This window comes from Leptonema illini DSM 21528 (assembly GCF_000243335.1).
In the GTDB taxonomy this organism is placed as follows: Bacteria; Spirochaetota; Leptospiria; order Leptospirales; family Leptonemataceae; genus Leptonema; species Leptonema illini.
Genome location: NZ_JH597773.1, coordinates 1,667,550 through 1,782,892 on the forward strand (window position 1 = coordinate 1,667,550; position 115,343 = coordinate 1,782,892).

Annotated in this window: 108 protein-coding genes and 2 pseudogenes (1 of these 110 only partly in view); 70 read left to right on the top strand and 40 right to left on the bottom strand. The window is 53.7% G+C overall.

Features of this window, described 5'->3' with window-relative positions; all coding sequences use genetic code 11:
• From LEPIL_RS24175 to LEPIL_RS07650, 13 genes and pseudogenes are all read left to right on the top strand, one after another.
• A pseudogene (locus tag LEPIL_RS24175) lies at window positions 1–251 on the top strand (IS256-like element ISLil1 family transposase); the annotation flags it as partial.
• 80 nt (window positions 252–331) lie between these two features.
• Window positions 332–1,117 (top strand): annotated as a pseudogene (locus LEPIL_RS22895) (IS256 family transposase); the annotation flags it as partial.
• Between the two features lie 216 nt (window positions 1,118–1,333).
• On the top strand, window positions 1,334–1,882 hold the full coding sequence (locus LEPIL_RS07610; RefSeq protein WP_002771510.1) for a hypothetical protein: 549 nt from the start codon (window positions 1,334–1,336) through the stop codon (window positions 1,880–1,882).
• Between the two features lie 203 nt (window positions 1,883–2,085).
• Window positions 2,086–2,409, top strand: a complete 324-nt coding sequence (locus tag LEPIL_RS07615) for a helix-turn-helix domain-containing protein (RefSeq protein ID WP_002771512.1) — start codon at window positions 2,086–2,088, stop codon at window positions 2,407–2,409.
• 58 nt (window positions 2,410–2,467) lie between these two features.
• Window positions 2,468–3,001, top strand: a complete 534-nt coding sequence (locus tag LEPIL_RS23380; RefSeq protein WP_002771514.1) for a hypothetical protein — start codon at window positions 2,468–2,470, stop codon at window positions 2,999–3,001.
• A 260-nt stretch (window positions 3,002–3,261) separates the two neighbouring features.
• Window positions 3,262–4,083, top strand: a complete 822-nt coding sequence (locus tag LEPIL_RS07620) for a WG repeat-containing protein (protein ID WP_002771516.1) — start codon at window positions 3,262–3,264, stop codon at window positions 4,081–4,083.
• Window positions 4,084–4,107: 24 nt separating this feature from the next.
• Window positions 4,108–4,578: a hypothetical protein gene (locus LEPIL_RS07625; RefSeq protein ID WP_002771518.1), complete on the top strand. Its 471-nt coding sequence runs from the start codon at window positions 4,108–4,110 to the stop codon at window positions 4,576–4,578.
• An 89-nt stretch (window positions 4,579–4,667) separates the two neighbouring features.
• Window positions 4,668–4,934 (top strand): hypothetical protein, encoded by a 267-nt coding sequence (locus LEPIL_RS07630; protein WP_211208629.1) that lies wholly within the window; start codon window positions 4,668–4,670, stop codon window positions 4,932–4,934.
• Between the two features lie 44 nt (window positions 4,935–4,978).
• A complete protein-coding gene (locus LEPIL_RS23670; RefSeq protein WP_169314800.1) occupies window positions 4,979–5,428 on the top strand; it encodes a hypothetical protein in 450 nt (149 codons plus the stop codon).
• A complete protein-coding gene (locus LEPIL_RS24180) occupies window positions 5,380–5,619 on the top strand; it encodes a transposase (protein WP_052608383.1) in 240 nt (79 codons plus the stop codon). Before LEPIL_RS23670 ends, LEPIL_RS24180 begins: the two co-directional genes overlap by 49 nt.
• A complete protein-coding gene (locus LEPIL_RS07640; RefSeq protein WP_002771521.1) occupies window positions 5,616–6,482 on the top strand; it encodes an IS3 family transposase in 867 nt (288 codons plus the stop codon). Before LEPIL_RS24180 ends, LEPIL_RS07640 begins: the two co-directional genes overlap by 4 nt.
• A gap of 51 nt (window positions 6,483–6,533) precedes the next feature.
• Window positions 6,534–6,902, top strand: coding sequence for a hypothetical protein (locus LEPIL_RS07645; RefSeq protein ID WP_052608238.1), 369 nt, complete (start codon window positions 6,534–6,536; stop codon window positions 6,900–6,902).
• A 53-nt stretch (window positions 6,903–6,955) separates the two neighbouring features.
• Window positions 6,956–7,375: an acyl-CoA thioesterase gene (locus LEPIL_RS07650; protein WP_002771523.1), complete on the top strand. Its 420-nt coding sequence runs from the start codon at window positions 6,956–6,958 to the stop codon at window positions 7,373–7,375.
• 39 nt (window positions 7,376–7,414) lie between these two features.
• Here the strand turns inward: LEPIL_RS07650 and LEPIL_RS07655 are convergent, their stop codons facing one another.
• Both LEPIL_RS07655 and LEPIL_RS07660 read right to left on the bottom strand, forming a co-directional pair.
• Window positions 7,415–8,629, bottom strand: a complete 1,215-nt coding sequence (locus LEPIL_RS07655) for an amidase (protein WP_002771524.1) — start codon at window positions 8,627–8,629, stop codon at window positions 7,415–7,417.
• Window positions 8,630–8,991: 362 nt separating this feature from the next.
• Window positions 8,992–9,645, bottom strand: a complete 654-nt coding sequence (locus LEPIL_RS07660) for a S26 family signal peptidase (protein WP_002771525.1) — start codon at window positions 9,643–9,645, stop codon at window positions 8,992–8,994.
• Between the two features lie 575 nt (window positions 9,646–10,220).
• Between LEPIL_RS07660 and LEPIL_RS07665 the strand changes: the two genes are divergently transcribed.
• Both LEPIL_RS07665 and LEPIL_RS07670 read left to right on the top strand, forming a co-directional pair.
• Complete coding sequence (locus LEPIL_RS07665; protein WP_002771527.1) at window positions 10,221–13,853, top strand: vitamin B12-dependent ribonucleotide reductase; 3,633 nt, start codon at window positions 10,221–10,223, stop codon at window positions 13,851–13,853.
• Between the two features lie 139 nt (window positions 13,854–13,992).
• On the top strand, window positions 13,993–14,841 hold the full coding sequence (locus LEPIL_RS07670; protein ID WP_169314802.1) for a cyclic nucleotide-binding domain-containing protein: 849 nt from the start codon (window positions 13,993–13,995) through the stop codon (window positions 14,839–14,841).
• Between the two features lie 36 nt (window positions 14,842–14,877).
• On the opposite strand, the gene LEPIL_RS21810 is transcribed toward LEPIL_RS07670, so the two are convergent.
• Both LEPIL_RS21810 and lysS read right to left on the bottom strand, forming a co-directional pair.
• Window positions 14,878–15,732 carry an alpha/beta hydrolase gene (locus LEPIL_RS21810; RefSeq protein WP_002771530.1) on the bottom strand — a complete coding sequence of 285 codons (855 nt, stop codon included), beginning with the start codon at window positions 15,730–15,732 and terminating at the stop codon, window positions 14,878–14,880.
• A gap of 34 nt (window positions 15,733–15,766) precedes the next feature.
• A complete protein-coding gene (gene lysS / locus LEPIL_RS07680; RefSeq protein WP_002771532.1) occupies window positions 15,767–17,278 on the bottom strand; it encodes a lysine--tRNA ligase in 1,512 nt (503 codons plus the stop codon).
• A gap of 119 nt (window positions 17,279–17,397) precedes the next feature.
• On the opposite strand from lysS, the gene LEPIL_RS21815 reads away from it, so the two are divergent.
• From LEPIL_RS21815 to LEPIL_RS07695, 3 genes are all read left to right on the top strand, one after another.
• Window positions 17,398–18,426, top strand: coding sequence for a M23 family metallopeptidase (locus LEPIL_RS21815; protein WP_002771544.1), 1,029 nt, complete (start codon window positions 17,398–17,400; stop codon window positions 18,424–18,426).
• Window positions 18,427–18,475: 49 nt separating this feature from the next.
• Window positions 18,476–18,991, top strand: coding sequence for a hypothetical protein (locus tag LEPIL_RS07690; protein ID WP_002771546.1), 516 nt, complete (start codon window positions 18,476–18,478; stop codon window positions 18,989–18,991).
• 202 nt (window positions 18,992–19,193) lie between these two features.
• Window positions 19,194–19,676, top strand: a complete 483-nt coding sequence (locus LEPIL_RS07695) for a VOC family protein (RefSeq protein WP_002771548.1) — start codon at window positions 19,194–19,196, stop codon at window positions 19,674–19,676.
• 91 nt (window positions 19,677–19,767) lie between these two features.
• Here LEPIL_RS07695 and LEPIL_RS23910 read toward each other — a convergent pair whose 3' ends face one another.
• The 4 genes from LEPIL_RS23910 to LEPIL_RS07715 form a co-directional block, all read right to left on the bottom strand.
• Window positions 19,768–20,985, bottom strand: a complete 1,218-nt coding sequence (locus LEPIL_RS23910) for an RNHCP domain-containing protein (RefSeq protein WP_002771555.1) — start codon at window positions 20,983–20,985, stop codon at window positions 19,768–19,770.
• 500 nt (window positions 20,986–21,485) lie between these two features.
• Window positions 21,486–22,877: a flagellar hook protein FlgE gene (gene flgE / locus LEPIL_RS07705; protein WP_002771559.1), complete on the bottom strand. Its 1,392-nt coding sequence runs from the start codon at window positions 22,875–22,877 to the stop codon at window positions 21,486–21,488.
• A gap of 67 nt (window positions 22,878–22,944) precedes the next feature.
• Window positions 22,945–23,883 (bottom strand): flagellar hook capping FlgD N-terminal domain-containing protein, encoded by a 939-nt coding sequence (locus tag LEPIL_RS21820; RefSeq protein ID WP_002771565.1) that lies wholly within the window; start codon window positions 23,881–23,883, stop codon window positions 22,945–22,947.
• A gap of 28 nt (window positions 23,884–23,911) precedes the next feature.
• Window positions 23,912–25,660: a flagellar hook-length control protein FliK gene (locus LEPIL_RS07715; protein ID WP_002771568.1), complete on the bottom strand. Its 1,749-nt coding sequence runs from the start codon at window positions 25,658–25,660 to the stop codon at window positions 23,912–23,914.
• Between the two features lie 69 nt (window positions 25,661–25,729).
• On the opposite strand from LEPIL_RS07715, the gene LEPIL_RS21825 reads away from it, so the two are divergent.
• Window positions 25,730–26,332 carry a YkgJ family cysteine cluster protein gene (locus LEPIL_RS21825; protein WP_002771570.1) on the top strand — a complete coding sequence of 201 codons (603 nt, stop codon included), beginning with the start codon at window positions 25,730–25,732 and terminating at the stop codon, window positions 26,330–26,332.
• 30 nt (window positions 26,333–26,362) lie between these two features.
• Window positions 26,363–27,277 (top strand): phosphoribosylaminoimidazolesuccinocarboxamide synthase, encoded by a 915-nt coding sequence (locus LEPIL_RS07725; protein WP_002771572.1) that lies wholly within the window; start codon window positions 26,363–26,365, stop codon window positions 27,275–27,277.
• A 6-nt stretch (window positions 27,278–27,283) separates the two neighbouring features.
• On the opposite strand, the gene LEPIL_RS07730 is transcribed toward LEPIL_RS07725, so the two are convergent.
• A complete protein-coding gene (locus LEPIL_RS07730) occupies window positions 27,284–28,255 on the bottom strand; it encodes an MBL fold metallo-hydrolase (protein WP_002771574.1) in 972 nt (323 codons plus the stop codon).
• A gap of 225 nt (window positions 28,256–28,480) precedes the next feature.
• On the opposite strand from LEPIL_RS07730, the gene LEPIL_RS22900 reads away from it, so the two are divergent.
• A protein-coding gene (locus LEPIL_RS22900) for an IS5 family transposase (protein WP_086004569.1) occupies window positions 28,481–29,250 on the top strand; the annotation gives its coding sequence in 2 pieces (ribosomal slippage) (window positions 28,481–28,826 and window positions 28,826–29,250; 771 coding nt in all).
• Here LEPIL_RS22900 and LEPIL_RS07740 read toward each other — a convergent pair.
• Genes LEPIL_RS07740 through LEPIL_RS07755 form a run of 4 tightly spaced genes read right to left on the bottom strand, consistent with a single transcriptional unit; the run spans window position 29,215 to window position 35,448 of the window.
• The gene (locus LEPIL_RS07740; protein WP_002771576.1) at window positions 29,215–31,095 is read right to left on the bottom strand and encodes a right-handed parallel beta-helix repeat-containing protein; all 1,881 of its coding nucleotides are present in this window, start codon (window positions 31,093–31,095) and stop codon (window positions 29,215–29,217) included. The two genes, LEPIL_RS22900 and LEPIL_RS07740, sit on opposite strands and share 36 nt — an antisense overlap.
• An 11-nt stretch (window positions 31,096–31,106) precedes the next feature.
• Window positions 31,107–32,009 (bottom strand): extracellular catalytic domain type 1 short-chain-length polyhydroxyalkanoate depolymerase, encoded by a 903-nt coding sequence (locus LEPIL_RS07745; RefSeq protein WP_143464747.1) that lies wholly within the window; start codon window positions 32,007–32,009, stop codon window positions 31,107–31,109.
• 30 nt (window positions 32,010–32,039) lie between these two features.
• Window positions 32,040–33,059 carry an HD domain-containing phosphohydrolase gene (locus tag LEPIL_RS07750; RefSeq protein ID WP_002771580.1) on the bottom strand — a complete coding sequence of 340 codons (1,020 nt, stop codon included), beginning with the start codon at window positions 33,057–33,059 and terminating at the stop codon, window positions 32,040–32,042.
• 1 nt (window position 33,060) lies between these two features.
• Window positions 33,061–35,448: an ATP-binding protein gene (locus LEPIL_RS07755; RefSeq protein ID WP_002771582.1), complete on the bottom strand. Its 2,388-nt coding sequence runs from the start codon at window positions 35,446–35,448 to the stop codon at window positions 33,061–33,063.
• Between the two features lie 174 nt (window positions 35,449–35,622).
• Here LEPIL_RS07755 and LEPIL_RS07760 point away from each other — a divergent pair, with 174 nt between their 5' ends.
• Entirely contained in the window at window positions 35,623–36,594 is a 972-nt protein-coding gene (locus tag LEPIL_RS07760; RefSeq protein WP_002771584.1) for a serine hydrolase domain-containing protein, read from the top strand.
• A 67-nt stretch (window positions 36,595–36,661) separates the two neighbouring features.
• The gene (locus tag LEPIL_RS07765) at window positions 36,662–37,528 is read left to right on the top strand and encodes a DUF4349 domain-containing protein (RefSeq protein ID WP_002771586.1); all 867 of its coding nucleotides are present in this window, start codon (window positions 36,662–36,664) and stop codon (window positions 37,526–37,528) included.
• Window positions 37,529–37,593: 65 nt separating this feature from the next.
• Here LEPIL_RS07765 and LEPIL_RS07770 read toward each other — a convergent pair whose 3' ends face one another.
• A complete protein-coding gene (locus LEPIL_RS07770) occupies window positions 37,594–38,559 on the bottom strand; it encodes a GlxA family transcriptional regulator (RefSeq protein WP_002771588.1) in 966 nt (321 codons plus the stop codon).
• Between the two features lie 167 nt (window positions 38,560–38,726).
• On the opposite strand from LEPIL_RS07770, the gene LEPIL_RS07775 reads away from it, so the two are divergent.
• Window positions 38,727–39,104, top strand: coding sequence for a DUF1304 domain-containing protein (locus LEPIL_RS07775; protein ID WP_040919879.1), 378 nt, complete (start codon window positions 38,727–38,729; stop codon window positions 39,102–39,104).
• Window positions 39,105–39,217: 113 nt separating this feature from the next.
• On the opposite strand, the gene LEPIL_RS23785 is transcribed toward LEPIL_RS07775, so the two are convergent.
• The 5 genes from LEPIL_RS23785 to LEPIL_RS07805 form a co-directional block, all read right to left on the bottom strand.
• On the bottom strand, window positions 39,218–40,261 hold the full coding sequence (locus tag LEPIL_RS23785; protein WP_002771599.1) for a hypothetical protein: 1,044 nt from the start codon (window positions 40,259–40,261) through the stop codon (window positions 39,218–39,220).
• An 81-nt stretch (window positions 40,262–40,342) separates the two neighbouring features.
• Window positions 40,343–41,158 carry a type III pantothenate kinase gene (locus tag LEPIL_RS07790; RefSeq protein WP_002771600.1) on the bottom strand — a complete coding sequence of 272 codons (816 nt, stop codon included), beginning with the start codon at window positions 41,156–41,158 and terminating at the stop codon, window positions 40,343–40,345.
• Window positions 41,155–41,916, bottom strand: a complete 762-nt coding sequence (locus LEPIL_RS07795) for a biotin--[acetyl-CoA-carboxylase] ligase (protein WP_002771601.1) — start codon at window positions 41,914–41,916, stop codon at window positions 41,155–41,157. The genes LEPIL_RS07790 and LEPIL_RS07795 overlap by 4 nt, the downstream gene beginning before the upstream one ends.
• A gap of 4 nt (window positions 41,917–41,920) precedes the next feature.
• Window positions 41,921–43,039 carry a S1C family serine protease gene (locus LEPIL_RS07800; protein WP_002771602.1) on the bottom strand — a complete coding sequence of 373 codons (1,119 nt, stop codon included), beginning with the start codon at window positions 43,037–43,039 and terminating at the stop codon, window positions 41,921–41,923.
• Between the two features lie 77 nt (window positions 43,040–43,116).
• Entirely contained in the window at window positions 43,117–44,250 is a 1,134-nt protein-coding gene (locus tag LEPIL_RS07805) for a ribonuclease D (RefSeq protein ID WP_002771603.1), read from the bottom strand.
• 213 nt (window positions 44,251–44,463) lie between these two features.
• Between LEPIL_RS07805 and lepB the strand changes: the two genes are divergently transcribed.
• A complete protein-coding gene (lepB, locus tag LEPIL_RS07810) occupies window positions 44,464–45,060 on the top strand; it encodes a signal peptidase I (RefSeq protein ID WP_002771604.1) in 597 nt (198 codons plus the stop codon).
• A 10-nt stretch (window positions 45,061–45,070) separates the two neighbouring features.
• On the opposite strand, the gene LEPIL_RS07815 is transcribed toward lepB, so the two are convergent.
• A complete protein-coding gene (locus LEPIL_RS07815; RefSeq protein WP_002771605.1) occupies window positions 45,071–46,978 on the bottom strand; it encodes an acyl-CoA dehydrogenase family protein in 1,908 nt (635 codons plus the stop codon).
• A gap of 355 nt (window positions 46,979–47,333) precedes the next feature.
• Here LEPIL_RS07815 and LEPIL_RS07820 point away from each other — a divergent pair, with 355 nt between their 5' ends.
• The 3 genes from LEPIL_RS07820 to greA all read left to right on the top strand — a co-directional run bounded on the left by LEPIL_RS07820 (window position 47,334) and on the right by greA (window position 53,582).
• Entirely contained in the window at window positions 47,334–48,293 is a 960-nt protein-coding gene (locus LEPIL_RS07820; RefSeq protein WP_002771606.1) for a hypothetical protein, read from the top strand.
• A gap of 143 nt (window positions 48,294–48,436) precedes the next feature.
• Window positions 48,437–50,434: a (E)-4-hydroxy-3-methylbut-2-enyl-diphosphate synthase gene (ispG, locus tag LEPIL_RS07825; RefSeq protein ID WP_002771608.1), complete on the top strand. Its 1,998-nt coding sequence runs from the start codon at window positions 48,437–48,439 to the stop codon at window positions 50,432–50,434.
• A 382-nt stretch (window positions 50,435–50,816) separates the two neighbouring features.
• Window positions 50,817–53,582 (top strand): transcription elongation factor GreA, encoded by a 2,766-nt coding sequence (gene greA / locus LEPIL_RS07830; RefSeq protein ID WP_002771610.1) that lies wholly within the window; start codon window positions 50,817–50,819, stop codon window positions 53,580–53,582.
• 160 nt (window positions 53,583–53,742) lie between these two features.
• Here the strand turns inward: greA and LEPIL_RS07835 are convergent, their stop codons facing one another.
• Both LEPIL_RS07835 and LEPIL_RS07840 read right to left on the bottom strand, forming a co-directional pair.
• Window positions 53,743–54,243 carry a hypothetical protein gene (locus LEPIL_RS07835; RefSeq protein ID WP_002771611.1) on the bottom strand — a complete coding sequence of 167 codons (501 nt, stop codon included), beginning with the start codon at window positions 54,241–54,243 and terminating at the stop codon, window positions 53,743–53,745.
• A 183-nt stretch (window positions 54,244–54,426) separates the two neighbouring features.
• Window positions 54,427–55,776 carry an OmpP1/FadL family transporter gene (locus tag LEPIL_RS07840; protein ID WP_211208632.1) on the bottom strand — a complete coding sequence of 450 codons (1,350 nt, stop codon included), beginning with the start codon at window positions 55,774–55,776 and terminating at the stop codon, window positions 54,427–54,429.
• Between the two features lie 297 nt (window positions 55,777–56,073).
• On the opposite strand from LEPIL_RS07840, the gene purS reads away from it, so the two are divergent.
• The 6 genes from purS to LEPIL_RS07870 are packed head-to-tail and all read left to right on the top strand — an operon-like array spanning window position 56,074 to window position 63,063.
• Window positions 56,074–56,331, top strand: coding sequence for a phosphoribosylformylglycinamidine synthase subunit PurS (gene purS / locus LEPIL_RS07845; protein WP_002771613.1), 258 nt, complete (start codon window positions 56,074–56,076; stop codon window positions 56,329–56,331).
• Entirely contained in the window at window positions 56,328–57,002 is a 675-nt protein-coding gene (gene purQ, locus LEPIL_RS07850) for a phosphoribosylformylglycinamidine synthase subunit PurQ (protein WP_002771614.1), read from the top strand. Before purS ends, purQ begins: the two co-directional genes overlap by 4 nt.
• 11 nt (window positions 57,003–57,013) lie before the next feature.
• The gene (gene nadE, locus LEPIL_RS07855) at window positions 57,014–59,113 is read left to right on the top strand and encodes an NAD(+) synthase (protein WP_002771615.1); all 2,100 of its coding nucleotides are present in this window, start codon (window positions 57,014–57,016) and stop codon (window positions 59,111–59,113) included.
• A complete protein-coding gene (locus LEPIL_RS07860) occupies window positions 59,110–60,318 on the top strand; it encodes a hypothetical protein (protein ID WP_002771617.1) in 1,209 nt (402 codons plus the stop codon). Before nadE ends, LEPIL_RS07860 begins: the two co-directional genes overlap by 4 nt.
• The gene (locus LEPIL_RS07865; protein WP_002771619.1) at window positions 60,315–61,787 is read left to right on the top strand and encodes an MBOAT family O-acyltransferase; all 1,473 of its coding nucleotides are present in this window, start codon (window positions 60,315–60,317) and stop codon (window positions 61,785–61,787) included. The genes LEPIL_RS07860 and LEPIL_RS07865 overlap by 4 nt, the downstream gene beginning before the upstream one ends.
• Complete coding sequence (locus tag LEPIL_RS07870) at window positions 61,777–63,063, top strand: hypothetical protein (protein ID WP_002771621.1); 1,287 nt, start codon at window positions 61,777–61,779, stop codon at window positions 63,061–63,063. Before LEPIL_RS07865 ends, LEPIL_RS07870 begins: the two co-directional genes overlap by 11 nt.
• A gap of 47 nt (window positions 63,064–63,110) precedes the next feature.
• Here the strand turns inward: LEPIL_RS07870 and LEPIL_RS07875 are convergent, their stop codons facing one another.
• The 4 genes from LEPIL_RS07875 to LEPIL_RS07890 all read right to left on the bottom strand — a co-directional run bounded on the left by LEPIL_RS07875 (window position 63,111) and on the right by LEPIL_RS07890 (window position 65,679).
• Window positions 63,111–63,470 carry a DMT family protein gene (locus LEPIL_RS07875; protein WP_211208682.1) on the bottom strand — a complete coding sequence of 120 codons (360 nt, stop codon included), beginning with the start codon at window positions 63,468–63,470 and terminating at the stop codon, window positions 63,111–63,113.
• A 187-nt stretch (window positions 63,471–63,657) separates the two neighbouring features.
• Window positions 63,658–64,401, bottom strand: a complete 744-nt coding sequence (locus LEPIL_RS07880) for a hypothetical protein (protein ID WP_002771623.1) — start codon at window positions 64,399–64,401, stop codon at window positions 63,658–63,660.
• Window positions 64,391–64,960 carry an RNA polymerase sigma factor gene (locus tag LEPIL_RS07885; RefSeq protein WP_002771624.1) on the bottom strand — a complete coding sequence of 190 codons (570 nt, stop codon included), beginning with the start codon at window positions 64,958–64,960 and terminating at the stop codon, window positions 64,391–64,393. Before LEPIL_RS07885 ends, LEPIL_RS07880 begins: the two co-directional genes overlap by 11 nt.
• 8 nt (window positions 64,961–64,968) lie before the next feature.
• Window positions 64,969–65,679, bottom strand: a complete 711-nt coding sequence (locus LEPIL_RS07890; RefSeq protein ID WP_002771626.1) for a signal peptidase II — start codon at window positions 65,677–65,679, stop codon at window positions 64,969–64,971.
• 84 nt (window positions 65,680–65,763) lie between these two features.
• Between LEPIL_RS07890 and LEPIL_RS07895 the strand changes: the two genes are divergently transcribed.
• From LEPIL_RS07895 to LEPIL_RS07945, 11 genes are all read left to right on the top strand, one after another.
• On the top strand, window positions 65,764–67,092 hold the full coding sequence (locus tag LEPIL_RS07895; RefSeq protein WP_002771629.1) for a radical SAM protein: 1,329 nt from the start codon (window positions 65,764–65,766) through the stop codon (window positions 67,090–67,092).
• Between the two features lie 12 nt (window positions 67,093–67,104).
• The gene (locus LEPIL_RS07900) at window positions 67,105–68,877 is read left to right on the top strand and encodes a sulfatase-like hydrolase/transferase (RefSeq protein ID WP_002771631.1); all 1,773 of its coding nucleotides are present in this window, start codon (window positions 67,105–67,107) and stop codon (window positions 68,875–68,877) included.
• Window positions 68,878–69,236: 359 nt separating this feature from the next.
• On the top strand, window positions 69,237–69,443 hold the full coding sequence (locus LEPIL_RS23390) for a hypothetical protein (RefSeq protein WP_143464748.1): 207 nt from the start codon (window positions 69,237–69,239) through the stop codon (window positions 69,441–69,443).
• 308 nt (window positions 69,444–69,751) lie between these two features.
• Window positions 69,752–70,573, top strand: coding sequence for a glycine/sarcosine N-methyltransferase (locus tag LEPIL_RS07910; protein WP_002771637.1), 822 nt, complete (start codon window positions 69,752–69,754; stop codon window positions 70,571–70,573).
• Window positions 70,570–71,400 carry an SAM-dependent methyltransferase gene (locus LEPIL_RS07915; protein ID WP_002771639.1) on the top strand — a complete coding sequence of 277 codons (831 nt, stop codon included), beginning with the start codon at window positions 70,570–70,572 and terminating at the stop codon, window positions 71,398–71,400. Before LEPIL_RS07910 ends, LEPIL_RS07915 begins: the two co-directional genes overlap by 4 nt.
• A gap of 6 nt (window positions 71,401–71,406) precedes the next feature.
• Window positions 71,407–72,804, top strand: a complete 1,398-nt coding sequence (locus tag LEPIL_RS07920) for a sodium/proline symporter (protein ID WP_002771641.1) — start codon at window positions 71,407–71,409, stop codon at window positions 72,802–72,804.
• A gap of 64 nt (window positions 72,805–72,868) precedes the next feature.
• Window positions 72,869–73,177, top strand: coding sequence for an HgcAB-associated protein HgcC (gene hgcC, locus LEPIL_RS07925; RefSeq protein WP_002771643.1), 309 nt, complete (start codon window positions 72,869–72,871; stop codon window positions 73,175–73,177).
• Window positions 73,178–73,322: 145 nt separating this feature from the next.
• Entirely contained in the window at window positions 73,323–74,132 is an 810-nt protein-coding gene (gene arsM, locus LEPIL_RS07930; RefSeq protein ID WP_002771645.1) for an arsenite methyltransferase, read from the top strand.
• Between the two features lie 237 nt (window positions 74,133–74,369).
• Window positions 74,370–75,659: a DUF5071 domain-containing protein gene (locus LEPIL_RS21835; protein WP_002771647.1), complete on the top strand. Its 1,290-nt coding sequence runs from the start codon at window positions 74,370–74,372 to the stop codon at window positions 75,657–75,659.
• A gap of 223 nt (window positions 75,660–75,882) precedes the next feature.
• Window positions 75,883–76,353 (top strand): hypothetical protein, encoded by a 471-nt coding sequence (locus tag LEPIL_RS07940; protein WP_052608239.1) that lies wholly within the window; start codon window positions 75,883–75,885, stop codon window positions 76,351–76,353.
• A 1-nt stretch (window position 76,354) separates the two neighbouring features.
• Window positions 76,355–76,870 carry a hypothetical protein gene (locus LEPIL_RS07945; protein WP_002771651.1) on the top strand — a complete coding sequence of 172 codons (516 nt, stop codon included), beginning with the start codon at window positions 76,355–76,357 and terminating at the stop codon, window positions 76,868–76,870.
• A 288-nt stretch (window positions 76,871–77,158) separates the two neighbouring features.
• On the opposite strand, the gene ychF is transcribed toward LEPIL_RS07945, so the two are convergent.
• On the bottom strand, window positions 77,159–78,250 hold the full coding sequence (gene ychF, locus LEPIL_RS07950; protein WP_002771653.1) for a redox-regulated ATPase YchF: 1,092 nt from the start codon (window positions 78,248–78,250) through the stop codon (window positions 77,159–77,161).
• A 102-nt stretch (window positions 78,251–78,352) separates the two neighbouring features.
• Between ychF and LEPIL_RS07955 the strand changes: the two genes are divergently transcribed.
• The 15 genes from LEPIL_RS07955 to LEPIL_RS08030 all read left to right on the top strand — a co-directional run bounded on the left by LEPIL_RS07955 (window position 78,353) and on the right by LEPIL_RS08030 (window position 96,035).
• Window positions 78,353–78,736 (top strand): response regulator, encoded by a 384-nt coding sequence (locus LEPIL_RS07955; protein ID WP_002771656.1) that lies wholly within the window; start codon window positions 78,353–78,355, stop codon window positions 78,734–78,736.
• A 63-nt stretch (window positions 78,737–78,799) separates the two neighbouring features.
• Window positions 78,800–79,759 carry an MBL fold metallo-hydrolase gene (locus tag LEPIL_RS07960; RefSeq protein WP_002771658.1) on the top strand — a complete coding sequence of 320 codons (960 nt, stop codon included), beginning with the start codon at window positions 78,800–78,802 and terminating at the stop codon, window positions 79,757–79,759.
• A gap of 71 nt (window positions 79,760–79,830) precedes the next feature.
• Complete coding sequence (locus tag LEPIL_RS07965; protein ID WP_002771660.1) at window positions 79,831–83,337, top strand: methylmalonyl-CoA mutase family protein; 3,507 nt, start codon at window positions 79,831–79,833, stop codon at window positions 83,335–83,337.
• A 104-nt stretch (window positions 83,338–83,441) separates the two neighbouring features.
• Complete coding sequence (locus tag LEPIL_RS07970; RefSeq protein WP_078123461.1) at window positions 83,442–85,073, top strand: methyl-accepting chemotaxis protein; 1,632 nt, start codon at window positions 83,442–83,444, stop codon at window positions 85,071–85,073.
• Window positions 85,074–85,105: 32 nt separating this feature from the next.
• A complete protein-coding gene (locus LEPIL_RS07975) occupies window positions 85,106–86,560 on the top strand; it encodes an NfeD family protein (RefSeq protein ID WP_002771662.1) in 1,455 nt (484 codons plus the stop codon).
• 122 nt (window positions 86,561–86,682) lie between these two features.
• Entirely contained in the window at window positions 86,683–87,441 is a 759-nt protein-coding gene (locus LEPIL_RS07980) for a slipin family protein (RefSeq protein ID WP_002771663.1), read from the top strand.
• 383 nt (window positions 87,442–87,824) lie between these two features.
• Window positions 87,825–88,676: a restriction endonuclease gene (locus LEPIL_RS21840; protein ID WP_002771665.1), complete on the top strand. Its 852-nt coding sequence runs from the start codon at window positions 87,825–87,827 to the stop codon at window positions 88,674–88,676.
• 29 nt (window positions 88,677–88,705) lie between these two features.
• Window positions 88,706–89,758 (top strand): HNH endonuclease, encoded by a 1,053-nt coding sequence (locus LEPIL_RS07990; RefSeq protein ID WP_002771666.1) that lies wholly within the window; start codon window positions 88,706–88,708, stop codon window positions 89,756–89,758.
• A 179-nt stretch (window positions 89,759–89,937) separates the two neighbouring features.
• A complete protein-coding gene (locus tag LEPIL_RS07995) occupies window positions 89,938–90,969 on the top strand; it encodes a hypothetical protein (RefSeq protein WP_052608240.1) in 1,032 nt (343 codons plus the stop codon).
• 71 nt (window positions 90,970–91,040) lie between these two features.
• A complete protein-coding gene (locus LEPIL_RS08000) occupies window positions 91,041–92,276 on the top strand; it encodes an IS256-like element ISLil1 family transposase (RefSeq protein WP_002771667.1) in 1,236 nt (411 codons plus the stop codon).
• Window positions 92,277–92,347: 71 nt separating this feature from the next.
• Window positions 92,348–93,277, top strand: a complete 930-nt coding sequence (locus tag LEPIL_RS08005; protein WP_157135040.1) for an ATP-binding protein — start codon at window positions 92,348–92,350, stop codon at window positions 93,275–93,277.
• A gap of 191 nt (window positions 93,278–93,468) precedes the next feature.
• The gene (locus LEPIL_RS22905; RefSeq protein ID WP_078123567.1) at window positions 93,469–93,831 is read left to right on the top strand and encodes a DUF4160 domain-containing protein; all 363 of its coding nucleotides are present in this window, start codon (window positions 93,469–93,471) and stop codon (window positions 93,829–93,831) included.
• A gap of 25 nt (window positions 93,832–93,856) precedes the next feature.
• Complete coding sequence (locus LEPIL_RS08015) at window positions 93,857–94,162, top strand: hypothetical protein (protein WP_002771671.1); 306 nt, start codon at window positions 93,857–93,859, stop codon at window positions 94,160–94,162.
• Window positions 94,163–94,920: 758 nt separating this feature from the next.
• Window positions 94,921–95,598: a DUF695 domain-containing protein gene (locus tag LEPIL_RS22910; protein WP_078123568.1), complete on the top strand. Its 678-nt coding sequence runs from the start codon at window positions 94,921–94,923 to the stop codon at window positions 95,596–95,598.
• A 104-nt stretch (window positions 95,599–95,702) separates the two neighbouring features.
• Window positions 95,703–96,035, top strand: coding sequence for a hypothetical protein (locus tag LEPIL_RS08030; RefSeq protein ID WP_040918469.1), 333 nt, complete (start codon window positions 95,703–95,705; stop codon window positions 96,033–96,035).
• Window positions 96,036–96,600: 565 nt separating this feature from the next.
• On the opposite strand, the gene LEPIL_RS08040 is transcribed toward LEPIL_RS08030, so the two are convergent.
• A complete protein-coding gene (locus tag LEPIL_RS08040; protein WP_002771675.1) occupies window positions 96,601–98,019 on the bottom strand; it encodes an SDR family oxidoreductase in 1,419 nt (472 codons plus the stop codon).
• Between the two features lie 260 nt (window positions 98,020–98,279).
• On the opposite strand from LEPIL_RS08040, the gene LEPIL_RS08045 reads away from it, so the two are divergent.
• On the top strand, window positions 98,280–98,930 hold the full coding sequence (locus tag LEPIL_RS08045; RefSeq protein ID WP_002771677.1) for a hypothetical protein: 651 nt from the start codon (window positions 98,280–98,282) through the stop codon (window positions 98,928–98,930).
• 7 nt (window positions 98,931–98,937) lie between these two features.
• Here LEPIL_RS08045 and LEPIL_RS08050 read toward each other — a convergent pair whose 3' ends face one another.
• The gene (locus tag LEPIL_RS08050) at window positions 98,938–99,492 is read right to left on the bottom strand and encodes a SixA phosphatase family protein (RefSeq protein ID WP_002771679.1); all 555 of its coding nucleotides are present in this window, start codon (window positions 99,490–99,492) and stop codon (window positions 98,938–98,940) included.
• 142 nt (window positions 99,493–99,634) lie between these two features.
• Between LEPIL_RS08050 and LEPIL_RS08055 the strand changes: the two genes are divergently transcribed.
• A complete protein-coding gene (locus LEPIL_RS08055) occupies window positions 99,635–100,489 on the top strand; it encodes a DUF2062 domain-containing protein (RefSeq protein WP_002771681.1) in 855 nt (284 codons plus the stop codon).
• Between the two features lie 91 nt (window positions 100,490–100,580).
• On the opposite strand, the gene LEPIL_RS08060 is transcribed toward LEPIL_RS08055, so the two are convergent.
• Both LEPIL_RS08060 and LEPIL_RS08065 read right to left on the bottom strand, forming a co-directional pair.
• Window positions 100,581–101,063, bottom strand: a complete 483-nt coding sequence (locus tag LEPIL_RS08060) for a DUF1564 family protein (RefSeq protein ID WP_002771683.1) — start codon at window positions 101,061–101,063, stop codon at window positions 100,581–100,583.
• Window positions 101,064–101,183: 120 nt separating this feature from the next.
• Window positions 101,184–102,494, bottom strand: a complete 1,311-nt coding sequence (locus tag LEPIL_RS08065; RefSeq protein ID WP_425435271.1) for an acetyl-CoA acetyltransferase — start codon at window positions 102,492–102,494, stop codon at window positions 101,184–101,186.
• A 361-nt stretch (window positions 102,495–102,855) separates the two neighbouring features.
• Between LEPIL_RS08065 and LEPIL_RS08075 the strand changes: the two genes are divergently transcribed.
• From LEPIL_RS08075 to LEPIL_RS08090, 4 genes are all read left to right on the top strand, one after another.
• Window positions 102,856–103,194, top strand: a complete 339-nt coding sequence (locus LEPIL_RS08075) for a helix-turn-helix domain-containing protein (RefSeq protein ID WP_002771687.1) — start codon at window positions 102,856–102,858, stop codon at window positions 103,192–103,194.
• Window positions 103,184–104,491, top strand: coding sequence for a type II toxin-antitoxin system HipA family toxin (locus LEPIL_RS08080; RefSeq protein WP_002771689.1), 1,308 nt, complete (start codon window positions 103,184–103,186; stop codon window positions 104,489–104,491). The genes LEPIL_RS08075 and LEPIL_RS08080 overlap by 11 nt, the downstream gene beginning before the upstream one ends.
• 61 nt (window positions 104,492–104,552) lie before the next feature.
• Window positions 104,553–105,728, top strand: a complete 1,176-nt coding sequence (locus LEPIL_RS08085) for a MaoC family dehydratase (RefSeq protein ID WP_002771691.1) — start codon at window positions 104,553–104,555, stop codon at window positions 105,726–105,728.
• A gap of 135 nt (window positions 105,729–105,863) precedes the next feature.
• The gene (locus LEPIL_RS08090) at window positions 105,864–107,684 is read left to right on the top strand and encodes a glycerol-3-phosphate dehydrogenase/oxidase (RefSeq protein ID WP_002771692.1); all 1,821 of its coding nucleotides are present in this window, start codon (window positions 105,864–105,866) and stop codon (window positions 107,682–107,684) included.
• A 33-nt stretch (window positions 107,685–107,717) separates the two neighbouring features.
• Here the strand turns inward: LEPIL_RS08090 and LEPIL_RS08095 are convergent, their stop codons facing one another.
• The 5 genes from LEPIL_RS08095 to LEPIL_RS08115 are packed head-to-tail and all read right to left on the bottom strand — an operon-like array spanning window position 107,718 to window position 110,264.
• A complete protein-coding gene (locus LEPIL_RS08095; protein ID WP_002771693.1) occupies window positions 107,718–108,017 on the bottom strand; it encodes a 4a-hydroxytetrahydrobiopterin dehydratase in 300 nt (99 codons plus the stop codon).
• Window positions 108,018–108,035: 18 nt separating this feature from the next.
• A complete protein-coding gene (locus LEPIL_RS08100; protein ID WP_143464855.1) occupies window positions 108,036–108,416 on the bottom strand; it encodes a DMT family transporter in 381 nt (126 codons plus the stop codon).
• Window positions 108,413–109,054 carry a hypothetical protein gene (locus tag LEPIL_RS08105; protein ID WP_002771695.1) on the bottom strand — a complete coding sequence of 214 codons (642 nt, stop codon included), beginning with the start codon at window positions 109,052–109,054 and terminating at the stop codon, window positions 108,413–108,415. Before LEPIL_RS08105 ends, LEPIL_RS08100 begins: the two co-directional genes overlap by 4 nt.
• Entirely contained in the window at window positions 109,051–109,716 is a 666-nt protein-coding gene (locus tag LEPIL_RS08110; protein WP_002771696.1) for a hypothetical protein, read from the bottom strand. The genes LEPIL_RS08105 and LEPIL_RS08110 overlap by 4 nt, the downstream gene beginning before the upstream one ends.
• A 17-nt stretch (window positions 109,717–109,733) precedes the next feature.
• Entirely contained in the window at window positions 109,734–110,264 is a 531-nt protein-coding gene (locus tag LEPIL_RS08115; protein WP_002771697.1) for a hypothetical protein, read from the bottom strand.
• Window positions 110,265–110,342: 78 nt separating this feature from the next.
• On the opposite strand from LEPIL_RS08115, the gene LEPIL_RS08120 reads away from it, so the two are divergent.
• Window positions 110,343–111,101, top strand: coding sequence for a menaquinone biosynthesis protein (locus tag LEPIL_RS08120; RefSeq protein WP_157135041.1), 759 nt, complete (start codon window positions 110,343–110,345; stop codon window positions 111,099–111,101).
• Here LEPIL_RS08120 and LEPIL_RS08125 read toward each other — a convergent pair.
• Window positions 111,034–111,687, bottom strand: a complete 654-nt coding sequence (locus LEPIL_RS08125) for an LIC11874 family lipoprotein (RefSeq protein ID WP_143464856.1) — start codon at window positions 111,685–111,687, stop codon at window positions 111,034–111,036. The genes LEPIL_RS08120 and LEPIL_RS08125 overlap by 68 nt on opposite strands.
• A 111-nt stretch (window positions 111,688–111,798) precedes the next feature.
• On the opposite strand from LEPIL_RS08125, the gene LEPIL_RS08130 reads away from it, so the two are divergent.
• From LEPIL_RS08130 to LEPIL_RS08140, 3 genes are all read left to right on the top strand, one after another.
• Window positions 111,799–112,695 (top strand): UbiA-like polyprenyltransferase, encoded by an 897-nt coding sequence (locus tag LEPIL_RS08130; protein WP_002771706.1) that lies wholly within the window; start codon window positions 111,799–111,801, stop codon window positions 112,693–112,695.
• Between the two features lie 104 nt (window positions 112,696–112,799).
• Window positions 112,800–113,438: an LON peptidase substrate-binding domain-containing protein gene (locus tag LEPIL_RS08135; protein ID WP_002771708.1), complete on the top strand. Its 639-nt coding sequence runs from the start codon at window positions 112,800–112,802 to the stop codon at window positions 113,436–113,438.
• Between the two features lie 39 nt (window positions 113,439–113,477).
• A complete protein-coding gene (locus LEPIL_RS08140; RefSeq protein ID WP_002771710.1) occupies window positions 113,478–114,053 on the top strand; it encodes a DNA-3-methyladenine glycosylase I in 576 nt (191 codons plus the stop codon).
• Window positions 114,054–114,120: 67 nt separating this feature from the next.
• On the opposite strand, the gene LEPIL_RS08145 is transcribed toward LEPIL_RS08140, so the two are convergent.
• The 3 genes from LEPIL_RS08145 to LEPIL_RS08155 form a co-directional block, all read right to left on the bottom strand.
• Window positions 114,121–114,621, bottom strand: coding sequence for a cupin domain-containing protein (locus LEPIL_RS08145; RefSeq protein ID WP_002771712.1), 501 nt, complete (start codon window positions 114,619–114,621; stop codon window positions 114,121–114,123).
• Complete coding sequence (locus LEPIL_RS08150; protein ID WP_002771714.1) at window positions 114,618–115,055, bottom strand: Fur family transcriptional regulator; 438 nt, start codon at window positions 115,053–115,055, stop codon at window positions 114,618–114,620. The genes LEPIL_RS08145 and LEPIL_RS08150 overlap by 4 nt, the downstream gene beginning before the upstream one ends.
• Before the next feature lie 78 nt (window positions 115,056–115,133).
• Window positions 115,134–115,343: the final stretch of an alkaline phosphatase PhoX gene (locus LEPIL_RS08155; protein WP_002771716.1), read on the bottom strand. 1,635 nt of this gene lie beyond the right edge of the window; only the last 210 of its 1,845 coding nucleotides appear in the window; its start codon lies beyond the right edge, outside the window; it ends in the stop codon at window positions 115,134–115,136.

A 115,343-nucleotide genomic window follows, 5' to 3' on the forward strand; every position in this document is an offset into this window, starting at 1 on the left:
AGCTTTGATTCTCGAAGAAATCGAAACGTTATGCGGCAAGACAGGGGAGCATAAGAGAGGCCGTGGTCTTGCCCATCGAGGCGGCAGCCAGCGTGGTTCCATTGTGCTCGATGGAGAAAGGGTGGCCATCCAGAGGCCCAGAGCTCGACGTAACGGCAAGGAGGTGAAGCTGGAGCGATATGAGATCCTTCAGGATCGCTCTGATCTTCGCGAGCATGTTGAGCGCCTGATGCTGGCGGGCATGGTTTAAAAGAAACCAAGGGGGGAAGGTAAAGAAACTTTCTCTTACACTTGGGGTTTCGTCAGGGTTCTATTGGGGGTTGGGAAAGGAAGCAGCCGTGAGTCGCTCAATCATTTGAATTCACGCAGGTTTCCTGATCAGACATTCTGGTGTATTGTTCTTGATGGCATCGTATTCGGCGGCTCTGTCGTAATCGTTGCTCTCGGGGTCGATACGGCCGGAAACAAGCATTTTCTGGGCATTTCTGAGGGGTCTACAGAGAATGCTGATAGCGCACTCAGTGTCCTTCAATCAATCGAGAGCCGTGATATCCGCTTCACAGATCGTGTGCTTGTCGTCATGGATGGATCAAAGGCTCTTGAAAAAGCGGACCAGAGAGTTCTTCGGAAAGAAGGCAGAGATCCAACTCTGCTACCTTCATAAACAGAGAAATGTTCTTGCCAAGCTCCCACGGAAGTATCATGCAGAATTCTGCAAGAGATACAAGCAGGCATTAAGCGCTAACAGTTATGAAGATGTATGCAAGCGAGATGCGGTCCGTTCTATCATGGCTCGAATCCATGAGATAAAGTGTCTCTGAGAGTCTTCAGGAGGGTTTAGAGGCATTGTTAATGATGAATCGTATCAATATGCCGCATAAATTGAGAACATCCTTTTACACAACCAATCTGATTGATTGGGATATTCTCGAATCCCAGATGTCAGCTTAAACGGGTTAAAGGGTCAAGGCCTCAGACAGATCAGGTGTTGCGATGGGTTGGCAGTATCCTGCTATCACAGGAGGAACAATTCCGTAAGGTGCGGTCATACACTCATATCCATGAGTTCTTAAACAGCTTCCTGGATAAAAAGATTGACGAGCGGATCTCGGCATAGGATGCATTCAGTGGGTCCCGCCTCAAAGTCTAACTATCACTGGGACATAGTCGATTTCCTTTCTTAACAAGGTTCCTCATTTTTTCTGTTAATATTTTCTTTCGGCTTGCCGGCCTCTTTTTCCCTACCAGACAACGAGATCTTTTCAGGCGGCTCGCCGACTGTCTCCAGAACGTCGAAGACAGCGGCCTGGAGGCACTTCGCCTAAATAAAGATATGCGCAGTGGATTTGCTGAAGTCTATGGCAGACGAATAGAATATCCAAACATTCATAAACAAAAGCGGAAAACCCCTCAAAACATCAAGGCTGTTGTTGATGCCTGCATTTCGCAGTCGATGTTTTCTATTTGGAAGTCACACGAAGATTTCTTTCGGGTAATAAACTTTAACTATTTGACGAATCTTTCCCCTTTTCACCGCAAGATACTCCAATTAACTTCACTGGCAGATTTTATTGCTCTCGTATCCGAAAAAGTGAATTCGCCAACTGCATTTGAAAGTCTCACGAATGACCAACTTCATCTTGCACTTGGATTACAATGCCACATATTTGTAACAGCAGATAAGCGACTGCTACAAAAGGCAAATTTCATAAAGAATTGGCTGGAGCTACCAGTGCATGTATTCGACGTTGATGGATTTGCAAAGTTCCTTCTCAGGCAAGTCTACTTGAAAGATCACCCCGAGCAAACAACCGGGACTTTTCGCTGCACCGTAAATTCGAATGGCCGCAAAATAAAGGAATATGAAATCGATCTGGCTTGATAGCGCCCGCCTCTTTCCTCTGTTGACAGATACGGTACCTCATCGTATCCCACATCGTCTGAAGGTCATAGCAATCCTGCCAGATGATTTTATTCTGCTCAGAAACTATCGGGCGGAAAAAAAGAAACGGCTACTGTTAAGCCGAAATCGAGTATCAAAACTACCTCGCAGATCAGGCCGATCTGTGAACAAGGACGGAAACCATGAAGCCCGAGAAAAAGCCCGACTTCCTGAATCGTTTGAGTGCTTCGCTTTCAGAAAAAGGTCGTGAAAACGCCGGAAAGCAGGCAGAGGCGATGCTCTTCCAGATAAAGCTGGCGGAGCTGCGCAAGGCTATGGGTCTGCGTCAGGAAGATGTGGAGACTTTCAGCCAGTCGAGTCTTTCCAAGATCGAATCGCGTGCAGACATTAAGATATCGACGCTTCGAGAATACCTGGATTCTATCGGCATGCAGCTTGAAATTAAAGCAAGGCCGCGTAAGGCCGGTGCTGCAAAGAAGAAGGAATACGTTTTGTTGAAGACATGAAGTCGAGGGCTTGACGCAGATCCAACTTCGTTTCCATACTGTTCTGAGGCCCCAATTGATGAGCCATGGTAAACCAACCGAGAAAAAAGCATGGTGGATTCTTGCCGTACTGATTCTTGCGACGACTGCCGCCCGTTGTGGCCAGGATCGTTTTCCATCACCGACCCCGGAGTGGTTTTTTGAGGGTTGGGCGTGCGAGCCAGATACCCTGTTTAACAACCATCGGCCGAAAGATCAGAATTGTGCAGGTAAGCCGGAATATCTATATCTGCTGTACCATCGCGATACGTCAAATCCATCCGTTGTCAGTGCAGGCTGTACGGAGAACTCAGTGGCGGCATCTGACTTTCCGAGGGCGGTGTTGCAGGTGCTTTACGAAATGCCCTGTAGCTCGGGCGGTGTCTGCCCTTCTGAGATTGGATTGCACGGAGCGGAGTTAATCGTTACCGCGTCCTCCCGGTTCGATGTCCATAGATGCACAGTGGACTTCGATTCTGATGGTCGTAAGAAATGCGTCTGCCTGCTCTACTTGCACTTTCCCGGTGGAAGAGAGGCTGCGAAAGCGGCAATTTCAGGCTTTACTGAGCATTGACAGACTGGATCAAGTATTCGATGATATGAAAGTGGCCTCGCAAAAAAATCATACTCCTGATAGTCATGGTTTGCGCTTGTGTTGATCCAGCAGCATCACGTCGTCCGTCAGCACGCACACGGCCCGAAGACCGGTGTCCGGAGCGAATCGCGGGAGTTAAGGAAGCGCCGCCGGAAGTATTGCAGGCAATCTGCGCCCATGAAAGCGAGCCTGGCGTGCCCAGATGCGGACAATACCAAGCGTTCGCCGTTCACGACGGTATGATGCGCTTCGAATGCGGATATGCGGGCCCCTGGTGGATCAATGGATACTTCAACGTCTCCGATCGAACCGTGATCCTGAAACCGATTTCGCCCCCTCGGCCTTCACGAAGATTCTGGTATGCCCGTGATTTTTCAGAGGGTATGGCGCCGGTTTCTCCTGACTTCGGCGACAACTGGGGCGACCAATGGGGATTCATCGATAGATCGGGCAGCTTCGTTATTCCTCCTTCGTTCGATCAAGCCCTTCCTTTCTCTGAAGGACTGGCCCCCGTTGCCGCCGGGAAAAGACCGATTGCTAAACCATGCTACCATCCTGTGGGGACGACTAACCCACAGTATATCGGGTCCAAATGGGGATTCATTATGCACAACGGCCAATGGGCCATTCGTCCATCGTTCGATCAGGCGGAGAGTTTTTCAGAAGGCCTCGCTGCCGTTCGCGTAGGTGCCACCTGGCGGCCCCATCCGGAGTCGGGGTGCTTTTTTCTGTTTGGCGGCAAATGGGGCTTTATCAATAAAGCAGGCGCATTGGTCATCCGGCCAGGCTTTGACGTAGTTCTCCCTTTCTCTGAAGGAGTTGCAGCGGTAAGAATTGGCGTTAAATGGACTCCTGACAGAGTCGGCAATAATGTCGACGGCCTGCCCGGGGGAAAGTGGGGCTTTATTGACAGGAAAGGCACCTTTCTTATTCAGCCTCAGTTCAGTTATGCAAAGTCATTCAAATCAGGCAAGGCATACGTCGAAATTCGGGAAAAAGCATTTCTACTGTTGCAAGACGGATCGCTTGAGGAGACTGAAAAACAGTTGCCGATTCAATAATGGGGAAAGATCGTTTCAAAGCCAATGAAACCTCATTCTATCTTCGCCATTCTGCTGCTCTATTCACTCTGTGCCTGCGTGCCTCGACTATCCATCATCATCTGTCAGGGCTATGAATTGACAGACAGTCAGTGCGGTCAATCCATCCCGCTGACAGTGAAACCGGCAGCCAGCGATTACTGCCAGTCAATCAAGGCAGAAATTCCATCGCAAGAGACGCTACGTCAATACCATGAGCATAGAGAAAGTTACCCCGGTCTGGATGCAGCATTACAGGGGAAAATAGTCTGGGCAGACAACGCTACATCGGTTACTCAAGAAGAGGTCGAGGCTGCCGGCGGTGTCTGGGAAGAAACAGGCGGTGATCCGAACGCTCAATGGCATAAACATCCGACAGTTGGCAGCTTCTCAGCCTTTGATTGGAGTACCGGCCAGGCTGTCCTCGTAAAGAAGACAGAAGCTGCCTATGCGATTTGCAGCCCATCCACGCCATGAACAATCTCACAAGCGAAAGCCGAACTCTTAACATCCGATATGCTTTGCCCACAGAAATCCTCGATAGACTCAGCGCTGTGTATGAATGCATGGACGGATGGCTCGGTTACGGCAATGGTGAAAACGGCGAAGAAGGTATTCCTTACTGGTTCAGTTTCAAAGAAAGCGGGCCATCCATTTCGGCTTCGATGGAACCCAGCGGGCTTCAGTTCGATGTTTCTCATATGAATAAGGAAGAATGGAACTCCTGGCTCAGCCGCTTTAAGGCTGAAGCGACGAAGACACTGGGGTTCAAGGTGGGTGAGCTTGAGATTGGCGAAGTTGACGAAGAAATTGAGTGGATAGATGAGGCATAACGACCCTGTTCCGGATTTCACGAAACATTGCATTACCATTCACAATGTTTGATTCATCTAAAAAAAAGGCCATCACTGATCTGACGACACGACTGAAACAGTCCGATGATCGTGTAAAAGAAGCGATACGAGCCCTCGCACCCAAACACACTGGCAATGAGAGAGCAGAATATGAAGCAGCGAACGAGGAGAATCTCAGGCTGCAACGCGAATTAGCTCAACTGAAAGAGATGCCTGTTGCTTATCCGCTCGAAGGAGTTCCACAATGGGATGTTGGTGCTCCGATGCCGCATGTGCTTTCTTCTGGATACCGAACAATCCTGCTCTATTACGTGCAGGACATTGAATCTGATCTTCCCCCCTTTTCCTGGACAGGAGACAGTAAAATGAAAAGGGGTAATTTATGGGCAAAAGAGGCCAGCATTACGATGATAGCTTTCGCAGAATGGCGGTGGATCGGTGGATTCGCGGCGGCAAAACCAGCAAGGAAGTAGCCGACGATCTTGGAATCTCTGTCAATTCCTTGAGAGCATGGAAAGCGCTGTATCTATCAGAACCGGGTGGACCCCAGCAGCAAAACCTGCAAGAGGAAGTTAATCGTTTAAAAAAGGAAGTCATGGAGCTACAGGAGGAGCGCGATATTCTAAAAAAGTCCGTTGCCATCTTCTTGAAACCCCGAAAATGAAATTCGCCTGGATACAGGAGAATCGCTCCGAGTTTTCGGTAAGGAAGATGTGCCGTGTGCTTGATGTATCGGAGAGCGGCTTTTATGAATCACAGATTCGACCTCCTTCACAGCGCTCAACAGAAGATGCTCGAATTGTGGAAGCAATCAGAGTGATCGCTGATGAAACGTTTGGTACCTATGGCAGTCCTCGCGTGACTCCGGAGCTCCATAATACAGGCATGAAAGTTAACCGAAAGCGGGTGGAAAGGCTGATGAGGGAAAACGACATTTCTGCAAGAAATCCGAGGGTTTTTCGTGTAAAGACGACGGATTCCAATCATGAATTGCCGGTTTCGCCCGATCTTGTTCAGCGAAACTTTGAGCCAGGTGCACTTGATCGAATCTGGGTAACTGATATCACCTATATCGAAACAACCGGAGGATTCGCTTACCTGACGACCTTCATGGACCTTGGAAATCGTGAAATCGTCGGCTGGAAACTTTCTGACAATATGCGATCGGAGTCGATCGTTGCCGCTTTGAGGCAGGCCTTGAATCGAAGGGGGCAGAATACCAAAGGCCTGATTATACATTCAGATCGTGGGGTACAATATGCATCGAAAGAGTATCGTGATGTATTGAAAGGTAAGAAGATAAGCCAGAGCATGAGTCGCAAAGGGAACTGCTGGGACAATGCTGTTCAGGAATCGTTCTTCCATACCTTGAAAACTGAATGTTTATACAGAATCGGGTTTTTTCCGAATTTTGAAGACCTACGAAGAATTCTGTTTGACTATATCGAAGTGTTCTACAACCGTAGAAGGAGGCATTCTGCTCTCGGGTACTTAAGCCCGGTAGCTTATGCACAGCAAATTGCATGATTCCCTCCGGAATATTGGGGGAAGATCAATCCGAATTGGGATGGCAGCTATGTGAAGATTCGGTCTACGAGCTCCGAAGAGGTTTCCAGAATTGCCGTTGTCGAATTTGATCATTGCTATGCTTATAAGTTCGGCGGACCGAACGATGAAGCACTGGATGGGCATCCGCTCTGGAATAGCGGACTTGAGCCCTATTCTGCTCACCGAATCGAAAACTCACTCTGGACAAAAGAGGAGATGCAGATCAATAGCGTTCACAGCCAGTTTAATCTGGATTACTGGAAAGACCGAAAGCATTTTCTGTTTCTTTTTCATGATGAGCTGTTTGAGTGCATTGCCGACGGTTTTAATATAACCGTTCAAAGCGGGTCCTTTCGCGATGTTGCACAGGCTGCCTTGACTACCGTTTTCAGTGATTAATCCCCCCATATTCCACTTGCCTCTCTCGCCCTACCGACGCACCCTACTCTCCGGTGGCTCATAAGACATTCGAAATCGAGAAAAAGGTGCGCATGCAACACTGCGACCCTGGCGGCGTTGTGTTTACTCCGCAGTATTTCAATCTCTTTGTGGAGGTTCTGGAGGACTGGTTCGCCGATGCACTCAGGCATCCGTTCTCTCAACTGATATCACAGGATTCTTCGGGAACGCCGGCGATGCATATCGAAGCGAGGTTTCACGCCCCATCAAAACTCGGCGATACGCTTGCGTTCCGGCTTCATCTGGAGAGGCTGCGTAGCAGCACGGCCCTGATTCATATCTCTGCTCGCTGTGCGAGTGAAAGACGCTGCTCGATGAAATTCCTGTACGGCTTTTCGAGGCTGGGGTCGTTTGGATTAACACCCTGGCCTGATGAGCTGCGCGAGCGGATGGCGGAGTTTCTTAAAGAATGAACGCGAGCCGCAGCGGTCACCACCTACCCCTCCCGCGCCTCACCGTTCCGGATGCATCGTATGCCAGCGGGTAACGCTCTGGTAGGCCTGCGCTACCTGTAGAACGACGTCATCTTGGTTCTGCCTTCCAACGATCTGCAAGCCGACGGGTAAGCCGTTCGCATCGAATTCGCATGGTACGGAGATAGCGGGCAGGCCGTAATAGTTCACAAAGAACGTATTCTGCGCCGATAAGGCCTGAGGATTTTTGCCCGCTGCCTTTGCTGTAAGAACCTCCCCGGCCGTCGTGGGAAGGATCAGCACATCAACATTCCCGAAAAGATCATCGTTCGCAGATTGACGGTATCTCTCCATATTCTTCATGTCAGGATTTTCGGTGAATGGCACAGTCGTCTCTTGAGTCACATGCCCGGCCTCTTTAAAGGCCGCTGCGGCTGCTTCAAAGTGGGCGCGAATATCGGGGCTTGCAGCATAGTTCATTACTATTCCGATAGACGGTTTTGCCGCTTCGTTATTAGGATAACCGGCAGACGATGATCCGGTTAAACATTCGACGACAGCGACAATATCGGCGACCTCGCGTGCCATAATGCCGACGGTTGCCAGTTTGAGAATGACGTCATCGGCCTTTTCGCCGGCAAGGATTCCACTGTTGTCGATCCTGCCCCAGGTGCATTTGTAGCCGGCGACTCCGCAACAGGATGCGGGCAGACGGCAGGAGCCGATGGCATCGGTGTCGATGGTGGCAAAACACATGCCGGCAGCTACAGCGGCGGCGGAGCCTCCGGATGATCCTCCGGCGATATACTCAGGATTCCATGGGTTACGAACCGGCCCGAAATAGCTTGCGTTGGATGTTGTGCCCATTGCCAGTTCATGCATGTTCATCTTTCCGATAATGATGGCGCCGGCCTGCTTCAGGCTTCGGACGACGGCGGCATCGGCTTTCGGTATACGGTCTTTGAAGTGCTTGAATGCGGCCGTAGTTCTGATGCCTTCCGTATCATACATGTCTTTCAGGCCGACCGGTATGCCATGTAAAGGCCCGCGCCAGTGACCGGCTCTGATTTCGCTTTCGGCCTGCGCCGCTTCTTTCAGAGCGCTGTCGCCGAGCACCGTAATAAAGGCGTTTGTATCAATGTTCAGAGATTCGATTCTCTTCAAGCAGGCCTCGACGACGGCGACGGGTGAGATCTTCAGATCGCGCATCCCGATGCTCGCTTCTTTCAGACTTAAATAGTGCAGGTCTTCCATGATATCTCCTCGCTGAGATCTCTTTACATACCATCTGGTATGTACGCAAGCGTTTTTTCTCGTTCTTCTCTCTATAGGGCCGCCTCTCCCATTGCACCACCAATATTCCTTTCACCCCAATTCCAGCCCGGCCGCTCCCCCTGTGTAGCGGAGCAGGAGTGCGGAGCGGCGACGATTGACGCAGGACGCGTCACTTCGGCGCACACAGGGGGTGCGGCCGGGCATCAGGGGTTCACCGAGAGATCGCCGTTCAGACGCGCTGGATACTGGTAGGGCTTCTTGCAGCGACCACCCTCTATCCGATTATGGCACGTCTTGTTGCGCGGTTTTTGTGAACTCTTCCCCCTTCGACACGACTGCGATCAATCTGCTCGAACAATGCCCGAGTAGTTTTTGCGGTTCACGAAGCCCATGAAGCGTGAATCGCGTGCGTCATCTCTATTGTCGCCCAAAACAAAGTATTGATCGGGAGGAATGGTACATCCTGTCGTTTCGATTGTGTTGCAGAGGCCTGGAACAATGGTTTTTTCCTGCATCTCCACGATATAGTACTGTCGCTGACCTATTTTCTCAGAGAGAATGATCGGTTGCCCATCGAATTCTGCTCTTTTTTGTAGAGTTTCGGATTCTTGAACATTTCGTGCTATAGCAGCCGGCAGAGAATCTGTGACCGTTTGTTCTGCCCGTTGCCACTCTGTACCGCCATTTATACGATACTCAAAAAGAGTTCCGATCACTCCGGCGCGACCGGAACATGATGACGCACCTTTGCATATATCATCGCTTATGAGCCGGATTGTGTCTCCGGGCATTCCCATTAACCGGTACACAAAGACCTTTCCTGGATCCCGGTCCCATCCAACGGCGACAAGCATCCCTCTTTCTGGCTCGCCGCTGACAATGCGAATCTCCTGATTCAGGTGCAGTGTTGGTAGATTCGCTTCTGAGCCAACAGCCGAACGGTTTACGCATCCGCAGAGAATCGCCAACGCTACGGTCACAGTTACAGCTTTCATAGTATTGCATCCGATGCAGACAGGAATCTAAGTCAATACTGAAACGTTACCTCCCTCCCGCCCCCTGAGAGCCTCTTTCTCGCCTGCACCCAACTCCCGTCGCACCTCCAGAACTCCCCTTCCTCAACTTCCAGCCCGTCCGCTCCCACTGGCCCAAATTCCAGCCCACCGGCTCACCCCTGGCCCAAATTCCAGCCCGTTTGATCTCTGCTCGTAGCGAACCATGGATGGGAGAGCGACGGCGCCTGGCGCAGGATCGCGCCACGCGCCGGACGAGCAGAGATCAAACGGGCCCTCTCACATATTATGCACGCTTTTTGCCCGAAAAAAGGGTCGGACCGGTGTAAAATTCGGCCTTAAACCATTTGACATGTTGCTGAACAGAAAATTAGTACTTTATTTACCCCAGACGAGTCAGGCGACATAATCAGACGTTCTGATTGGGGCCGATTTGTCTGGATTAGCAGTAAAGAGCCAAATTTTTTAACGAAAGAGCGACTTTTTCGACGTCCGGGCTGTCTCTATTTTTGTATAGTAGAATGCCGTTTAGTAGAAAAGCCGCCGGAGCCAGAGCCATGAGAATCAGCCGTTTCTATACAAAGACAGCACACGACCAACCCTTTAGTAATGAAGAAGAGCATCCTGCCAGGAAAAGCCGGGTATGGAATGCCTTTTCCTGGGATCGACGCACATCCCGTATCCAGAACCCCGATGGCCGGGTGATCTTCGAGGCCCGTGACATCGAGGTGCCCGAGGCATGGTCTCAGGTCGCCGTCGACATCATTGCACAGAAATACTTCCGTAAAGCGGGCGTTCCTCGCTTTACCCGCCCCGTTCATGAAGAGGGAATCCCGCTGTGGCTGCAGCGTCGCGTTCCCGACGAAGAGCGTCTGGCCGAGCTGCCTGCCGACGATCGCTACGGCTCAGAGACGTCGGGCAAAGAGGTCTTCCATCGCCTTTCGGGCTGCTGGACCTACTGGGGCTACAAAAACGGCTACTTCTCTTCTGAAGACGATGCTCTGGCCTTCTACGAAGAGATGATTTTCATGCTGGCCGACCAGATTGCCGCTCCGAACTCTCCGCAGTGGTTCAATACGGGTCTGCACTGGGCCTATGGCATCGACGGCAAAAGCCAGGGCCACTACTATGTCGATCCGCATACAAAAGAACTCATCGCTTCTCGCAGCTCCTACGAGCGTCCGCAGCCGCATGCCTGCTTCATTCAGTCTGTCGGCGACGACCTGGTGAACGAAGGCGGCATCATGGATCTGTGGGTCCGTGAGGCTCGTCTTTTCAAATACGGCTCGGGCACAGGCACGAACTTCTCTTCTCTTAGAGGAGAAGGCGAACCTCTGTCCGGCGGCGGCAAGTCCTCGGGACTGATGAGCTTCCTCAAGATCGGCGACCGTGCGGCCGGTGCGATCAAGTCGGGCGGCACGACGAGACGCGCTGCGAAGATGGTCTGCCTTGATATGGACCATCCCGATATCGAAGAGTTCGTAAACTGGAAGGTGCATGAAGAGCAGAAGGTCGTCGAGCTTGTGATGGGCTCGAAGCTGGCCAACCAGCATCTGAACCGCATCATGAAGGCCGTGCAGGGCTCTACGGCATCCGACGATTCGAAATACGACATGCACAAGAACGCCGAGCTGAAAAAGGCGGTGCTTGAGGCGAAGCGTTCGATGATTCCCGACAGCTACATCCTGCGTGTCATCGACCTTGTGAAGCAGGGCTTTACGTCCATCCTCTTCGAAGAGATGACGACGGACTGGCAGTCCAAGGCCTATCAGACGGTTTCGGGTCAGAACTCCAATAACTCCGTACGCATCACCAACGACTTCATGAACGCCGTCGAGCGTGATCTCGACTGGAATCTCTACTGGCGCACCGAGATTGAGAAGGCGAACGAAGAGAACCGTCCGGCAAAAGCAGTGCGCAGCGTGAAGGCACGCAAGCTGTGGGATGATATCGCCTACGCTGCATGGGCCTGCGCCGATCCGGGGCTGCAATTCGATACGACGATTAACGAATGGCATACCTGCCCGACTGACGGTCCGATCCGCGCATCGAATCCCTGCTCGGAATACATGTTCCTCGACGATACGGCCTGTAACCTGGCGTCGCTGAACCTGGTGAAATTCCTGAACCAGAAGTCGTCGGAGTTCGACGATCTGGCCTTCCGTCATTCGACACGCCTGTGGACGATCGTGCTTGAGATCTCGGTGACGATGGCCCAGTTCCCGTCCCGTGAGATCGCCCTGCTCTCCTATGAGTTCCGCACGCTCGGCCTGGGTTATGCGAACCTCGGCTCGATGCTCATGCGTATGGGCATCAGCTATGATAGCGATAAAGGCCGCAACATCGCCGGCGCCATCACCGCCATCATGCACATGAACTCGGCGGCGACGTCGGCTGAGATGGCGCAGGAGCTCGGAGCCTTCGCCGGTTACCAGAAGAACCGCGAGCACATGCTGCGCGTCTTCCGCAACCACCGTCGTGCGGCGTATAACGCTCCCGATAGCGAATATGAAGGCCTGACGGTGAAGCCGGTCGGTATCGACGAGGCGCATTGCCCGTCCTATCTGCTTGAGGCTGCCCGCGCCGAAGCCGATCGCGCCCTCGAACTGGGCGAGCAATTCGGATTCCGCAACGCTCAGATGACGGTGATCGCTCCGACGGGAACGATCGGCCTGGTGATGGACTGCGATACGACCGGTATCGAGCCCGACTTCGCCCTTGTGAAATACAAGAAGCTGGCCGGCGGCGGTTACTTCAAGATCATCAACCAGTCCGTTCCGCCCGCTCTCGATCACCTCGGTTATACGGCCGAGCAGATCGACGATATCATCAAGTATGCGACGGGACGCGGCACGTTGAAGGACGCTCCGCATATCAACCATGTCTCTCTGAAGCAGAAGGGATTCGACGACGCCGCTCTGGAAAAGGTCGAAGCGCAGCTGGCCTCAGCCTTCGATATCAGCTTCGTCTTCAACGCCTTCACGCTCGGCGAAGAATTGATGAAGAAGCTTTCCGGACAGGATCCGGCGACGCTGCCCGTAACCTTCAACCTGCTGGAATCTCTCGGTTTCACAAAAGAACAGATCCGTGCAGCGAACGACTACGTAACGGGCACGCTGACGGTAGAAGGCGCTCCTCACCTGAAAGAAGAGCATCTGCCGATCTTCGACTGTGCGAACAAATGCGGTCGTTACGGCCAGCGTTATCTTTCCTGGAAGAGCCACATCCTCATGATGGCGGCGGCACAGCCGTTCATCTCGGGCGCCATCTCGAAGACGATCAACCTGCCCGCCCACGCCACTCTCGACGAGGTAAAGCAGGCCTACGATCTTTCGTTCCGTGTGATGAACAAGGCCATCGCTCTCTATCGCGACGGATCAAAGCTATCGCAGCCGCTGAATATTCAGGTCGAAGACGAAGAAGAGCTGCAGCTTGAAGAAGAGCCTGCGACCGTCGCCGCGGCGGCTCCGCGAGTCGAGAAGGTGGTCGAGCAGATCGAAAAGATCGTGCGTCGTCAGCGACTTCCGCTGCGTCGTGCCGGCTATACCCAGAAGGCAACCGTCGGCGGCCATAAGATCTATCTGCGCACCGGCGAATATGAAGACGGTCGTCTTGGCGAGATCTTCCTTGATATGCATAAAGAAGGGGCGGCCTTCCGTTCTCTGATGAACTGCTTTGCCATTTCCGTTTCTCTTGGCCTGCAATACGGCGTTCCTCTTGAGGAGTTTGTCGATGCCTTCGTTTATACGAAGTTCGAGCCGAACGGCATGGTGCAGGGCAATCCGCATATCAAGATGTCGACGTCGATCATCGACTACATCTTCCGTGAGCTGGCCGTCACCTATCTCAGCCGCTATGAGCTGGCCCATGTCGACATCGAAGACACACGGCCCGACTCCGTGCAGTCGTCACACGTCAGCTCGCCGATCGCTCCGCAGAATGAGCCCCAGGCTCAGCCGTCCGGCGATCTGGCAGTAGCCGAGCGCCCCGCTGCTCCGTCCTGGGTTGTCGTCAAATCCGATGACGGTGCGGCAGCTCAGCAAAAAGAAAGTAAGGCCAGCCTGAGCACACTGGCCCGCATGAAAGGCTACGAAGGCGATGCCTGCCCTGAATGCGGTCAGTTCACGATGGTGCGCAACGGCACCTGTCTCAAATGCATGAGCTGCGGCTCGACGACCGGCTGTTCCTGAGATTTCTGAATAGCGACCGAATTTCTGACCCGGACCCTTGTGGTCCGGGTTTTTGTTTTGACGCCCGTACGACCGATCGCCGTATCGAATGCGCAACCTGTCGCTGGCAAAAGCGATCCGAAAAGCATCCGACAAACATATGGAAAAAGAAAGTGGAGAAATTCTAAAGAACATCACGGCCCGGCTTTACAGGCGTGGCGAGATCGTTTTTAAAGAGGACGACGCCTCAGATGGCCTTGTCTATTTCATCCTGGCCGGAAGGGCGGCCGTGCTCAAGCGCATCGGCGGTAAAGAAAAGGTCATCCATACGCTGCAACCGAACGACATCTTCGGCGAGGTGGCCCTTCTTACCAGCGGAGCCCGCATCGCCACCATCATGGCCGAATCCGAAGAACTGAAGGTTGCCTGCTTCGACGGCACCTCCTTCCTGCGTGAGGCCCGATCAAACCCGAAGTTCGCCCGTAAGCTGACCGTCGCCGCCCTGACCGTGATGGAACGCATTGAGGAGCGCGCCTTTCAGGACGACGGGCATCCGACGGTGGCCGGCGATCTGCTGCGCGAATACGAGCAGCTCATGTCTCCGCTGCGAGCCGGCAACCTGCGCATCCAGGACCTGCTGTACCGTTCCACGATCAAGACGTTGCAGAAGGATTCGACGATTTTCAGAGAAGGACAGGAAAACGACAGCTTCACCTATCTCTTGCTTATGGGCGAGGTCGTCGCCGAAACGAAGCGAAACGGACAGAACGTCGAATGCATGAAGTTCCGCGAAGGCGAATGGCTGGGTGAAACGGCGCTGCTTCATAAGATGACGCGGCGTTATACGCTTCGCGTGACGTCACAGCAGGCGAAGATTCTCTTTCTTGATCGCGACATCTTTTTCAAGATGATGGAGCTCGATCCCGAGCTTCTTTTCAACGTCTTCAAGACGTTCATCCTGCATCTGCGTTACATCGAGAAGGGAGCGCACATTCCGTCTGATGGTTAACCAGACAGATCTTTTTTTCGGGTGAAGTGTCCTTGCTCAAAACAAAAGGAAAGAGAAGAGTCGCTGCCACTGATTCTCTGACATGCGAAAGAAGACGTCGTTGTGGTCGGATTCTACGGCAAGAAAGACGCTCTCTGGAAAGGCGGCGTGCAATTCCTCACCCATATAAAAAGGCACAACCGTATCATTACGTCCATGAACGATTAAGACCGGGCTTTCGATCGATTTCGCCTTACTCAGATTATTAAAGCGATCGCAGGTAATGAGGTAAGGCAGCCATTTCAATCCGGGCGGCATGAAGTGAAAGGCTCCGACGGCGGGCGCCGATGTGAACGGCGATACAAGGGCAATGCGTTGAACATGACCTCTTGCAGCCATCTCGACGGCAACGGCTGAACCGAGCGAATGGCCGAGCGCCGCCGTTCTGCCGGCATCAATGCCCAACTGTCGCTGCACATGAAGCAGTAGCGCCTCGGCATCGGCATAGATCTTCGATTCAGAGGGTGAGCTGTCAGACGAAAGGCCGTAACCGGGATACTCGACAAGAAGCACGTTCCATGCACGGCCGGCGAAGGCCATGCCGAGATCGACATCGCCGTCCATCGTCGCGCCGTTGCCATGAAAGATCAGCAGCAGACGATCGCTCGGTCCCCGCGGACGCATGAGATAGCCGCGCACAGTACGGCCGGCGCTTCCACCACTATTTTCGCTTTTGATTTCGATGAGCGAGCCGTCAGGCGCCTCGGGTACAGGCGCCGTCGCAGGCGCAGGAAATAAGATCGGACGGACGACCACACATCCGAAAAAGAAGGCGAAAAGAGCAAAGACGACGACCGCTGTGAGTAAGCTTGAGATCAGCATAGAAAATCGCCCGCTCCAGAATCTGCGCATGCCCTGCTCCAGAAACGCCCTTCTCTTTCAAAGCTCAGTCGTCGGCTTCGCCCTCTTCCGGTCGCATGAGTGGAAAGAGGATCGTATCGCGGATCGAATGACTGTTCGTGAGAAGCATAACCAGACGGTCGATGCCGATGCCCATACCGCCGGCCGGAGGCATGCCATATTCAAGCGCACGCACATAGTCGAGGTCCATATAGCCGCCCTCTTCATCGCCGGCCTCGCGCAGGGCGACCTGCTCCTGAAAGCGTGCCTTCTGATCAAAGGGATCGTTCAGCTCAGAGAAGGCGTTACCGATCTCGCGTCCGGCGACGTAGGGCTCGAAACGATCGACAAAGCGCGGATCTTCGGGATTGGAACGGGCAAGCGGCGAGATCTCTTTCGGATACTTCGTGATCATCACGGGCTGGATCAGATTGGGCTCCACCGTTTCGTCAAAGAGCACGTCGGCGACATCCCACACGGAGCGGCACTCTTTAAAAAGATGCGCCGCATGGCCGGCGGCGACGGCGGCATCGATGGCCATCTTGCGATCCATGCCTGCATCAAGGGTAACCTTGCCGAATTTCTCGATCGACTCAAAATAACCGAGGCGCTCCCACGGCGCCGTCAGATCAATCGTCTCATCGCCGTACGGGATCTTAAGAGTTCCGTGCACCTCCATACAGGCGCCCGTAACCAACCTCTCGCAAAGTTCCATCATACTGTTCATCGACCCGTAGGCCTGATAGACCTCGAGCATCGTGAACTCGGGGTTATGCTTGTAGCTGATGCCTTCGTTGCGGAAGTTGCGGTTTACCTCGAACACCTTCGGGAATCCGCCGACAAGCAATCGCTTTAAATAGAGCTCGGGGGCGATACGAAGAAAGAGCTGCATATCGAGCGCATTGTGATGCGTGACAAACGGACGGGCTGTCGCACCGCCGGGAATCGTCTGCATCATCGGCGTCTCGACTTCGAGATACCCTTCGTTCTGTAAGAAGCTACGTACGTAGGCGATGATACGAGATCGCAGAATAAACGTCTGCCTGACTTCGGGGTTTACGATGAGGTCAACATAGCGCATGCGGTAGCGTTGCTCTTTGTTGGTGAAGGCATCAAAGACCTTGCCGTCGGCCTCTTTGACGACGGGCAGCGGACGCAGACACTTCGCAAGCAGAACGACCGAAGTGGCGTGAATCGTCTTTTCACCTGTCTGTGTGAGAAAGGGAAAGCCCGTTAATCCGACGATGTCGCCGAGATCCAGGGCTTTGACGATGTCAAAATCGATGCCTTCGTCGTCCCGACGCACATAGAACTGCATACGGCCCGTATCATCCTCGATCTGGAGGAATCCGGCCTTGCCCATCATGCGCTTCGCGCGGATGCGCCCCGCAACGGCCAGCTTCATCGTATCGGAGTACGTGCCCGGATCGAGCGTCAGGATGGCCTGCACCTCGTCCTTTCGATCGAAGGAGGTCAGATAGGGCTGATATCCCTTTTCCTGTACCTTCTGCAACTTCTCGAGGCGGGTTTCAAATTGATCGTTATGCTGTTCAGACACGAAAAAACTCCAGGATCGGCGACGGGCCGGCAAGGGTCTTTTTTTCGCCTGATAAGCCTGAGTAAAGAAAATATTGACCGTATGCGCCAGGCAGAGAAGCTGAAACCGCTTTGAAGGAGATGGGAAAACGCATCGGCCGTCAGGTCCGTGACGGCATCGGGTCCATTCCGAATCGTCTCGATCGTAAGGGTCGGGAGCGGTTGACCATCATGTTTATTCCGCACGGGAACGATCGCGTCTTCACCGTGCATATGAACTGGCATATGATCGGCTTCATTGCCGGCAGTATCGTGCTTTCCATCTTTCTCAGTTTTTACGGATACTACGTTCACCGCGAGAAGGCCATCGAAATCGAGAAGCAGCAGGAGCTGTACGGTATTAACTATACGGCTGCCTACAATATCGATAAACAGGCCTCTCTGCTTGTGAAAAAGCAGCGTCAGCTCAGAGAGAATCTCGAAGAGATCGCCCGCCTGACGAATTTCTCGTCGGCCTCTCTGGACCTGTTGCCCACCAGCGTCAGCTCGCGGGAGTTCGGCGAACAGTCGCTCAAGAAAGAGGTGATCAGCCGGCTTGCGGCAAACACCGATTATCTGCACTCCACCTATGTCGTTGCCGGCCTGAATTCGGCCACAAACGAAGATCTCTTTCTTCTCGAATCGCTGCGCTTCACCGTTGAAAAAGGCTACAGCGTCTATAACCGCATGCCGCTCGGCCGACCGATCCGCGCCGGCTATCGAGATACGTCCGATTACGGCATACGCGTCGATCCTGTAAGCGGGGCTCAGATGGAATTCCATTCCGGTCTTGATATGGCCGGTGCCCGCGGCACTCCCGTCGAGGCGACCGCCGAGGGCGAGGTCGTCACCGTCATGAACTGGGATGCAGGCTACGGCAATGCCGTCGTCATCAAGCACGGCTTCGGCTTCCAGACCCTCTACGGGCATATGGAACGTATCGCCGTGCGTTCCGGCCAGCGCGTCGTGCCTGGAACCATCGTCGGTTTTATGGGCAGCACGGGTCGCGTAACCGGAGTCCACCTGCACTATGAGGTATGGAACGGCCCCAGCGCGCGCACCGATCCGAAGCCCTTCGTCTGTGCGAAGGATCTCAGCACGGCTCGCTGCCGCGCCTTTCATGCGAACTGATCGCTGCCCGCCTGTTCTGTCGGCTCGACCGAGCTTTTAGAGGCATCCCATGGATTATTATTCTTCAGAGGATCGAGCCGCGGACGCTCACCGTATCAATCGCAGCGAGCTTCCGTCGGCGAAAAAAGCCGCTTATCTGAACGAAAGGGTTATACGCGCGCAGATGCGCCGTGGACGAAATGCCGTCGACCTCAGCCTTATTAAGTGGCGCATCATCCGACGTGCTTATCGTTATATATCAGAGCGGCCAGTTCCGGCCAAATACTACGCCGACCTGTATCCGCTGCTCGGTTACAGGAGCTGTGCACTCTGCTTACAGGGCTTTGATCGGTATAGCGAAGCTTATGGCTCAATAGACGATGGAAGCACCCGCTGCCAGTTTTGCAGTCTCGCGGCAATCGATCGCTGTACACGACCCGGATCGACCTTCGTCCAGATTGAGGGCCTGTTGCATTCTCCTGCGTATGTCTACACCGTGCCTGAATCGAAGCTCAAAGATGCGAATGAAAGACTCGGCGGCCTTATCGATACGATGATCAAAAACCTGATGAGTCTTCGCAGTTAATGCCTAAGAGGCTATTTCATTCGCCCGTCTTTGTTTCTGCATCGCTGTGAAACGTCGTTTCACGTGCAACCGATTATGTCACGCAGGCCTTACGAGAAAATGGCATTCAGATTATGTCATATTGACTTTCATCACTTCCGTCGCTTTATCGGTGGGCGCATACGAGAATATCCATTACATATGCATAACAGGAGAACCCGATATGTCTGAGAATAAGCTTCTGCGCATGGATAACGTTGGCATCATGGTCGATGATCTCAAGGCAATGATCGCTTTCTTTCTTGAGCTGGGCCTCGAGCTCGAAGGGGAGACAACGGTCGAAGGGGCCTGGGTGGATCGCATCATCGGTCTCACCGACGCTAAGTGCGACATCGCCATGCTACGTACGCCCGACGGGCACAGTCGCATCGAACTGAGTCGCTTTCACAGGCCGAAGGCGATCAGGTCAGATGAAAAAGCTCCCGTAAATACGCTCGGCCTGCGTCGCCTTATGTTCGCCGTCACCGACATCGACGACGTCATCGTTCGCCTTAAAAGGCACGGAGCCGAGCTGATCGGCGAAGTCGTAAATTACGAAGACATCTACAGGCTCTGCTATCTGCGCGGACCTGAGGGCATCATGATAGCCCTCGCCGAGCAGCTCGGCCAGAAAACCGTAGCCGATATCTTAGAGAACGCGAGATAAGAACCCGTTCCCAGGAGGGTTCTGGCAACAGAGTATGCGTCGAAGCTGTCCTGAAACTCATGGCTGGTTTCAGGACAGCCTCGGATTAGCATCATTTCGCCTCTGCGCCTAACCTCTCCAGCGAAAACGCCGGATTCGCAAGCGGACGTACGGCGAGCGAAAGCAACATCGTCTCGTTGTCGTCGGCGGCGATGCGATTCGAGTGAATCGTTCCGCAAGATTTGCATCGATGCAGAAGAGCCCATTCTCCGTCCCTGCGCACCCAGACGGAGATCGGCTCCATGACCGAACGACAGAGCGAGGCGCGATCGCCGGGATCGTTATCCACATGCAGGCTATGAAGGCAATGCGGACAGTGATTCCGGTTCTTTGTGCCGGCGCCGGCCGTGCCGATCAGCTGACCACAATGGCGGCAGCGGAACGTATAATCGGACTCATCGGCCACATACTTTGTTTGCGCCGCTTTTGCTCGCGCTTCTGAAGATTGCTCTTCAAGCAGCAATGGCGGACGATCGGAGCCAGGCATATCGATGATCTGCAATCCCTGAAACAAAAAGAGCTCGATGACCGAGGTGCGTTGAATAGCAGGCTTCGCATGCGCCCTCTCTGGACCCCCGACAGGATTTTCGTGAGGATTCCTGTCATGGGTTGCCAGAGAGGGCCGTGAGTCATTCTGCCGCGATTCGTCTTCGGCCTGTAGCCACCTGAGAAAGGTCGTCTTGCCGCTGCCAGACGGGCCGATCAGGGCGGTGCGTCGTCCGCGAAGACGATCGAGAATCCGGTCCCTTTGCTCGTAGGAACGAACAATAGAAGAACGAACGATTGCGGGAATGGATGGGTCGATCTCATGCGCCTCTGAATCCACGACAAGCGTGAGATCCATCTGCATCCCCTGCTCCCGAAGCTGCTGCACCTGTCTCTGCATCGCTTCAATGAAGACTGGCGTTGACCTGCGCTCCTCCAGAGGCAGGAACAACAGCAGATGCTGCACACCGGCGGCGATTCTTCTGCTGCCGGTCGTAGATTCGCGGTATAGATTCCCTTCAGATTCAAGGATGCGGACAATCCGACCCTGCGGCGAGACAAGAACGCGATCGCCGGCGACGGGTCGTTCGTCCGTTAGCGTACACGAGGTGATTGATCCATCGGGCAGAGATACGCGTGCACTGCGCCCGTCACAGCGAAGAACAATGCCGTCGACGGCCTGCACGGCCGTGACCGACTGCTCCAGACCGCTACGGCTGGATTCGCTGTGTTTCTTTTTTTTCGAATGCTTTCTCGAAAGAAAGCCATCGGATTCGTAATTCATGTATGAGACGGCCAGCTGGATGGCTGCTCGATGAATCCGATCAGAAGATGGGGTTTGGCCGATTACCCGAAGATTATCTTCGATCCCGATTCATTCGAGTAATCCGTGACAATGGCCTTATGTTTCATAATACGAATTCCGTTTGTTCTCTCTAATTAATAGCTCGGGGCGGTTCTTTATGATAGTGAAGCGAACTTAGAATGTCAATAACAGGTTTTCTGTACGCAGGAAAAGACGGAGGTGAGAGGGGGCCTTGCAGCCCCCTGCTCCATTACTTCAGCTTCTTTTTCAGAAGGAAATAGGCGTACACGCCCATACCGGCTGTGAATGCAAGGCTGAAGGCGACCAGAATAATCACCAGATCAATAGATTGTCCCATCGTAAATCCTCCTGTCAGACGGAGAGAGGTTACCCTCGCCCACCGTGCAGGCAAGCGAAAAACAAAATGGCCGGAAAGATCCGGCCATTTACGAAATTACGAATCAGTATCAGAATTCAGATTATCGTTTCAATCCGAGAACTTCCTGAATCATCTGATCGGTAGTGGTAATCGTCCGCGAGTTCGCCTGAAAGCCGCGCTGCGTGACGATCATGTCGGTGAACTGATCCGAAAGATCAACGTTCGACATTTCAAGCAATCCGGCGTTGATCTTGCCTCTTCCTGCGATGCCTGCCTCGCCGATGTTCGGATCGCCCGAGTTCATCGAATAGGCGAACTTCGTCTCGCCTTCTTTCGTCAATCCGGCCGGGTTTGTAAACGTGGCAAGGGCGATGCGAGCGAGCGGCTCTTTGACGCCGTTCGAATAGGTGCCGACGATCGTTCCGGTGTTATCAATGCTGAAGGCTTCGAGGTATCCCATCGGAAAGCCGTCCTGCTCTTTTGCCCGTGTCGTGAACGACGAGGCATACTGCGTAATGCCCTTTACCTCGCCCGATTCGCCCATATTCAGGTTGATCGTCTGCGGCTCAGGGTTACCGGGAATGCGATACGAAAGCTGGAGCTGGAGCTTGCCGTCGTTCAGGGTATCTGATCCGTCGCTTACCGAAACAAGACGTCCGTCGCTTGAGAAGCCCAGTTCAAAGCGATCGTTTCCCGGAACGGCCGTATCGACATTGCCTGGACCCGTTACGTTCACGCTCACCTGCGTGGCGTTCTCCATATTCACGCGGCCCGTCCAGCGGTTCTCGCCCGTCTTCCAGAATTCCAGGCGCAGCTCTCGCTTGTTGCCTTCAGGATCATAGACGTTAATCGTCGTCGCATGTCCTCGGCGCTTATCGGCCGGTCCTTCGATGAAATCGCGGATCTGCTCGGCTGTGGCATCGGCGGGCACGATCTCGACGGCCTGATTCAGGTTCGATTCGTAGACGACCTCGGTCGTGGCCTTTGCCGGCTTCTTCTGATACAGAGGAATGCGAATGTCTTCTACTGTGGCCGATGAGTTGATGTAGGAATTGCCTTTATCGTCGGTGCGCGAATTCCAGCCCTGCACGCGAAGGCCCGTGCCCGGATGCACGTAGTAGCCGTCACGGTCGATGTTGAAGAATCCGGCACGTGTATAAAACTGCTTGTTCCCGTCACGGATAACGAAAAAGCCTTCGCCCGAGACGGCGACGTCAGTGTTCTTGCCGGTCGTCTGCAGCGAGCCCTGCGTCATGATTTTATCAATCGAAGCGATCAGAGCCCCGAGGCCGACCTGCTGCGAGTTGATTCCCCCGATATTCTCTTTCGGTTCGGATGCACCGGCGATTTCCTGACTGATCAGGTCCATGAAGTTCACGCGCTCGGCCTTGTAGCCGTGCGTGTTTACGTTCGAGACGTTATGCCCGATGACATCCATCCGGACCTGGTGATTCTTCAATCCGGAAACACCGGAGTAAAGCGAGCGCATCATATATCTGTTTCTCCTTCAAATGCCTCGAAGCCGTGGCGGCTTCCTGTTAACCATTCATCCAGCCGGATCATCCGGCGAAGCTTCGACTGGAAATCGAAGCCGTATAACCATAACTGCGTTCGAGCTCCGATCGCATGCGGGAATTGATCCGCTCGATCTTCGGCTCTTTCGTACTGTCGGTCTTTTCAGCGGGAACTTGATGATTCTCCGGTTGCTGAGTCGCTTTTTCGATCAGGGCTTTTTCGCTCGACGCCTCTTTCACCAGAGGGGCATCAGTCTGTGACGGAGAGGCTTGCGTTTGCGGCGAAGCAGTATCGTTGCCGACATCGGGCTGAGCTGAAGCTTCAGTTTTCGAAGTGGCCGGATCCGCTGTTTCGGGAGTCGACGGATCGCTACCGGGAACAACGCCAGGTGTGCTGCTCTGACTTTCCGTGCCGGGTCGATTCGCATTCGGCGCTACACCGGGCTGCGCGGTTTGCGCAGGTCCCTGTTCGGCTTCACCGAGCCCGCCCACATCACGGCGAAAGTCTGAGGCGTCGCCCACAAGCGTCACATCATTCAGATGGACGGCGCGGCCTCCGACCTTTAAAAAGGCCTGACCGGCGTTATCATAGAAAAGAGCCTTTGCAATGCCGCTCACCATCTCGCCCGTGGCAAAATCCTTACCGACCACGAACTTGCCGACCATGCCATAGGCCTGACGTTCGCCCATCTTCGAGATGCCCGTTGCTATATTCTGCATCTGTTCAAGCGACGAGAACTGTGCCATCTGAGCGATGAACTGCTGGTCTGACACCGGCTGCGTCGGATCCTGATGCGAAAGCTGCGTTATCAGCAGCTTGAGAAAATCGTCCTTTCCGAGATTCTTCGCTCCCTGACGGATCTCAATGCCGTCGAGTCCGCCTTCCTGAAGCTGCTGTTGCTGCTTCAGTGTATCCTGAATATTCACGGAGCGATCCGTGTTCAGATACTGACTGCGAAGTTGTTCTGATGATACTGGTTCCATAAATTCCTCTTACCGCTTTTTAACAGACCTAAGCCCGAAAGGACCGGTGATCGGTCGATTGATGAAAGTTCATGACTAACTGGCTTTCATAGCCCGCCTGTCCGCGCTCCCTGTGTGTCGGTCTGATGGCTTCGTTTCGCGACGGCTCGATCGCTTCGATCTCAGACGTCGTAAAGGCGGATTCAAAGTATCCGCTTGCGCTGTCTTGCCTGTCCTGAGCCCTCTCGTCGCGCCGCTGATCGTCAGAGCCCTGGAAGCTGAAATCCTTGCCGTCCTGTGTATCGCTCTGGAATGCCGTATTGAAGCTCTCGCGCAGTTTCAGAGACAGCGAGTCGATCTGCAGTCCGCTTTTGCCGAATTCGGCGCGAAGCACATCAAGATCTTTTTTGAGCTGTTCGAGTACGTCTTCACGATCAACGAGGATTTTCAGAACGACGCGATTCTGTTCGACCTTCATCTCGACGCTCATGAATCCGAGATGATCGGGGTTCATGCGGATCTGCGCCGAGGCGTTACCCTGCTGCCCGATCTGCACGTTAGCCTTTTTGACAAGCTCGTTCAGGCCGCTACGCACGCCCTTCTCAAGTTCCTGTGCGGTTGCAGGACGCTCCAGCGCCTTCAGAGCGTCGAAGCGAAGTCCGGGTTCTTTGAAGTCGCGCTGGCTCTCGCCTTTTCCCGAGTCCTGATTCTCGGACTTCGGCATCTCTCGGCGTGAGGGTTTCGTCGAAACGACGTTCCATTTATCGGAATCAAGTATAACTCGGTCTTTCAGATCGGCCTTTGCATCTACCGATGCCGTTACGATATGGCCGAGTTGAATCTCGCTATCAATCTTCGTTCGGCCGGCGACTCCGGTTGCCAGTGAGGCATCTGCGGAATCCGTGCTCTTATCGGCCTTTCGATCTCGCATACCCGACTGCAAAGAGGCAGCATCAGGTGCCGCTCCCTGTTTGCGCGCTTGCTGCGATCTACCGCTTACTTCAGAGATGGACTCTCTCGCCTCGGCGTCGATCACCTGAAAATTGCTGCCCTTTCCAGTCGAGGCCTTCGCAACGGCTTCTTTTGTTGTTTCGCCGCGCAGCGTTCCGGAAAGCGATCCGACTAACGCCTCGATCGTGCGAGCGGCTTTCTCTGCCTGTGCGGATGCAGGCCCGCCGGCTACGCTCTGTGCTGCGGGTTTTACATGAGTCTCACCGGTCTCAGTGTTCGCGGCCTTCTTCTGGATCGCTTCCTCTGCTGCTTCGGTGTTAGCTTCGGTGTTCGCTTCGGTGTTCGCTTCCTCGGCGGCCGATTCCCCGGCGGTTTTTTTCGTGCGTCCGGCTACGGAGTTTGAATCCGCCGCCTGATTCGACTCTTCGTTTGTAGTATGGCTTCTGCTTGCATCTTCGCTCGCTTTTCTGTGTTTCTCTTCTGTAGCTCTCTCTTCTTCGGCTCGCTCTTCGCGTCGGGCCGTCGCTACTCTGTCGGCCTCTTCGCGAGCAGCCTGAGCATCGCTATCTTGCGACGATGCATCGTTTCTATCATTAAAGGTGGGATGGTCGTCGAACGGCATGCGAGCGGGCGAAAGCTCTTCATGCAGACGATCCGAACCGGTCGGAATTGAAGGCTCGACGCTTTCGAACGGCAGGGCAGCCGTGACCATGCTCTGCATCGGTTCGCCTGCGTTTCGCGCAGAAAGCATTTCGAAAAAGGCCGACGGCGACTCTGTCCGCACCTTTGCGGGGCGCAGGTTCGGCAGTTCCGTTCGTTCAGCTAAGGCAACGCTCTGAAGTTCCATGTCTGATTCCAGTTTCGAGGAAAAAAGAGGTTTGCATGAGGGAAAAACGAAGCAAACCGGTCCTTCCCGATGTTCGAATCGCTAAAATCTCTGATCCATCGCACCGCTGCGACCGCACATCCGCTTTCGCGCGACACCGAGCAACATTATGTCGCGGGCAAATCCTCTGACGGGCAGAAAATCCCGCACAGCGTCAGCATGCTGCAGGTTCAGCAGGCCCTTGAAGACGAGGCCTTTCGCTGGAGCTGCACGGCCTGCGGTAAATGCTGCCGTGGGCCTGGAGTCGTTTATTTCACGGCCGAAGATCTTGAGAACATCCGCGCAGCGCTCAAGCTTTCCGATGCGAAGTGGGAGCGACTGCACACCCGACTCGTACAGAGGCGCAAGAACGGGCTCTTCTTGCATCAGACGGCGAAGGCCTGCGCCCTGCTCGGCAAAGACGGCAAATGCACGGTCTACGAGGTACGCCCGCTTCAGTGTCGCACCTTCCCGTTCTGGACGTCGAATTTTGAAAGCCGCGAGAGCTACGAATGGCTGAAGGATTTCTGTCCGGGCGTGAAGAAGGGCGACGGAGAGGAGTTTTCTCTGCGCACAATCGTCGTCGAAACGAACCGCACCGAAGACGGCTTCGCGCGATTGCAGCCTCCGGGCTCGAAAACCCTTTACCTCTGATTCCGGCCAGATTCGCTGGCAGGAGCGTATATGAGCGAACTGATTCCCCAGCCCTTTTATCGCGGCAAGGTCCGCGACCTGTATGATGCCGGCGAGGCGATGATCCTTGTCGCCTCGGATCGTATCTCAGCCTTCGACGTCGTCTTTGACGAGCCCGTCGTCGGCAAAGGCGAGATTCTTACCGGCGTATCGACGCGGTGGTTCAAACATTTTCGAGGCGGACGCACGATCTCGCAGGCAGACGATCATCGGCCGCTCGAGCAGATCCTCGACTTCGACGACCATCTGATCACCGATCAGATAGAGCAGTTCCCCGAGCCTTATCGCAACCATGAGCCGTTCCGCAATCGAGCCGTTCTGGCCCGCAAAACGCAGCGCGTCGATTTCGAATGCGTCGTACGCGGCTATCTGGCCGGTTCGGGCTGGAAGGATTATCAGCGCACGGGCGCCGTCTGTGGACATGCTCTGCCCGCCGGCATGCAACAGGGCCAAAGGTTACCCGAACCGATCTTCACTCCGGCGACGAAAGAGGATACGGGTAAACACGACGAAAACGTTACGGTCGATTTCATGCGACAGCGCGTCGGCGCGGAGCTGACCGATCGCCTTGAGAAGATCTCGATCGCTCTTTTTCGCGAGGCATCAGCACAGATGGAAAACGTCGGAATTCTGCTCTGCGATACGAAGTTCGAGTTCGGCCTTCTTGATGGACGTATCGTCCTGATAGACGAGGCGTTAACCCCCGATTCGAGCCGCTTCTGGGATAAGGCCCTGTACAGGCCGGGCGAGACCGCTCCGGGTTTCGACAAGCAATATATCAGGGATTATCTCGAACGCACGGGCTGGAATAAGACGCCGCCCGCGCCTCCGCTTCCGGCTGACGTCATCGAGAAAACGATCGGGCTTTATCGCGAGATTGAACGGCGCATTCAGAGCGTGCTCTAAGACCTCTCAAACCGGCTTCTCGGCCTTTGCCTTGCGCGAGGCGGCAAAGACGATGCCCTGGGCGTTCAGTTCGGCGTCCAGGCGCATCATCTCTTCGCCCTCTTCATCGACATAGAACTCACGCCTCTCCACCTCGCCTTTCATGCGTTCGAGTATCGACGAGGCGACGTAGCCCTGCATGACTTCAAACGACTGGCCGGCCTTTAATCCGCGAATGGATTCGTCAAGCAGGCCTTCAAGAAAGTCGAGACCTTCGCGCATCTGCGCCTCGCCGTCGTCAAGGGCGGTGAACTCGCCGAAATGCGTGAGATACAGGCGCGAACAGCCCGTCTCGCGAATCTTCGTCAGACTGAGGCGCGCCTCGGCCGGATCAAAGTCTGTCGGCGTGCTTGTCGGATAGATATACGGCCCGCCTTTCTGCAAGACCGGATAGGCGATGCCGAACGTATCTCCGGTAAAGACGCCGTTCGATTTCGAATCATAGATGCAGAAGTGATGATTGGCGTGACCTCTTGTATGAAAGAAGCGCAGCGTGCGCGAGCCGAGCCTCAGTTCGTCGCCGTCATTCATGAGCTGAACGCGCTCTTCGGCGACGGGCACGATCTCGCCGTAGAGACGGCGAAAGGGCTCTTCGCCATAGACCTGTATGGAGCTGGCGATCAGGCGCGACGGATCGACCATATGACGCCCGGCCTTCGGATGCGCGATCAGCGTGGCATTCTTGCAGTGCTGCATCAGCAGGCCCGAACCACCGGCATGATCGAGATGCACGTGTGTGATGATGACGTATTTGACCTGCTCGGGCGTTTTACCCAGCTCTTTCAGAGCATCAAGCAGATAGGGAACGGCAAGCGAGGTATTGTTCTCGACGAAGGCAACGTCATCGCCGTCGACCATGATATAGGCGCAGGCGAGCAGAGGCTTGACGTAGTGGCAGTCAATCGTGCCGATTCCGTTCTCGGTATCAAAGCTGTACATGCCGCGAGGATAATAGTGCAGAGAAGATGCGTCAAGCCGAAACCATATGGGCTTCCATTCTGGTGCAGGGTTTCAGGGACAGGATCATTGATATCGCCCGCATCTAACATATCGATCCCCCTTCTTCTCTTCTAGAAGCCATCTCAAATACAAACTACTGACAAGTACTTTTTGCTTGTACTGCTGAGGGGGCTGTGCGGTGATAGCTCCTATAGGAGTTCTCTCATGGATATCACAGATGCCCAATGGAAGATCATAAAGCCGCTTATCAAAGAACCAAAGCCACGAGAAGACGGGAGGGGGCGGGAGAGAATTGATCCCCGAAGTATTTTAAATGGAATCTTGTGGATTCTGAAAACTGGAGCCCGCTGGCAGGATCTACCGGATAGGTATCCTTCTTACCAGAGTTGTCATCGTCGCTTTCAGGAGTGGACTCGTAACGGCACAATTGAAAAGATTCTCCTGGCTCTGGCGAGAGACCTTGAAGAACGTGGTGGAATTGACATTGAAGAGAGCTTCATAGACGGAACATTCGTTTCGGCTAAAAAAGGGGGCTCAAAATCGGGAAAACAAAGCGTGGCAAAGGGACCAAGATCATGGCAATGGCAGACGCTTCCGGTCTTCCTATCGCCTGCTGGATTGAAAGCGCTTCGCCACATGAAGTCACTCTCGTAGAGAAGACTATTGATCATAAGTTCACAAGAAAAACTCCTCGAAGGATTATCGGTGACCGAGCTTATGATTCCGATAAATTGGATAAACAACTTCGAAAGAGAAAAATCAAGATGATAGCCCCGCATAGACGGGGCCGGAAAAAGGAGAGCACACAGGATGGGCGGGAGCTGCGTCGATATAAACGCAGATGGAAGGTCGAAAGACTCTTTGCCTGGCTCCAGAATTTTCGCAGAATACTCAATCGATTCGAGAGGTACTGGGAGAACTACCTTTCGTTTGTCCGGTTAGGCTGTATCGTTATCCTCCTCAGGCATTTTTGAGATGGCTTGTAATTTTTTGCACCGTTGACGCGTTAGCGGTTGGCCGGTATTGCCATAGAATTCAATCTCACCGGTTCCAGGCAAAAATGAATCTTGAAATACTTGCGGGTTATTCTCTATGCGGTTGAATCGGATCACCACTTTTTTAAGGGCAGACTGCATCTCGAAGGCTGCATGTGAATTGCTGTGCAAGTAGTTATGCTCGATCAGGATATCACGGCTGAAATACAAGAGAACTGCATGCGTGCCCGACCCATTCAGATCAAGATGCCGTAGCACAATATGGCGAGAATCCTTAATCGAAATTACCGGAGTGGAACAGCCATCTGCTGCCTCATGCTTTGCGCGAAAGCCTTCCAGTCGCACCTGATTCCCTCGAACCATTTCAATCACAGGAGCATGCGGATCGCTGATCAGTATTTCAGCACCAGGATCGGCAGTCAGCGTCAGATAGCTTTTATCTATCAATTTCAGGGTTTTATCAAGCCTGTAGGTGCCGGCATGCAATCGAATCGTATCGCCAGGACGCGAAGAATCTATGATTCTCTGAAGATCGAAGGCCTGTGCGGACGAGACAGCGTAAAGGCGTCTCTGCGTTGGTGGGACTTCCTTTTCTTTAAGGCGCTCAATAAGATACATCTTCAACAATGGATGCAGATCTGGAATATAAGGCTTTCGCAGCCTGGCTTCTCTCTCAATATCGAACAATTCCTCTTCCGTCAGGTGCCTCTTCACAGTACGATTCTTAAAGACAACAGAAATCATAACAGGTGAAAATCCATTTAACTCTGTTGGATCAGGTGCGTGCCAGGAAAGGCGGGCATCTGGCAATTCAATATTCCATGACTTTCCTTTCGAACTATACTTCAAAACAATGAACTGGTTCTTAAAAAATTGAACCCTTTCAGCCTGATAGTCAATTTCAACTGACAGATCCTCAATCTGTAAACCGGGATACCGATAGTTGAGGAATTCGACAAGACCGTCTACAGGCATCCCAATCTCTCGAAGAGACATACGCAAATCATAACCGACTCCGTAATCGACACCAGTGCTGAAGTCTGCGTTGTGGAAGTACCTGCATTCGGAGGCTCCACTCAACTTTGCAAAGAGACGTCCTTCAATGGACTCAAGAAATTCAAAACAGGCAGCTTCTGCTCGTCTTCCATCCTCCCCGAAAGGGTATACAAACGACCTTACCGTTGTCCCTCCATCAGTAGATATATACCTCGTTTCATAGAAAGCGGCTGAACGTTTGAAAGTAATGCGGCGGTACATATACGAATCAATCAATGGTAGTTCATACAAAAATTTATCCAGAAGTTTCGGCGCCGATCGATCTTCCGGCCACAGCATCTGGTAACTATTAACTCCGACCAGCTTACCACTATCATCATACTCGAAATGAAGTGAAAGATGAAAGTCCCACATATAAAACGTAAACGCGAACTCAGGTCTCCGGAATTCTGCATCCAGAATCACATAATACAGTCGGTCCCGAAGCTCTTCCATATATGAAAGATCTTTTTGCGATTCTCGGTCTTCCGTTACCGCATAATACCGTTCATCCAGCAGCGCAGGATGCACATGCCCTGCCGGACGGTTCATTATATCCGCATCAAGCAGGCGATGCGGCTCAGTCAAAGAAAAAGATTCAAGAGGGATAACACGGCCCTCCGCATCGGCCTTTTTCAATAGGTTTACAAGCGAAGGCACGGAATATCGTTTCACTTCCTGCTCGATCTTCTGTTCTCGCGAAGGCTTCGCTATCACTTCTGCATTTACGTGAGAAATGGAAGAAGAGAGAAGAATGATTACCGGTAATAACAGTCGAGAGGGTCTCACTGATACGACCTCTACTTCCAGAATTGAAGCATCGCATCGGTGGCGCTGATTTCCTGAGTCGGTGTATCGGCTCCGAAAAATCCCTTTGCTCCTCCTGGCCAGGTGTGGCCTTCATCGTCGATGCTGATAATGGTTAGCTTGCCCGCATCGCATGTATAACTGACTCGCTCCACCTTTCCTGCCTTTACAGCTTTACGATCGCGGCATCCATTGCGCTTCTGCCAGAACGTCTCGGCAAACCCTACGGAGCGGTCCACTCGCGCATGAGAGTCGGCCTTAACCTGAGGCTCTCCCCCTTCATAAAGTACGTGTTTATCTTCTCTGCCATGAAAGATAATCACATCAAGGGGTCGGGCCGGATTGCATGCAGGCACGTTCAAAGCCCCGGCGACAGGAGCGATGCCATCGATGATATCGGCCGATTCACAGGCCATACGGTAGGTCATCATGCCTCCGTTCGACATGCCGGTAACGTAAACCTTCTTCACGTTGTACTGGTTCTTGATAAAGAGAATAAGCTGCCTCAAAAACGTGACGTCGTCGACCTTCTGATCCAGAGCGGCGCCGCAGCAGTTGCCGGCATTCCAGGTTAACAGCTTCTCATCAAAGAGGCGGTTTGTTCCATAAGGATAGACGACGAGGAATCCGTCACGGTCGGATCGCTCTCGAAAGCCTGACATCTGCTCGGCGTTTCGGCCGTTTCCGCCGCCGCCGTGCAGCATGACGACGAGATTCGATTCAGAACCCGGCTTATATTTTTCGGGAACATGCAGAATATACCGGCGAGTTACCCCCTGAATAGTAATCTCTTTGACGGCGTCATCGGCAAGGGCGCGACGTACAAGAAAGAGACAGCCGCTCATAATCGGCAGCATGACTATAAGTAAAAGAGTATGCGAGAAAAATCGTTTCACAGATTCAGAAGAAACGACGCCGATATTATGTCAAGCCAGGTACTTTCCCGTGGCCAGAAGCGCGGCGGCAATATCAACGACCGCGGCATCATAAAGCTCACCACGATGCTCTTTGATCTCCTGCAGCGCCGCTTCGATACCCAGAGCAGGTCGATAGGGCCTGTGTGTGGCCATGGCCTCCGCTACGTCGGCGACGGCGATGATCTTCGCCTCAAGCAACATCTCATCTGCGGCCAGGCCGTACGGATAACCCGAACCGTTCAGGCGTTCATGATGTTGAAGAACGATCTGAGCGACGGGCCAGGGGAAGTCGATCGATCTCAGAATCTCAAAGCCGTTCAACGAATGCTCGCGTATGATCATCATTTCCGGTCCGCTGAGTGCGCCGGGCTTGCTCAGGATTTCGGCCGGTACGCGAATCTTACCGACGTCATGCACGACTCCGGCAAGGCGGATGCCCTCGATCATCTGTTCATTCAGGCCCATCTCTCTGGCTATGGCGACGGCAAATTCCGACACGCGCTTCTGATGGCCGGCCGTATAAGGATCGCGCAGCTCCACCATCGCAGCAAGGGCGGTGATAGAATCAAACATGCTTGTTCGCAGTTTCTTCTCTGATTCAATGAGAGTGGCGGAGCGTGCTTTCACCATCTCTTCAAGACGGCTGCGAAGCCGATGCAACTCGATATGAGTGCGCACGCGTGCAAGAAGCTCTTCGCGCTGATATGGCTTCGTGACGAAATCCACTGCACCCAGCGCGAATCCCTGCACCTTTTCCTCGGTTTCTGATAGAGCAGAAACGAAAATCACCGGTATATCGGCCAGCTGTGGCCTGGACTTCAGAAGCCGGCATAGCTCAAAACCGTCCATATCGGGCATGCGAATGTCGAGCAGGATCAGCTCGGGCGGCTCAGAGAGAGCTGCCTTTAGAGCGATCTGCCCCGTTCTTGCAGAGCGCACATCATAACCCGCCTCACGCAGGATATCGGTCAGCAGTTTCAATGATGCCGGCGTATCATCGACGGCCAGGATGCTTCCACTTGAAGCCATACTATTCGTTTCCTTTCAGCGCCGTTAGAATGGCCTCATACTCGAACATCGCCGTCAGATCCTCCAGATGTGTTTGCAGATTGCGATCGTACTGGCCGACGGCTGCAACCGCTCGTTCAATCCGGTCCACATGCAGACTTTCCAGCGAGGATCGCAACTCGGACAGTATTTCTTGCGGTATGGACGAAAACGACTCTGCGGTTAACATGCGATGAGCGCTCGGAACGGACTCATACAGATACTCAATTTTCAGATGCTCTGCCAGGCAGTCATAGATCTCGGCCGGACGATAGGGCTTTCTTACAAAATCGTCAAGACCGACCGCAAGCATCTCGTCACGCTGTTCGGCGAAGGCCGATGCCGTTACCGCTACGATTCTGACGTCGGCTCCGCCGGGCAGAGAGCGAATCTTCTTCGTCGCCTCGATGCCGTCCATAACGGGCATCCGACGATCCATCCAGATGAAATGGGGCCTGTACGACTCAAATAGTCTCACGCCTTCTTCACCATTCGAGGCAATACGCACGGAAAGTCCGATGTTTTCCATAAGCGTCTGCAATAACAGCTGGTTATCGCGCTGGTCTTCGACGATGAGGATGCGATAATCCGACCGGCCGGCGATTCCAAGTATTTCACGCTGCTCGGCCTCATTCGCTCTCTGAATATCGTCTTCCTTCGCCTCTTCAAGAGGAAGCTCGACGCGAAAGACAGATCCCTTTTCAGGCGAAGAGGTAACGGATATGCTTCCGCCCATCAACTCTACATATTGCTTTGTAATGGCGAGGCCCAATCCCGTTCCATGACTGCCTCCCTGATCGCCAAGCTGAACGAAAGGCTCAAAGATGCGCCGGCATTCTTCTGGAGCGATACCTTTTCCAGAATCCTCCACCTCGATTTGAAGATGAGACAGGGTGTTCTCTCGCGTGCCGAGCCTGAGGGTCACTCCTCCCTGCTCCGTGAATTTCACGGCATTGCCGATGAGGTTGATGAGAATCTGTCGGACCCTGCCCTCATCGGCGACAATGTAACGCGGAAAGGTGGAGTCCTGATCTATGATGAGCTGCAGTCCTTTCTCTTCGGCTCGCTGACGCATCAGATCCGTCACGTCGCAGAGCAGCTCGCCGAGATCGAAGGGCGCCTTCTGCAACTGCATGCTTCCCGATTCGATCTTCGCCATATCGAGAACGTCGTTGATCAATCGTAGCAGATGCGTTCCGCTTCGATTGATGATCTCGACGTTCTTTCGCGTATGATCGGGCAGAGTTCGATCGGATTGCAACAGACGCGAGAACCCGAGAATCGCGTTCAGAGGCGTTCGAAGTTCGTGGCTCATACTTGCAAGAAAGACGCTTTTTGCCCGGCTCGCCGCTTCTGCTGCGTTACGCGCGGCGACAAGATCGGCCGTTCGTTGCATCACCTGCTCTTCCAGATGATTCTTTAAAGCGAGCAGCTGCTCTTCGCTGCGCTTACGGGCCGTAATATCGGTTACCATGGCGAACGAACCGCTGTACTGCCCCTTTTCATCGGCAATCGGCGTGGCCGAAAAAATAGTCCAGACCTCTTCTCCGTTTGCGTGCCTGAGTCGGCGCTCGTAACGATCCGACAGTCCCTGGCTTCTCTGTGTGAGCCGCAAATGATGATCGGGAAGATCTTCAGCAAACATAAAATCGCCTAACGGTCTGCCGACAATCTGCTCTTTCTCGTAGCCGAGTATTTCGCTCATGCGTGCGTTGAGAAACGTGCAGGCACCGTCAACATCCATGGACCAGATTCCCTCAGACGCCATATCGACGATACGCCGGTATTTTTCTTCGCTTTCACGCAGGGCCTTTTCGGAGCGTTTGCTCTCGTACATGAGGCGCAGTCTGTCGAGCGTAACGGCAAGATGACTTGCAAGGGCCATCAGAAATTCACGGTCCGATGCCGTCGGCAATCGGACGCCTTCATCGCCGAATGTTCCCGTACCGACCGAGCCCAGATGTCGATCGAGGAAAATAATCGGAACGTTCACGATAGTGCGATTCTGCAACAGTTCGACGATTTTCTTATCGGTGCGTTCATCGGTACGCGCATCTTCGACGACGACGATATCAACGCTGCTTGCGATTTCTTCAAGCATGGGATCGCCTTTAATGTGAAGGGTTTGCACGTTCTCGTCAAACATCACCATATCAGACAGAGATCCGCTCGCAGACAGCGCTCGCGCCTGCTCTTTCTGATCGTCAAAAAGGAAAACCCAGATATTCTGATATCCGACTATCTCTCTGACTTCTTTGCGGGCCGTATCAAGGACCTCGGCATAGCTTTTCGCCATTTCGAGTCCTTTCGAAAGACGCAGAAGCGATTGCCAGTAGCGCTCCTTACTCCCTTCCGACCCGGTAGTTTGCATAGGACCTCCGACATTCCGGCCGCCAACCTGGGGCTGCCTTGTCGATTCTACCACATATGGTAGCGATACCCGATTATTATTTTATGTGACGTGGAATTTTCGAAAATTCCGGCCGGAACAGATACCGTTTGCGAAAAGGCTACCCGGCCCGAAGAACACACAAACGATTGCCACATGACTCCGGCTCTGCTTACGCTCGCAACTTCCCTTCCAACCGTGGCCGGAGTCGCCGCACAATCCGGGCGCGAAATCATCGCAAACAATGCCGATCCCGATCGCCCGTTTGCCGTCTACAGCATCTCAAAGACGATCCTGGCCATCCTGACGTTACAGCTGAACGAAGCGGGCAGACTGGTGATCGACAATGCGGCCAGACGGTACCTGTCCGCCTCGCAGGCGCGGTATCTGTCGCCCGAGATCACGATCCGCCAACTGATGGGCCATACGTCGGGCCTGCCCGACTACGGCCCTCTTCCGGAATACCATACAGCGGTGCGGCAGGGGCAGCGGGCCTGGTCGTTTGACGAATACATGGAACGCACGCAGGCAACGACCCTGCTGTTTCCGCCCGGGGATGGCTGGTCTTATTCGAACATCGGCTACATGATTCTCAAGCATATCGTCGAGACGACGGCGGATCAGCCTCTGGCAGAACTCAGCGCAGAACGGTTGTTTGTGCCGCTCGAATTCAGCGGCAGTCTCGTCGTCAAAGAACGTGCGGACTGGCGACGCGTTTCTATCGGGCGATCCGACTCTCTCGAAGGCGAGGTGCGAGAGATCTATGATCCCGGCTGGGTGGCGCACGGGCTTTTTGCGATGACCGCTTCGGATCTGCTCGCTCTTTTTCAGGCGCTTTTCTCGGGACGTCTATTAAAGAGCGAGTCCTTGCAACAGATGTGCATGCTGCACCGCCTCCCTTTCATAGAAGGTCGACCTTTTCAACAGCCGGCGTATGGCCTGGGCCTGATGGCCGACGCCCAACGACAGATCTTCGGCCACACGGGCGGCGGCCCTGGAAGCACGGCCGCCGCCTATCATAAAGATGGGAAAACGGCCGTCATTCTTACGAACGACGAAGACTCTTTAAAGGCCGAGAAGCTCGGCATTGCTCTGTTCGATTCGACTAACTCCGATCACGAAGTGTGAGCGGCGCAGTTTTCAAGCCTGTGAGTAAAAAAGTGAACCGCAGAGCCCTCCGGAGCATCCATTGAACATGCACATAAAAAGAACAACCGCCCTTCTCCTGCTTCTTTTCGCCGCCTGTAAACAGAACGACACGGGTGCCCCCTCCGAATCGATGGAGATGCGCAAAACCGCCCCTTCGCTGGAAGAAGCGCCTGCCGCGCAGGACATGTCTCCAGGGGCTCACCGCGCTCGGGAAAGCGAACCTGCCCGCCCGGAGGCGCTGCCACCTCTGGCATTCGATCCCGGCATAATCTCTGATCGCCTGCTTGAGTACCGCCTCGATCTCACATATCGCACCGACGATATCGTACGCGCCAGACAGCTTCTATACGATACGGCAAAGAAGCGCGGATTTCTGTTACAGAGCTACGTAAGCTCCGAAGATGCCGTCATCACGACGACGATGTCGGTTCGCGTCGAAGAGATGCACGAAACGCTCAAGGATCTATCGGCGCTCGGACCGCTTGAATCCGAAACGATATCCGTTCAGGACCATACGGAATCCGAGTTCATACGCGCAGTGCGTGCGAAGCGTGAAGAGCTGCGCATGCAACGTAGATCGCAGGCGTTAACAGGACCGGCGGCGGCGCAGAACTGGGCGCAGCGTGAACAGGCCCTTGCCGCCAGCGAAGATGCGGCCGACGAAGCGACGATTGAGAAATGGCGCATCGCCGATCGCGTATCAAGGGCGACGATCGCCGTAACGGTGCGCGGTCCGGCGGCGCCTGATCCCGTCGTCGTTCCATCGTATCGCAACGCCTTCGTCGGAGCCCTGAATCTACTGATGCAGCTGCTCTATATTCTCGTATATGCGCTTCCGTTCATCGTGCCCGTTCTGTTGATCATCTGGAAGAGAAAGTCGCTGTTCGGCTGGCTGCGTCGCAACAGAGACTGATCGCATGGAGCGATCGGTTATTACGACCCGACCAGTGTGAGGCAGGGCCGTATGCGGTACTACAGTCAAGTGCTCTGCAATCGGCGCCCGAAGCGGCGCCGGTACTCCAGCGGATTGAATCCCGTATGCTTCTTGAAAACCTGACGGAAGAACGAGACGCTTTCATAGCCGACAGAAAAAGATATCTCTTCGATCGAGTCATCCGCTTCGCTTAACCTTCGTTTCGCCGCGTCCACTCGCAGACGCTGCTGATACGTATTCGGCGTCTCGCCTGTCGCCGATTTAAACCGGCGGAACAGAGAACGGCTGCTCAATCCGACATGGGCGGCCAGGACGTCGGGCGAGATCTCTTCGCGAAAGCTACGCTCGATTGACGATTGCACGGCAAGAACAAGCGAATCGGAATGCTGCCTCTGCGCAATAGCGGGCATAAACGGCGATTGAGAGGACCGTCTTGCATCGACAAGAAGGTTATGCGAACAGAACTGCGCCGCCTCATAGCCGATGTACTGCTCGATAAGATAGAGGGCCAGATCATAGAAGGCATTCGACCCTCCTGACGTGAGCACGGAGCCGGCATCGACGACCATGCGATCGATCTGTAGATCGACGTCTTTGAACCGTCTGCGAAACTTCGAGGCAAGGCGCCAGTGCGTCGTCGCCGCCTTTCCCGATAACAACCCTGTTTCGGCTAACAGAAAAGCGCCCGAGCAGATACTGGCAAGGCGAGTTCCCTTCGATGAAAGTTCCCGTAGCAGCTCGACCTCCATACCGAAGCGCTCCCGGAGGCGGGTCGTATTCATTCCAATAGCCGGGATGAGCAGCAGGTCTAAAGGCTGCGCGATTCGCCCGATGACATCGGCCTCTATTGAGAGCCCGGCATTCAGGCGAATCGGGCCGCTTTGAAGCGATACTGTCTTTAATCCAACTTGTTCTGAACCTGGAGCGTGGCGGGCCAGTTCAAAGAATTCCAGCAGCCCTGAGATCACCGTCGAGGGAATTCCGGGCAAAAGAAGCAGACCGAATTGCATGCCTGAGCATTCCCTGCCTACCGACACTGTCACCGCTAAAAGTGTGAAAACGACAGAAAAAATGTGTCATTATCACATCTAAAAATGTCTTTCTGCCATCTTGTGCGGCCTCCCCTGATCCGCTATATTCATGGCATCCAACCAATCGGAGTTTGAACATGGAATTACTGGAAATCATCGCACGGGTGCTGGCCTCACTGACAGGCCTGCTGCATGTATGGATCTTTATTATGGAATCGGTGCTGTGGATGCGGCCGAGCATATATCGTAGATTTGCCGTTCCCTCAAAAGAGCAGGCAACGCAACTCAAAGACGTCATGCTGAACCAGGGCTACTACAACCTTTTCCTGGCCCTCGGCAGCCTTTTCGGAGCGGCCTTTTTCACATCGATCGACGGAGCTGCGACGGTGCTGCTGTACTCCAACCTCTGTATCGCCGGCGCCGGTGCCGTGCTGCTCATCAGCAAGCCTGCGCTTTTCAGAGCGGCTTTAATCCAGGGCCTGCCGGCACTGGTCGCCGTTGTGACCGCCTTCCTGTCGCTATAAGAAGCTCCTGTTAGGAACAAAGCGTGCCAGAGCGACTTCCGACCGGTACTCGAAAAAAAGGCTGCCTCTCGCGAGGCAGCCGACCTTTTCATCTGGAAGGAGAGTAAGTTCGTTCAGACCTCACGTCTCTTGCGAGCCAGGTAAGCGATCAGTCCGGCAACTCCCACTGCAAGCACGGTGAGCGTTACGGTCTGAGCGACCGGCTTTCCGCTGCCCGTTTGCAGCAGATAAGCTGCCATCGTACTTGGAGGCGGAGGGATGTCATACACAAGGCTTGAGCTTTTCATGTGCAGAGCGCTGCGGCTGTCCTCGGTCGTGACCTCCTGGTCGTCGACAAAGATACGCAGAAGCGCATAGTTCTTATCGAAGTTAATCCACTGATTCGTCGGAATGTCGATCAGGAAGACGTCCTGGCTTGTGACGAGCCAGTTCTGAGACGTGTAGTCGACGTTGTAGACGGGGCTGTAAGGAGCCGTTGCACGACGCTGCGGATACATCAGATCACGATATCCGTCGACGTCATAGGTTCCGAACATAGCCGAGAGCAGATACTTCGCCTTCGGAATCTTCTTCTCGATATGCATCTTGAAGTTACCGTCTTTGAAATCCCAGGGAATGACGACATACCAGACTCCGTTGATCTCGCAGAGATTCTTCGTGAAGTCGTCATACTTGACCATTCCGCTCTTGCCAGGATCAGGAATCGGAAGGTTCTTGATACAATCGTTCATCGCCAGGCCGTCGGTTTTGAATTCGCTTTCGCTGACGTTGATCACAGCGACATCGGGATTCGATTCGCTTCCCTCAAGGCCGCTGCTGTCGCCCGAGCTCGTGCCGTTGTCGGCCGTGTTATCGCCCGTGCCCGTTCCGTTGTCGGCCGTGCTATCGCCCGAGCCCGTTCCGTTGTCGGCCGTGTTATCGCCCGTGCCAGTTCCGTTATCGGCGGTATTGTCGCCCGTATCGGTGGCAGGATCCACGACAACAGGATGCTGGAAGTTATCTGGAGTGGGAGCGACTTCCTCGACCGGAGTTTCTACCGTATTATTCAGCGCCGGCGTTTCCAGGGAAGGAAGCAGAAAAAATGCCCCTTTTTTCTTTTTACCGCACGAAACGGCGGCAAATGCTATCAGAAGCAGTACAAGGATTCTGAGTCTCATGCCATGAGAGACGCAGGATTGTTACAATTCCTTACACTTCTGTCTCAACTAAAGAGAAAAAACGAGACCGCACGGCAAAAGCTATTGGGGTCGCTGCAGGTTCACATTCCGCAGAAGAATCATGCGCATACCCTTCAACGTCAGATCGTGATCGACGACATCAAAGAGTCCGGGCACCTCGTCGTGAATCATACGCGAAAGGCCACCTGTGGCTACAACGAGATAATTCCGATCGGGATTCGTTCGACGGATCTCATCGATGATGCCGCGTAGCAATCCAACCCAGCCGAAGAAGAATCCCGATTGAATGCCGTGCACCGTACTGTCACCGATGACGCCCGACTCCGGACGGCGGAACTCAACGGCCGGAAGCAATGACGTGCGTTGCGTGAGCGTTTCCATCGATAGCTTTACGCCTGGCGCGATCACACCGCCCTGATAGGCGTTCCCGTGAACAATACAGAATGTAGTCGCCGTTCCCAGATCGATGATGATCGCATCCTTTCGATAGATCTCATAGACGGCGACGGCGTTTACGATACGATCCGCTCCGAGTTCGTCGGGCCGCGGATAATCATAGACGATGGGAAGATCGAGGTCATGCGCCGTGCGCAGAGGCTCGACATGAAAGTAATCCCGCACCATTCGCTCGACGATGGGATTGAAGGACGGCACGACGGAAGAATAAACGCATGCCGCTACTTCGTCCAGACGATAACCGGCGCTCTGCAAGAAGCCCGACAGAAAAACGCCTAACTCATCGGAGGTTCGATCTCTTCGGGTAACCGTTCTCCAGGATTTAATGACGGTCCCTTCGATCGAGCCTTCGGGATCAATGGCGAGGATTCCGAATACGGTATTGGTGTTGCCGATATCAATGGCCAGGGCGTAACTCACAGGATTTCATACTCCTCATCGGTTCGGTCGTATCTTACAGTCGATCCGTCTTCCAGTCGCAGTAGAAGCGCTCCATCAGCGGAAAGGCCTTCACACGAGGCAAGGCCGAAAGGCCCTCGAAGCTTGCGACCTCTGAGAAAGAAGCGATCTTCGATGGCCTCTTTGATCTCTGCTGAAAAAATCGGCTGATCGTAGTGGCGGCGATTCAATGCAGCAATGAGCCATGCGACAAACTGCTCGGGCTCCTTCGCCTGAGGGAACTCTTCAGGAAAAAGGGCGGCCGGTGCAAAAGGGGCCGGTTCCGTGCCGCGCGGTATGGCCGACCAGTTCAGTCCGACACCAGTCACGACGCGAAATCGGCCCTTTTCCATACGCGATTCAAGCAAGATGCCGGCCAGCTTACCGATCGTGCCTTCTCTCTTGATTAATAGATCGTTAGGCCACTTCAAGAAGAAAGAGGTCTGCGTCGAAGCCGCCGGATACAGATCGCGAAGGCAGGACTCTGCCGCCTCAAGCACGGCCAGGCCGGCCATTAAAGGCATGGCCGTCGCCGCAGCGGGAAGTTCGTCAAACTCAAGCAGAACGCTGTAAAGAAAGCTCTGATCTTTCGTGTTGCTCCAGGCCCGTCCCTGTCGACCGCGACCGGCCGTCTGCCTGCGGGATGTAACCATCGTTCCCGACGGATAGTTCCCATCGAGCAGAAGGCTGTTCGTCGACTCTGTCTCAGACAGCGTTATCCATCGGTCGGTCGACAGCATGATGTCAGTCGGCGAGATCTTCGCCGATCACTCCGTTCAGACTGAGTTGTTTGCCGCCCCGGTAGATGTCGATTTTCACGCTTGCACCGACGCCGGCCTTCTGAACGGCCCGAATCAGATCTTCAGGCGATTCGACCTTCGCTCCGTTCATCTGATAGATGTAATCGTTCTCTTTCAGGCCGGCCTTTTCGGCCGCCGAACCGGGCACAACCATACGCACGACGACGCCAGGAATCTGTCCTTTGATTCCGAGATACTCACGCAGATTGTCGCTCGCCTCGCCGACCGATACTCCGAGCGCCGCTCGTCCGATGACGCGCTTCTCTTTCTTGAGTCGATCAATCGTGTCTCTGACTTCGTTTATTGGGATGGCGAATCCGATGCCCACCGACCCGCCTTTGCCGTCCGGTGAGATGATGGACTGGTTGATGCCGATCACCTGGCCGTATATGTTGAGCAGTGGCCCGCCGGAGTTACCCGGATTGATCGACGCATCAGTCTGGATGCGCGTGTATTTGGAATCGTCGATGTTTCTCGACTTAGCCGAGATGATACCCTGCGTGAATGTGCTTTCAAGACCGAACGGCGAACCGAGGGCAAAGGCAAGCTGCCCCGGTTCGACCTTATCGGAATCGCCGAGCAACGCCGGCTGCAATCTTGCCGACGCCGGCACTTTAATAACGGCGACGTCGGAGTTCTCATCGCGCCCCACCAGCTTCGCCTCGGCCTTTGTGTTATCAGAAAACGTCACCTCGATACTCTGGGCGTTCGCCACGACATGGCTGTTCGTTACGATGTAGCCCTCCTGATCGATGATAACGCCGGTCCCCTGACCTTCGAGTTGCTGATAGTACTCGAACCAGGCATGAGGCCGCACGACGATATTCGTCTTGATATACACGACGGAAGGCTGCGCCTTCTTGAAAACGCTGATGAAGTTCTTCTGTAAAGCGATGGCCGTCGCCTGGTCGGCATCAGAAAGCGGATCGCCTTCCACTCCCTGACGGTGAAGGCTTTCACGAAGACCGCTGTAAACAAGCGGGCTCAAGAAGGTACCGCCCAGTATCGAAAAGAAAATCAGATTCATCAGTGTAAATCGCGTCATTTGAATCTTGCGTGCCATATCCTACCTCTGAATAAACCGTGAAAAAGCGATTGCGGACGACGCTTCGCACCGGCCTGCCATCGCTGAAATTACCATCATTGCCTGACGCCGCCTGCCACTTTTATAACTTCGGGTCCGTAATTGTGCAGCTTCCAGTCCGACATCAGATGCAGAGCCCCCAGATCGTCGACGCTTATTGGTTGCTTTCGCGCTATCTCTTTTAAGATGCGGTTCGACAGTATCAGGGCGGGTTCGAGGTCTCGACGGGATACGATCTTCTGACGCCATTCCTTCAACTTGCGAAATCGTTCTTCGACTTCAGGAGGATCCCACTGTCTTTCGTCAAAGGGCAGTTGCTGTATCGGCTTCGCCTCACGGAGCGACTCGATGACCCTGCTTCCGTCACGCCGCAGAAAAACCGGATGCAGGCCGAAATCATGCAGTTCATCGGTCGTTTCAGGTAGCTCTTCGACGAGACGAAAGAGATTGCGATTGGTCATCAGCCGGAAGGCCGCAATGTTTTCCTTTTTAGCACGCTCTTCGCGCAAAGCATAGACGGCTGCAAAGCGTCCCCGCGCCGATGCGGAAAGCCGGATCGCTCCGTTCACTCGCATCCAGGCGTTCGGGTTATCCGGCTTTTCGATTTCAAGCTCGTCATCGCCTCCCTCGCACATCCAGTCCATCTCGGCCTGGAACTCTTCCATAACGCCGGCACGCTCCAGTTCCTCTTTCATCTGCTGCATAATCTGATAAAGATAAACCGTATCAAGGTGTGCGTAATCAAGCTGCGACTTCGTCAGGGGGCGCTTCATCCAGTTCGACTTCTGCTCTTTCTTTTCGAGCTCCACGCCGACATACCTCTGCACGAGAGCGAGAAGCGAACAGGCCTCATGGCGCAAATAACGGGCTGCCATATGCGTATCAAAGACGTTCGCAAAACTCCAGCCATACTGACGACGGAACTCGCCCATATCAGAGGCGGCCGCATGGAAGATCTTCGGTATGTTCTGCCCGGCAAAGATGTGAGCGAGGCGCTGTAACTCAAGCTTAGCAAGCGTATCAATGATGAAATGCTGGGAATCGGTGGAGATCTGAATCAGGCAGAGCTCTGAATAATAAGTATAATACCCGGAGGACTCCGTATCAACGGCCAGATAAGGGGCTTTATCAAGGACGGAGTAAGCGAGGTCGAGAGGTTGCTGTCTGTCTATATATATGTAGTCGGGCATCTCGGACCTTTTTCTCAATCCCCCCTTTTCAAACAAAGCCTTTTTCGGCCTGGAGATGCATGCCGCGCCTGCATCTGGATATCCTCCGCATCTCGTCCGCATCTTGATGGAAAGGATTGACTGTCGCCGCAGCGCTTTGATTCCTGATTTCAGTTCTCTTCTCTGGATTCAACTTGAATCCAAGCGGCATTCTCTGGATTCTACGGGTGGTGTATGGGCATACGTGATCGTGACCTTGTTCCGGAACGAAAGAAAAAGACCAGGGGGTCGATCGTCATCGTCGTCATTCTTGCCCTGTTTGCCGGCTGGGGCCTGCGTATGGCCCTGCATCGTTTTCTGTGGACGCCTGTTCAGATTTCAGAGCCGTCGATGGCGCCCGCTCTGAAAGAGGGTGATGTCGTGACGGTGCATCGGCGTTTTGAGCCCGCTGAAATCGCAAAGGATCGCATGATCTTGTTCGAACATCCCATGAACGAAGAACAGCGCATGATCCGGAGAGTCGTCGCCGTTTCGGGCGATCGTGTTCAGGTGAAGCAAGGAGCCGTTCTTGTAAACGGAAAGGTAATACGAGCTTCAGACTACCATGAAGAAGCCGAACCGCCTTCTTCGGATTCCAGAGAGGAAAAAGCCGACAGACCAAAGGCAAAGCGTAAAGGGCCATCGCCTGCTCTGCTACAGGCCTCTTTCTTTGATCGAGACGAGATAACGCTGAAGGCCGATGAGTTTTATGTTCTCGCCGACGGCGATGGGCTCGACTCAAGGCAGTTCGGGCCCGTGCCGGTTGCGAAGGTCATCGGCCTGCTACACTGAGGCCCTTCCGTTACTCGTTCACGCCCATGTAGGCGAGGATGCCGTCGAGCATCTTCATATTCATGAATACTCCTTCGGGATCCGTCGCCCCGTCTACTCCGCGGCGATAGATTTCGATCAATCCGCGCGCCATGTGAGCATAGATACGGTTCTCAAGGCGGATCATGGCCTCGGGATTCCGGCGGTCGGCATTCTCGCCCGGACGCACAAGCAACGGATCGTATTCCGGCCCCGTCCAGAGCAATTCTTGCGGGATGCCCTTTTTCTGCGACACCAGCGCCGGATCAAAGACGGCCTCTTCGATAAGCAACGACAGCCCGTACACATAGAAAAGCGATTCGGTGATATACTTGCGATTGAGATCGATCCATTCTGCGGACTGTTCGAGGTTCTGCTTCCAGTCGGCGTATAACTGTCGCAGATCACGAAACAGATCGGATCTCTCGCCGCCGTTCGTTTCGCGTGCCAGGACCGATTCGATATGCTGATCGAGCGCTGAGCGCACTTTCTCACGCGAGAGCGCCTTGAGCACGTGCTCCTGGATCAGAGGATGCGCTCCCTCCCACGTCTCGTTGATAACGGAATCGTTTAACAGACGGGGCAGGCAGCTGAAATCGCCGAGAATGCCGTTGCCTCCGTGCAGCAGAATCGACTGGCGCACGGTCCAGGTCGCATTCACCGTCGAGATGTACTTGAGCATCGGGGTGAGAAGCTCCGATATCGGATCTTTTTTATCGAGAGCTTTGAAGCTGCGGAAGTTCGCAAGCGTCACCGTCGTATGCAGAATCGACATCTTCGCAAGCATCACCTTCGTGACGGGAAAATCGACGACACGTTTTCCATAGGCCGTACGACGACGCACGTAGGCAAGCGCTTCCATAAGCGCTCGCCGGCTCATACCGATGGCCGCCGCTCCGACGTGGATGCGAGAGATATTGATGACATATCGAATCAGATTTGCAATGCCGTGCGCCGGACGCCCCAGCTCCTCAACCTCGCAGTTTTCGTAAAGGCATTCGGCCGTAATCTTACCCCGGCTTCCGATGATGTCTTTCTTTCGCAGAAGAGTATAACCATTCTTCGAGCCGTCGGTACGCAGACGCGGAACAAGAAAGAGACCGATGCGGTTCGTGCCGTCGACGCGGGCGGTCGTTACCCAGAGATCGCCCGGATTCGAACAGAACCATTTCTCGCCCGTAAGCAACCACTTTCCAGGAGCTTCGCCGGCCGGGGCTTCAAGACGACGGGCCAGGGTGCGGTTGGCCCCGACGTTTGATCCTCCGACGCGCTCGGTTACATACTGCCCGCACATGAAATAGCTTTCGCTGGAGGGGCCGGCGATTAATGGAAGATACAGCTCTTTCTGCAGAGGCGTGCCGAGCGCCTTAATCGCCCGGATCATGCCATCCGTCATCGCAAGAGGACAGCCGACGCCTGCCTCGCCGTCCTGATTGCACAGATAGGCAAGCGCCATGCGATGGAACATCGTGAACGGATGTTCCCAGCTTCTGTGAAAATCAAGATTCACGATGCCATATTCATAAGAAATCTTTCGCGCCTGGATCTGCTCGTGGCAGTAACGCACCTCGTCGATGCGTTCGCCGCTGCGATCAAAATGCTCGATATAACCGAGTCGATTCTCTTTATGCGAGATCTCGGCCAGCTCGTCAAGGATCGTGCCGACAAGGTCGCCGTAGCCTTCGATGTGTCGGTACATCGCTCTATTGTGATCTGCGTCTTGAGTGAGTGCTTCGCGCAAGAAGATGCGTTGCAATACCTGATCTTCGTGAAAGAAGTTGCGACCGCGGATGCCTGTGTAATCGGTGAGGTCGTAGGGTTCAAGGCCCGGGTTAAAGTTGTCTGATTCGTTCAGACGGGGATTGGCGATCGGTCGATCGGCAAAGATATCTTCAATCATGCAAAGCTCCTCCGGCACGAAGAACCCATGTCAGAACCCGCTTCGCAATCGAGGGTTTTGAGATGAGTTCCTTCGTCAGGAAACCGCATGCCTGCCGTCAGGCAAACGAAAATAGCATCACCTCAGCGTCGACCCTTCAGAGCCTGTGCGCCTCAAAGAAGCGCATCGTACCGATTTTTTGGGGCACCTCTTCGCGGCGGTAATGGAATGAAAGGAGGAGAACGACTGCATCCGTTCTTGTTGAAGCCGAGAGTAGACATGAAATCTGTTGCCCTCTCTGACCGAAGGGTAATCCTGGAAGATAGAAATTTGGTCGAGCTTCAGAAGAATAGAAAGGGCCGGAGTTTTTTACAATATGTCTATTGAAAATCCTTATCATCCCCCTGCCGATTTCACTCCGGCTCCGATCTCTTCAGATCTACGGTCCACCATCGATACAGACGAGCTCGATATTGGTGGGATTTTTCGAGTCACATTCCAGCTTTTTAAGCAGAGAACCGTAGATTTTGGCCTGCCCATACTGATCTATACGCTTGTGACCTCTGTCCTGTTTGTAATCTATATGCGCTTTTTTACATCGGGATTCATCGACCTGATCAGTCACCAGATGGCCTCAAAGGCCGGTGCGCCGACACCGGCGCAATTCTCGCGGATTTTCGGACAGTTCTTTGGCGTCATGATGCTTCTCGGTTTCATCAGTATGTTGCTGCAGGCCTTCTACAGTCTGTATATAACCAACCGGACGGGGGATTGTTTCATCAACTCTGAAGCGACGGCAGGCCATACATTCCTGCAGACTCTGCGTCGATATGTTCCCTTCCTGTTTACCGCCTTTCTTGCCTTTTTCCCCGTGATGATCGGGATGATTTTTTGCTTTGTGCCCGGTCTGCTTCTGATGGTCTATTTCTCCATGGTGGCACCGCTTGTAGGTATCGGAGGCCGCGGTCCCTCTGCGCTTTCGCTCTGCTTTTCTCTGTTGCGAGATCGGTTTGGAAAAACGCTTCTGGTTTATTTCATCTCTCTGGCTGTTTTCTATGCGGTGTACATGTTCCTATCGATTCCTCTCAATATGCTGATCGGTTCCATTTTTCAACCGATGGATCCACAGGCGATGAAAGGCCCTGAAGAAATGATACGAGCCTTCTCTGAAAGTCCTTTCATTATGACGACCATGCTGGCCGGTAACTTTCTCAACACTCTGCTCTATGCTTATCTGTCCGCGGTTGCAGCTGTGATGTATCTGAACTATTCCCGTGAAGACCGCGTGAATAGAGACGAAGAGACGCTCAGCAATACGGGAATGACGAACTCCTGACGGTTCCGATGGTTTTTTGCTTTGCCATCCTGAGGGATTCCCCGGAGCAGCCTGTTTTCCGGGGGTGTTTACAGTGAGGCGTCGCCGCACGCCATCATACTTTTTTTGATTTTCCCCGGCTTTCGCTTCGCTTTTCTGGACCTATGCCATCGACCGGAAAGCTGCTCTCCTTCTACCGCTCCTTTCTCGATACCTTCGTTCCGCGAGGAGACTATACCGACAGTCCCTTCCTGTATCAGAGGCGACAGACTCGCGAGGTGAAGGCGGGTGCGATCGGCATCGGCGGCGCAAACCCCGTGCGCATCCAGTCGATGACGACATCCGATACGTGCGATACCGACGCCGTTGTCGCCGAGGCGATCGCCCTGTTCGACGCCGGAGCCGAGCTCGTTCGCCTGACGGCGCAAGGCCCGAAAGAGGCGAAGAACCTCGAGGTGATCCGCTCTCGGCTCAACGAAAAGGGTTATACGGGGCCTCTTGTCGCCGACATACATTTCTCTCCGCGGGCGGCCATGATCGCCGTTGAATACGTCGAGAAGGTGCGCATCAATCCGGGTAACTTCGCCGATACGAAACGCTTTGAACAGATCGAATATACCGACGACGAATACGTGAAAGAGCTCGAACGTATTCATGACAGCTTCAAGCCTCTGGTGCTTCGCGCAAAAGAGCTCGGTCGTGCGCTGCGCATCGGCGTCAATCACGGCTCGCTTTCCGATCGCATCATGAACCGATACGGCGACACGCCTGAAGGAATGGTCGAGTCGGCCATAGAATTCCTGAAAATCGCCGAGCTCTACGACTTTCGCGATATGGTCGTTTCGATGAAGGCGTCGAATCCGCATGTGATGATCCAGGCGTATCGCATGCTTGTAGAACGCTTTCGTAAAGAGAAGATGGATTATCCGCTTCATCTGGGCGTAACTGAAGCGGGGGACGGGCGTGACGGTCGTATCAAATCGGCGATCGGCATCGGCTCGCTTCTGCTTGACGGCATCGGCGACACGATTCGCGTCTCGCTCACCGAAGATGCCGTTTATGAGATTCCGGCCGCTCGCGAGATCCTCAGAGCGACGATGGTCGAACAGCAGAACTGGACCATTCAGGCAAAGGCCGAGAACGAAAGCCTTCGCTCTCCGTATCGCATCCAGCGACGTAGCACAACAACGGCCGGCATCGCCCCTCTCGATTGCGGAGCTTCGCGTCCGGTCCGGGCGGCCGCTCCCATGCCGCTTGATCTTGACGGGCCTGCGCTTAACGCCGCCCTCGAGGCATTCCTGAAAAATCCGCCGGACTATCTTTTCGTAAACGACGAAGCGTCGGCTCGACGACGCTTTCCACAGTTCTTCGGTAACGGAGAGCGGGCCTCGCTTCCTGTGATCATGTGGAGCGATGATACGGCAGAGATTCCCGAAGACTGCGGTCTCTTGATCGAAGCGAGTCGTATCGATTCCACTCTGTTGCATAAGCTGAGTACGATCAAACATCCTGTCTTTGTTCGCGTTAACATTGATCGGATGAGCCCGGTTACCTTGCAGTCAGAGGCGGAACGTCTTTCTGTTATCCCCTGTCTTGTTCTTGCCCTTGAAACGGGAGCAAATCCTGTTTATCCGTATCGCTGGCTTACGGAATGCCTGAATCAAAATCGCAGGGCCGCTCCGTTTATGCTGTATTATACGCCTGCCGACGACGATGACGCACTTTTTCGTATGCCCTCAGAGGCTGGAGCCCTTCTGCTTTCGGGCATAGGCGACGTTCTGGCGATCGGTCCGACCATGCGCTCTGACATCGCCTATCAGACCGTTCTCGATATCTTGCAGGCCACTCGACTGCGCATCACAAAGACGGAGTTTATCAGCTGCCCTTCTTGCGGAAGAACGCTCTTTGATCTTCAGTCAACGACGGCTCGCATCAAAGAAGTCACCGGTCATCTGAAAGGCGTGAAAATCGCCGTTATGGGATGCATCGTCAACGGCCCCGGCGAAATGGCCGATGCCGACTTCGGCTATGTGGGTTCGGCGCCTGGAAAGATCAACCTCTACAGAGGCAAAGAGGTGATTCGCAAGAACATAGACTCCGAGATCGCCACGCAGGAATTGATCGCTCTGATTCGTGAATCGGGCATGTGGCAGGACCCGTGATTGACTTCTATCGCTGTCAGCGAGAATGCCGTTGCTCAAAGGAACCTGGAATAAAGAGTCGGTGAACCTCAGAGTAAGAGAGATCACGGAGAGAATCGGTTGTTTGAAGGCAACCCTGATCCTATCGAAAGGAGCTGAAAATTCAGAGGATTTACTCCGGAAATGCGACGCAGTGAGAGCCGCACCCAACGTCTGCCTTTCACTCTTCTCCCTTCTCCGTGCCCTCTGTGTACCTCAGTGGTTTATTGATTTATTGCTCCGAACTGGCCATCGTTCTTGCGCGCTGCGCTTCGCCTGACCACCACTGACCGAAAAAGGTTGACCGCAGTCGGTTTTGCTGGAAAGCTGTACCTATCCAAATATATTGGGAAGGTTTTACTCTATGACCAACCAGACGGCCGAATCTGACGTACGCTCCAATCCACTCTATTCGAAGGTCGTCGCCCAGATCAATGAAGAGAAGCTGATCAAGGATCTTACCTCCTATCAGCTCAATCGCATCAAGCAGATGGAGGAGCTCGCCGACGAGGTTTCGAGCTCAGCCGATGAATCTGTTCGTAAGGTTCTGGCCGAAAATCTTCAGGAAAATCCGCGTTCCGTCCTGTCACGTCTGATCCTCGGCCTTGACGGATTGAAAGCCGGCAATACCGACGCCGAATACCTTATCGTCGATCTGATGAAAGACTTCCAGAAGACGGCGCGCTGGCCAATCGTAGAAGCAATCGCTGAACGTATTCTTAAAGATAACGCCGAGCATCGCGCAGCGCTTCATTCCATGGTGGAGGCCGTCGAGCGCCTTCGCGGAAAAAAAGAAGTTCGCCCCTATCTTGAAAAGCTCGCTTCGATGGACGAGCAGAACCCCGATCCCGACGTCGCCCGCCGTTACGGCATGCTCATTCTTGAAGACGACGCCGATCGCGCCGGTCATTATCTCAAACAGGCCGCTGAAAGCTATGCCCGTCTTCGTGACTACGCCAAACTCGAAGAGATCTGGAGCACGCTTGTCGATCGATTCTCTGACGACATCCCGTTCTTCGAAAAGATAGAGCGCATCCTTTCGGGCTACCGTGAAAAGACGCGCATCGCCGCCTACTTCGCCAGCCTGGTCGAGGTCTATCGCCAGCTTGAAGACTGGGATACGGTGATCCTGCTTCTTAAAAAGATCCTGATTCACGAGCCCTCTTCAAATAAAGCGCGATCCGATCTGGTCCGCGCCTACAAGCAGAAGTACGGCGGACATTCGCTTCTCAATGAGTTCCTGCGTATCTCTGAAATCACGAATGTGAAGAAGCCGGTGAATACATGTATCGCCTCCTTCGAGCGTAACATCGTATTCGATACGGGTAACTTCGTTTATCACCGCACGCGCGGCGTCGGCAAGATCGCAAGCATCGATCCGACGGCCATCGTCATCGACTTCAAAGGCAACGAAGGCCAGAAGATGACGCTTGAGATGGCCATCTCAAGCCTGCAGCCGATGGAGCCCTCGCATATCTGGGTGAAGTGGTTCACGAACCCAGACGAGGTGACCGATCTTTTTCAAAACGACATTCGCGGATTCTTTCGCCTTCTGCTTGAGTCGTATAACCATAAGATCGTTCTCGCCGACATCAAATCCGAAGTTATCGATCGCCTGGGATTTCTCAAAGCGAAAGACTGGTCGAGCTGGTGGAACAAAACGCGCACAACTCTCAAAAAGGATTCGCTGTTTGGGTTCAATCCGCAGAAACGCGACGAGCTCATTCTGCACAAGCAGGAAATCTCGTATAACGACGAACTCGACGACCGCTTCCACAAGACGAAAGACTGGAACAAGAAACTTGAGATCGCCCTCGAAGCGCTTCGCGAGCCGGAATCGGCCAATGCCGCCACATCCTGCGCTCAGTTCTTCTACGAAGAGGAACGCAAGACGCGCGATCCGGCCATGCGCTTTCAGTGCTTCTTCTATCTTGCCAAGTACAGATCGCGTTATCCGGATGGACGCATTCAGAGCCGCCACTCCGACGCCGATCTGATCGAGATCCTCAAGGCCTCTGATATTCCGGCCATCCTGCGCATCAGCGAATCGATCGATCATCTCGAGTTCAAAGAACGCCTGGTGCAGCTTCTCATCAAAGGTCGCCCGGACTTCGCCGAGATCCTCAAGCAGCTACTATTCGAAACTCCGATCAAGGCGCATCGCTATATTCTGAACGAGCTGAACCATCGCAATGAAACCGAGATTCTGCGTTCTTTCGTTCAGGCCGCCTTCCGTCGTTATCAGGATTATCCCGAGGTCTTCCTGTGGGCGGCCCGATCCATTCTCGCCGGTCAGTGGAACCATCCGTGGATGGAGATGAATCGCGAAGATACGATGCTTCAGATGTTCCGCCTTCTGAAACCGCTCAGCCGCATCGAAGAGAAAGGCAACCGACTCAAGAACCAGCTGCTTCGCGACATCTTCGGCACGACGAACATCGTCGCCGACGATCTGATGGGCACGCCGCTGGAAGAGATCGTGAAAACGGCTCAGCCCGCCTCACTGCGACGCATGTCGGCCCTCTTTCGAGAAGTGCCCTACGTTCCCGACGCCCACAAGGATAACTTCGACGCCTTCTTGAGCACGGTGCGTCCGGATTTCACGTCCGCCCGCGACGAGATCGACGAAGAGATCGAAGAGCGTCCGGTGGACCTTCTTCCGCCTGCCGACGTTATTCTCGTTTCGCCTGCCGGTCTTGAGAAGCTGCGCAATCACTTCAATCATCTGGTGAACGTCGAGCTTCCCGAGAACTCCCGCGATATTGGAGCGGCCCAGGAAAAGGGTGACCTTAGAGAAAACGCCGAATACAAGGCGGCACTGGAGCGCCAATCAAGCCTGCAGGCCGAGATCACGCGTGTTGATGCTGAGCTGAAAAAGGCGAAGATCATCGAGTCCACGTCGATCCGCACCGATATCGTAACGATCGGCAGCAAGGTCTCGGTTACGGACGGCAAGGGCGAAAAGCTGATCTACAGCATTCTCGGCCCGTGGGATGCCGACACCGATAAAGGCGTTATCTCGTACGTCTCGCCGCTCGGCAAATCGCTCATCGGTAAATCGGTCGGCGATACGGCCACGCTTGAAGGCGGTCAGAGCTTTAAGATTGATCGCATTGAAAAGGGTCTCTGATGCGTGAAGGCCAAGGCCTCAAACAGAAGAGCCCGAAAAAAAGCCGCCTGAAGAGGCGGCTTTTTTTGCACTGCGGCGCGGAGCGTTTTTCTGTAACACAATCGGCGAATACTGAATCACCTGGGCCCGCTCCGAGACGCGCTCTTAATACGTGGCCTTCTTAATACGTAGCCTCGATGCGATAGGCTGCGTGACAGGCGACGCATTTGTCTGTTAACGTCTTGATCTCGGCCGAGATCGTACGTTGATCCATGCCCGGGTTATCGCGCAGCTTCTTTGCGATGTCGTCGAAATTCTCGTGAGTCGAGAATCCCAGCTTTTTCATTTCTATCGGAAGCTTGGCGATTAAAGAGGCCTCACGCTCAGCGAGCGATTCCACCATCCCCATACCCACCGATTCGGCGGCATCAGCCGCAGCCTGCTGATCGCCGACGGCCAGAGCGCCGTGCATACGGTTCAGGGCAAAAAGCAGCTCCCGCATCTCGGTCAGAATCAGTACCTTATCAGAGGCCGATACCTCGACGACCCGGCGTCCGTCTTCCAGAGACGAAAAGCTCATGCGTCCCATCAGGAACAGCCCGACAAGCATTACTGTCGTTACGATCCAGAGACCGAAGAAGAGCGGTCCCAATCTTTTGAAAATCGATTCGTTTTCTTTCATCCCTATTTCCTTTAGCAAGCTGCTGAAAAAGGCCATCCGTGGACTTTTTCAGCTGACGGATTTTTGAGCTAAGCCCAAAAATCCTTACAAAATGGCCTTTTTCCAAAAAGGCCATTTTGGCAAAACATCCTATTTTGCCATAACAGGCTGCTTTTTCAGCAGCCTGTTAGAGGCCCGCAGGCCTTATATCTTATAACGCATTCCGATATACAGCCCTTTCGTAGAGGTGCTTCTCTCAAACTGAAAGGCCGCTCCCTGTACCTGACGCGAGATCGCCCAGTCAGATAAAGGCGATCCTTTAATCATCCGGCCAGGGGCGTATTCAAAGGCGACATCTAACGATCCCCGCCCTCGCGTATAACCCAATCCGACAGAAAAATGATACTCGGTCGTCGATCCGAGAAACGGGCTTAACCCTTCGGCGGGGATGGGCGTCTTACCGTAGCTTGTTCCGATTCGATACGCGAGATTGTCCACCCGGTATTCCAGGCCGATAGCCCCAACGACCTGGTCTTTCCAGCGAAGGTTCCAGACTAACGCCGGAGACACCGGCCCGAGCGGAGTGCCGACCATCGGTCGATCCATCTGGAAGGTCATGCGATCAAAATGTCGCGACCACGGTATATAATGCAGATCAAAGGCGACGGTAACGGCGCTGCCTCTATAGGCGATGCCGGCGCTATGACGATCGGGCCAGGCAAGTGTGCGTTCGACGCGAGAGCTTCCCTGGCGCATAGCGTCGGTCGAATCGGCGCGCATCATGCCGTCCAGCTCAAGCTGCGAATCGGCCGTATAGGCATACGAAACAGACCAGCTTTCATTGAAGTCGTAGCTGAATCCTATCTTGCCGGATGGCGCATAAGCCGGACGACTGCGATAATGAAAGCCTCCCGGAGCCTGGATATAGCTCAGCGGATTATTCTCTTCTATTGCGGCACCGACACCCGGAAGCACGGTAAGCGTGCGATCCAGACGATTCGTCCCGTACGAGAGATCGACGGCAAGACCGACGCGAAGACGTCCAAAGGAGGCGGCCCCACCCATCGTAAGCTTCGCATGCACGAAACGGAATTTCAGATCTTCAGATACATAGGCCGACGGACTCACGCCTCCGCTTGAGGTCGTCTCTGCAGCGGCCCGACGGTAGATGCCGTCGATCTCAGCGCCTCCGCCTCCCTGAGCATACAGCGCCATACCAAAGGCGAAGCGATCGCCGACCGGAGTCGCATAGCCCATGTAGGGCAGCGGAGAGACGGGGTTAAATCGGTTGTGGTTCTCGAAATAGACGTTCTCACCAGGAAAGTAGGTGCGGTCATTATACGTGATCGACGCTCGATTGAGGGCGATTCCGGCCTCAAACAGCCCCTCATCGAGCAAGGCCAGGCCCGACGGATTGTTCTGCAGATCCATCACCGAGCCGCCCAGCGCCAGCGAGGCGCCACCCAATCCTGCCTGTCGCGCCCCGTAGGCCGGCAAAAAAAGCCCGTGAAAGGCATGCAGCGATGCGGGTAAGATTAGCGGAATGGAAAGCATGACCAAGAGAGCGGCTACGCGAAGCTGGCGGACAAAAGAGATTGAGACCATATCTCAATTCCGGGAGAGGCCTCCCGAGGTCAAACAAATAAAGATTTACGAATACAAAATATGCATGACAGGCCGTTTCCTTGAAACCGAGGCACGCGCCACTCCTGCTCTGCATGTCCCATCGGTTCAACGCTCAATCACGGACGCCTCCATGCTGAACCGTCGATCGAACACTGACTACTTACTCGATGTCCGGCCAACCCGAAAAAGAGTTTTCCACTGAGTGGACCGGCGAAACATTGCAGTATGTTTGAAGCCCGCATTTATGTTACCCTTAAAGAATCCGTGCTTGACCCACAGGGACAGGCCGTGCTTGGCTCGCTGCACCACATGGGCCACAAGAACGTGCAGGACGTGCGCATCGGTAAATACATCGAGGTGAAGCTGAACAGCGCAAACGAGGCTGAGGCCCGCCAAGAGATCGAATCCTATTGCAACGGGCTGCTTGTGAATCAGGTCATCGAAACCTATCGCTTTGACCTCTTGCAGGGAGCGGCGAAGTGAGCGCTCTCAGAGCGGGAATCGTCACCTTCCCCGGCTCTAACTGTGACCGCGACATCCATACGGTGCTGCGAGACTTCTTCGATTTCAAAACCGACCTGCTCTGGCACGATCGCCCCATTGCCGACGAACGCTCCTACGACCTGCTTGTCGTGCCGGGCGGATTCTCTTATGGGGATTATCTGCGTTGCGGCGCCATTGCACGCTTCTCGCCGGCCATGCAATCCGTCGTCGCTCATGCGCAGCGCGGCGGAGCCGTTCTCGGTATCTGCAACGGTTTTCAAATCCTCTGCGAAGCAAGACTTCTTCCCGGTGCGCTGATCCGCAACAGAGGACTGCTGCATCTTGCGAAAGATGTGACGCTTGTGGCAGGCAACAGCCCTCTTTTTCAAGACCTGAAAGGCCAGTATCGAATCCCCGTCTCTCACTCCGAGGGAAACTTTCGCGCCGACGACGAGACGCTCAAGCGACTTGAAGGCGAAGGCCGCGTCGCCCTGCGCTATCTGAATAACCCTAACGGCTCCATCAACGATATCGCCGGAATCCTTTCTGAAAACGGACGCGTTCTCGGTATGATGCCTCATCCGGAGCGAGCGACCGATCAGCGTAACGGCAAGACGGACGGACGGGCGATTCTTGAAGCCTACCTGAAAACGTTAGCCGTCGCCGTCTGAAGGGAGATTGCATGCCTGATCTGTCGCTCAGCCTGATCACGGTCAACCAGACTCCACTTGATCTGCGCGGCAATCTGGAGCGTATAAAGAACGCCGTCAGGCTTGCCGGCGACGAGCGTCAGGTGATCTGCTTTCCCGAACTCTCCCTTACCGGATACGGCTGCGAAGACGCCTTTTACATGCCCTATCTGGTCGACGGCGCCCTGAAGGCATTGTTAACGCTTGCAAAAGATACGGCCCGTCTCGATGCATTGATTGTGGTCGGCCTTCCCTTTCGGCAGAACGGACTTCTGTATAACTGCATGGCCCTGCTTCATCGCGGTCGTGTGGTGGCGCTGATCCCCAAACAGCATCTTGCCGGCGAGGGGCTGCATTATGAGCCGCGCTGGTTTCGCGCCTTTCAATCGGCAAAGGGAGAATTCATCGCCTCAGAAGAGACGGCGCTCGACGGAGCTTATTTCGGGCCGGCCGTTATTGAATACGGCGATCTGCGTCTCGGCGTCGAGATCTGTGAGGACGCCTGGGTTGCAGGCCGGCCGGCAATCGCGCTTGCCGGGGCTTCGGTCGATCTGATTCTGAATCCGGCGGCTTCTCATTTCGGCTTCGGCAAATACGACATCCGTAAATCTATCGTTGAAGCGTCTTCGCGCGAGTATCACTGCCTGTATGCGACCGTTAACCTTCTCGGTAACGAAGCAGGCCGGTCCATCTACGACGGTTCCCGCATTGCAGCGTCAGGCGGAACGATCTTGCATGAATCCCATCGCTTTTCGTTTCAGGATGCCTGTATCAGTCAGCTTACCGTATCGCTGAGCGGCATGCGGCAGCGCAGACAGCGTATCTATTCGCGAAAAGAAGAGATGCCCGACGATGGCGGCGCTCTACCCGTGATAAAGATTGATCGCTCATCAAGCGCTCCCGGCTTCGGCAGAGATGCTTCGTTCGCTCGATCAGAAGACGCCTCTCGCAGAAGTTCTTCTATTCCTGGTTATACAATCGAAATAAAGACGATTATCGACGACACGCAGCCATCGAGACAGGGCGAAGCGATCGATACCGATGCGGTTCGCTTTAACGAGTTCTTACACGCTGAAACGCTCGGCCTCTATGACTATATGCGCAAGACGGCTTCGCGCGGTTATACGATCTCGCTTTCGGGCGGAGCCGATTCGGCAGCCTGTGCTCTGCTTGTCGAACGCATGATCCGCCGCGGAACGTCCGAGCTCGGCGATCATTTCTTTGTGAAAGCCGGCCTGCCCGTTTCTTCACCGGGAGAAGCGACGAAGGCGATGCTGCATACGATCTACCAGGCCACCGCGCAGAGTTCTGAGACGACAGAAAGCGCCGCCGCTGAGGTCGCCGCTGCGTTAGGCACAAACCATCATCGCATCGACATTCAGGATATGGTCGACCGATCAAGAGGTCTCGTCGAAGGCGTGCTTGAACGCCCCCTGACCTGGCAGACCGATGATCTCGCCTTACAGAATATCCAGGCACGGGCTCGCAGCCCTCTTGTCTGGATGATCGCCAATACGACGGGCAGCATCCTGATCGCCACCGGAAACCGCAGCGAAAGCTCCGTCGGTTACTGCACGATGGACGGCGATACGTCAGGCGGACTCGCTCCCATCGCCGGCATCGATAAGGCATTCCTGCTGCGCTGGCTCAAACATATGGAAGAAACCGGCGATGAATTCGGACCGATCCCCTCGCTTTCGTATATCAATGCACAGCAACCGACCGCCGAGCTGCGACCGCTTGAGGCGAAGCAGACCGACGAAAAGGATCTGATGCCCTATGCTCTACTCGAACGTATCGAACGCCTGGCCCTTCAGGATCTCATGCCGCCATCGGGTATTCTGAGCATGCTGCTTGCCGAAAAAGAGGCCGGCCAGGCTCGCTGGACGACGGCGGCGGAACATTTCACCCCTGACGAATTAAAGCAGGCCGTTTCGCGCTTCTTTCAACTCTGGAGAAGCAGTCAATGGAAGCGAGAGCGATTCGCCGTTTCGTTTCACATCGATACGTATAACGTCGATCCGCGCAGTTACCTGCGTTTTCCCGTGCTCAGCGCAAAAATAGAAGAGGATGCCGGTAAAAACATTATATGAAACGTCGATCTGCTTTTGCTCTGATGAGCATCGCCTCCGTCATCGTCCTTGTCGAGGTCATCGTTCGGCTTCTGCCTGTTTACGAATATGCCGATCCACAGGAATACTATCTTCACCGAAAGGGCGTCGAACTGCGCGAAGGAACCGAGAACTATCGCGTCATCGTTCTCGGCGACTCCCGTTCTATGGCTTTACGCCCTCCAGAAGAGGGATTGTCCTTTTATAATTTCAGCGCTCCCGGCATGGGTAACCGCTACTACACGGTACTGCTGAAGCGTTACCTGAGCACGGGTCGCAAGCCCGATCTGATCTTGCTTGCGCCACACCAGCATGCATTGCTTGCCTCGCCTGAGCGACCGGCAACCGATCTCAAGTATAATGACGGTGCCACTCCGCTACAGGCAGCTTCACAGTTTTTCTCAAGGAGGCTGGATGCCCCTCTGTTCCAGGGCAAACCAGGCGGCCTGCAACCTGCCCTACGACCGGAACTCTTTGCTCCGGTCTTTCGCAACGGTCGCCTGCACTTTCTCGGCTATACGGATTCCATTCGCATATTCAGCGGCATGGATCGCCTCGTTCAGGCCTATGAAGGGGCGCCGTTCCTCTATCGCACGTACTTCTTACGGACGACGATTCTCGGCATGGTCCAGAATCCAGGACGTGACGGAAATATTGAGGGATGTGAGAGCTGTGACGCCATTCACAAAGGCATCTGCTACGATCGACTTCAGCCTCGCGATAGCACGGCCCTTGTAGAACAGTCGATTCGCAATTTCGGCGGCGCCTTTAACCTTGATGATCTCACATCACCCAGCGGCCGCGTCGGGCTCTTTCTCACTCGCGATACGGCCATGAAAGGCATGGCAGACGGATTGAATACAGAGAATATGACTGTGCAGACCGATACGCTCGAAGAACTCGTCGCCTTCGCATCGTCTCAGGGGATCAAGATCGTTTTTCTCGAACTGCCACTTCCCGAACGTGTCAGTCAGGCCCGGCAGGTTCCGCTGTTGCGCCAGACGATTCAGGGTGTGCTTTCCAGATACGATGGAACCGGTTATGTGCAATTCCCGACTTTGAGTTATCCCGAAACCAGCTATATTGATCCGTTCCACTTGAGCTGCTACGGTGCAGCCGAACTGAATAACGACTTCCGGCGCATCTTCCCTTCTATTCGCGAAGGCTTTCTGGAGCAGCACAGGTGATTTTTAACTCGCTCAGCTTTCTGTTATTTTTTCTTATCGTACTGGCCGGTTACTGGACAATGCAGGCGTTTCGATGGCGTTTGCGAGGTCAGAATGCTCTATTGCTCGTTGCCTCATACATATTCTACGGCTCCTGGGATTGGATCTTCCTCGGCCTTGTTCTCTTTTCGACCCTGTGGAACTATTTCTTCTCTTTATGGATTGAGCATACAGAGAACGAGCGACTTCGCCGCAGGCAACTGATCGTCTCGCTGATCGGCAATTTTGCGCTGCTCGGTTTCTTCAAGTATTTCAATTTCTTCTCCGGGGAACTCTTCCTGCTTTTGAAAGCGGTCGGCATTGCGCCTGAAGGCGGCAGTCAATTCATCATTGCCAATCTGATTTTACCTGTGGGCATCAGTTTCTTTACGTTTCAGGCCAGCGCCTATACGATAGACGTCTACCGTCGTCGCATCGGCGCCGAGAAGAATCTTCCCGATTTCGCTCTTTTTGTCGTGTATTTTCCTCAGCTTGTCGCCGGCCCGATCGAACGGGCCGAGGATCTTCTCACCGCTCTCAAGAAAGAGCGTTCGATCGATATCGAACTTGCAGAGAAGGCCGTCTGGAATCTTCTTCACGGCTTCTTCATGAAAGTTGTCATCGCCGACAATCTTGCTCCGCTCGTCGACGGGGTTTTTGGCAACAGAGCGTATTACTTGAGTCAGCCCGATTTTGCTTCGGAGTTCGGCGCCGGTCAGATACTGCTTACGGGATTTGCCTTCATGATTCAGATCTACTGCGACTTCGCCGGCTACTCGTTCATTGCTCTCGGCGCCTCACAGCTGCTCGGCATCCCACTCACGCGCAACTTCTTACAGCCTTTCTTTGCGACGAACCCCGCCGAGTTCTGGCGACGCTGGCATACGACGTTGATCCGCTGGTTTACCGATTATGTGTACCGACCTCTTGGCGGCAGTCGCGTTTCGAAATGGATGAATCTTCGCAATATCATGATAGTCTATCTCGTCTCTGGATTGTGGCACGGTGCAAACTGGACCTATATCATCTGGGGCGGAGTAAGCGGACTTTCCGTCATCGCCTATCGTCTGCTTCGATCCGATGATGACGAGCCCGGTATCGCCGCCGGATTGGCCGGCCTTATTCTCAATACGCTTCTCATCTCAATTACCGGCTTGATCTTCAGGGCCTATGATATGGCGCAGGTATTCGCCTTCTTTCAGGGAGCCATGCAGTACTGGGATCATACCGGCATGAACACAAGCGCCTACGAGCTCAGCCGCTACACGCCGCGAGTTCTGGAGATCATTTTCCCCGTCCTGTTGCTCGACGGCATGAGTCGACTTTTCAAGTCAGACGACTGGTTAGTCGAGCGCGCGCTCTGGGTACGTGTGCTTGTTCCCGTTACCATCTTCTTTCTCATCGTTCTACGCGGGCAATTCGGCAAAGAGGTGATTTACTTTGCGTTCTGAGAGAAGCCTCGCCGCGTCGCTGTCGACTCTGCTTCGGCCGATCCTTGATCGCGCCACGCATCGCCTCAATCGTTCGAGCCCTTTTGCCCCGATCGCGCTTTTTCTGATCGTGGTAATCCTGCTCACCGCCGCTCGCATCGCTCCCTATGGTTACCGGATGTCGGCTCTGATCGGCATGGAGCAGCAATTCATCGACCTGAACCCCGGAGCGACCTTTGAAGGCATCGTAGTATTCAAGGATTCGGGCTACGACGGCCAGTTCTTTTACCTGATCGCACGGGATCTCTTTGATCCTTCTTTTGACGAGCCCGTTCTTGATACCTATCGCATGCGCATGGGTCGCATCGGCATGAGTCTTCTTGTCGGCCTGCCGGCCTCCCTGCTCGGCTGGCAGAGTTATGGGCTCATTGCCTTTGCCATTCTACAACTCTTACAAATTCTCGCCTTTCTTTCTCTTCGCTCGATGCTTTCTGAGAAGAACAGGTATCTGGCGCTGTTCTTTCTTTTCTCGCCTTTCTCGTATAACTCTTCGCTGCTTCTTGTGTCTGATTCACTCATGGTAGCCGTCGCCGTACTCGGCCTTTCCATGCTTGAAAAAGGCGGATTCAGGTTCTCGGCCGACGGCGAAGACCGCACCGACTACCGCTCTCGCTGGACGATCGGAGCCACTTTGCTTCTCTGCTTTCTGGTCACGATTCGCGACACCGCTCTATTTGCTCTGGCTCCGATCGGGCTGCTTTTTCTTTACCGCAAGTCGCTGCGTGGAGTCATACTCGCCGCTCTGCCCGTTCTCGTTTTTCTCGCCTGGATGGCCGTCGTTCGTCTGCTGGAAACGCATCCGGGCTCTAATCCCGTTCACTACGACGCAAAACTGGGCGGTCCGATGGTCGGTTTCTTCCAGAGTCTGAATGGCGAAGCCTTCGCCTCGATAAAGGGCGCTGCACGAGAGATGTCGAAGTATCTGAACCTGCTCTATCTGCTGATCATGGTCTCCACTTTCTTCTATATTAGAAGTCTGCCGACTGCCGCTCTTTTCTCGCCGCTGGTCTTTACAGCAGCTCTCTCAGTCTTCTCTGTTGTGGAGTACTGGGCCACCTTTGATAACGTCAATCGCATGTTCACGCTAAGCATTCCCATCATGGCGCTTTTGCGTGATCGGATTCCGAACATGCGATCACACGGGTTATTCCTGTTGAGCGTTGTCTTCCTGTTGCTGCTTGCCGTGCGTCTTGTATGGTTAAAGCCGGCGATGGCCTTCACCACGATCGGACTGTAAGCCGTCCGTGACTTGCAAAACATCGGCAACGAATCTCTGGCTGAGCGTCAGCGGCGAAAGATGAAATAAACGGCCAGTATGAGAAAGACGAATCCGATCAGGTGATTGGTCGTGAAGTACTGATCCTTGAAAAAGATGACGCTGAACCCGACAAAAACGGAAAGCGTGATCGCCTCCTGAAGTACCTTTAACTGAACAAGCGTAAACGGCCCGCCGTAGCCCGTATAACCGATGCGGTTGGCCGGCACCTGCAGCATATACTCAAAAAGGGCGATGCCCCAGCTGATAAGTATCACGGCCCAGAGACCGAGATCGGCCAGACGTCCGTACTCTTTGAATTTAAGATGCCCGTACCAGGCAAGCGTCATGAAAGAGTTCGACGCGATAAGAAGAAGGATGGAGGTCAGCCCCCGGCTCATACTTGATTCCATATACGAGCCAGCTATGGTAAATCGATCGGGGCGTCGACTCAGAACTCATCCCAGAATTGATTCTGCAACAAAGGAAGACTCTCTCCTGAAACTCAGGAGAGAGTTCAAGAGCGGGTTCAGGACCGGCTCTTCTTAAGAAGAGATCCGGCTCATGCTAATCGGATTACTGGATCTGCGCACGCAGCGCGGCGGCTTTTTCGGTCTGGCCGGTCGATTCGTAGATCTGAAGCAGCTGCTTCTGTAGCTCTTTACGCCTCGCCGGATTTCGCTCTGCCTGGATGCGAGCCTTCAGGTCGGCCTCAGGATCGGCCGTCTCTTCATCCCACATGTCGCGGTGACGGGCGGCCTCAGGCGAAGGAGCGGCGAGTGCACCGGGCGTCTCGGGTGCGGATACACCCGGTGCGGTAGCATCTGGCGAGACTGCACCGGGTTTTACGCCTGATTCTGCCAGACCGGCCGGCGTTGCCAGCTTCTGTTCTTCTGTGATGGCCTTTCCTGTGGGGGACTCTTCTGCCGTCTTTGCATTTGCTGATGGAATTTCAGATCTCTGCATGTATTGAAACGAGCCGATGCCGATACCGACGGCAACGAGCACCGCGGCACTGGCCTGCCAGAGCGTTCGGCTGCGCAAGAAGCCCTCGCCGGCATCGCCCGCTGAGGCGATCGGCAGAAAATCAGCATCATTCAGTGGAGGCAGTGCGGATGGGTTCTTGATCGCCTGATCAAGCCTGGCGAGCAGCGTATCGTTGAAATCGGCGCTTAACGCCGGAGCTCGATTCTTCGGCTCCCGACCTGCCTTTTCAAGAAGCAGGTGAAGATCGCGATGCATCTTTGCCTCTGCCGAAAGCGAAGCCTGCGCACTGATGCGCTCCGGTTCATGCAGAAGGATTTCATTCTCACGATCCAAGCAGATTTCTCCCTTTTTCGTCCTGAAAGATGCGCCTTTTAAGAAGCTCTCTTGCCTTAAACAAGCGACTCTTCACGGTACCGACCTTCAAATTCTTCACACGTGCGATCTCTTCGTAAGAAAGTTCGTCGAAGTATCTCATCCAGAGCAGTTCACGGAAGCGTGCATCCAGCGACCGAATCTGTTGGATTAGATAGGCCGTATGATCGGAAAGTTCATGATTTTTCTGAAGATCAGAAAGATCTTCTACATCGAAGGTCGACGGATCCACATAGTCGACCTGATCGGTCGATCGCTTGCGCAAAACGTCGGTACAACGGTTCACAAGGATTCTATACAGCCATGTATAAATACTTGCCTCGCCGCGAAAGCGATCGATTCCGCGAAACGAGGTAAGAAGAGCGTCCTGTAAGGCGTCTTCGGCGTCATCGGGCGAGCCAAGCATGGAGCATGCCTTGCGAAAGAGCCGCTCACGAAAAGGCTGCACGAGCTCTACAAAGGCCCGCGTTTCGCCCCGGCCGATACGCTCCAGCAGGATTTTCTGCTCATCCGGACTCATAGAGAATGTCAGGCTTCCTGTTTTCGACGAGAGGCCTGATGCGCTCGCCTCTCTTCTGTGTACATCGTGAGTATGAGCAGGCCGATTCCTATGACAATGAGGCTATCGGCGACGTTAAACGTCGGCCAGGACGGCCAGGCAAGCCAGCTGAGGCCCCAGATGCCGTCAAACTGCGACCATCCGAACCAGATGCATTCGACAAAGTCCACGACTCCGCTTACATGGCCGGATTGCGGACCGCCGGGCGAGAACACCCACTCCCGCGTCGCCACCGACTTCACAAAGAGCTTATCGATCAGATTGCCCACCGCTCCCGAGAAGACAAGCAGCCAGGCGGCAGAATGCCCCGAGGCCTCGTTCTTCCAGCGGTAGAAGAAAAGAAAGAGGATGGCAAAAGCGGTCAGATAGATACCGGCGACCGGAGCGACCGGGCCCGAACCGAAAACAAAGCGATCATTGAAGACGAGGCGAAAACGAATCAGATCGCCGCCCTCCCCGAGGATGGGAATGTCGGGCATAGCGTCAACAAGCGCATGCAGAGGCGCATCGGCGGCGTTCATCAACTGATGATGCGTGAGGTTAAAGTTCAGATGATCGGTAACGATTTTCTTGGAAACGAGATCGATGGTAACAAGCAGGGCGAAGGTGGCAAGCCAGAGCGGCGGAAAGACCGATAGAAAGGGTCTTGAGAAGGTAAAGAGTTTTTTAACGAACGCCATCGGTGCAAAGATCCACGAGCAAAGCGGGCGGTCAAGTCGGGAAATCTGCTTTCCGGTGGTGCTTTTCAAGCTTTTCTGGTTCTGATGTCCACGGCTCAAGCACAATCCCCCGCACCTCATACGACCATCGCCGATCTGCAGAGTTTCGAGCGCCGCTACACAAACCTGCCATTCGAGGCCATTCTGAAGCAGGATATTCTGCGTCTGGGCCTGAGCTTTGACGGCAAGGCATTGTCGGGCATCGAGTTCAAGACCAAGGATTACTTCATCTTCACCTTCGACCACGTGCCTCTGGCCGAACAATCCGAAGAGATTCGCTTCAGAGCGCCAGAAGAGATTCGACTCAGCGGAGGGCCGTTCTCGCTTGCAAAAACCGTCGTTTCTGTGCGCATCGATCCGTCGTCGCCCTACAGGGTTTCGACGACAGATCGCGGTCCGGCGCTCTTTCTCGGCGACCAGTTCCTGGCCGACGTCGACTTCCCGCCCGTGCCTGCATGGTACCGACATACGACGTCGTCGGGCAAATCGCCGGGCGAGATCGCTCCCGTCATCGAATGGGGCTACCTGATCTATTTAACCGTCTTTCGTAACTGCCAGTATTTCGGTAAGGACGAAGAATGCGCCTTCTGCGACATCAATCATAACTGGCGACAGCAGCGCCTGCAGGGTCGGCCATACACGGGCATCAAGAGCATAGAAGAGATTCTCGAAGTCCTGTCGTTCATCGATAAAGAAGATACGGTCGCCGAGTGTTATACAATCACAGGCGGATCGGTCGTCACCGACTTACAGAAAAAAGGCGAGACGGATTTCTATTTTCAGTACATCCGAGCCATCGAAGAACGCTTCCCGGGCCGATGGATGGGCAAGATGGTCGTGCAGGCCTGGGAAAAGGCCGATCTTCTGCGCTTCAAAGAGGCAGGCATCAAGGTCTATCATCCGAATTACGAAGTCTGGGATCCGGAGTTATTCACGAAGCTCTGTCCCGGCAAAACTCGCTTCATCGGACGGGAGAACTGGATTCGTCGCATCGTCGAGTCGGTGGACGTCTTCGGGCCGTCGCATGTGATTCCCAACTTCGTCGGCGGGGTCGAACTGTCGAAGCCTTATGGTTTCAAAACCGTCGCCGAGGCCGTGAAGTCGACGGCAGAAGGCCTGGATTTCTTCATGAGCCACGGAGTGGTGCCGCGCTTTACGACGTGGTGTCCCGAGCCGTATACGACGCTTTCGACGCTTGAAAAGCAGGAGAAGCCGCCTCTTGTGTATTTCCTTGAGCTGCTCAGCGAATGGAAGCGCATCTTCGAGAAGTATAAACTTCCGACGCCTCCGGGATACGGCCCTCCGGGTCCGGGCCAGGCCGTCTTCTCGGTCAGCGCCTTCATGGACGTCATCGGTTACGAAGGGCGGGCCTGACGGTCAGGCGCTATGCCCGATATGCTCAAGCGATCAGCGGTCTTCCGCGTAACGCTGACTGTCGGCGCCCTGCTCTTCTTTCTCGCTTACCGACTTTATCTGATCCCGGCCAGGTCGATCGGTCAAATGTTGCTCGGCTGGGGATTCGAGGTGACCGTCTTCTCGACGATTCTCCTGTTCTTTTTTGTGTTTTCTTTTGTGTTCTCTTTCGTGTTGCAGCGCCTGACTTGGAGCGAGCATCTTTCCTTTGTTTCTCATCGTTTCTCACTGCACTCTCTCTTCTCTATTCTCTTTAATGCCTTCTTTCTCTCTGCCTTTGTTCTTCACTTCGCCTTCTTCTTCTTTTTCGCCGAGGCCACATGGCGCCGGTACTCGCTTCTTGATACGGATTCCTTTCAACTGCTTTACTTCTTCACCGACGTACTGCCCTTCACTGGATGGCTGCTGCTTATCTCGTCCCTGATCATCCTCTATATTGTCGCCCGTTATGTATCGAATCGCCTTGCCGAGATTGAGTCATTGCCTTCTTTCTTGCATCATACCCTGTACCATGCGGGGCGCCCAGGGCATGCAGGCGCCGCTGCTTTTATGGCGCTTGGCGGACTGATCAGCACGCAGATAGCAGCCGCTCCCATCGATTCACCGGTCGCCTATATCGCCGTCGATCTCTACGAGGCATTCTCAGCTCGGTCATTGACGATCGACGCCGCATCACCTCCCGCATCCTACAATACCTGGGATCGCCCCGAACCTGAGACGCTACGGTATAAAAAGATCGTCGTCTTTGTCATGGAATCGGTCACCCTGAAGGCGCTTGAAGAAGGGACGTCGCGACTCGAACCCGAGCGGATGTTTGCACATATAAAAAAACAGTCGCATCGTTATACAAATATCATCGCTTCGAATATGGACAGCCGCACCGGCATGCTTGCCATGCTTTCGGGACGCTTTGTTCCCTTTGAAGCCTACAGCGATGCCGACGTCGCTCGCTACGCCTTTCTCTCAGGCGAACGATCGCTTGTCCATCGCATGAATGAATACGGTTACGGAACGGCCTTTTCGGCAGCCGTGACGGAACAGGAGGCCGTCGTCTTCGATCTTCCGTGGAGCGAGCGCTTCGTCCTTACCGAGTCGGATCGCGATCGGGCACGCAAACAGGGCTTCCTCTGTATGACGCCGTATGAATTCGAACACAGCTGCGACGATCGTTATCTGCTTCCGCGTCTCGTCGATTTCGTCGCCGCTCATGAGCGAGCGTTCCTGTATCATGAGTTCATCTACGGCCATTCACAGGAATACATGGATGCGCTTCAAATCGATCCCGTGCGCTATTACTCCGACTATGTCGAAGCCTTCACCGAAGCTCTGAAGAAGCGGGGCTTGCTCGATGAGACGCTGATCGTCATCGTCGCCGATCACGGCATACGCATGAAAGGATACGAAACGGAACGATCGACATATATACTTCCGCTGTATTTCTTTCATCCACAGTTTCAGGGCCGCATCGATGCCTCGCTCTACGCCCATTTCGATTTCAAGGATCTGCTCCTGGCCGAAGCCTCTCATACATCGCCGCCTTTAGCTCGTGATCATGCTCCGTTTATCGGCATGACAAGCTCGGCTATCATCGGCGCCGTCGATGCAAGAGGTGGTCTGACCGTCATCAAAGATCGACGGTGGAGGCCGTATGCTCTCATGACGCCTGATCAGGCAGAGGCAGAACGATTGCTTGCTGGCATTCGATCGTATCGCGACAGATTTACAGAATCAGACTTTTCTTATTGACGGAATTCCTGTCCACTCCAGGCTATTCCAGAAACGCGCGCAACTTAGAGGCTGATTATTGATGAAAGGCGTCGTTTTCACTTCCCTGAAACCTACATCGATCTGGATATCTGTCAGCACTGCTCCCTGATATGGTTCGTTAGCAGGCTGCTGAAAAAGCAGCCTGCTAAGGCAAAACAGGATGTTTTGCCAAAATGGCCTTTTTGCAAAAAGGCCATTTTGTAAGGATTTTTGGGCTTAGCTCAAAAATCCGTCAGCTGAAAAAGTCCACGGATGGACTTTTTCAGCAGCCTGTTAGAGATGAAATCGAGCATTTCCCCATTCAAAACCGGAAAAAACTGGGGGATCACGCAACGACCTTGATCCAGGATCGCGGTCCACTGATCGATGCCGATGCGAAGGCCCAGTATTTACTGGCCAACCTGAAACTCGAACAGATGGCACGACGGGCTCGCAACAAGGCAAAATACTGGAATTTGCGACGCATGATCAATACACCGTGGATGCTGGATGCCGTCGTCCAGGATCTTCTTGATTATACAGGACTCGACGATCGAGTAGACTAACGATCTCTGATATCACAATAGTTGATATTCAAATAACGATCCTTCCATATTCGAAAGAAAAAACTCTTGCAATTCTGTTACCGCCTCAATCAATGGTGACAGGTATCGTTTTCACAACAAATGCCGCCTTCCGTGCGGCTTCAAGGCGCTCCGGCGTTTTTTCATCCCACCTGGGTTTTTACTGACGATACCGCCCGCAGACTGAGAAAAGGAAAGCCGTTCAAGGACGGCAGCAACATGCCCTGAATTCGCATCCTCAATGCGAAGGGTCGCGTTCCTTTTCGCAGCGTAATTTATGGAGGCTGTTCATGAGCAGTAGCAAACAGAACTACGGAGCGAATCCGTTAGCGAAACGCGAAACCGATCATTACAAAAACGAATACATCGAGTCCTTCGTCTCTAAATGGGATGAACTGATCGACTGGGATGCCCGCGCAAATAGCGAAGGCGATTTCTTTCTGCGAACGTTGAAAGAACGAAACGCACATAAGGTGCTTGATGTCGCCACCGGCACGGGCTTTCATTCCATACGCCTCATCGAGCAGGGATTTGAAGTCACAAGCGCCGACGGCAGTCCTTCGATGCTTGCGCGCGCCTTTGCAAACGGCCGTAAACGCGATCACATCCTGCGCACGGTGCAGGCCGACTGGAGATGGTTAAACCGAGATATTCACGGCAAGTACGACGCCGTTATCTGCCTCGGAAACAGCTTCACACATCTATTCGAAGAACGTGACCGACGCAAGTCCCTCGCCGAATTTTATGCAGCGCTGCGCCATGACGGTGTTTTGATCATCGATCAGCGCAACTATGACATGATCCTCGACGAAGGATTTCGCAGTAAACATATCTATTATTACGCGGGCGAGAACGTTCGCGCCGAACCCGAGCATGTGGATGACGGCCTTGCTCGTTTCGTATACGAATTCCCCGACGGAGCGAAGTTTAACCTGAACATGTTTCCGCTACGCAAAGAATACATGCGCAAACTACTCTACGAAGTGGGATTTCAGAAAGTCACGACCTATGGAGATTTTCAGGAAACGCATCATCAGGACCAGCCTGACTTCTACATTCACGTCGCCGAGAAATACTACGGCACGGAATACGAAGGAGAGGCGCGCCCATGAGCACCGTGGAAATCACAAAACAGTACTATAACAGTCCCGATGCCGACGTCTTCTACCATGAAGTATGGGGCGGCGACGATATTCACATCGGCCTTTATACGACGACGCAGGACATTCGCGAGGCATCCCGATTAACCGTCGAACGTATGGCCTCTTTGATCGAGAATCGAATCGACGAAACGTCGACCGTTCTCGACCTCGGTTCGGGCTATGGCGGAGCGGCGCGCTATCTGAACGATCGCTTTCACTGCCGTGTGATCTGTCTTAACCTGAGCGAGGTCGAAAATCAGCGCAATCGCAACAGAAACAGCGAAACGGGACAATCCGAAGCGATCAGCGTCATCGACGGATCTTTCGAAGAGATTCCGCCCGTCATCCTCGACCACTCCGTCGACCTTGTATGGTCGCAGGATGCCATGCTTCACAGCGGATCAAAAGAGAAGATCTTCGCCTGCGTGTCTCGCATACTGAAACCAGGAGGCCGCTTCATCTTTACCGATCCCATGCAGAGCGAGAAGGCCGATCCGGCGCGTCTGCAGCCCGTCTATGATCGTATTCACCTGAAAGAGATGGGCAGCTTTGAACTCTATCAAAGGCTTGCCAGGCAGCACGGCATGACGACCGAACGAATCCTCGACCTTTCGCCGCAGCTTCCCGTGCATTACGGCCGCGTTCTTGAAGAGCTGAACAGTCAGGATGCTCGCCTTCGCGCGAAGATCAGCGGCGAGTATATCGACCGCATGAAGATGGGCCTGCAACACTGGATCGATGCCGGCAACCGAGGCGATCTCGCCTGGGGCATCATCGAACTCAGTCGCAACTCCTGAATAGCCATGACTGCCATCACCTTTCTATTCTTCCTGTTCTGCTTCACTCTGATCGGCGTAGCGTCGATCAGAGCAAGCAAACAGACGACGGACGATTACCTGCTCGCCGGCCGCAGCGTCTCACCGCTCTTTACGGCTCTTTCGGCCGTGGCGACGAATAACAGCGGCTTTATGTTTATCGGTCTGATCGGTTATACCTACGCCGTCGGGTTATCCTCTATATGGATCATGGTCGGATGGATCGCCGGCGATTATCTTGCCTGGAGATGGATCTATCCGCATCTGCGACGCGAATCTGAGATGCGCGACGTCGCCACCGTCCCTTCGTACCTCAGCCATACGGGCGACCGTTACGGACCGGCCGTTATGCGCATCGCCGCCGTCATTCTCATCGTCTTTCTTGGCGTCTATGCCGCCGCGCAGTTGAATGCCGGCTCCAAAGCGCTGCACACGCTGTTCGGATGGCAGTATGAAACCGGAGCCATCATCGGCGCCGTCATCGTTCTTGTGTACAGCTGGTCGGGAGGCATTCGCGCCTCGATCTGGACTGACGTCGCTCAGTCCGTCGTTATGGTCGCCGCCATGCTTCTTCTTGTCATCAGCATCGTCGTCGAGGTCGGCGGCGTTCCGGCAGCGATCGAACGGCTGGCCGAAATCGATCCGTCTCTGTTAACGCTGATTCCTGCAAATCTCAAGTTCGGCTTTGCCGCCTTTCTTCTCAGCTGGATAGCCGCCGGCATCGGCGTTACGGGACAGCCGCACGTCATCATTCGCGCTATGGCCATCCGCTCTGTCACAGCGATGAGTACGGCCCGGCGGGTTTATTTTCTATGGTACACGCTCTTCTCGGCGCTTGCCATCGCCGTCGGCCTTGGAGCGCGCATCCTGCTCGATCATCCCGAGACGTTCGACGCAGAGTTAGCCCTGCCCATCATCTCAACGCAGCTGCTGCATCCGATATTGATCGGGCTGATCCTTGCCGGCCTTTTTGCAGCCACGATGTCGACGGCCGATTCACAGGTGCTCGCCTGCTCGGCGGCCTTCACACAGGATCTGCTGCCCGAACGCTACTGGAAGAACTATATTCTCGCGAAAATGGGAACGGCCCTTGTTACGCTTCTGACGTTAAGCATCGCGCTTTTCGGCAGCCAGAACGTCTTCGGTCTCGTCGTTCTCTCCTGGTCCATCCTTGCATCGACGCTCGGTCCGCTGATCATGCTGCATTCCTTACGGCGCCCCGTTTCGGGGCCTGTGTCCATTCTCATGATGGTTGCCGGTATGGCGGCCGTATTCCTGTGGCGGGCCATGCCCGGATACTCCGATGCCGTGTATGAAACGCTGCCCGGTATGGCAGCCGGTTTTCTTGTGTATCTGATTTCTCAGCTCAATCAGAAAAAGAGGTGAGAACAGGCCATCTGTCACTTTACTGACTCCACAGGCCGATCCCCAACGGCCTGTGGGAGCCAGTATGTCAAAAACAACGTCAAAATCAGCGTCACACTCTTCATCGGCCTCAACAGCGGACTCAAGCGACCGCAGCGCCTGCGGACCGTGCTGCCGCATCGAATCCATCGTCAGCACGGACGAAAGAGGCCAGATGGTGCTGCCCCGCGACGTCAGGGAAAAGGCAGGCATCAAGCCCGGCGATAAGCTCGCCCTCGTCAGCTTCGAAAATAACGGGAAAATCACCTGCATTGCCCTTGTTCCGGCCGACAGCCTGTCGGGCACGGTGCAGGATCTGCTCGGCCCGCTTCTTGGAGTCGCCCCGGTCGGATAGCGGCTGGCAGAGGGAGTGGAACCGCTCGTGCGCTGTCCGCGTCCAATCTGCCGGTATTGCTGATTTTTCTGATTTTTCTGATTTTATTGACGATTCCAGCAAATTGCCTTTATTGGATCTGGCGCTATTGTCGCCGGAGGATAGTATGAATCAGGAAACTGTAAAAGAGTATGTGAGAGATCGCTACGGAAGTATCGCCTCACGCGGAGGCGGCGGTTGCTGCGGATCAGCTTCCCGGCAATCCGAAAAGCTCAGCGAGTCTGTAGGCTACTCGCATGAAGAGATGAATGCCGTTCCCGAAGGAGCCAATCTCGGACTGGGATGCGGAAATCCGCTTGCCAGCGAATCAATCAAAACGGGCGAAACCGTGCTCGACCTCGGCTCGGGTGCCGGCTTCGACGCCTTTCTTGCGGCCAGACAGGTCGGGCCCGAAGGCAAGGTAATCGGAGTGGACATGACTCCGCAGATGATCGCCCGGGCTCGTGCGAACGCAGAGAAGGCAGGCGTGAAGAACGTCGAGTTCCGACTCGGCGAAATCGAGAACCTGCCTGTCGCAGATGGCGCCGTCGATCTGATCATCTCGAACTGCGTGATCAATCTCGTTCCCGACAAAGCGACCGTCTTTCGCGACGCCTTTCGCGTATTGAAGTCGGGCGGACGTATGATGGTCTCTGATATCGTCGTGAAATCCCCTCTGCCCGACGAGGTGAGCTCGTTTCTACCGGCGATCGGAGCCTGCGTCGGCGGCGCTTCTCTGCTTGCGGATTATACGGCAGCGATAGCGGCAGCTGGATTCAAGGATGTTCGCATCCTCCAGGAATCGGGTATTCCCGCCGAATGGCTCGATGATCCCGACCTGCGAGCACTCGCTACAAAGCAGGGTTATTCATCCGAGCGCGTCGCCGCTCTTGCCGCCGACGTCGTAAGCATCAAGGTATCGGCGGTTAAACGTTAAATCCGAAGTAGCCGACGTCTCCGTCCTGAACGATGCATTTCTTAGCATCGCTCAGGCGGCGGCGACCGGTCGCTTTCCCGACTGATGCGACGGGTGTCGCTGGCCTGGCGCAAGGTATATGCTTTACAGCCAGAACACGACAGCGGAGAATCATCCGGAGAAATAGTTTACCTGGATATGACAGGCAAAAAGTAGTGGATAAATCTGAGATTGGATTCTTCAACATCCGGAGGCTAAATGAGACGAATTATCGCTATGATCATCTTGAGTATTCCGTTTGCGATGGGAATTGGAATCGTCTACATGATCGCCTCCCAATGGAAGGCCTCTACGCCGATCGATTATTCCAGGCTCAGTGATCAACCGGACGTAAAATTCGCACTGGACCGTCTGATCAAAGGAGACTTCGCCGACTATGCTCCTCCCGCTACACGTGCGGCGGAGAACTTTGACAGAGCGAACGAGCAGATACGAGGAATACTTCTCAACGCGAGCGAGTATACTCTGATCGAATACGGGTCTGTGACTCAGCATTCCAACAACCGGAATACAACACAGGTCAACCTCGCCTTTCAGGCCAGACTGTCTTCAGGCAGCTTTGCTCTGATTCGAATGGCTCTTTTAAAAAATGACAATGAACCGCTCCTGATATCGGCGTTACAGGCTCAACCGATTGCCGATGAATGGTTCAAGCTATACAACGTATCTGCCCTGCCTTTTACATGGAAACATGGAATGTTGCTTGGCTTTATGGTACTGTCACTGGGCATCGTTGCATGGTCGGCATATCTTCTGCTTTTCAAGAGCCCTCAGAAAAACCTGATTCTCTGGAGCATAGCCATCATCATCGGATTGTCTAAACTGACATTGAACTGGAATGATGAATCGTGGAATCTGCAACTGATAAACATTGCTCTGCTGCCAGGAGGGTTCGTCCGCATGGGAAACCTCGGTATCTACGTTCTGTCAGCCCATATTCCCGTATTCGGAATTGTCTATATCGTAAAACATCTTCTGTCCAAACAACGGAGCAGTCAGCCTGCAACGCAATCGGCTACACCAAACGACGATGCAACAATAGACGCATGGATTGAGAAGCTGTCGGGCTTCTATGACGATTCCATTCCTCAAGAGGTGCAGGAAGAAGCGGTCGCACACCTATCGTTAACAATTCCTGACGATCAACTCTGGAAGCTCCTTCCGCCTCACAAAGGCAAAGGCTACTGGGAGAATGCGGCAAGAGTACTCGTGCAAATCGGCTTTCCGCGACTGTGGATCGTCGAAGAAGGACTGGTAAAATGGCTACAGGATATGAACTGGCCCGGTGCAAGAAGAATCTACGATCTTCTCATGACTCTACCAGATAACGAATTTATCGCCATGATCGAGAAGACTCTACGTAAGGCCGACAGCGAAGACGATACAGTATGGATCTACTGGTTGAAGGAGTTGATAGAAGATAAAGGCGTTCTTGCGAGGCTCAGTGAGGAAGGCAGGGTGATTCTGGAACGGGCGGAGGATGGTTGATGGGGGGATAGAGGGAAAACTTTGTGCCGTCTCAAAAAAGTCCCGAAGCCATGAAAACATCATTGAAAATTTGATTTACAATCAAACGAGTAGCAACAATATGTAAAGTAAACAGGACTGATCTTCAAGGCTTTTGTATCAAATAGCATGGTGAATTGGTTGTATGGTGCCCGCAAGTGATCTTAAGTTGAACCGGAATGACCTGCTTTCATTGTGGGTAGCTATGCGGCGGGGTGATTCGACAGCCTTCGCTCCCGGGAAAGCCCTCGAATACTTGATTATTCGATCCTTTGAATTGGAGCAATGCCGGGTAGAATATGCCTTTGAAGTAAATCTCCTTGGAAATGTTATTGAGCAGATTGATGGATTTATAGAAATTGAAGGAACAGGTTTTCTGTGTGAGTGCAAGGACACTCCCAGCCACAATGTGTTTTTTGATCCGATTGCCAAAATGGTCGCTCGACTTAACCGCAGGCCCTCTTCTGATGTAGGGGCCATTTTCGCAACGAGCGAGTTCACCGAGCCGGCTCTTGTTCTTGCAAATTTTACGTTCCCCAGAACAGTGCTTTTGTGGAATGTGGACGAAATAGAATACGCATTGAAGAAGCAATATTTTCGCGCAGGCATGAAGGCAAAACTCAGACAAGCTCAAATGCGTGGAATTTCTGACTATAATATCATGGTCGAGGAATGAAGTGAAGCCCATCGCAATCACCGAAAGCAAACACGATTTGTATGCCCTGGAAAGGATTCTTGGAGTCCTGCCATCGATTAGCTTTTCTGGATTTGCTGCGTCTGGAAAAAATGCGGCCATATCGTACGCCCGTTCGGCTCTTCTCAGTCCGAACAGGCGCGTTGTTCTTGTTATCGACAGTGATTCCCTTGATCCAGGGAAAATTGATGAAGGGCGTCAATTCGTTAACGATTACTTAGCAAAACCCGATAGAAACCGCTTCTTACTCGTTCAGATGATTCCGGAATTCGAAAGAGTTTTTTTCTATAATGAGTACATGGTTACCAAGGGAACAGTAGAAAAAATTCATCTCGCACCAAGGCAAGGTCTCTACGATCTAAAAGGCATAGCTTCGGAAGATGATTACTATGAATATATTGATGGCCTATCAACGAAGGAACTGGAAAGTATCGCCAGAAATGCGCCCGAGATCCAGGAAATTGCGTCTTTTCTTTCTATCTCAGTTTCTGCCGTATAGCCTCACCGGGATTCGCCCGCACAAAGCAGTGTTGAAAGCCGGTTTATTCTATTGAATACCTGTGATCTCGCCTTCGTAAAACCCACGATCGACGAGTACTCGCCTGATGGCGTAGAATTCCATAGGCCACGATAGAAATCACGTTCCCTCTGGAGTCACCTTTAAGACCTATCCTATAAAGGAATACTCTGTCGTTGAAAACATCGGTTCAATGAATAGCAGTGCTAACACAATTTGAAAGCGTCGCCGCTCTTGCCGCCGACGTCGTAAGCATCAAGGTATCGGCGGTTAAACGTTAAACCGGAAGTAGCAGATGTCTCCGTCCTGGACGATGTATTCCTTTCCTTCCAGGCGCAGGCGTCCGGCCTCTTTCGCGGCGTTCATCGTGCCGTATTTATCGAAATCGGCGTACGACGTCACCTCCGCGCGGATGAAGCCGCGCGAGATGTCGCTGTGGATCTCGCCTGCGGCGTCCTGTGCGTTGGTGCCGCGCCGGATCGTCCACGCCCTCACCTCGACCTCGCCCGCCGTGAAAAACGTAATGTAACCGAGAAGGCTGTAGGCCTCGCGGATCATGCGATGCAGACCGGATTCTTCGACGCCAAGCGATTCCAGATACTCTTTCTGTTCTTCGGGCGGCAGAGAGGCGAGCTCTTCTTCGATGCGACCGCAGAGCATGACGTATCCACTGCCTTCTTTCTTCGCATGTGCTATAACCTGTTCGGTGAAGGCGTTGCCTTTGCTCAGCGAGTCTTCGTCGACGTTCAGTACATAGAGCACCGGACGGGCCGTAAGAAGAGCGATCTCTTTCAGCAGAAGCTCCTCTTCTTCGGTGTAGGATAACGATCGAGCCGGCTTCTCGTCTTCGAGAACGGCCATCACCTTTTTCGCGAAATCGTAACGCTTCGCCGCATCTTTGTCGCCAGACTTCGCCTTCTTCTCATGCTTCTGCATGAGCTTCTCGATCGTTTCCATGTCGGCGAGAATCAGTTCAAGATCGATGATGCGGATGTCTTCCAGAGGCTCCACCTTGCCGCGCACGTGGATGATCTGTCCGTCGTCGAAGCAGCGCACGACGTGAGCGATGGCATGCGTCTCTCTGATATGCGTGAGGAATTTATTACCGAGGCCTTCGCCTTTATGAGCCCCTTCGACGAGGCCGGCGATATCGACGAATTCCATGAAGGCAGGCACGATGCCTTTCGGCTTTACGACCTCGATGAGCTTATCCATGCGCGGATCGGGCACATCGACCCGGCCGACGTTCGGCTCGATCGTGCAGAACGGATAGTTCGCCGATTGGGCCCCGGCCTTTGTCAGAGCATTAAAGATGGTCGACTTACCGACGTTCGGAAGTCCAACGATACCGCAGCGTAGCACAGATTGCCTCCAGTGAAGGGCCAGTTTTCGGCGAGAAGCGACGCAGCCAAACGAAAAAGAAAGGGCGCAGCGAAGCCCCCTGGTTTTCTTTGGTCTATCGCTATGAAAATCGTTCTTGATGTGGGTCAGTGCCGCCCTGACCATTCCTCCCTTGCACGTCTGGTTACTTCGGTCGGCGCCGAAATCGAGAAGGTCACTCTGCCGGCCATCGCCCTTGAGAAGTTACGCGAAAGGCGTTACGATCTCGTGCTTGTGAACCGCAAGATCGACGAGGACTACACAGACGGCCTGGATCTCGTAAAGGCCATGCAGGCCGACCCCGAACTCAAGCATATTCCCATCATGCTCATCTCGAATTACGTCGAAGCGCAGGAAGAGGCCGTCCGGCACGGCGCCATCCGCGGATTTGGAAAAAGCGAGATCAACGACCCGGCGACGCGCGAACGTCTGCGTATGGTGCTCGGATTGCATCAGGCGTCGGCCTGATCCTCTTGCCATATCTGCAAAAAATCCTTCCATTTCTGAGCACGGTGCACATTGTGGGCCGTCATGAAGGTGAAATTCTGGGGAGTGCGCGGTTCCATTCCTTCGCCGGTTCGCGGCTTTGCGATTCGCGAGAAGATGAAGCGCATCCTCACCCTGGCCTCGCCTTCTGATATTCTCGACGAAAGTTCGGTAGAACGCTTCTTGCGCTCGTTGCCGTTCTCACTCACACAGACCTACGGCGGCAATACGACCTGCCTCGAGATACGTTCGAAATCCAACGATCTGATGATTATCGATGCAGGCACGGGGCTTCGCGATCTCGGCAATCGCATGATGGCCGACGAGTTCGGCGACGGCAAAGGAGAATGCCATTTTCTCTTCACACATTCGCACTGGGATCATATCCAGGGATTTCCGTTTTTCGTACCCGCCTACATCGAAGGCAATACCTTTCATATTCACGCCGTCTCGGATCATTTCGAGAACCGCATGCGTTATCAGCATGACTTCGAGCATTTTCCTGTCGCCTTCGAAGGCCTTCAGGCGAAGAAGATCTTTCATCAACATCAGCCCGACGAGACGTGGCAGCTGCACGGTATCAATATCAGCACGCATAGCATGCGGCATCCGGGCGGATCGTGGTCCTATCGCCTTGAAGAAGACGGTAAGGTTCTGATCTTCGGGTCGGATGCGGAGTTTCGAGCCGATGAGATGGAGAACCTCGAGGCCTCCCTCGATTACTTTCGCGGCGCCGATATTCTGATCTTTGATACGCAGTATACGTTCGAAGAGCAGCTGCAGAAGATCGACTGGGGCCATTCGTCGGCATCAATCGCCACCGATATTGCGATGAAGGCCGGCGTAAAAAAGCTTGTGCTCTTTCATCATGATCCCTCTTATACAGATGAAAAGCTCGACGAGGTTTATATGCGGGCGATCCGCTATAAAGAGATGATGGATATCGAGGGCGAGAGCAATCTCGAGATTCACATCGCCTACGAAGGCCTTGAGCTCATGGTCTGAGCCTCCGTTTTTGTTGACATTGACGTCAACGTTCAGCACTGTTGCCGTACGCCACCGTGCGGGGAGTATTCATGCAATTAGAAACACAGAAAACCGCCCATTCAGCGGGCACGACCGAGCGCCTGCGCATTCTGACCGCAGCGTCGCTTTTTGACGGCCATGATGCGGCCATCCATCTGATCCGGCGACTGCTTCAGGATCAGGGCGCAGAAATCATCCATATCGGACACAACCGCGGAGCTGAAGAGATCGTCGACGCGGCCATCGAAGAAGGCGTGCATGCCATCGCCCTCACCTCCTATCAGGGCGGCCATAACGAGTTCTTCCGCTACATGTATGATCTTCTACGGCAGAAAGATGCCGGCCATATTCGCATCTTCGGAGGCGGCGGCGGAACGATCCTGCCCTCTGAGATCGCAGAGCTGCAGAACTACGGCATCGAACGCATCTATCATCCCGATGACGGCCGATCGCTCGGTCTTGTGGGCATGGCCGTCGACGTCGTCGAGCGCTGCGCGAAAGAGCGTCCGGGCATGCAGCCGGGCGATATCGAAGCGGCCAGACGCAAAGATGCGGCTGCCCTTTCGCGAGTGTTAACGACGATCGAGAAGCTGTCGTCCGGCCATGCAGGAGATGCGGCTAACGAAGCACAATCAGCGACCCGCCACGCTGCGTCGACCGGGGCGGCCGCCTCGGCTGCGTTGAAGGCGGATTCGCCCGAGGCCATAGCGTTAGCCGAATTCCTGAGAAGCGGCGATCCTTCCAGTCTGCCCGCCGGTTCGAACCGGCCACCCGTTCTTGGCATCACGGGGCCTGGCGGATCGGGCAAATCTTCGTTAACCGACGAGCTGGTGCGGCGCTTTCTTAACGACTTCGCCGACATCCGCATCGCCATTCTTTCGATTGATCCGACGCGCAAGAAGACGGGCGGTGCGCTGCTTGGCGACCGTATTCGCATGAATTCGATCGCCGACAGCCGTGTTTTCATGCGCTCTCTGGCGACGGGCGGGGAGCATGATGGGTTATCCTCCCTCGCCTCGGATTTTCTGCGCTGCTACAGGGCGGCCGGCTTCGATCTGATCCTGCTTGAGACGGCGGGCATCGGCCAGGCCGACTCTGCGGTGTCAGAGATCGCCGATATGACGTTATACGTGATGACGCCCGAATACGGGGCCTCGACGCAGCTTGAGAAGATCGGTATGCTTGACTACGCCGATCTGATCGCCCTGAACAAGTCGGATCGCCGCGGCGCCGAAGACGCCCTGCAGGCCGTGCGCAAGCAATACCAGCGCAACCGACAGCTGTTTCACGAGCCTCTGGAACGCATGCCCGTCTATGGCACGACGGCCTCTCGTTTCAGCGATCCGGGTACGGACCGCCTTTTCGAGGCGCTTGTGACGCTGACCGGCAGCCTTGCAGAAAAGCGCACGAGAAGCGATCGAGCAAGCATCTTACAGACGGGCGCCCTGATTCCACAACGCAGAGTGCATTATTTACAAGAGATCGTCGACGATGCCGAGCGCTATCGCAAAGAGACGGCAGAGTTAAGCGCCCTTGCCGGCCAGCTGCAATCGATCGAAAAAACGATCGGTCTTATTAAAGAGGAAGCCCGCAGCGATGGCGGAACCGAGCTCATCAGCGCCCTTGAGCAAAGGGCCGAGGCGCTTCGCGAGCGTATTCCCTCCGACGTTCTTGAAATCATTCGAAGCTTTCCCGAGAAGGTGGCCGCCTATCGAGCGCCGGAGTCGGTGTATAAGGTCAGGGATCGCGAGATTCGCGTGCCGAATTATACGACGTCGTTATCAGGACTGCAGATTCCGAAGATCGCCGTGCCGCGTTTCGCCGATTCAGGGGAGATCGTGCGCTGGTCGCGCAGCGAGAACTTTCCGGGAGAGTTTCCGTTTACGGCCGGCATCTATCCGTTCAAGAGATCTGAAGAGGATCCGATTCGCATGTTTGCGGGTGAAGGCGGGCCGGAACGCACCAACCGACGTTTTCACTATCTTTCGCAGGGCATGCCGGCCGTGCGTCTGTCGACGGCCTTTGATTCCGTTACGCTGTACGGCGAAGATCCCGATCGACGCCCCGATATCTTCGGCAAGGTGGGTAATTCGGGCGTTTCGGTCTGTTCGTTAGACGACGCCAAGCGTCTGTATTCGGGCTTCCGGCTCTGTGATCCGCGGACGTCGGTGTCGATGACGATTAACGGTCCGGCGCCGATGATCCTGGCCTTTTATTTCAATGCCGCCGTCGATCAGGAATGCGAGATATACTTACGCGAAAACGGCATGCTTGAAGAGGCGAATCGCAAGATCGATGAGATCTATCGGGCGATGAATCAGAAGCGCCCCGTATATCACGGCGATCTGCCGCCCGGTCATGACGGCCTCGGCCTTGCCCTTCTTGGCATCACAGGCGACCGGTTGCTTGAGCGCGACGTTTACGAGAAGATTAAAGCGAACACGCTCGGCCATCTTCGCGGAACGGTGCAGGCCGATATTCTTAAAGAAGATCAGGCGCAGAATACGTGCATCTTCTCGATCGAGTTCGCTCTGCGTATGATGGGCGATATACAGGAGTTCTTCTCGAAGAATCGCATCCGCAATTTCTATTCGGTTTCGGTGTCGGGATACCATATCGCCGAGGCCGGAGCGAATCCGATCAGCCAGCTTGCCTTCACGCTGTCGAACGGCTTCACGTATCTCGAATACTATCTTTCGCGCGGACTGCATATCGACGAGGTCGCTCCGAATCTGTCGTTCTTCTTTTCAAACGGCATGGATCCGGAATACTCGGTGATCGGTCGCGTCGCACGGCGCATCTGGGCGATGGCGATAAAGCATCGCTACGGCGGCAACGAACGCAGTCAGATGCTCAAGTATCATATTCAAACGTCGGGCCGATCGCTGCATGCGCAGGAGATCAGCTTCAACGACATCCGCACGACGCTGCAGGCGTTATACGCCATCTATGATAACTGTAATTCGCTGCATACAAACGCCTACGACGAGGCGATTACGACTCCGACAGAGGAGTCGGTGCGCCGCGCCGTCGCCATCCAGCTTGTCATCAACCGCGAGCTGGGGCTTGCGAAGAACGAGAATCCGCTTCAGGGCAGCTTTATCATCGAAGAGCTGACCGATTTAGTCGAAGAGGCCGTCTTCGCCGAATTCCTGCGCCTGTCGGATCGCGGCGGCGTGCTTGGCGCCATGGAGACGATGTATCAGCGCAATCGCATCCAGGAAGAATCGATGCATTACGAGACGCTCAAGAACAGCGGCCAGCTTCCGCTGATCGGCGTGAATACGTTTCTTGATCCGTCGGGTTCGCCGACTGTGCTGCCGCCCGAGATCGTGCGATCGACCGACGACGAAAAGCTGCGACAGATCGAGCAGCGCGACGCCTGTCAGGCACGCTTCGCCGACGAAACGACGGCTGCCCTCGAACGCCTGCAGCGCACGGCGATGGCCGGCGAGAACGTCTTCACCGCTCTTCTCGAAACGGCAAAGACGGCGACGCTGGGCCAGATGACGCATACGCTTTACAGGGCCGGCGGAGAATACCGAAGAAGCATGTAAAGCGGGCGCCGCATACACAGTCGAAGGCTGTCTCAATAAGAACCGCTTACTTGCGAACTCTCACAATTTTTTGCGAGCAGGCGGATTATTCTTTCTAAGAAAAGATGTTAGACGTCTTATGCGTTATGCTGAATCGGACGTCTGCGTTACTTCGCGCTCGTAGAAAGAAGATCCCCCGGGACAAAGAACAGAAGAAAGTTGAGACAGAATTGAGCGGTGTTGAGAACCGCATGGATGCGGGCACGACACTGATCACGAAAACCGATCTGAACGGGCGTATAACGTATGCAAACGACAGATTCGCCCATATTTCGGAGTCGACGGTTCACGATCTTCTCGGCAAGCCGCACAGCATCATACGACATCCGGCTATGCCGCGAAGCGCCTTCTACGATCTATGGCAGACGATTCAGGCGGGCAATCCCTGGAGAGGGATCGTAGTTAACAGAGCTCTATCGGGCAACCATTACTGGGTCGATGCGAACGTCGCCCCTCGCAGAGAAAACGGCGAGGTCGTCGGTTATATCTCGGTGCGAAGAAAGCCCGACGAAGAGACGCGACAGAAGGCCGAACGACTTTACTCGGCGATCCTTTCGGGTAAAGAGGAGCTGCCTCCTTCTAACCGACACAGGCTTTCTATTTCTGGAAGACTGTTCCTTTTTGCGGCCGCCGTTGCGCTTTTCTGTCCGCTGACTGTGGGGATCGCCAGGTTCCACTTTCTGACCGGCCTGTTGTGTTCGCTCCTCTGCGGCGGGGTCGCCATTGCAGCGGCCCTGCATCTGAAACGCATCATTGTCGAGCCCATCTTACACACGGCAAAGCTCGGGAACCGAATGGCTACGGGCGATCTGACCGTTCAGCTCAAGCACGATCGCAACGACGAGATCGGAGAAATCCAGAAGGCCATGCTGAACCTCATGATCAACACGGCCGGCATCATCGGCCAGATCGGCGAGGCCAGCGAACGGCTTGAAGCCAATTCCGCCGAAACAAGAAAGAGCGCGGCCAATCTGAAAGAAGGCAGCGGACACATCTCCATGGATGCAGTTGAGATCGCCTCAGGAGCCGAAGAGATGAATCGTTCGCTGCAATTCCTTGCCTCTTCGGTCGAAGAGCTGAGCATCTCCATGCATGAAGTCGCATCACAGGCCTCGGGTGCGAATACGCTCGTTAAGGATTCCCGATCAGAGATCGACCGCGCAACCGAGGCCGTTACCTCTCTTTCGGCCTCGGCCAAACATGCCGGAGAGGTCGTCGACACGATTCAGTCTATCGCGGCGCAGACGAATCTGCTCGCTCTCAATGCTACGATTGAGGCTGCGGCCGCCGGTGAGGCCGGCAAGGGATTTGCCGTCGTCGCCGGCGAAGTAAAGGCCCTTTCGCAGCAGGCAGGCAAGGCGGCAGAAACGGTTCGCGACCGCATGAAAGAGATCCAGAAAAAGGTACAGGAAACGCTGTCCATCGTCACCGAGGTGCGTAAAGGATCGTTAAGCCTGCAGGAGATCAGCACCGGCATCGCCGGAGCGGCCGAAGAGCAATCCGTTACCGTGAAAGAAGTGGCTAAATCCATCTCTGAGGCTGCGACCGCCTCATCAGACGTAGCCCGCCGTATCAGCTCGATCAGCCAGACGACGCAGAACGGATTAAAAGATGCTATGTCGTTGGAAGAAGCGGCGACATCGACCGACGAAGCGGCAAAGGTTCTGAGGCAGACGGTCGCCAGCTTTCGCGTTTGACAGGCGGGCATTCGTACCCTATAGTAGGAGCGATGAATCGCTTCCTGATCGCCCGATTGTCGTTCGCACCGTTATCGCCTGCCCGGTTGCTTCTCGCCGCCCTGCTTCTTGCTCTTTTGCCCGTCGGCACCATGGCCGAGCAGCCCGCCGCCGAGAAGTATCTGTATCGCGTCTCGATTAAAGGGGCGATTACGCCGGCGACGATGGGCACGTTGCGCCGGGCCGTCGAAAAGGCGAATGAAAAGGCGACGGAGCTGCGCGTTGCCGGCAACAACGATCCATCGGCCGTCGCCCTGCTTGTGACGCTTGATACGCCGGGCGGGCTGATGGCGTCGATGGATGAGATGATCCGCGATATCATCAACTCAAAGGTTCCCGTCATCACGTATGTGTCGCCTCCTGGCGCCTCATGCGGATCGGCCGGCGTCTATATTCTCATGGCCTCGCACGTAGCGGCGATGGCACCGGCGACGAATATCGGCTCGGCGACGCCCGTGCAGATGTCGCCCGGCGGACAGGAAAAGCCCGCTCCTGGCGAGAAGACGGATCGCATTCCCGAAGAGGCCGGCGCCGACGATGCATTAAACATGAAGCGCAAGCTGCTTCATCATGCCATAGCGCAGATCCGCGGGCTTGCGGAGTTTCACGGACGCAACGCCTCGTTTGCAGAAAGCACCATCACACGAGCCGAGAACGTCACATCGACCGAGGCCTTGCGCCTGCGCGCCATCGACGTGCTTGCCATCAGCGAGACGGAGCTTCTACAGCAGATCGAAGGACGCACGGTACGCATGACGGACGGAACGATCACGCTCTCGCTGAAAGAGGCGACGGTCGTCGATGTTGAAGACGACTTTCGCGACCGACTGCTTCTTTTGATCGCTGATCCGAACCTTGCCTATATTCTGATGATGATCGGCATCGTCGGCATTATGGCCGAGATTCAGTATCCCGGTTCGATCTTTCCAGGCGTCATCGGATCGATCTGCCTGATCCTCGGCCTCTATGCAATGCAGACGCTGCCCGTTAACTGGGCCGGCTTTGGATTGATACTGCTTGGATTCCTTTTCTTCATACTGGAAGTAAAGATCATCAGTTATGGCATGCTGAGTATAGCCGGCGCCATCAGCATCCTTCTTGGCTCGATTCTTATGGCGAAATCGGGCGACGATGTGGCCAGCGTTTCGCTCATGACGGCGCTTACGACATCGGGCCTGGCCATGCTCGTATCGCTCTTTCTCGTATATAAAGCGGCGCAGGCGATGCGACGCACGCCCGTCAGCGGCGAAGAGGCGCTGTTTCAAGAAACGGGCAAGGTCATACACGAGGTGCGCGAAAACGATGGACGGATCTTTATTCATGGCGAATACTGGAATGCACGCTCCGAAGACGGAAGCGTCATCGCCGTCGGATCAACCATCCGACCCGTGCGCCGCGACGGCATGCTTCTTTTCGTGAAGGTCATCACCGAAGAGAAGAACGGTTAACGAAGCGCTCCGGTTCCGGCGGGCGCTCGCATCTTTCATATGATGAAGGATGAGATGTGCCCCAGCGTCAGATACAGATTTGCAGAGATAACGTATAAACAAGAATAACAAAGGAGTATCAAATGGGTCTCTATCCGATAATACTGATCGTCGCGGCGACTGTGCTGTTTTTCTCGCAGGCCATCCGCGTTCTTAAAGAATACGAGCGAGGTGTGGTCTTTCGTCTCGGTCGCTTCTCAAACGTCAAGGGTCCCGGTCTGATCATCCTGATTCCCTTCATCGATAAGATGGAGAAGGTCAGTCTGCGCACCGTGGCCATGGACGTTCCTCCGCAAGATATCATCACGAAGGATAACGTTACGACGAAGGTGAACGCCGTCGTATACTTTCGAGTGATGGACGCACAGCGCGCCGTCATCGAGGTGGAGGACGTTCTCTATGCCACATCGCAGCTCGCCCAGACGACGCTGCGTTCGATTCTGGGCGAGTCGGAGCTCGACGAGATCCTATCTGAACGAGAAAAGATCAACGAGCATCTGCAGACCGTTCTCGACCGGCAGACCGACGCCTGGGGCATCAAGGTCTCTCTCGTCGAACTCAAGCATATCGACCTGCCGCAAGAGATGCAACGAGCCATGGCCCGTCAGGCCGAAGCGGAGCGCGAACGCCGTGCAAAGATCATCTCGGCCGAAGGCGAATTCCAAGCATCGCAGAAGCTTTCTGACGCTGCCGCCGTCATCGAGCAGCATCCTGTCGCCATCCAGCTGCGTTATATGCAGACGCTGGTCGAGATCTCGGCCGACAAAAACTCCACGATCGTCTTTCCCCTGCCCGTCGAGATGCTGAGCGGCATCATCGACAGCCTCGGCAAAAAGAAGTAATCTTAACGCAGGCCGCTGATTTCGAACTCAAAAACGAAATCAGCGGCGACTTCTGATCGGGACTTCCAGTAAAACTTCCTTGACAGAATCAGACAGAGCCTGTGCGATTGGAGCGTGGGGCGGATTGGTGTGTCCGGAGGGGCGCGCGGGCAAGCCATGTACGCCGGGTTGCGGGTAATGCGTTCCGGGCGGGGATTATACGCATGCGGGAAATAGGGCGGGAAGGGCGGATTGTGCGCATGCGGGAAACACGGGGACGGGCGGATTGTGCGTAGGCGGGGAAGACGCCGGGCGGGACGGATTATACGCATGCGGATAACGCGGGATTAAGCGAATGCGTATAGAACAAGTTATGCGAAAGCGACAATAGATGAGAATGAAATATGAAACCCGGCACAGAATATGAAATTCTAACCAAGGATATTTTCAAGGAGATCCTATCTCAGGATTCTGTCGAAAACCTCAGAGTCGAGCATGACATTATAATTCCTGGAAAAACTACTTCTCACCAAATTGATGTTTTCTGGGAATTCAAGATTGCTGGTGTTACTTATCAAACAATAGTACAGGCAAAACACTGGAATTCTCGCGTTGATCAAGGAGAATTACTAAAATTTAAATCCGTCTTAGATGATATCCCAGGACAACCACGCGGAATCTTTGTAACACAGAAAGGATATCAATCCGGTTCTGTTGATTACGCTAATGCCCATGGAATTTTGCTGTATGAATTAAGAGAACCATCAAGGCATGAAATTGGCACAAGGGTAAAAAGTGTTGAGATTCAAATCAATGGCTTTTTCCCCATGACAAAAGTAATTGGAGTCTTAACGGACAGCCATTGGTTTAAAAAAGAAATAGAGCAGAGAAATATATCGCCTGAAGAATTAGACAAAATACAAATTGATGGGGATACCGATGAAATCTCCCTCCTCGACTCTAACCTCAATACCTATTCAAATTTGTATGATCTAATCAATAGCGGATTGGAGACAGGATTTTATGAATTGCCACCAACGGAAAAAGAAGTTTTCGTTGATCGAGATACATTTATAAAAACTAATTCTGATAGATTACCATTTCTTAAAATAAGGGGAACAAGGGCTGAATACTCTGTATCTCGTTCATCAGAAGTTCACAAATTTGAACGGGATGATTTTCCAGAATACGTATTAAAAAATCTCCACGATGACACGAGCCATCTGTTTTCAAAACAAAGAAAGATCATTGAATGAATTATCACGTCGCCTAAGTAGAGGTTAGGATGAACAAATGTTTATATTGTGATGCGACCGAACCCACCGTTACCTTTACTTCCCAAGAGCATGTTTTCCCGGCAGGTCTAGGGGGTATATTTCAGCTGCCCGTTGGCACAGTCTGTGACAAATGCAATACGGAAATTTTCTCACCACTCGAGCTCGATTTCATGCGAAATTCCTTCATCGGTCTACCACGACAGTTTTACGGTCCAGGTAAGCGAGGTTCACTCAATCCGAATGATGCAACATCCTCATTGGTTCACTTAATGGCCTTCACTGATGATTCCGATGAAAAATCTCTCGGGGTTATGCAGACTGGAATCCCTTTTCAGATCCCGCAATTTCGCTTTCTGGGACCGGACACTGTAGCAGTTGTCCTTGATCCACGGCATGGAAATGTAGACACCCAATTGGCAGATTTCTCGAAAGCTATGCGTGGTTTTACAGATAGTAGTAAGTATGTACACCTAACAGATGAACTCCTCCAAGAAGACGAAATCTACTTTGGTTTTTGGGAGAACAAATACTATCTCTGTGCGCGGGAACGCAGTTCAGTCTCCGTGGTGCTCGAATACTTGGACCTACTCCGGAAAGGAGAGCTGGTTGAAACCACTGGACGTGAACACAAGAAAGCTCAAGTACAAAGCCGACAGCAATTCGGATTCAATATCAAAGCATTTGAAAGAGTCTCTGCCAAAATCGCCTTTAATGCCCTCTGCTATCTGAATTCCCCAGAATTTTGTCGCCAACAGCAATTCAACGGTATTCGCCAATTCATTGCATCCGGGGGAGAGAACAGTTTCGTCTCGCTGCTCGACGCAAGCCATGCACCATTAAATACACACATCAATGTTGCATTTCCATTACACTCGCACCGAGTCTTTATCTTCCCTGCAAATGACCAAGGACATCTCGCTCTGCTGAATTTCTATGGCTCTTTCAACCTCGTAATTAGATTGGCCACAGATCCAGCACCAAGAGGTTCTTTTGTTGGGGTTATTTGCGACTGGCGCAATCGGAAGGATTACAACCTTAGCGACTATATGAGGTCCCTGTGAACACCTCGGTGACGCCTTCGCATAACTGTCGATTTCACGCTGCGGCTCCACTGTCGTGGCGCCTTGGTCTTCGCTCCTTTCGTCGCTGCTCGCTCAGACACATGCTCCTGTCGTCGCACGTCGTGAAATCTTTTTCGTTATGCGTCATTGCAAAAAAGTATAATTCTTAGAGAGAAAAAATGTCAAAAAAATACCGTGCTATTCTATTAATAATATCGCTCATCCTTCTTCTGATAATAAGTTTTACTGTCAAAGGGAGCATAATCCCTCCGGTTCAAGATTTCTGGTTTTCATCAGGGATATTACTATTAATATTGCTATCTCTTATAGACCAGCCTCATTTTTCAAAGGATGCAAATATTTTCATTAATGCTGCAACTGCAGCGGTTTCATTGTTATTAATAAACAAAACAGATCGAGATTGGATTTTTTGGTCGTTTGTTTACTTTATATTATATCTATTTGCATCAAGTTATTTTTTAATATGGTTGAGAAATAATCCTCTTAATGAAGAAAATAAATACATCCAGCTATTTTCCAGAATAAACAGAAACCTTGGAAAGCCTTCTACTATTTTTTCTGCTTTCTTCCTTTGGGGGGCAATAAAACAATTCGGCCTCAATAGCAATGAAACAATTGCTCTTTTTTGGTATTGGTTCGCTTTCATGCTCTTTAATGCACCGAGTATTGCAAAAATCATTGAATCTTTTTTTGATAATAAAATAGTCCAGATCAATGAATCCTCCATAGGGAGTATATTTGGAGTTCAATCCAAAAAAATGTTTCTAACAAAGCTTTTCGAACAAAGAAAAAGCATCTCAAAATTTGATATAGTTCATTTTCGTTACTCAATGCAAGATAGTAACGACCTTCTTGTACGTGGGATTGTTTTCGATACTTATTTACTGAATGAAGCAAAATGGGCAAAAATACTGCAGTTAGATATAGTAAAGGATACAAACGAAAATCTGGCAAAAAATATTGTTCATTTAGTTAGCCCAGATGAGAAAGAAAGAATTGCTGAAGAGCTTTCAGTTAATAGATTTATTGGAATTATCACGGAAGGATCTGGAATAGGGAAAATAAAGTTTGAGTATTCCAAAAAGCAAGACAATTTACAAGAAGGCGATTTAATAGAACTCACTGTTGCGAATCGCAGACTCTTTTACCAAGTCATTAACGGTTTTACCACGATTATGTCCCGAATTTAGTTAGAGTTTGAAAAGGCGGAACCCTGGCCCAAAATGGGCCAAACACCACATTCCCTTACGGAGGGTTCCATATGAAGAAGAACGAACGGGCAGAAACCAGTCAAACACAAAGCCTTACGGCCGAAGGTTTTCGGGATTATATTCGAACCAGCCTCGATGCTCGAGTGCGCGAATTTGCACTCGGTTACGTAGGAGCTTTGATTCTCGAAGAAATCGAAACGTTATGCGGCAAGACAGGGGAGCATAAGAGAGGCCGTGGATTTGCTCATCGAGGCGGCAGCCAGCGAGGTTCCATTGTGCTCGATGGAGAAAGGGTGGCCATCCAGAGGCCCAGAGCTCGACGTAACGGCAAGGAGGTGAAGCTGGAGCGATATGAGATCCTTCAGGATCGCTCTGATCTTCGCGAGCATGTTGAGCGCCTGATGCTGGCGGGCATCAGCACCCGGAACTATGAAAAGACGCTGAGAAAGACAGAAGCCTCTCTCGGCCTTTCGCGGAGTGCGGTTTCGCGGGAGTTTGTGAAGTCCAGCCGTGAGTCGCTCAATCATTTGAATTCACGCAGGTTTCCTGATCAGACATTCTGGTGTATTGTTCTTGATGGCATCGTATTCGGCGGCTCTGTCGTAATCGTTGCTCTCGGGGTCGATACGGCCGGAAACAAGCATTTTCTGGGCATTTCTGAGGGGTCTACAGAGAATGCTGATAGCGCACTCAGTGTCCTTCAATCAATCGAGAGCCGTGATATCCGCTTCACAGATCGTGTGCTTGTCGTCATGGATGGATCAAAGGCTCTCGAAAAAGCGGCCAGAGAATTCTTCGGTAGCAGAGCTGAAATTCAACTCTGCTACCTTCATAAACAGAGGAATGTCCTTGCAAAACTCCCACGGAAGTATCATGCAGAATTCTGCAAGAGATACAAGCAGGCATTCAGTGCGAACAGTTACGAAGATGTCGCAAGCGAAATGCGGTCCGTGCTATCATGGCTCGAATCCATCAGCTACAGCGCCTCTCAGAGCCTTCAGGAGGGCTTTGAAGCATTGTTAACGCTGCATCGCATCAACATGCCGCCGAAGTTGAGAACATCCTTCTACACAACCAATCTGATCGATTCGGCATTCTCGAATCCCAGGTCTCAGCTCAACCGGGTTAAACGATCAAGGCCTCAGACAGACCAGGTGCTCCGATGGGTCGGCAGTCTCCTGCTATCACAGGAGGAACAATTCCGTAAGGTGCGGGCCTACACTCATATCCATGAGTTCTTAAACACCTTCCTGGATAAAAAGATTGACGAGCGGATCTCGGCATAGGATGCATTCAGTGGGTCCCGCCTCAAAGTCTAACTATCACTGGGACATAGTCTTTTACCACAATCGAAAGATTGGAAGAGCGAAATGAATCTGGTTTCATAGAGGGCGAAGCTATTCAATTGGGGGAATGGATTAACAGCGAATTACATTTTCAAAAATTCGGTTGGGTGCCTCCAGTAAATACACCTATTTTTTTTGCTGATACAACTAATATTCAAATTCCTCGGTTTAGACATCCCAAAGTACAATTAGGAAAAATACCGAATACAACACTTCCATCGATAATGGATTTAAATTTAGCAATAAGCCATCACTTAGCCATTCTTGGAATAACAGGATCCGGAAAGTCTTTTATAGCAAAAGAAATTATCCAAGGCTTAAAATCGACAACGAAAGTCATTATTGTGGACTTTACTAGCGAGTGGAAAAAGAAATTTTCCGCTTCCGACAATATAACTTTAAATTTGGACCAAAATACAATTTCTCGATTTTTGAATAGCGATAACCAAATTGGTATCGTAGAGTTGCCTTCTCTGAGTAATACAGTCGATGTATTAGAATCTACTGAGAAGGTGCTTGAGAAAATTTTCAATTTCGCCAAAACACGATACGATGAGGAAAATCCAACTAAAATCTGTCTCGTATTGGAAGAAGCTCATACAATAACGCCTGAGTCATCGTTTCTAAGCGATCTTGGTCAATTTGGTAGTGCCAAGGCCATAGTTAACAAAATGGGTCAAGTAGCCCTCCAAGGAAGAAAATATGGTGTCGGTTTAATAGTAATTGCTCAAAGGACAGCCAATGTATCAAAAACTGTTTTAACCCAGTGCAATTCGATTATTTGCTTTCAAGCATTTGATGAAACCAGTTTCAATTTTTTGGGAAATTATGTTGGGAAAGAATTTGTTCAAGCACTTCCCAATTTAAAACAATATCATGCAATCGTTACGGGAAAAGCCTTTAAATCGAGTTTACCAATGATTGTAGATTTAAGCAAATAACTAACAAACAAAGAGCAACGACGCATAACTTCTGATTTATTGCTGCGTCCTCCCGTTCGGTCGTCCTTGGTCTTCGCCGGGTATGCTCCCATTCGGTCGCCCGGCTTCAGACACATTGGCCTGACGGCCAACGTCAATAAATCGTTTTCGTTAGACGCCATGCCACTGGGGGCAACCAAGGGTAAACGACTATGAACGAATGGACAATTGAAATCGAAGGTCCTCCCCTGACTAAATTAGAAGAATCTATCAGGCAGGGAGCAATTCGCGCTGATGGCCGCCGTCTCCTTACTGAGGAAACAGTGGGCAATATTGGCGGACTGAGGGTTCAAGTATTTTCCAGAGAGCATCCACCGCCACACTTTCGCGTCATTCACCAAGGGATAAGCAACAATTTCACTATTAAAGATTGCCAGCCATTGAATGGTGAGGCACTGAAGAGATTCTTTCGCAACATCCGCGAGTGGCATGCGGAACACAAACCAGGCTTGATTGAAGCATGGAATCGAAACCGACCTGCCGACTGCCCGGTTGGTAGGTATACAGACGATTGAATGAAATTCCACACTGGAGAAAAATGTGAAACAGATATGGGAGCAGAAATATTCTCACGGCGGAAAAGCTTTCCGACTGGCTATAGTTGCATCCGGCGCAAACCTCCGCGTCCAGGCTTCTAATATGGATGGGCGACCTGCACTATTCAGATTTGTGGATGAAGCGGGAAAGGAAAAAAGCATGGAAGTCTGCGCTTATCTCGATTGGATAATGCAAGAAGAGTTGGTTTTTGACGGCCGTGATCCAAAGCATTGGCTGTCTGTTTTAGTGAACAAGGTTAGGGAAATGATTGAACTTGCAATAGACAACAATCGCTCGGTGAACCTTTGAACTACCGTGGCACGGCGTCTAACTGTAAACCGGCACCGATAGTGACCCACCCCCGGCAATTATCGTGACCCGGGGGCGGCACATTTTGTGACCCCCCCCGGCAAAAATGATGACACACCTTCCGGCGAGTCTTGTGCTCCACTCATTTGCTACGTTAGCAGCTTTGCAATGGGAGGATCACATCGGCGGGGCGGAGATCAGCATACCGGCATTGGAAGCCGGCGGGCGGATCGAGGTAGCTGGGGCTGGAGCGGGAGACTTGTGGCGGTCAGGGAGGCTGGAGTCTTGTCGCGGCCAGGGAGTCAGGGGGGTGACGGGAGGCGGCGCCGAGATTTTTTATTGACAGAGCGGTGCGACCGAGAAGAATCGTGCGGGGGGATCATGGCCATTTGCTCGGAAGCGACGGCCGTTAACCGGCACTCGAAATAACTCTCCTCTCCCCATTTCGCGCTAAGAATTTTTTGTTCCCCTTACTCCCCTCCGCGCCCGCTGTGCCCTCTGTGGTTATCCTCTTGCTTTCGCCCGCCCCGATAAACTGTAAACCGGCACCGATACTGACCCTCCCCCGGCAATTATCGTGACCCGGTGGCGGCACATTTTGTGACCCACCTCGGCAAAAATGATGCCCCACCTTCCGGCAGGTTTTGTGATCCGCTCATTTGCTACGTTGGCAGTCCTTCAATGCGAGGATCATATCGGTGGGGCGGAGATTAGCGAGCCAGCATTGGAAGCCGGCGGGCGGATCGAGGCGGCTGGGGATGGATGAAGCGGGAGGCTTGTCGCGGCCAGGGAGGCTGGAGTCCTGTCGCGGCCAGGGAGTCAGGGGGGTGACGGGAGTCGGCCCGAGATTCTTTATTGACAGAGCGGTCCGATCGGAAAGAATCGGGCGGGGGGGATTCTTGATTATACATGAATTAGCCAGAATGAGAACACAGATAGTCGATAGAATCACTATAACACTATCAATAAGCCTCTGGCTGATTGCTGCATGCATGGAAGAAAAAGATGGAGAGAGGCAAATGGGCAATGATCTATCTCAGATACACATCACTGAGTCATGGAAGGTTCTGAATCTTCAGACTGGTACAACAAACGCAATAGTGCGAATAAACGAAGGCCTTAGCTCTATCAAGGGGCATCCATCACTCTCGAATCGTATCGGCATAGCGATGCCATTACCTCCAGAAATCAGCATGGATGATCTGAATTCGATCGAAGACTTCTTGTTTGATTCATCGGAGGCCTCAAACAACAGATTTATCATTGCCGTAATCATCACGGCGCCAGAATTTCGAGAATTTGTCCTCTATTTGAACGATCCCTCAGATGCTATAAAGGTCATTGAGAATATGAAGAGGAAATATCCAAAATGGCAATTTCAATATTATGTAAAATCCGATCCCAATTGGGAAGGCTATTCTGAATTTCTGCGATAGCTGTGGCTAAAGCGATTAACTCAACGATTGCCCCCTCCGCTCGAACCAGAGTTGTCCGGCCATGCAGGCAGTCACAACGGAATACTCTCCGGTCCCAAAAAGATATGGCAACATACTACATTGAACAATTCGCAGATGAGACATGGGCAAGCGTTAGCAAGTCCCTTGCCCGTTGGATCACTGAGCACGGCGCATCTACCAGCATAGGGTGGAGCGAGGGCGATAGTTTGACACTCGAACCCGCTCTTCACTTCTGTTGCCTGAACATCCCGGACCACCTGGGCGATAAAAGCGATCTTGTATTTGGTTGGGCACAATCTACAAATCGTATTTGGGGCATTGAAAGAAATGGCCGGATTACTTTCTCACATGATCCGGAGCTTGTGGTCGAATTACCAGAACCGGAAGACGTAAAAATCCCGAGATGGTTGACCTGATTTCCCCTCCGCGTCCGCTGTGTCCTCTGTGGTTATCCTCTTGCTTTCGCTCGCCCCGATAAACTGTAAACCGGCACCGATACCGACCCACCCCGGCAAAAATGATGACACATCTTCCGCCGGGCTTTTTGATCTACTCATTTGCTACGTTAGCAGCTCTTCCATGCGAGGATCACATCCGTGAGATGAAAAATAGCGAGCCGGCATTGGAAGCCGGCGCGCGGATCGAGGCGGCTGGGGCTGGGCCGGAGACTTGTGGCAGTGAGGGAGGCTGGAGTCTTGTCGCGGCCAGGGAGTCAGGGGGTGGCGGGAGACGGGCCGAGATTTTTTATTGACAGAGCAGTGTGATCGGGAAGAATCGTGCGGGGGATTCTTGACTATTCGCCCGGAAGCAACGGCCGTTAACCGGCACTCGAAATAACTCTCCTCTCCCCTTTCGCACTAAGAATTTTTCTCCTCCTTCCTCCCCTCCGCGCCCGCTGTGCCCTCTGTGCCCTCTGTGGTTATCCTCTTGATTTCGTCCGCCCCTCCAGGAGAAACCACACATACAGAGCGACAGCCCATATCACGATGCAATCACTCGTCCCATCTTATTGAAGATGTATCCATGAAACGGGAGGACGGCATACCAGTACGCTCTTCCAGAAAGCCCGAGAGGGCGAAATGTAGCCGTTTGATGCAGACCCCCTTCTGCATCTATCCGGAACTCAATCCATGCCTCGCCCGGGAGTTTCATTTCAGCATACAGCAGGAGCCGCCCCTCGTTTCGATCCGCATAAAGGACTCTCCAGAAATCGAGAGCATCTCCCGGCTCCAGACGGTTCGGATGCGTTCTTCCTCTACGAAGACCTGGACCACCGAATGCCTTGTCGATCAAACCGCGAAGTGACCAGAGCAGAGGGGCCGCATACCAGCCTCTCTCTCCTCCGATCGACCAGATTTTCTCAAGGGATCGTTCTCTATTCTGAGTTTGAAAGGTTCGTCTGTCCTGAAAGCAGCCATGAGTCGGAATCTGTACATGATCGATTATACGAAGAGGAACCCTTCCCGGCGCCGTGACCATGGAATCCTTCCAGCTCGATACGACATCGTTCTGTTCAATTCGCTGAAAGGCGATTCGAATGGCCTCATCAAAACTGAGAAGCTCGATATCGAGATCTTCAGCCAGAGAGTTGGGGCGAGCAATGACTTCAACCTTCATACTGTTTACAAGGTTAACAGCAAGACTGTAAGAGGTGGCCGTTACAAAATAAAGCCAGTAAGAGGAGAGTCTGGGCGTCATAATGGGGATCGTGATGATCACCCTTCGCAGGCCTCTTATCTTCGCAAAAGAGAGTAGCATCTCTTTATATGTCATGGACTCTTTTCCAGCGATGTCAAAGCTCTTACCGAAAGCAGGTTCAAACATCAGAACACCCGAAAGAAACTGCAGCACATTTCGAATCGCGATCGGCTGAGATTTTGTATTGAGCCAGCGAGGAGTCACCATAACGGGGAGTTTTTCTACAAGATCCCGCATGATTTCGAAGGAGGCACTTCCCGATCCCAGGATGATCCCTGCGCGAAGAGTGGTCAGCGCATATTTCCCTGTAGAGAGAATCTCTTCTGTCCGCTTGCGAGAAGCGAGATGTTTGGATAACGAGGTATCGTTTACGATTCCAGAAAGATAGATTACCTGGCGGACAGAGGTTCTGTTGATGGCTGCCAAAAAATTCCGGGCCTGTCTCTCTTCGAGAAGAGAGAAGTCGCCGCGAGTGTCGCTCATAGAGTGCATCAAATAGTAGGCCGCATCGATATTCTGAGGGATGGACTCTGGCGGGCTTTCTGCGAGAAAATCGGCTTCGATCACCTCAAGAGCAGGATGAACCTCTCGAAACCGATTCTTATCCCGAACCACTGCAGTTACAGTATGCCCCTGCTCGAGCAGTATGGGAAGGAGCCTGCGGCCAATGTAGCCTGTGGCGCCTGTGAGAAGTATATGCATCGATAGATCTCCCTGAATGCCCTGACTGTATTCGCGAACCGCTGATTCACTGTGATACGGATCCCGCCGGCAATTCCAACATTTTTTCGTTCCATGAAAGTGCTCCGAAAATGCTCAGCTTACAGTACAGGAGCAGATTATGTGTCGTAGGGCCGGCTGCGCCCTCTGTGGTTATCCTCTTGATTCTCCACGCTCAGCCGCCCCGATAAATCCTTGACGTCTTCTTGCGTCCTTGATCTCATGAGACGCAGGCAGATCTCATGAAGAAGTGGCTCAAACGATACGGAATTCTTTTCTTTATTTCGCTGCATGGCTACTTCCTCATCATCATGCATTACTTCTTTCAGAAAGACGTCTCGTATGCGGCCGTCATTGCCATCGCCATTGCCGTCGCTCCGTGGATACTGACGATCATCCGACGGCTTGAACTGCCACAGGGCTGGGCCGTCGAGTTTCGAGTGGAAGAGGAGCTGCGCGAGATCCAGGAGCGGGCCATCAAAAGCGGCCTGGTCAAAGAGAATCAGAAGACCGGCGCATCCTATAGCTTTCAAACGGTGCTCGACACCGATCACCGCCTCGCCCTCGCCGGATTGCGAATCGAGATCGAATCCCGCCTGCGCAAGATCGCCGATTCCTACGGCATCAATACGAATCATAAAGGCGTTGGACATCTCATTCGAGACCTCTCGGGCAAAGGCTCGATCACCGAAGAGCAGATCGCCGTCATCCGTGACCTGCTCGGATTGCTCAACCGCGCCATCCATGCCGACGATATCGATCTGACCTCGGCGCAATGGGCGGCGAACGAAGGGGCGGCGCTTCTGAACGGTCTTGATCGCCTTTCCGCTTCACGAGCGGAGCGGCGAGTCGAGACAAAGAAGACGGTGCGGCGTCCGACACGACCCGGTTAACGTCGGATCACATCTTCGCTATACGTCGCAGCGTGCCAGGCGAGAAGAAGGCTTCAAGAGCGGCGCCTTCATCAGAGAGCTCGACGACGGCCAGCGACGCCTTCTTGAGCTCAAAACGGGCGCAGGCAGCCGGCTGGTAGACAAAGCGACGATCTTCATCACGTCGGATGTTGTTCTCAATCATATGACCGAGGAACTCCCCCAGTTCGGGCTGATGGGTAACGACGGCGATACGCAGCTCATCGAGCGACCCTTCGTCGGCGGCAAGATCGTTCAGGGCCGAAACGTAGTCCTTCATCTCAGCACCAGGATTCAGCGCCGATACGGATCGGATGTCGCGACACTTCCAGACCCCGCTCAGCACCTCGGCCGTCTGCACCGAGCGAAGCGCCGATGACGTGAGGATGATATCTGGCGCAGGATACAGGGCGGCCATTCCGCGAGCGGCCCGCTTCGTCTTTTTGCGACCGTCGTCGGTCAGGGGCCGCCGCAGGTCGTCTTCGGTACTGTGTTGCAGCGCGCTTTCGGCGGCAAGCCCGTGACGGATCAAATAAAGAATCATACGCTTCCTTGCCCTGATCGAGTGCGACGACAATACCTTTTCGGCCGCAAAGATGACAGATGCGTGAAAAGAAAAGCCGCTCAGCAAGCGAGCGAGAGACATTTTTGGTTTGTCGGATAAATGCGCCAGGGCAGAATTCGCCATGCTGCGCCGCCTCTGGACCATCATCGATGAACGACTGATCATGCCCTTCCGGGAATCTCATGCTCCGGTAGAAGAGGTGGCGCGAGGCACCGTCGTCGGATTGATCTGGGCCCTGACTCCGCTTGTGGGGATTCAGATGTATCTTGTCTTTATGACGTGGACGATCGCCCGACTTCTGCGCATTCGATTCTCACTCGCCATCGGTATCGCACTCGTATGGATCACCAATCCGCTCACCATGGCCTTCTTCTATTACGGATTTTACGAAACCGGGCGTTTCTTCCTGCAATTCATGAACCTCATGCACTCCGATCCGATCACCATGGAGCGCATCGCCGTGCTTGTCGACGCCGCCGGTCAGAAATCATTGATAGACGGACTCATCTACTGGTTTGAGACGTTCTTGCGCGATTTCGGTATTCCGTCGCTCATCGGCGGCTTCGTCTGGGGAGGCATCAGCTCCGTGGTAGCCTATCCATTCACGATTCGGATGATGAATCGCCACCGCACGCGCCTTGCTGAAAAAGAAGGCCTGACGTTAGCCGAATGGGAGAAACGCCATATTCATCGCTTTGCCGATCTCGCCCGTCACGGCAAAGAAGAGCTTCCTCCGTATGTGGGAGAGCACGAGGCACCCGCTGAGGCCGTTGCACGCACGGGCTTCCAGCCGCCTTCGACAGGTCGCCCCGCAAAACCAGCCGCGAGACCGGCAAAGAAGGCCACGTCGCAAACGAGGAATAAGTCGAGTGCGAATGCAAAGCAAGCCAGCGCTAAGCATGCGAACTCTAAGACAGGGAAGAAAAAGGCGTCCTCCTCCGACAAAGCGGGCCCGCGCAAAAAGAAATCCGCCTGATGCCCGAGCAACAGAAGGGCGCGACTCCTCCGAGTCGGAGTATCAAAGCTCGAGCAGTTCGGGTGGTTTGACTGCGCCGGGGGGCCGGATGCTATGTTTGTAGCGTTCTCGTGAGTTTTCTGGCGACAGCATCGACGCAAATGGTGCAAAACACCTCCGCATTCCAATGTCCCCCCACGTAAGATGGTTCAGTTCCACCAGTCTCAAGGATGATCACCCCCATTGCTACAAGCATCAGGTAGACAAAGATATAACACCTCGAATACCCCGTCGCATTAGAAATCGCCGACAGCCGCCCCCAATCCCGGTCATCGGGATAAAAATTCACCCGCTGCAATTCCTGCCCTTCCTCCTGATACTGCTTCTTCCATTTACCGCTGCTCTCAAGAAAGCTCAGTTTGTATTCCAGCAAAGGATCATCCATAAGCCCGCTTAAAAAGGAGGAAAGCGCCCAATGCTCGATCTTAATGTAAGGACTCCGCCAGAAGTATTGCTTAAAGTAACAATCCGGGATAAGTAAGGTGGAGCGGGTCCGGTAGTAGGGCTCTCGATCGGCTCGCGTCTGTTCGTTCATACAAACGGAAGGTCAAGGGCGAGCCAAATTGCTGCAGAAAAAACTGTGTCCGACATAAAAAAGGCGCCCCCTGAGAGGCGCCTCTTCGGTCAGCGTAACCGATTCGTTATCGAAACAGACTCAATTCTCAGCGCCGATCACGAACGTGTAGTTCGTCGTCGCCGAACCACCGATGTTCAGCATCAGTCCGTTCTTAGCTCCGGGAACCTGATAGCCGCCGGCCTGATCGGTTACCTGCTTGTACAGGTCGAGCGCCATACGCACGCCCGATGCACCAACCGGGTGACCCGCTCCGATCAAACCGCCCGACGGATTTACAGGCTTGCGCTTCAAGCGCTTCACGCTGTCGGCGTCGGTGATGCCGTCCATCGAGATCGTTCCGTCTTCAATGACCGTATGCTCTTCGCCCGGCTTTGTCATGCCATACGCCGAGATCGAAGCGTACTCGCTCGAAGTAAAGCAGTCGTGCGTTTCAATAACGTCGATCTTATCGATATCAAGGCCGGCGCGCTTGTAGGCGTCGACGACAGCCTGACGTGTCCACGGAAGGATGTACTCGTTATCCTTTGATTCGGCCATCTTCTTCTCGAAAAGAACGGGGGCAACACGATGTCCCCAGCCTTTCAGTTGTGCGAAGGTTTTCATGGTACGCCCGGTCTTCTTCGAGAACTCCGACGCATACGAAGGAGAAGCGAGCACCAGCAGAGCCGCTCCATCGGTAACCTGCGAACAATCCGAGATTGCAAGCCGTCCGCCGACCTCGGCGTTATACTTGCCGCCACGCGTCGTGGCCTGCTCTCTGTTCATGAACCATGTGCGGGTTTGCGCGTTCGGATTTTTCTTCGCGTTGCCATAGTTGATGCGCGAGATCTCGCCGAGACCGTCAAGGATACGCTTATCGCCGATTTTCGAGCCATAGCGCTCGATCACGCGGTCCGCAAGCTGTCCGAACAGCTTCGGGAACGGCAGGCTAACGCCCTTCGCTTCCTTCTCGTAGTAGGCGGCCGTTCCGAGGAAGTCGCCACCGACCATCGAGCTTACAGACTTCATGACCTCGACGCCGACCACGATCGCTACGTCGTAATCTCCGGCGCGGATCTTTGCATTTGCAGAATCAAGGGCAACGGACCCCGATGCGCAGGCTGCTTCGTAGCGGGCGCCCGGAACACCGTAGAAGGCCGGATGAACCTCGGTCAGGAAGGCGCCCAGATGGCCCTGATTTGCGTACTGCTCTGCATCAAAGTTGCCGACGAAAACGGCGACTCGGTTTTCTTTATTCAATCGGATGATTTCATCATAGTCCAGACCGACCTCGGCCAGTCCGTCATCCACAACCTCTCGCAGCATGGACATGAAGGTTTTTCCTTCTTTCGTCCAGTTTCTCGAAAAGTCAGTCTGAGCTCCGCCCAGAATATACGTTGCACTCATCACTTCCTCCAGGTTTGGCCTCGGGCCACGGACAGCAGAGACGATCTCAGCACTCCGGATAGGAAGTGCCCGGACCGTCTCTACGACGTTCTGATTACAGCATCCTGAAAAGTCGGCCTGGTGGCAACAAATCTTTGAGTAGCAGCTACATGCAAACCTACAACAAACTCACCTGCTTCCGCCTCCTGAGAAATCGAACTCTTTTGCCCATCGTTGTCTCTGATGACACCCGACTGAGCAAAAGTCTGAGTGGTGTGCATAGCAAAGCCAAAATTGCTCCAATTATGAACCAAAAAATAGTATGATGCTCCAATCATGAATCAAATCTGCTTGCCGGGCTCTCGACCTCCTTCTACCTTGAATCATGAGCCGGCCGGCAGAACGCGTTTACTCCCGCTATACAACCGAAGCTCTAACGCTTTTCGGTCGCTTGATTCGCATCTCTCGCCTGCGAAGACGCATGTCGGCCCAGGAGCTGGCCAGGCGTGCCGGGATTTCTCGAGGGTTGCTGCAACGCATTGAAAAAGGCGATCCTCGCTGCGAGATCGGTGTTGCCTTTGAACTGGCTGCCCTGCTTGAGCTGCCGCTCTTTCATGCCGATCAAGAGCAATTGCAGTCCCGCAACCGCCTTGCAGACGAAATGATTGCGCTCCTGCCTCAGCCTCGAGCTGGTAAACTGCAAGAGGTAGACGATGACTTCTAACGCCCCGACAGAGGCCTTTGTATGGGCATGGCTGCCTGGCGCTCTGGAGCCCGTCGTCGTCGGTCGCCTGAAAGAACAGTCCGACAGACGGCTGCTTTTCCACTATGGCCGCAGCTATCTTGATCGCCCCGATGCCATTCCACTCGATGATCGCGAGCTGCCACTACAGAAGGGATTCTTGCCCCTTTTTAACGGATTGTCCATACCCGGATGCCTTCGCGATGGTTCTCCGGATGCATGGGGCAGACGCGTTATACTGAACCGCATCGTCGGCGCATCGGACGATACGATGCAGCTCAACGAAATCACTTATATGCTGGAATCAGGTTCTGATCGCGTGGGAGCTCTTGACTTTCAGAGGTCTGCGACGGAGTACGTGCCCCGGCTTGCCGGTCCGGCTACGCTTGAAGATCTTCTTGAATCGGCCGATCGCATCGAACAGGGCAAACCTCTATCTCCCGATCTTGTGCAGGCCTTACAACACGGAACCTCAATCGGAGGAGCCCGGCCCAAGGCCTTGATCGAAACGAATTCCGAAAAGTACATTGCAAAGTTCTCAAGCAGCACGGATATCATGAACTTCGTTAAGGCTGAATTTGTCGCCATGCGCATGGCCGACCGACTCGGCCTTGATGTGGCGCAGGTTCGTCTTGTGAAGGCAGCAGGCAGAGATGTTCTTTTGATCCGGCGCTTCGATCGACTGCATACATCAAAGGGATGGCAGCGACGATTGATGCTCTCCGCTCTCACATTGCTACAGCTTGATGAGATGATGGCACGCTATGCAAGCTACGAAACATTGTGCGAAATCATTCGCCATCGTTTCGGGTCTCCTGAAGCGACACTGCGAGAACTCTTCGCACGTCTCATCTTTAACATCCTCTGCGGGAACACAGACGATCACGCCCGCAACCATGCGGCCTTCTGGAACGGCACGACCCTTCAGCTAACGCCCGCCTACGATCTATGTCCGCAACCGCGTGCAGGCAATGAAGCGACACAGGCTATGCTGATTCAAGGCGAGAACCGATTCAGTCGCCTTGACGTCTGCATCGGCGCAGCAGCACAGTTCCTGTTGTCACGGGAAGAGGCAATAGCCACCATCGACAGGTTGATTTCCGGAATTCAGGAACACTGGCAGGCAGTCTGTGACGAGGCTGAGCTTTCAGAGGTCGATCGACGTCTGCTCTGGAGGCGTCAGTTCCTGAATCCTTTTGCCTTTACTGTTAGTGCAGAAGCCTCTAAAAAAGGCTCTTTTAGCGATAAACTGTCCGAGCACTGGAAGAGATTCCTCTGACGCACCTGCCCGCCCCCGGTTTGCGCTTGCTTTCACGCTTCGCTTTCGGAGCCTGACCTATATGGCAAACATACAGGCACCAGGCATCGAGGAGATCGCTGGCAGCGTTCCCTTCCAGAAAGATGCTATCATTCAAAAAGAGTACGGCCGGTTCCTTGAGGATTTCGTCGACGGCGACCTCTACGTGCATCCCCGCGCCTTTACGATCTCGCACAGCTTCGCTCAGGAGTATGCGACCACCTTCCACGAAGCCGCTCCGCTGTTTCTGAGCGCTCCTTATGCGAAGGCGCACGGGTTTAACGACATGCTTGTTTCGCCGCTGCTTGTGTTTAACATCGCCCTGTCTCTCGGAGTGCAGAACAACTCCGAAAAGGCGATGGCCAATCTCGGTTATTATGATGTTACCTTCCTGAAGCCCGTGTATCCGGGCGATACGCTGCGTTCGCGAACAAAAGTTCTCTCGAAGAAGGCCCGCGGTGGGGACAAGCCCGGTATCGTGCACGTGCGCACCATCTGCACCAACCAGAACGGCCAGCCCGTTCTTCAGTATGAGCGCAAGATTATGGTTCCGCCGCGAGGCGATCGACCCGCATCCAGCTCGAATATCGCCTCCACGCCCGATGCGACGTTCCCCGAGCAGAGCAAGCCTGTCATCGAGCTGCCCGAGCTGCCGACGCTGAACAGAGATGTAATCGAGCATACGGGCCGCAATACCTACTTCGAAGATTTTGCAGCCGGGCAGATCTACGTTCACCGCAACATGCGCACGATCTCTGACGAGCATATGCCGTGGACCTATCGCGTCGGTAACACACATCCGCTGCATTATGATCGTCTCTATTCAAAGGCACAGTCCGGACCGATGAGCGGCGAGCCCATCGTTTACGGCGGCCTCGTTTTCGGCTGGCTGGCCGGCCTTGCAAGCCGTGATACGGCAGAAAACATGCTCTGGGATCTCGGTTATACCGAGGGCTACCATACGCAGCCTGCCTTTGCCGGCGATACGGTTGGTTCGATCTCGCGCATTTTGAAGACAGAAGACGGTCCGATTCCCGGAACGGGCATCGTTCACATCCAGCTGATCGGCGTGAAGAACATGCTCACCATGGAAGCCGTTCAGAAGTTCGGCGAAGACCTCTTCATCAAAGAGAACAACAAGAAGGATCTCGGCAAAGAGAAGATCCCCGAGAAGATTTTCGAGATCGAGCGCAAGCTTCTGATCAAGAAGCGCCCGTAAAAAGCCGGGCCTGAAAAGCGGGCCCGCGTTCATTTCTGCTTGCACGGATGAGAAATCCGTGCAAATCATTCTTTAATTCAGATAGCGTCTCAAAATGATCCCGGGACGCCCTCTATACAAAACTGGAGTCGCCGTATGTTGCAGATTGGAAAGGAACTGAGTTCCGGCCGTTATGATGTTCTGATCGTCGGGGGCGGCATTACGGGCATCGCCATCGCCCGCGAAGCCGCTGAGCGCGGCCTTTCCGTATGCCTTGTCGAAAAGAACGATTTCGGCGGAGCGACCTCGGCATCAACGTCAAAGCTGATCCACGGCGGATTGCGTTATCTGGAGAACTTTGAAATCGGCCTTGTGCGCGAGTCTCTTGCCGAGCGGCGCATTCTCGGTCTGGCCGCTTCTCATCTTGTGAAGCCGCTGCCCTTTATGATTCCCGTTCTGCCGTGGAGCAAGCCCGGCAAGCTCATCCTTCGAACGGGCCTGTATATGTATGACGCCCTTTCGTATGACCGCAATCGCGACGTACCCGAAGGGCATCAGATTCCAGGCTCCGTTTCGCTCTCAGAGCGTGAGGTGCAGGCCGTTGATCCGATGATTGCATCGATTGCGAAAGGGGCGCTGCTTTACTACGACTACCAGAGCCTTCATCCCGAGCGCCTTACCCTGGCCTTCCTGAAATCCGCCTTACAGAAAGGAGCCGTCTTCTATAACCACACCGAAGCTACGGGCTTCATCGTAGAAGAGGCCGGAGGTCGACGCAATCTGCAGGGCGCTGAAGTGCGCGATACGATCACCGGAAAGACGGCGACGATCCGCGCAGGTATAACGATCAACGCCTCGGGCCCCTGGATGGATCTCGTGCTCGGCCTTGCCGATCGCAAATCCGAAACAAAGCTCTCTCGCTCGACCGGCATCCACTTTCTTACGAAGCCGCTTTTCAAGCATAACAACGCCGTGCTCTTCCGCACACGCAGCGGTCGTCACTTCTTCGTCGTTCCGTGGGAGGGCTTCTCGCTCATCGGTCCGACCGATCGGCCTTACACAAAGCATCCCGACGAGCTGCGCCCCGGTCAGGACGACTTCGATCAGCTTTTCGAAGACATCAACGATACGTTACCCGGTGCTCCGCTCACGCGCGATATGATCGTCGATATTCCCATCGGCATCAGACCGCTGATCTTTTCGGGCAAGAGCACCTACAAGGCTTCGCGACGCTATGAGATCCTCGATCACGAATCGAAGGGCCTGCATGGCCTCATCTCGGTCGCCGGCGGCAAATGGACGACGTCGCGCCAGCTTGGCGAAGATGTGATGACGCTTGCGTTATCGAAGCTGCCCGATCCGGGCAACGTGATGAACGTCAACACCGGCGAGCTACCGCTTTTCGGATCTCCTGGCTTCGGCAATCCCGACGACATCTATATCGACTTCAGCCTGAAGAACTTCTCAACCGAGGGCATCTCACCCGAGGTGCACCGGCACCTTATCTCGATGTATGGTACCGAACATACGCGCATCCTCGAATACGTTCACAAGAAGAAAGCGCTTGCGAAGCCCGTTTCGGATCGCTTCCCGACGAAAGATATCATGGCTCAGGTGCTTTTTTCCGTCGAGCATGAAGGTGCGCGCACCGTATCTGACATCATCCGGCGACGCATTGCGCTCGGTACCTACGGCCTGCCAACCGAGAAAGAGCTGCTTGCCGTTGCACAGCTTGCAGCGCCTTTACTCAAGTGGAATCAGACGGAAGTCCGCCGGCAGGTAAAAGAGGCCCTGGCCGAATATCCGACAGAACTGATGGGCGGGAAGGCGCAAGGACCGGCCGGCTCCCGGACGACTGCGAAGAAGTCTGCCCGCACAGCGGCGAAAAAGGCGGTCAAGAAGTCCGTGAAAAAGACTGCTAAGAAGGCAGCCAGAAAGACCGGCAAGAAGACCTCGAAGAAGGCGGCACGACGCTGATCAGAAAAAGGACCGGGCATTGCCCGGTTTTTTTTACGTATGAACCAGCGATAGAGCAGCCGCTTCACTCATCAGACGGGCCAGGTGCAGATCACGGCTTGTAACGGAATCTGCATCATGGGTATAAAGCTCCACCTCCACCCTGTTGTAAACGTTCCTCCAATCCGGGTGGTGGTCCAGGTGTTCGGCATGAATCGCACAATGAGCCATGAAGCCGAAGGCCTGCGCAAAATCCGAAAAGCGGAATTCGGCACGAAGTCGGCCTCCTTCATAACGCCAGCCGTGCAGATCTGTAAGAGCGGCACGGATTTCTGAATCGGTCAGTGCTTTCATACACCGAACGTAACAGGTTCAGGCGCTTCGGACGAGCAGAAAAACGCCGCCTGTAATCAAAAGTGTGCCGCCGATTCGCTCCCACGTGACCGTTTCGCCGCTGTAAATCCCGTAAATCAACGTCAGCAGGTAGCCGACCGACATCAGCGGACGCACAAGACTCAGATCCTGCACGGAAAGCACGGCCAGCCAGAGCAGAATCGAAAGTCCGTAGCAGACGACGACGCCAAGTAGAGGCGGCGAAGTGAGCGCTTTGAAGAAATAAACGACAAGCGCCGCCGTTCCATCATGCAGAGGAACGGGCCCGGCCTGCTTCATTCCGATTTTCATGAGAATCTGACCCAGCGCCCCGAGCAGGATGGCCAGGGCAAGAAATGTCCACATTGTTCCCGGTTTCACGGAACCGTTCTGCGAGCCGGCGGCAGGTGGTCGAGCATTCCCCACAGGAACTCGCCCAGCAATCCCTCGACGACCGATTCGATACGCGGCAGCTCCTCGCCCGGAAAGGCCTCGCCCTCCACCTGTCGGGAAAAGTCCCACTGCTGACCGTTTGCGTATGTGACCTGAATTTTCAGATGAACGAGATAACGACCCCGTCGATGCGGCCTGACGGTCTGTATAAACTCCTGCGGAGGATACCACTGAAGTTCTCGCTCTAAGAGAACGATTTTCAAGACGTCGTCGGCCTTCTCGTCTACGATGTAATCGCTCCCTTGCAATGCCGATGCAACAGACGGCCCTACGATATCGACAAACGAACCGCTGCGATTCGTCGCCCGATGCGAGAAGAGGCGGCTAACGGCAAAGGTGCGAAGCCATTCTTTATCGTGGATCTGTTCTCCTTCATAAACGACTCGGATCGGTCGCATGCGTGTCGTATCACGAGCGGAAGGCGGCACGACAGGAGGTTTAAAATTCGTTTCACTGCATGCGGCCAGAGCGATCAATATGGCCGCCATCAGAGGGAAGAGAACGGACCTCCCTGTATGCAGGAAGGTTAGTCCGACCGAACTCTGAGAAAGCTCTGGCTGATTCAAGATTCGGCCTTCTTCAGATGCAGACCAAAAAGCAGTACGCCCTCGGGAAGCATCTCGCTTTTAAAATGCGAGAGCATGGAATGCATCTCTTTCAGCTCTTCTTTACGTCCGTCGAGCGGCGTGTGGATATACAGACTTGCATGCACGGGTAACTCAAGCGGCTGCATCGGAATATGCAAATCGTTGATACCAAGCGGAATGCCCGATCTGACCGGAAAATGATAGTGCCCGTTTTCGATCATCACAAGAGGCGGCATACCCGCCATAAACACCCTGACCATGGCAAAAGAGGCGTCTTCCTGCGTAGCATCAGAAATGGAAAGCGTCGCCGCCGCGACAAGCAGACCATTCTCTTTCGCGAATCGATCAAGCTCGGTACGCAACGAATCGCCGTTGATTTCAGACCTATCGTTAGCCGAGCGAAAGAAATCCTCCACTGCCGAAAGGCGATCTTTCACATCCTCTACGGAGCAGGCAACAAGCTGCACAGATCGGCCTTCATTGCTCTGCATCAAGAGCGCCCTGTAGCCGTTTCCCGCTTTGAATCGAACGCCAAAAACCCCTGCGCTTATCGAACCTTTTTTTTCGGATTCAGCCGGAGCAAAAACATAGGCCATAAACCGGTAAGGGCCTACGGTCAGGTCGCTGTGCTCATAGATCATTCTCTTCCTCGCACGTTTCAGAGCAGCTGCAGGTTGGATTGCACCGTCTGTAATCTCTTTTTCATCAATTCCTGATTCGCCGTCGGAGCAAGCCCTTGAAGCTGAATCATCTTTCCCTTCCATTGCAGATGCCGCTCGATGGCCGTCTTTTTGCCGTCTTCGATCGTGAAGACGAACTCCCGCCCTTTCTGGCCGGCGACAAGAACCCATCCTTTTTTCAAGATATTACAGCCGCATTGCTTCTGGAAAAACGTCTCATAATCGCCGGCAAGGTGATCGCGAAAACCCGCGCCGAGAATGCGAATCTCGATACGCGACGAAAGCGACTCGCCATCCCACCATTCAAAAACGTAGAAGTCGTAATTCGTTCCTTCGAAGGAATGCGCGACCGATCCGGACGGAATGCGCGTCTCTAAAAGCTCTGTTCGGTCGCGGAAAACGATCTCTTCGGGAGAGCCCGGCGCGTCGTCGGTTGAAATGGTTTTGCAACTGATAACGGAAAATACGACAAAAAACAGAAAAACTATTGCTGAACGGAAAAGGACCACAGTATCAAGAAGCCGCGAAAAGCCTGCATGTAAACTGATTTTTGAATGCAGCCCTCGCTTTCGCCGAAAAACTGGTTTATGCGACTGGGGCTTGTGCGATACCTGAACGCACGTCCGCTTGACTTTGCCTTCCAGACCGATACGGAGCGCTGTACGGGCGTTACCTGTCATCCCGATACGCCGGCCCGTCTCGTTGAGCAGCTTCTTGCCGGCGAGCTTGATGCGGCGCTGATCAGCTCGGTCGAATGCTTTCGTAATGCCGATCGCCTCGCCTGGTGCGACTCCGTCGGCGTTGCCAGCGAATCCGAAGTGCAATCCCTGCTCTATCTGCGTCGTGAATGCGACGACTTAGACATCCCCGTAAAAAGGATCTATCTCGACGAAGGCAGCCGCACGACGGTCGCCCTTGTTCGTCTGCTCTATCTGCGTCGTTTCGGCCACCTGCCGGAATGTGTTTCCCTGCCGCCCGAAGAAATCCCCGCAATGCTCGACGCCGATACGGCAGGGCTGCTGATCGGCGACGCGGCGCTGTCAATGTTCAAATCGCCGGCGGGGTTTCATTTTCACGACCTTGTAACATGGTGGCGTTCTGAGACCGGTCTGCCCTTTGTTGCCGCTCTGTGGGCGTATCCGAAAGAAAAGGCCGCTCTATTCAAAGACGGGTTCTTTGAATCATCCCTTGAATGGGGGCTGGCTCGCATGGACGAGATATTAGCCCGATACGGAGAAGAGTACAGAGCTTACTTAACGGAAGCCCTGCATTACCGCCTTACGGCAGAGGACCGCCGGGCCCTTGCTGTGTTTTCGGGCCTTCTTCAGGAGAAGGGTTTGCTTTAATCTCGACGCTCCAGAGCGTCTCTTTCGGTTGAAGCATCGTGCGATCGAGCGGAAAGGCGAAATAGACGACACCCGGTGAAGGCAGCGTACCCTGATTCGACGACAGGTCAAAATACCAGGGGCAAACGATCGTAAACTTCATCGTGCGACCTTTCAGCTGTTCGAGAATCGTGCGGTAGGCCATTCTGTAGACACGAATCTGTCTGCCCTCTGTTCCCGATTCAAGGCCGGGAAAGGATCTGTACAGCCGCAACGTGCCCGCCCCCTGAAAGATCTGCGTATCACCCGGCAGATAGGTCTCCAGCTCTTTCACCTCATGAAAGCGGATACGATAGCTGACCTTCGCCTGCTGGAACGGCTCACCGGGAATGCGCTCTGCGACAAAATCCTGTAACTCGGGCTTCACAGGAAGATGATTGTAACGGGACTTTACATCGACAAGCTGTGACGGTAAGAAGGCGATCAGCGACTTTCCGGTTTCTTCGTCGATGGGAACCGTATAATTGAATTCTATGACGCCCGAAAAGTCTCGATGAAATACGATCTTCTCTTCGTATTCGAAGCAGCTCGCGAGCATTAAGGACATACCGATCCAGGCAAGCAGGCGAACGCTGCGAGCGTGTTTTCGGAATTTGCTTTGCCTGCACACACTGCTCATAAATCTGTTCGATAGCTTTTAAGGGGCCTCTCTGCCGTCATGCAAAAACCGATCCGACGACTTTCAGACTATTTGCGGATGATCAAATTCTCGCACAGCCTTTTCGCCCTTCCCTTCGCCGGTGTCGCCCTCGTGCAGCTTCTCTACTACGATCCTTCTGTTCTGGAGCGATCGGATTTTCTGAAGCTGCTTGCCGGTATCGTCATCTGTATGGTCGCCATGCGCAGTGCGGCGATGGGCTTTAACCGCATCGTCGACCGGCGTTTTGATGCGGCCAATCCACGCACGGCGAACCGCGAGATTCCGTCGGGAACGATCTCTCTTTCAAGCGCCGTCTTTTTCGTCGTACTCTTCCTTGCGATATTCGTCGCCGCCGCCTTCTGGATTCAACCTCTTGCCGGATGGCTTTCGCCCATACCAATCATCGTCACGCTCGGATATTCGTTTACAAAGCGCTTTACCTGCCTCTGCCATCTCGTACTCGGCCTTGCTCTTGGCCTTGTTCCTCCGGCCGTCTGGGTCGCCGTAGCGGGAACAATCACGATTGAGCCTCTACTCTGGATGCTCGGCGTCGCCTTTTATACGGCGGGTTTCGACATCCTGTATGCGTCGCAGGATCTTGAATTCGATCGCAACGTCGGATTGCGCTCTATTCCGGCACGGTTCGGCCTTTCAAAGGCCTTCTGGATCGCGCGTAGCTTTCACCTGCTTTCGTTCCTCACGTTTGTCAGTGTTGCCCTGCTGGCCGGGACGGGATGGTTCTTCGCCTTTACGCTGGCCGTCGTCGGTGGGCTGTTTGTCTTTCAGCATGTGCTTGTGGGGAACGGACGGCTTGATCGTATTCCCATCGCCTTTTTTAATGTCAATGCCGCCATCAGCGCCGTCATCTTTATCGGATTGCTTGTGGACAGATTTATTCTGCCGGGCTTTCTTTAAGGTACAGACGGAAGCCACGAATTGAGACAGCGATCGGGCTCTTGCCTTTCAGGGAAGCGGCCTTGAGTTCCGTGGCCGGAATCCTGTATCGGGGTATTGTATAAATGACAGAACAGATACCGATCTTTCCGCTTAATACGGTGCTCTTTCCAGGCATGCCGCTTCTACTGCATATCTTCGAGCCGCGCTACCGCCTCATGCTGGATCGCTGCCTCGAAGAAGGCCTGCCTGTCGGCATCTTTCTGATCAAAGACGGCCGCGAGGCGCTTGGCCCCGTCGCCGAGCCGCATCCGGTCGGTACGCTCGCCCATATTCGCGCCGTTCATCGTCAGGGGGATGGGCGTTCGCATGTCGAGCTGATCGGCGATTCGCGCATTCGCCTCGTTTCGCAGCAAACGCACGCCGATGGTTATACGATGGGCGAATGTGAAAGGCTTTCCGAAGATCTGTCGGCGCTGCCCTCAGAACCGGAACGCATGCTTTTTGAGTCGGAGCTTCGGCGCCTTCTCGATCTGGACGGAACGGTTCCAGTGGACCCGCTTCTTCTCTGCCATTCCGCCCTGCGCCTTCTGGATCTGCCGCTTCCCGAAAAGCAGACCATTTTGAAGATGGATCACTTTATAGACCGCTGGAACGAAACCGAAAGGCGCCTGCATCAGAAGCTCGAATACAGAATGCTGGCGAAAAAGCTCAGTCGCCGCAGCGACGACTCTCCTGAACTTCCCGGTGAATCGCTGAACTGAAGACCCGGCTTTTTCTTTTTTTTAACAGAGGATTAGTCAATGAACGATCGCTGCCCCTGGGTCGATGTAACGAAGCCCGACTACCTGTCCTATCACGACGAGCAATGGGGTGTTCCCGTCTACGACGATCGCCTGATCTTTGAATACCTGACCCTCGAATCGGCGCAGGCCGGATTGAGCTGGTACACGGTACTGAAAAAACGAGAAAACTATCGAAGGGCCTTCGCGAATTTCGAACCGGAGAAGGTCGCCCGTTTCACTCAGGCGAAGATTGAAAAACTTCTTCTTGATCCGGGAATCATACGTAACCGCCTCAAGGTCGAGGCTGCCGTGAATAACGCCCGGCTTTTTATAAAGGTGCAGTCCGAATTCGGATCATTCTCTGACTATATCTGGAGATTTGTGGACGGCCGCCCCAGGGTAAACACTCTGCGCGAGAAAAAGGATTATCCGGCGACAAGCGCCGAATCCGACGCCCTGAGCAAAGATCTGAAAAAGCGCGGCTTTAAATTCCTCGGATCAACCGTCTGCTACGCTCACATGCAGGCAACGGGAATGGTTAACGATCATTCGCTGAATTGTTTCAGACGACAGCAGATCATCGACTCATATTGAGGATTCACTTCTTTCGCAATCAGGACGCAATCAAAACGCCGATTCCGAGAATTCAAACACCAACCGGTCAACGCGTCAGGCTTGTGATAAGATTGGCGTATTCGGGAAAATCCTTAATGAGACGGGAACGCTCGGCCATCTCGAAGTCGGCGAAATCAAAGCCGGGAGCGACGGTGCATCCGACCAGAGAGAACTCGCCTGCGCTTTCTGAGGCAAACCAGGCGCCGGCCGGCACAACGGCCTGATACGCCAGCCCGCGACCAAGTTCAATCCGCTGATAGCGCTCAGCACGATTTGCATGCAGCACGTGAACTATGATGGGATCGCCGGCATAGAAATGCCACATCTCGTCGGATTTGATACGATGAAAGGCCGAGAAATCCCCTCGCTCCAGCAGGTAATAGATACCTGTTGATGCCGACCGGGGCCCCGGGAAAAGACCGGGCAACTGGATTTCGCATGAGGAACGGTAGGTTTCCCGGTAGTAGCCGCCTTCAGGATGCGGTTGCATCTGCAGACGTTCAATCAGAGACGCTGCCGATTCCGTCGATTCCGTCGATTCCGTCATTGGTCCTCCCGACAATCGGCACAGAGCCCGTAGACCTCAAAGACGTGCCCCATCGGCTTGAATCCCGCCGCCTTCAGCTCTTTCTCAATGCCCGGTTGCGAGCTGATCTCGCCGATACATACCGATTTGCGACACTTCAAGCAGATGGCATGGTGATGGTGGTCCTGGCCCTGATATTCGAAGCGCGCCGAATCTCTGTTCTGCAATCCGACCTGCGAAACGAGGCCGGCTTCGGTAAGAGTAGTAAGATTTCTGTAAACGGTATCAAGGCTTACCGCCGGTTGCCGTTCGATGATATTCTGGTGGATCTCCTGAGCCGAAAGAGGGGCCTGCGCTTGAATAAGTATACTCAGTATCTCGGTACGCTGCGGAGTAAGCCGCAATCCAAGATCCCGGATGCGCTTGAGAGAATGATCCAGCTCCTGTTGGCTCATCGGTACCAGATTGCGCTAAAACCTGACACTGACGAGCCTTTTCTGTCAGGTCGTCGGAGGCCGGCCTGAATGGCCGCTTTACCGGAACGGTCCGAAATACCCCGTAGTCGCACGCCTCTCTTCTGTCGTAACGGCACGTCCTCCGGGTCCACCGTCGGCCTCGATATCACGATAGGGATGCATGACGGTGGCGAAGAAATACAGCGAGCCGTCGCCCAGTCGAATCCAGGAGGGAGACGTGATCTCGGCTCCGCGCGGACCATGCAGAAGGCGACGAAAATTCCCCGT

Coding starts and splice junctions, on each gene's coding strand:
- LEPIL_RS07610 (WP_002771510.1), top strand. CDS start 1,334: ATGCGCAGTGGATTTGCTGAAGTCTATGGCAGACGAATAGAATATCCA.
- LEPIL_RS07615 (WP_002771512.1), top strand. CDS start 2,086: ATGAAGCCCGAGAAAAAGCCCGACTTCCTGAATCGTTTGAGTGCTTCG.
- LEPIL_RS23380 (WP_002771514.1), top strand. CDS start 2,468: ATGAGCCATGGTAAACCAACCGAGAAAAAAGCATGGTGGATTCTTGCC.
- LEPIL_RS07620 (WP_002771516.1), top strand. CDS start 3,262: ATGATGCGCTTCGAATGCGGATATGCGGGCCCCTGGTGGATCAATGGA.
- LEPIL_RS07625 (WP_002771518.1), top strand. CDS start 4,108: ATGAAACCTCATTCTATCTTCGCCATTCTGCTGCTCTATTCACTCTGT.
- LEPIL_RS07630 (WP_211208629.1), top strand. CDS start 4,668: ATGGACGGATGGCTCGGTTACGGCAATGGTGAAAACGGCGAAGAAGGT.
- LEPIL_RS23670 (WP_169314800.1), top strand. CDS start 4,979: ATGTTTGATTCATCTAAAAAAAAGGCCATCACTGATCTGACGACACGA.
- LEPIL_RS24180 (WP_052608383.1), top strand. CDS start 5,380: ATGGCGGTGGATCGGTGGATTCGCGGCGGCAAAACCAGCAAGGAAGTA.
- LEPIL_RS07640 (WP_002771521.1), top strand. CDS start 5,616: ATGAAATTCGCCTGGATACAGGAGAATCGCTCCGAGTTTTCGGTAAGG.
- LEPIL_RS07655 (WP_002771524.1), bottom strand. CDS start 8,629: ATGGAAGACCTGCACTATTTAAGTCTGAAAGAAGCGAGCATCGGGATG.
- LEPIL_RS07660 (WP_002771525.1), bottom strand. CDS start 9,645: ATGAAAGCTGTAACTGTGACCGTAGCGTTGGCGATTCTCTGCGGATGC.
- LEPIL_RS07665 (WP_002771527.1), top strand. CDS start 10,221: ATGAGAATCAGCCGTTTCTATACAAAGACAGCACACGACCAACCCTTT.
- LEPIL_RS07670 (WP_169314802.1), top strand. CDS start 13,993: ATGGAAAAAGAAAGTGGAGAAATTCTAAAGAACATCACGGCCCGGCTT.
- LEPIL_RS21810 (WP_002771530.1), bottom strand. CDS start 15,732: ATGCGCAGATTCTGGAGCGGGCGATTTTCTATGCTGATCTCAAGCTTA.
- LEPIL_RS21815 (WP_002771544.1), top strand. CDS start 17,398: ATGGGAAAACGCATCGGCCGTCAGGTCCGTGACGGCATCGGGTCCATT.
- LEPIL_RS07690 (WP_002771546.1), top strand. CDS start 18,476: ATGGATTATTATTCTTCAGAGGATCGAGCCGCGGACGCTCACCGTATC.
- LEPIL_RS07695 (WP_002771548.1), top strand. CDS start 19,194: ATGTCTGAGAATAAGCTTCTGCGCATGGATAACGTTGGCATCATGGTC.
- LEPIL_RS23910 (WP_002771555.1), bottom strand. CDS start 20,985: ATGAATTACGAATCCGATGGCTTTCTTTCGAGAAAGCATTCGAAAAAA.
- flgE (WP_002771559.1), bottom strand. CDS start 22,877: ATGATGCGCTCGCTTTACTCCGGTGTTTCCGGATTGAAGAATCACCAG.
- LEPIL_RS21820 (WP_002771565.1), bottom strand. CDS start 23,883: ATGGAACCAGTATCATCAGAACAACTTCGCAGTCAGTATCTGAACACG.
- LEPIL_RS07715 (WP_002771568.1), bottom strand. CDS start 25,660: ATGGAACTTCAGAGCGTTGCCTTAGCTGAACGAACGGAACTGCCGAAC.
- LEPIL_RS21825 (WP_002771570.1), top strand. CDS start 25,730: ATGTTCGAATCGCTAAAATCTCTGATCCATCGCACCGCTGCGACCGCA.
- LEPIL_RS07725 (WP_002771572.1), top strand. CDS start 26,363: ATGAGCGAACTGATTCCCCAGCCCTTTTATCGCGGCAAGGTCCGCGAC.
- LEPIL_RS07730 (WP_002771574.1), bottom strand. CDS start 28,255: ATGTACAGCTTTGATACCGAGAACGGAATCGGCACGATTGACTGCCAC.
- LEPIL_RS07750 (WP_002771580.1), bottom strand. CDS start 33,059: ATGGCTTCAAGTGGAAGCATCCTGGCCGTCGATGATACGCCGGCATCA.
- LEPIL_RS07755 (WP_002771582.1), bottom strand. CDS start 35,448: ATGCAAACTACCGGGTCGGAAGGGAGTAAGGAGCGCTACTGGCAATCG.
- LEPIL_RS07760 (WP_002771584.1), top strand. CDS start 35,623: ATGACTCCGGCTCTGCTTACGCTCGCAACTTCCCTTCCAACCGTGGCC.
- LEPIL_RS07765 (WP_002771586.1), top strand. CDS start 36,662: ATGCACATAAAAAGAACAACCGCCCTTCTCCTGCTTCTTTTCGCCGCC.
- LEPIL_RS07770 (WP_002771588.1), bottom strand. CDS start 38,559: ATGCAATTCGGTCTGCTTCTTTTGCCCGGAATTCCCTCGACGGTGATC.
- LEPIL_RS23785 (WP_002771599.1), bottom strand. CDS start 40,261: ATGAGACTCAGAATCCTTGTACTGCTTCTGATAGCATTTGCCGCCGTT.
- LEPIL_RS07795 (WP_002771601.1), bottom strand. CDS start 41,916: ATGCTGTCGACCGACCGATGGATAACGCTGTCTGAGACAGAGTCGACG.
- LEPIL_RS07800 (WP_002771602.1), bottom strand. CDS start 43,039: ATGGCACGCAAGATTCAAATGACGCGATTTACACTGATGAATCTGATT.
- LEPIL_RS07805 (WP_002771603.1), bottom strand. CDS start 44,250: ATGCCCGACTACATATATATAGACAGACAGCAACCTCTCGACCTCGCT.
- lepB (WP_002771604.1), top strand. CDS start 44,464: ATGGGCATACGTGATCGTGACCTTGTTCCGGAACGAAAGAAAAAGACC.
- LEPIL_RS07815 (WP_002771605.1), bottom strand. CDS start 46,978: ATGATTGAAGATATCTTTGCCGATCGACCGATCGCCAATCCCCGTCTG.
- LEPIL_RS07820 (WP_002771606.1), top strand. CDS start 47,334: ATGTCTATTGAAAATCCTTATCATCCCCCTGCCGATTTCACTCCGGCT.
- ispG (WP_002771608.1), top strand. CDS start 48,437: ATGCCATCGACCGGAAAGCTGCTCTCCTTCTACCGCTCCTTTCTCGAT.
- greA (WP_002771610.1), top strand. CDS start 50,817: ATGACCAACCAGACGGCCGAATCTGACGTACGCTCCAATCCACTCTAT.
- LEPIL_RS07835 (WP_002771611.1), bottom strand. CDS start 54,243: ATGAAAGAAAACGAATCGATTTTCAAAAGATTGGGACCGCTCTTCTTC.
- LEPIL_RS07840 (WP_211208632.1), bottom strand. CDS start 55,776: ATGCTTTCCATTCCGCTAATCTTACCCGCATCGCTGCATGCCTTTCAC.
- purS (WP_002771613.1), top strand. CDS start 56,074: ATGTTTGAAGCCCGCATTTATGTTACCCTTAAAGAATCCGTGCTTGAC.
- nadE (WP_002771615.1), top strand. CDS start 57,014: ATGCCTGATCTGTCGCTCAGCCTGATCACGGTCAACCAGACTCCACTT.
- LEPIL_RS07860 (WP_002771617.1), top strand. CDS start 59,110: ATGAAACGTCGATCTGCTTTTGCTCTGATGAGCATCGCCTCCGTCATC.
- LEPIL_RS07885 (WP_002771624.1), bottom strand. CDS start 64,960: ATGAGTCCGGATGAGCAGAAAATCCTGCTGGAGCGTATCGGCCGGGGC.
- LEPIL_RS07890 (WP_002771626.1), bottom strand. CDS start 65,679: ATGGCGTTCGTTAAAAAACTCTTTACCTTCTCAAGACCCTTTCTATCG.
- LEPIL_RS07895 (WP_002771629.1), top strand. CDS start 65,764: ATGTCCACGGCTCAAGCACAATCCCCCGCACCTCATACGACCATCGCC.
- LEPIL_RS07900 (WP_002771631.1), top strand. CDS start 67,105: ATGCCCGATATGCTCAAGCGATCAGCGGTCTTCCGCGTAACGCTGACT.
- LEPIL_RS07910 (WP_002771637.1), top strand. CDS start 69,752: ATGAGCAGTAGCAAACAGAACTACGGAGCGAATCCGTTAGCGAAACGC.
- LEPIL_RS07915 (WP_002771639.1), top strand. CDS start 70,570: ATGAGCACCGTGGAAATCACAAAACAGTACTATAACAGTCCCGATGCC.
- LEPIL_RS07920 (WP_002771641.1), top strand. CDS start 71,407: ATGACTGCCATCACCTTTCTATTCTTCCTGTTCTGCTTCACTCTGATC.
- hgcC (WP_002771643.1), top strand. CDS start 72,869: ATGTCAAAAACAACGTCAAAATCAGCGTCACACTCTTCATCGGCCTCA.
- arsM (WP_002771645.1), top strand. CDS start 73,323: ATGAATCAGGAAACTGTAAAAGAGTATGTGAGAGATCGCTACGGAAGT.
- LEPIL_RS21835 (WP_002771647.1), top strand. CDS start 74,370: ATGAGACGAATTATCGCTATGATCATCTTGAGTATTCCGTTTGCGATG.
- LEPIL_RS07940 (WP_052608239.1), top strand. CDS start 75,883: ATGCGGCGGGGTGATTCGACAGCCTTCGCTCCCGGGAAAGCCCTCGAA.
- LEPIL_RS07955 (WP_002771656.1), top strand. CDS start 78,353: ATGAAAATCGTTCTTGATGTGGGTCAGTGCCGCCCTGACCATTCCTCC.
- LEPIL_RS07960 (WP_002771658.1), top strand. CDS start 78,800: ATGAAGGTGAAATTCTGGGGAGTGCGCGGTTCCATTCCTTCGCCGGTT.
- LEPIL_RS07965 (WP_002771660.1), top strand. CDS start 79,831: ATGCAATTAGAAACACAGAAAACCGCCCATTCAGCGGGCACGACCGAG.
- LEPIL_RS07970 (WP_078123461.1), top strand. CDS start 83,442: ATGTTAGACGTCTTATGCGTTATGCTGAATCGGACGTCTGCGTTACTT.
- LEPIL_RS07975 (WP_002771662.1), top strand. CDS start 85,106: ATGAATCGCTTCCTGATCGCCCGATTGTCGTTCGCACCGTTATCGCCT.
- LEPIL_RS07980 (WP_002771663.1), top strand. CDS start 86,683: ATGGGTCTCTATCCGATAATACTGATCGTCGCGGCGACTGTGCTGTTT.
- LEPIL_RS21840 (WP_002771665.1), top strand. CDS start 87,825: ATGAAACCCGGCACAGAATATGAAATTCTAACCAAGGATATTTTCAAG.
- LEPIL_RS07990 (WP_002771666.1), top strand. CDS start 88,706: ATGAACAAATGTTTATATTGTGATGCGACCGAACCCACCGTTACCTTT.
- LEPIL_RS07995 (WP_052608240.1), top strand. CDS start 89,938: ATGTCAAAAAAATACCGTGCTATTCTATTAATAATATCGCTCATCCTT.
- LEPIL_RS08000 (WP_002771667.1), top strand. CDS start 91,041: ATGAAGAAGAACGAACGGGCAGAAACCAGTCAAACACAAAGCCTTACG.
- LEPIL_RS22905 (WP_078123567.1), top strand. CDS start 93,469: ATGAACGAATGGACAATTGAAATCGAAGGTCCTCCCCTGACTAAATTA.
- LEPIL_RS22910 (WP_078123568.1), top strand. CDS start 94,921: ATGGATGAAGCGGGAGGCTTGTCGCGGCCAGGGAGGCTGGAGTCCTGT.
- LEPIL_RS08030 (WP_040918469.1), top strand. CDS start 95,703: ATGGCAACATACTACATTGAACAATTCGCAGATGAGACATGGGCAAGC.
- LEPIL_RS08040 (WP_002771675.1), bottom strand. CDS start 98,019: ATGCATATACTTCTCACAGGCGCCACAGGCTACATTGGCCGCAGGCTC.
- LEPIL_RS08045 (WP_002771677.1), top strand. CDS start 98,280: ATGAAGAAGTGGCTCAAACGATACGGAATTCTTTTCTTTATTTCGCTG.
- LEPIL_RS08050 (WP_002771679.1), bottom strand. CDS start 99,492: ATGATTCTTTATTTGATCCGTCACGGGCTTGCCGCCGAAAGCGCGCTG.
- LEPIL_RS08055 (WP_002771681.1), top strand. CDS start 99,635: ATGCTGCGCCGCCTCTGGACCATCATCGATGAACGACTGATCATGCCC.
- LEPIL_RS08060 (WP_002771683.1), bottom strand. CDS start 101,063: ATGAACGAACAGACGCGAGCCGATCGAGAGCCCTACTACCGGACCCGC.
- LEPIL_RS08075 (WP_002771687.1), top strand. CDS start 102,856: ATGAGCCGGCCGGCAGAACGCGTTTACTCCCGCTATACAACCGAAGCT.
- LEPIL_RS08080 (WP_002771689.1), top strand. CDS start 103,184: ATGACTTCTAACGCCCCGACAGAGGCCTTTGTATGGGCATGGCTGCCT.
- LEPIL_RS08085 (WP_002771691.1), top strand. CDS start 104,553: ATGGCAAACATACAGGCACCAGGCATCGAGGAGATCGCTGGCAGCGTT.
- LEPIL_RS08090 (WP_002771692.1), top strand. CDS start 105,864: ATGTTGCAGATTGGAAAGGAACTGAGTTCCGGCCGTTATGATGTTCTG.
- LEPIL_RS08095 (WP_002771693.1), bottom strand. CDS start 108,017: ATGAAAGCACTGACCGATTCAGAAATCCGTGCCGCTCTTACAGATCTG.
- LEPIL_RS08110 (WP_002771696.1), bottom strand. CDS start 109,716: ATGATCTATGAGCACAGCGACCTGACCGTAGGCCCTTACCGGTTTATG.
- LEPIL_RS08120 (WP_157135041.1), top strand. CDS start 110,343: ATGCGACTGGGGCTTGTGCGATACCTGAACGCACGTCCGCTTGACTTT.
- LEPIL_RS08125 (WP_143464856.1), bottom strand. CDS start 111,687: ATGTCCTTAATGCTCGCGAGCTGCTTCGAATACGAAGAGAAGATCGTA.
- LEPIL_RS08130 (WP_002771706.1), top strand. CDS start 111,799: ATGCAAAAACCGATCCGACGACTTTCAGACTATTTGCGGATGATCAAA.
- LEPIL_RS08135 (WP_002771708.1), top strand. CDS start 112,800: ATGACAGAACAGATACCGATCTTTCCGCTTAATACGGTGCTCTTTCCA.
- LEPIL_RS08140 (WP_002771710.1), top strand. CDS start 113,478: ATGAACGATCGCTGCCCCTGGGTCGATGTAACGAAGCCCGACTACCTG.
- LEPIL_RS08145 (WP_002771712.1), bottom strand. CDS start 114,621: ATGACGGAATCGACGGAATCGACGGAATCGGCAGCGTCTCTGATTGAA.
- LEPIL_RS08150 (WP_002771714.1), bottom strand. CDS start 115,055: ATGAGCCAACAGGAGCTGGATCATTCTCTCAAGCGCATCCGGGATCTT.